Source organism: Streptomyces sp. NPDC050161 (assembly GCF_044460025.1).
Taxonomy (GTDB): Bacteria; Actinomycetota; Actinomycetes; order Streptomycetales; family Streptomycetaceae; genus Streptomyces.
This window is the reverse complement of the sequence record NZ_JBITJM010000007.1, coordinates 1-115,343: the sequence shown is the minus strand read 5'-3', so window position 1 is coordinate 115,343 and position 115,343 is coordinate 1. Positions and strand designations below refer to the sequence as shown.

Genomic DNA, 115,343 nt, shown 5'->3' with positions numbered 1-115,343 from the left:
GGCGCCAACTCCGTGACCTCGATGGCCCGTTCGGCGTAACGGGGATCGACGATCAGGGCCTGGGTCTCGACGTCGCGCACGATGGCGGCCTGGGACTCGGCGGAGAGCTTGTTGTAGAGGTGGTTGACCCGGCAGCCGATGAGGTTGGCCGCGTAGCGCGCGGCGATGGTTTCCGGCGCGTTACCGCTCAGCAGGGTGACCGTCCGGCCGCGGCCCACGCCCTGGGTCCGCAGTGCCCGTGCCATCCGGTAGACGAGATCGCGCAGCTCACCCGCGGTGACCCGGCGGCCTTGGTGGACCAGTGTCGGACGCCCGGGGTCGGCGCCGAGCGCGTCGAGGTTCTCCTCCACGTAGGTGCGGAAGGACTGGGCAGCTGCTGGCATGGCGGGATTCCTCCTGGGACCGGGTGGCCCTGGCCGGGCGGTCCGGTGGGCGGTATACAGGCATTTAGTTGCTGGAGGCAACTAATCTCACGGTAGCGGTTACGGATCAACGACTCCAACCCGATGGACGGGATCCGGACGTTGTGCAGCAGCCGCCGAACGGGCCCCGGAAGGACCGGATCCGCAGTGGCGCGAGGGCCGCCGCAGGGGCGCTCGACGGCGCCCGGCGCCGGGCATGGCCGAGTCGTGCCGCGGGAGGGATGATGGTGCGCAACGGCAGCACGGCAGGAAAGGGCCGGTGTGCAGGAGCGCCACGGCTGCCGGCGGCCGGGCGCCGGCGGAAGGAGTGCCTGGATGGGTGCGACCGACGCGTTCCCCGACGACGTGGGCCCCGTCGGGGCGGGCCCGTCCGGCCCCGGCGGCCTGCTGGACGCGCTGGGCGTGGCCGCCGTGATGCTGGACGCGAACGGCCGGATCGCCCTGTGGAGCCCGCAGGCGGAGGAACTGTTCGGCTGGAGCGCGAAGGAGGCGCTCGGTGTGCCGGCCGCCAAGCTCCTGGTGCCGCCGGACCGCCACGACCTCGTCCTGGACCTGTTCGCCCAGGTCATGGCCAGCGGCGAGACCTGGGCCGGAGTCTTTCCTGTGCGGCACAAGGACGGCGACACCCGGCTCGTCGAATTCCGCAACATGCGGCTCACCGACGAACAGGGCCACTCCTACGCACTCGGCCTCGCCACCGACCGGAGCGTGCTGCGCCGCGTCGAGCAGGATCTGGCGCTTTCCGTACGGCTGGTGGCCCAGTCGCCGATCGGCCTCGCGGTCCTGGACACCGACCTGCGCTACGTCATGGTCAACCCGGCCCTGGAGCGGATCAACGGCATGCCCGCGTCCGCGCACGTCGGCCGTGACGCGCACGAAGCGCTCGGCTTCCTGGACACCGCCACCATCACGGCCAGCATGCGCAAGGTGCTCGCCACCGGCACGCCGCGGCTCAACCAGTTCCTCGTCGGATACCCGCCCGACGACCCCGGCAACGAGCACGCCTGGTCGGTGTCCCACTACCGCCTTGAGGACCCGGGCGGCAGGGTGCTGGGCCTGGCGACGTCGGTCGTGGACGTCACCGAGCAGCACCGGGCCGCATCCGAAGCGGCGCGGGCCCGCCGCAGGCTCGCCGTCATCGCCGACGCGTCGGCCACCGTCGGGACCACCCTCGACGTCGACCAGACCGCCCACGAACTGGCCGACGTCATCGTGCCCGAGCTGGCCGACCTCGCCGCGGTCGACGTGCTCGACGCCGTCCTGGACGGCAGGCGCCAGGCCACGCTCGGCCCCGGCGACGCCGCCCGCTTCCGCGCGCTCGCAGTGGCCACCGCCTTCCCGACCGACGCCGCGCAGGCCGCCGACCCGGCGGGACAGATCGCCTCCTACGACGCCGACCGCGTCATCACCCGCTGCGTGACCACCGGCCGGCCCGTCCTGATGGCGCGGGTGAGGGACGAGGACCTGGAGCGGATCGCCGTCGACAGCCGGGGCGCCGCGCTCCTGGCGCGGGCCGGGCTCCGCTCCTACCTGGCGGTGCCGCTGACCGCACGCGGTGAGGTGCTGGGCGCCCTCTCGCTCTACCGCGTCCGCAACGAGCTGCCGTTCGACGAGGACGACGTGGTCCTCGCCGTCGAGCTGTCCGCCCGCGCCGCCGTCGCCATCGACAACGCCCGCTCGTACCAGAGCGAACGCCGCACCGCGCTCACCCTCCAGCGGCACCTGATGAGCCATGCACCGCCGCAGCCGGCCGGCATGGAGATCGCCCACCGCTACCAGCCGGCCCGCGCCGCGGGCGAGATCGGCGGCGACTGGTTCGACGCCATCCCGGTGGCCGGCGACAAGACGGCCCTGGTCGTCGGCGACGTCATGGGCAGCGGCATCAACGCCGCCGCCACCATGGGGCAGTTGCGCACCACCACCCGCGCGCTGGCCGACCTCGACCTCGAACCCGCCCAGCTCCTGCGGCATCTGGACCACATCGCCGCCGGGCTCGACCCGGCCTTCGCGACCTGCGTGTACGCCGTCTACGACCCCCGCCGCCAGGAGTGCCGGATCGCGAGCGCGGGACACCTGCCGCCCGTCGTCGTCCGGCCCGGCCGCCGCCCCGAACTCCTCGACCTGCCGACCGGTGCCCCGCTCGGCGTCGGCGGCGTCCCGTTCGAGCAGACCGTCGTCGCCCTGCGCCCCGCCGACCAGTTGGTGCTCTACACCGACGGGCTGGTGGAAACCCGCGACGAATCGATCGACACCCGCCTGGAAGCCCTCGTCGACCTGCTGGCCGTCCCGCGCGACGACCTGGAGGAGCAGTGCGACCGCCTGCTGGGCGCCCTGCGGCAGCCGCACGGCCACGACGACGTGGCCCTGCTCATCGCCCGCGCCACGGGGGCCGACGCCGTCCGGTAACCCGCCGCACTCCGGTGTGCGGTGCGCCTCCCTGCCGCGGGGTTTCGGCCCGCGCCCACCTGGAGATGCGCAGGTGCACGGCAGCGTACGGAGGCGACATGGCTGAGGACGAGGCGGACGGCACACCCGCGATACCCGATGAGGAAACCCCGGCCGGGATACCGGTCCCGCGTACGGCGGGCGGGGCGCGGCGGCCCGCCCGCCGCGCTCTGCTCGCCGCCACCGCGGCGGCCGGCGTCGGCCTGCTCGCCGCCTGCGGCGACACCGGGAGCCGCGCCGACCCGGCCCCCGGAGCGGAGCCGCCGCGCGGCACGGGCCGGGCGTCGCCCGCACCGTCGGGCACAGGACCGGCGCCGGGAAAGACTGCGCGGCCGGGGAGGAAATACCCCGAACTCCCGCGCGGCGGACGGGAATTGTTCCCCCGCCACCGGCTGGTGGGCTTCTGCGGTCTGCCCGGCGCCGCGGCGCTCGGCAGGCTCGGGACCGGGGATCCGGGCGAGCGGGCCGACGAGATCGAGAAGCGGGCCCGTGCGTACGCAGGGGACCGCGAGGCGCTGCCGGTACTCGAACTCCTCGCGGTGGTCGCGACCGCGGCGCCGGGTCCTGACGGCCGGTACCGCTCGCGGACGCCGGACGCGACGATCCGCCGCTTCCACCGGATCGCGGCCGGCCATCGGGCGCTGCTGCTGCTCAACATCCAGCCGGGCCGCGCCCGGGTGCTCGACGAGGTCGAGGCGCTGCGTCCCTGGCTGCTCCGCCCCGACGTGGGGCTCGCGCTCGACCCGGAGTGGGAGATGGGGCCGGGGGAGGTGCCTGGCGACCGTTTCGGCCGTACCAGCGGACGCGAACTGACCGGCGTGGCCGACTACTTGTCCCGCCTGGTCGCCGCGCACGACCTGCCCGAGAAGCCGCTGGTCTTCCACCAGGTGGCCGCGTCCGTCCTGCGCCAGGAGTCCGCGCTGCGGCGCAGGCCGGGAGTCGCCCTGATCAAGAGCGCGGACGGGATCGGCTCCCCCGACCTGAAGCGGGCCACCTGGCGGCGGCTCGTCGGCAACCTTCCCGCCGGCGTCCACACCGGCTTCAAGCTCTTCTACGAGGAGGACGCGGAAGGCAGCAGCCGCCTGATGACCCCCGACGAGGTGCTGGCCCTGAGGCCGCGGCCGGAGTACGTGATGTACGAGTGAGCAGCGGCGGCAGCAGCGGCGGATGACCGGCCGCGGTCACCGTGGCGCAGGGCCGGCGGTGCCCCCGCGCGCCGTCCCGGGGCCACCGGGGGAGCAGTCCGCGTCGACCGGCGCCGCGTCCGGCCAGCCCAGCGGGTAGGGGTCGGACGCCGCGCCGGGTGCGGGGGGTTCGTCGCCCGCCGCGGCGAAGGCGTCCAGTGCGTCGACGAGCGCGGTGCGCTGCTCAGGAGCCAGCCGGCCGACGATGCCGGCGATCTCGCGGCGGCGGCGTGCGGTGACCTCTTCGACGATGCGCCGGCCCTGGCCGGTCAGCCCCAGCCGGGTCTCGCGGCGGTCACCGGGGTTGACCCGCCGCTCGGCGAAACCGGCGGTGATCAGCCGGTCGGCCATGCGCATCGCGGTGGACGGATTGACCCCCAGCCAGTCGGCGACCTCGACGAGCTTGGCCGTGCCGTGGCTGGACAGCGCGACCAGCAGCCGGAACTGCGGCAGCGTCACCCGGCCTTCCACCGCGGCCAGCGAACGGGCGGAGACCGCCACCAGGACGCGGGACGCGGTCAGCACCGCGCGGGTCACGGCGTCGACGTCATCGGGCTGCCCGGAGAGGGGTGCGGCTGCGTCCATGCCCCTGTTCTATCCCGGGGCGGCCCGCCCCGCCGGGCCGGGGTCGGCGGGCGCGGGCCGCAGCCCGGCCGCCGCCTCCCGGCCCGGGGCGGCCCGTTACTTCACCGCACCCAGGGACAGGCCCTGGACGAGCTTGTCCTGGGCGGCGAACCCGGCGATCAGCACCGGCAGCGAGATGACGGTGGCGGCGGCGCAGACCTTGGCGAGGAACAGGCCCTGGCTGGTGACGAATCCGGTCAGGAACACCGGCGACGTCCCCGCGACGATGCCCGTCAGGACGCGGGCGAACAGCAGCTCGTTCCAGCTGAAGATGAACGAGATCAGGGCGGTGGCGGCGATGCCCGGCATGGCGACCGGCGCGACGATGCGCAGCAGGGTGGTGCCGAGACCCGCGCCGTCGATGGACGCCGCCTCCAGCATCTCGACGGGTACCTCGGCGAGGAAGGACCGCATCATCCACACCGCGATCGGGAGGTTCATCGAGGTGTAGAGGATGACCAGCAGCCAGATGCTGTCCAGCATCCCGGTGTTCTGCGCGACCAGGTAGATGGGCAGCAGTCCCGCCACCAGCGGCAGCATCTTGGTGGAGAGGAAGAAGAACATCACGTCGCTCCACTTGCGCACCGGCCGGATCGACAGGGCGTAGGCCGCCGGCACCGCGAGGAGCAGGACGAGCAGGGTGGAAACGACCGAAGCGGTCAGCGAGTTGATCAGTGGCGGCCAGGGGCTGATGCCGGTGCCCGCGCCGAAGAACTCGCGGTAGCCGTGCAGGGTGAGCGGCGCGGCGATGCTCGGCGGGTTGGTCGCCGCGTCCTGCTCGCTGTGCAGGGACGTGAGCACCATCCAGGCGACGGGCAGGAAGAAGGCGATGCCGCACAGCCAGGCGACCAGGCCCAGCAGGCTGCCACGGCGGCGGCGCCTGCGCAGTGCGGGGGAAGCGGAACGGGTCGGGGACGCACTGCTCATCGGGTGACCTCCTCGCGCAGCAGGGACGACACCGCGCGCAGCGCGAACGTCGCCACCAGCAGCGAACACAGCACGACGACGACGCCCTGGGCGGACGCCCGTCCGTAGTCATGGGCCTGGTAGAAGGTCTGGTAGATGGTGTAGGGGAGATTGGCCGTTCCCAGGCCGCCCGAGGTGATGGTGAACACCGCGTCGAAGTTCTGCACGACGTACACCGTGCCCAGCAGGGCGGCGAGTTCGAGATAGCGGCGCAGGTGAGGAAGTGTCAGGTAGCGGAAGACGTCGAAGGTCGTGGCCCCGTCCATCCGGGCCGCCTCGACGGCGTCGGTCGGCCGGCTCTGCAGCCCGGCCAGCAGGATCAGCATCATGAACGGCGTCCACTGCCAGATCAGCGACACCTCCACGGCGGCCAGCGGCGCATCGGTCATCCAGTCGGGCTGCGGCGGGTTGTCGCTGCCGAACAGGCCCCATATCCAGGACAGGCAGCCGTTGATGAACCCGTACGACGCGTTGTACAGCGCGTGCTTCCACAGCAGGGCGGAGGCGACGGGCACCACCAGGAACGGCGTGATGAGCAGGGTGCGGACGATGCCGCGACCGCGGAAGCCGCGGTCGAGCAGCAGCGCGAGCCCCAGGCCGAGCAGCAGGCTCACCAGCACCACGGTCACGGTCAGCAGCACGGTCGTGCCGACCGACGCGCGCATCGCCGGGTCCGTGAACACCGCCGCGTAGTTGTCGAAGGCGGCGAAGCCGCGGTTGTCGGGGGCCAGCGCGTTCCAGCGGGCGAAGGAGATCACCACGGTGGCCACGAACGGCAGTTGGGTCACGATGATCAGGAAGACCAGTGCGGGCAGCAGGGGCGCACGGCGCGCCCAGTCCTTCGCGCGCTGCGCCCGCAGGCCGCGGGCGGTCTCAGCGGTCGGTGTAGGCACGTGCCACCTCCTCGGCGAGGCGCTGGCTGTTCTTCAGCGCCGCGGGCACGCTCTGCTTGCCCGCGATGGCCGAACTGACCTCCTGGGACACCTTGGTGCCCAGATCGGAGAACTCGGGTATGCCCACGAACTGGATGCCGGGCGCGGGCCGTGGCTGCACTCCGGGATCGTCGGGGCGGGCCGACCTGATGGCCTGCTCCGTCGCCGGCGCGAAGGCACCCGAATCCTTGAGGTACGCGGGGTCGCGGTAGAGGGAGGCGCGCTTGCCGCCCGGCGCCCGCGACCAGCCCAACTCCCGGGCCACCAGCCGCTCGTACTTCTTGCTCGACGCCCAGGAGACGAACTTCCAGGCGGCGTCCTGGTGCGTGCTCGCCTTCTGGATGCCCCACGCCCAGGTGTAGAGCCAGCCCGCGCTGCGGGTCCGCTCGACCGGCGCAGGGGCGTAGCCGACCTTGCCCGCCACCTTGGAATCGGCGCTCTCCAGCGAGCCCGCGCCGGCCGTCGCGTCGTACCACATGGCGACCTTGCCCTGCTGCATGTCGTTGAGGCACTCGGTGTAGCCGGCCTGCGGCGCGCCCGCCTCGCCGTGCTTGCGGACCAGGTCGACGTAGAAGCGGGTGGCCTCGGTGAACTGCGGGCTGTCGAGCTTCGCCTTCCAGTCCTTGGTGAACCAGGTGCCGCCGAAGGTGTTGACGACGGTGCTCAGCGGCGCGGCCAGCTGCCCCCAACCGGGCTGCCCGCGCAGGCAGATGCCCTTGAGCCCCTTCCGGGATCCGTCCAGCTTCGCGGCCAGCGCGGCGACCTGCCGCCAGGTCGGGTGGGCGGGCATGGTCAGCCCCGCGGCCTTGACGAGGTCCTTGCGGTACATCAGGAACGAGGACTCGCCGTAGAACGGCTCCGCGTAGATCTTGCCGTCCGCCGCGGTGAGCGACTCGCGGACCGGCTCCAGGATGTCCTTCTGGTCGAACTCCCGGTCCTTGGCGGCCCGTTCGCCCAGCGGGGTCAGCCAGCCGTTGCGGGCGTAGATCGGCGTCTCGTAGTTGCTCAGGCTCGCCACGTCGTACTGCCCGGCCTGGCTGGAGAAGTCCTGGCTCATCTTGTCGCGCAGATCGTCCTCGGGCAGCACGGTGAAGTTCACCTTGATGCCGGTCTCCTTGGTGAAGTGGGCGGCCGTCAGCCGCTGCAGATCCACCATCTGCGGGTTGTTCACCATCAGGACGTTGATGGTGTGCGCGCCGTCGTTGCCGACGTCACCCGCGCCGCGATAGCAGCCGGCGGTGGCCAGCGACAGGGTCAGGGTGACCGCGGTCAGCGCGGTGGCGCGGCCTCGGCTGCTGCCAGGGGATCGTGCTCTCACACTCGTACCTTTCTGGGGACATCCGTCGGCCCGGCGGCCGGTGCACGCCGGTCCGCGAGCCCGCGGCGGGCGCGGGGGACCGGCCGGCGGCCGTGCGGGCCGCCGACGCCGGTGGTGTGCGATGCGGTACGGGCCTGCGCTCCGGGCGGCCCGTACCGGTCAGACCCGGAGCACCTGCGGCCCCAGGAGGGAGTAGCGGTGGGCCTCGGGCCCGGAGAGACCGGCGTCGGTGACGATCGTGTCGACGTCACCGATTCCGGCGAAACGGCAGAAACTGCTCGCACCGAACTTGCTGTGCACACCGACCAGCACCCGCCGCCGCGACGAGCGGACGGCCTGTTCCTTCACGTCGGCGACGGCCGGGTCCGGGGTGGTCAGGCCGTGCTCACGGGAGATGCCGTTCGCGCCCAGGAACGCCAGGTCGATGACGAACCGGGCGAGCATGTCCCGCGCCCACGACCCCACCGTGGCCTGCGTGCCCGACCGCACCCGCCCGCCGGCCAGCAGGACGGTGGTGGAGTCGGAAGCCGACACCAGGGACGCGGTGCGCAGCGACGGCGTGATCACGGTCAGCGGCCGGTCGGCGGGCAGCAGCGCGGCGACCAGCTCCGGCGTGTAGCCCTCGTCCACGAACACCGTCTCGGCCTCGCCGACCAACTGCGCCGCAGCCGCGGCGATCCGGCGCTTCTCCGCGACCTGCTGGGTCTCGCGCCGGGCCAGGGTGGTCTCGAATCCGGCGCTCTCGACCGGATACGCGGCGCCGTGGGTGCGCCGGATCAGGCCCCGGCGCTCCAGTGCGCTCAGGTCGCGCCGCACGGTTTCCCGGGCGACCCGGAACTCCTCCGCGGCGTCCGCGACGTCGACCCGGCCGGTCTGCCGGGCGAGCACGAGGATCCGGTGCTGACGTTCCTCGGCCCTCATGGTGTTCTCCTGTGCATAGCGACGATCCGTTCGGTCACGGGCTTGCCCGTTTCTGCCCGCCCGAGGTTTATAGCAACCGTTCCCCCACCGTCGGCTGCCCGTGACCGCAGGAAAGATGCCTGTTTCTGCCCGCTGTGCGGCGCCTCGGACAGGACCGGGCGGACCAGGCATGCCCGTACGGGCCCCACGGGCGGCCCGCGGGCGTCCCGGTGTGTGCGATTCGGCCGGTGTCCGGTGGCCGAAAGAGCACTTGTTGACCGTTTCGGACCGGCCGGGGCGCTTCGGGATCACTCGCGAGAAGGGTTCGGTACGTCCCGAGAACGGCTCTGACCGGCGACGGACCACTGCTGGGGCACCACGGCGGGGCGTCCGGGCCGGGAACCGCCCCGCGTACGCCAGTGGCCGCAACGGTGAGGGTGGGCACGAGGGCGCTTAGGCTGGGCGGTATGAGTGCGGAAATGCGGTCGTTGGCGGTCACTGCGATCGCGCAGGGGGACGAGTGTGCGGTCCTGCGGGTGACAGGGGAGCTGGACCTCCGCACCGAGCAGGCTTTTCTCGCCGAGGCCAGGTCCGTCGTCTCGGCCGGTCATCGCTTCCTGGTGCTCGACCTGACCGCCCTGCGCTTCTGCGACTCCCGCGGCCTGAGCTGCCTGCTCGCCCTGGAATGGCTGTGCCGGAAGCTGGAGGGCCGGCTGTTCCTGGCCTCGCTCGGCGTACGGATGCTGCGGCTGCTGGTCGGCACCCAGTCCCTGAACGTCTTCTCCTGCTACCCCACCGTCGGCCACGCCCTGGCGGCGGTGCCCGACGGCAGCCGCCCGGCCTGGCCGCCGCCGATGGACGAGCCCGCGCCGACGGCAGGCGACGAGTCGGCCTGAGCCCGCCGGAACGGCCCCGCACCGCCCGGCGGCCGACACCGGACGCACCCCGGCGATTGCTACGCTGCGGCCACGACCGGACACGGTGAGAGGGGGCGCGAGGTGCCGGGTGCCGAGGCGGTGCGACCACGTCGCGGGCGGCCGTCCCTCCGCAAGGAGGTCGCCGACGAAATCAAGCGCCACATGCTCGACAACCGGATGCGTCCCGGCGACCCGCTGCCGACCGAGGCCGAACTCTGCGCGACGCTGCGCGCCAGCCGCTCCAGCGTCCGCGAGGCGGTCAAGTCGCTGGCCGCACTGGACATCGTCGAGGTCAGGCACGGGCACGGCACCTACGTCGGCACCCTGGGCCTGTCGGCGCTGGCCGAGAGCATGACCTTCCGCGGACTGCTCAGCCCCGGCGACGCCTTCCGCGGCTACGCCGACCTCGTCGACGTCAGGGAACTCTTCGAGCGGGGCAACGCCGAACGCATCGTCGGCGCGCTCACCCCAGGACACCTGGACAGGCTGGACGGCCTGGTGGCGGAGATGGAGCGGCACCGCGCGGGCGGCGACGCGTTCCTGGCCGCCGACCGCGCCTTCCACACCCTGCTCGTCGAACCGCTCGGCAACGACCTCATCAGCCAGCTGTCCCAGGCGCTCTGGGACAGCTACGCCGGCGTCGGACCCCACCTCGGCCTGATCACGGCCGAGGACGAACGGCACACCGTCGACGTGCACCGCCACCTCACCGACACCGCCAAGGCCGGCGACGCCGCCGCCTTCGCCGCCGCCGTGACCGACCACTACGCACCGGTGCGCCGACGGCTGGCGAAGGCCCGCACCGCGGCCGGGAACGGCACGTCCGCTACGGTGCCGTGCCGTCGCGCAGCGCGCCGATGAGCGCCGCCACCGACGGCCGCCGGCGCGACGCGGCACCGACGGCGACGACGAGCTGCCGCTCCACCCGGTCCCGCAGCGGCACCGCAGCGATGCCCTGCGACCGCAGCCGCAGCATCAGCTCCGTCAGCGGCGCGACCCCGAGACCCGCCGCGACCATCGCCAGCGACGTCGCCGTATCGGTGACCTCGTGCACCACGTGCGGCTCGAACCCGGCGCGGCGGCAGACCACCCGCATCGCCCGCCCGTAGTACGAGCCGGCCGCCGGCAGGATCCAGTCGAGACCGGCCGCGTCGGCCAGCTGCAGCGGGGCGTACGGCGGCCCGGCCTCCCGCGGCACCCGCTCGCCCGGCGGCGCGGCCCCGGCGGGCACGGCCAGCGAGAACCGCTCGGAGCGCAGCCGCACCACCTCCACGTCGCCGTCCCTGGCGAGCGGCGCGTCCGGATAGTCGAGGCCGAGTGCCAGGTCCACCCGCCCGGCGCACACCTCGGCGTACGCCTGGTCCACGTCCACCTCGCGGCTCACCACGCGGACCCCGGGGTGCCGGGCCCGCAGCCGGTCCAGGGCGGGCGGCAGCAGGGCGGCGGCTGCGGTACCGAAGACCCCGAGCCGCAGCCGCGCCACGACCTCGGCGCGGCCGTGCTCCAGGGCCGCCACCGCCTCCGCCTGCGCAGCCAGGATCCGCTCCGCGTGCCGCGCGAGGGTGTGCCCGGCGTCGGTCAGCTCCACCCTGCGGCCCGTCCGCCGCACCAGCTCCGTGCCGGTGGCCCGCTCCAGCGCGGCGATCTGCTGCGAGACGGCGCCCGGTGTGTAGCCGAGCGCCGCGGCAGCCGCGGTCATCGTGCCGCTGCGGGTCAGCTCCAGGAGCGTTCTGAGCTGAACTCCCGGAAATTCCATGGCAAGAGGGTAGAGGGCGCCCCGCAGCCGCGCCGCCCGCCGGACGCCGGGAGGAGGCGTACGACGGCGTGCCCGCCCCCCGGAAGCGGCCCGGCACGCCCCTCCCGCAGCGTTCCTGATAGATCACCTTGAGCAACTGTGCATGGACGCAGAGCAGCCCGGTGCCGCACCATCGGAAGGAACCCACCACGCACCGGCCGCCCGCCCCTCCCACCAGGGACGGGCACCCGCACCGCGGGCCACCGCCGGACGGCACCACCCCAGGAGCGGAGCGACCCCGGGAGAGAACCACCACACGACGGGAAGGCGGCCCCCGATGGCTTCCACCGCTGCGCGTGTCCCTGTCCCCGAAGAAGCCGACGTCGTGATCATCGGCGGCGGCGTGATCGGCGCGAGCATCGCATTCCACCTGGCCGAGGCGTCCGCCGGCCGCATCCTCCTGCTGGAGCGCGACCGCCCGGCCTCCGGCTCGTCGGGCAAACCGCTCGGCGGCGTCCGCGCACAGTTCTCCGACCCGCTGAACATCAGGCTCGGCCTGCGCAGCCTGGACGCCTGGCGGGACTTCGGCCGCCGCCCGGGAGCCGACCTCGGCCTGGAGAACGTCGGCTACCTCTTCCTCCTCGGCGACGCGGCCGAACTCGCCACCTTCGAGGCGGGAGTCGGCATCCAGAACGCGCTCGGCGTCCCCAGCCGCATCATCACCCCGCGCGAGGCGCACGCGCTGTGCCCGTACACCGACCCCGACACCCTGGTCGCCGCCGCGTACTCGCCGTCCGACGGCTACGCCCGCCCCAAATCCGCGGTGGCCGGCTACCTCCGGGCCGCCCGCCGCCTCGGCGCGACGGTCCGCACCCGGTGCCAGGTCACCGGCATCGACACCGCCCCCGGGCCCCCGGGCAGCGGGCTCCAGGCCGTGCACACGCCGTACGGCACGGTGCGCACCCCCACCGTCATCTGCTGCGCGGGCGCCTGGTCAGCGGCCGTCGGGAAGATGGCAGGCGCCGAGCTGCCCGTCACCCCGCTCCGCCGCCAGATCGCCTTCACCGGACCGCTGCGGCCCGCGCCGCCCAGGATCCCCTTCACCCTCGACTTCGGCTCCACCCTCTACTTCCACAACGACGGCGCCGACGGCCTGCTCATGGGCCTCTCCGACCCCGCCCAACAGGCCGGATTCGGGCGGCGGTTCAGTCGCGAGTGGCTGGGCCCGTTCCGCGCAGCCGCCGCCCGCAGGGCACCCGGCGTCGCCCGCCTCCCGGCCACCCGCGGCTGGGCCGGGCTGTACGAGATGACGCCCGACCGCAACGCGCTGATCGGCGAGGCGGAGCGCACGGCGGCACACAGGGGGCGTTTCCTGTATGCGACCGGCTTCTCCGGGCACGGATTCCTCCAGGCGCCTGCCGTCGGCGAGATCGTCCGCGACCTCTACCTCGGCCGGCCGCCGTTCCTCGACGTCACCCCGCTGTCCGCCGCCCGCTTCGACGGCCGCACCACCGCCAGGCCCGAAGCCCACATCATCTGAAACACCGGGCCCACCTCACCGTGAGTCCCGCACACACCGGAGGTCCGCATGGTCCCCACCTGGCGGCTGCGCGCCGCGTTCGCCCGCCGGCTGTCCGAGATGTACGGCACCGAAGTACCCGCCTACACCACGCTGCTGGCCGTGACGGGCCAGATCAACGACGAGGTCGCCCGCCGCGACGAGGACGCGGGACGGCTCGGCGGCATCGACCGGGTCACCGCCGAGCGGCACGGCGCCATCCGCGTCGGCACCCCGTACGAACTGCGCCAGGTCGCCCAGATCTTCGCCGCGTTCGGGATGCACCCGGTCGGCTTCTACGACCTGCGGGACGGCGGCGCGGGCGCGGTGCCCGTCGTCTCCACCGCCTTCCGGCCGACCGACCCCAAGGAACTGGAGCGCAACCCCTTCCGGGTCTTCACCTCCCTGCTGACCCCCACCGACCGCCGGTTCTTCGACGCGGAACTGTCCGCCAGGCTCACCACCTTCCTCGCCCGCCGCACGCTCTTCCCGCCGGAACTCCTGACCCTCGCCGAACGCGCCGAGACCGGCCGCGGCCTGCCGGCGGAGTCCGCCGCCCGCTTCGTCCAGCTCGCCGTCGCCGCCTTCGCGCTGTCACCCGAGCCCGTCGACCGCGGCTGGTACACCGAGCTGGAACGGATCTCCGCGGTCGCCGCCGACATCGGCGGGGTGGCCGCCACCCACATCAACCACCTGACCCCGCGAGTCCTGGACATCGACGCCCTGTACCGGCGGATGGGGGAGCACGGCATCACCATGATCGACCGGATCCAGGGACCGCCGCGCTGGGACGGCCCCGACGTCCTGCTGCGGCAGACCTCCTTCCGCGCCCTCGCCGAGCCGCGGGCCTTCCGCGAACCGGACGGCAGCGTCACCGAAGGCACGCTGCGGGTGCGGTTCGGCGAGGTCGAGGCCCGCGGCATCGCCCTCACCAGAGCCGGACGGGCCCGCTACGACGCGCTGACGGCCGAGACCGACCAGCGGTCCGACGACGGCGACGGGGCATCCAGACAGCGCACGGCCCGCGCGCTGTGGGAAGCCGGCTTCCCGCGCACCGAGCGCCAACTCGCCGCCGAACAGCTCGCGTTCTTCACCTACCGCCCCGCACCGGGACACCCGCGCGACGGCCGGCGCCCGCCCGCCGGGCTCACGGAACTCGTGGACCAGGGATGGCTCACCGCCGACCCCGTCGTCTACGAGGACTTCCTGCCCCGCTCCGCCGCCGGCATCTTCCGCTCCAACCTCACCGGCGACGGCGTCCACGACACCGACCGCACCGGCACCCCCTTCGACGCCCAGCGCCTCGCCGAGGCCATCGGACGCCCCGTACTCGACCCGTTCGTCCTCTACGCCGCGCAGCAGGACAGCTCGCTGCGCCGGGCGCTGCACACCATCGGAGCCCACGAAGCCCTCGCGTCCCTGGACAGCGGGGGCTGACACCGCGCCAGGCCCTGTCGTGGCGGACCGCCGCCCGTGTTCCGCCACCGCCCACCGACCGCGCCCACCAGGAGCCCGTCATGAGCCGTCCCACCCCGTCCGCAGCCGAACCGCTCCTCCCCACCACCGACGCGCTGCGCACCCGCGCCGTCGCGGCCCTGCGCCGCTGCGGCGCCGACCCCGCGGCCCTCGCGGCACTCGCCGGAGGCGGCAGCCCGGCACCCGCCACCCTCACCTCCCGTACACCGCTCACCGGCGGCACGCTCGGCGTCCTGCCCGCCACCTCACCGGACGGTGCCGACGCCGCGGTCGCCGAGGCGCACCGCGCGTTCCAGGAGTGGCGCACCGTGCCGGCGCCGCGGCGGGGCGCCCTGGTCAAACGGCTCGGCGAACTGCTCACCGAGCACCGGGACGACCTGGCCGACCTGGTCACCGTGGAAGCCGGAAAGATCAGGTCGGAGGCGCTCGGCGAAGTGCAGGAGATGATCGACATCTGCGACTTCGCGGTCGGCCTCTCCCGGCAGCTCTACGGACGCACCCTCGCCAGCGAACGGCCGGGCCACCGGCTCGCCGAGACCTGGCACCCGCTCGGCGTCGCCGGCGTCGTGACGGCCTTCAACTTCCCGGTGGCCGTCTGGTCCTGGAACACCGCCATCGCCCTCGTCTGCGGCGACACCGTCGTCTGGAAGCCGTCGGAACTCACCCCGCTCACCGCCCTGGCCTGCGCCGGACTCCTCGGCCTCGCCGCGGCGGACACCGGCGCGCCGCCCGGGGTGCACCGGCTGCTGCTCGGCGGCCGTGACTGCGGCGAGCGGCTGGCCGACGACCCGCGGGTGGCCCTGGTCAGCGCGACCGGCTCGGTACGGATGGGCCGCGCCATCGCGCCGCGGGTGGCCGCCAGGTTCGGCCGGGTCCTGCTGGAACTCGGCGGCAACAACGCCGCCGTCGTCGCCCCGTCGGCCGACCTGGACCTCGCGGTACGCGGCACCGTCTTCTCCGCCGCGGGCACCGCGGGACAGCGCTGCACCACCCTGCGCCGGCTGATCGTCCACGAGGACATCGCCGACCGTCTGCTGCCACGGCTCGTGCACGCCTACGGCCACCTGCCCGTCGGCGACCCCTTCGACACCGCCACCCTGGTCGGCCCGCTGATCAGCCCCGCCGCCCGGGAGGCCATGGACGCGGCCCTGGCCACCGCGCAGAAGGACGGCGGCACCCTGCTGGCCGGCGGCGAACGCCACCTCGCCCAACAGGCGCCGGACGCCGCGTACGTCCGCCCGGCGATCGTCCGCATGCCGGAGCAGACGGAGATCGTCCGCACGGAGACCTTCGCGCCGATCCTGTACGTGCTCACCTACCGCACTCTCGACGAGGCCGTCGCCCTCAACAACGGCGTCCCGCAGGGCCTTTCCTCCAGCATCTTCACGCGCGACCAGCAGGAGGCCGAGCGCTTCCTCGCGGCGGACGGCTCGGACTGCGGCATCGCCAACGTCAACATCGGCACGTCGGGCGCCGAGATCGGCGGCGCGTTCGGCGGCGAGAAGGAGACCGGCGGCGGCCGTGAATCGGGGTCCGACGCCTGGCGCGCCTACATGCGCCGGGCCACCAACACCGTCAACCACTCCGCCGCCCTGCCGCTCGCCCAGGGGGTCAACTTCCTGTGACCCGGCCCCTCTTGGCGCTCGGGGCGCGGCTCAGCGGGCCCGGCCCAGGTCCCGCACGAGCGTCGGCGAGGGGTGCGGGATCTCGCCGAAGTCCTCGTCGTCGCTGTCCACGGTCAGCCGGTTGATGACGTTCTCCAGCGCCGTGGGCAGCGTCGGCGCGAGGCCGCTGTGCCACTGGACGAGGAGGTTGTGGCGCGCGGAGTCGGGCAGCAGCTGCTGGTCGTCGAAGGCGGGCACGGTCCTGCGCTCCTCGTCGGGGGCGTGCGCCGCCTGCTCGCGCCAGTACGCGGCGTCCCGGAACTCGCCGTTGCGGCGGTGCGAGAGGTAGAGGCAGTAGGCGGCGGTCCTGCTGCCCGCGCCGGAGCCGAAGTGCCACCAGAAGTGCGCGGCCTCGGTGCGTCCCGTGATGTGCAGCAGGCACGCGAAGACCAGCGCGCCCTCCGGGTCGATGCGGTGGTCGTTCACCAGCCGTTCGAGGCTGGCCGCCGCAGCCGCCGCGTTGACCACCAGCGCGCAGGCCAGGTCGAGTTCGTGGGTGGCCTCGTCGCGGGCGCTGAGGTACGCGCTGGGCGCGCCGGCGTCGCTGCGCCGGGTGCGGACGGTGCCGGGCCCGGCCGCAGGCCACGGACCGCCGTCGTCCGCGGCGCCGTCGAGCCCGTCGAGCACGCCGAGATCGTCCAGGTCGGCGAAGCCGGCCAGGCCGGTGATGTCCGATACGTCGGCCGCGGCGTTCAACAGGGCCTCGACGGTGTTCCTGCGGCCTGCGGGATGGGTGGGTGCCATGCTCAGTTCCCCCTTGGGCTTCCTTGATCCATGCCGAGCGCGGCGGCGAGCTTGCGCTTGCCCCGGCTCGCGTGCGAGCGGACGGTGACCTCGTCGACGCCCAGCAGCGCGCCGATCTGCGCGTCGCTGTAACCGATCACGTGCCGCAGCACGATCACGTCGCACTGCCGCTCGGGCAGTCTGGCGATCGCCGCGTACAGCCCCAACTGGCTCTCCAGCAGCGCGAACTGCTGCTGGCATTCGCGCAGCAGGGCCTGGGTGACCACGGCGAAGGCGGCGGTCTCGGTCAGCGCCGTGGGCTGCTGGTGGTCGTAGAGCCACTCCACGACGCGTTCCTTGAGCACCGACCAGGCGTACGCCTCCACCGACGCCTGCCGCAGGGCGTGCGGCCACAGCGCGGCCAGCTGCCGGTAGGCGGCCCGGGTGACGTCGGCGGCTGCCGCCTGGCTGCCGGTGTGCAGGTAGGCGTAGGTCAGCCACTTGCGGGCGTGCGTGGAGTGGAACGCCTCAAAGGTGAGGGACAGATGACGGCTGCTCTCCCGTTCCGGTTCCGCGCCGGTCGTGCGCGGGGCGCTGTATCCGCTCATGTGCGCCTCTCCTGCGTCGGCCTTCCCGGTCGCCACCGCGCGCGGTCGCAGGCCAGGCGCGCACCGGTGACCGCGCGCGGGCGCCAGGGGAGTGCGGCCGATGCCGCTGGGCGGGCGTGCGCCTCCACACACGCCGGCAGGAGTCGGTCCCGGTCTGCGCTCACGAGCCGTCCTCGTTCCGTTCGCCGTGCGCCGTCGCACGGGGCACCGGGGGTGCCTGAGGCGACGGGAGGACGGTTGTCCTCTCTTCCAATGAACAGGAAAGGAGGGCCATTTGTGGCACCCGGAGCCAAGAAATCTTCCGTTGGGTATTCATATGACTACGGGTGGCCCCGTCATCTTCGCCCGGCATGCCCGTGCGCCAGGCGTACGCCGCCTCAACGCGCACCGCTCCGCGCGCTCATGCGCCCTGGGCATGATCCGGCGCCCGCGGGGCAGGGCTCTCCCCGCCCGCGGACGGTGACGTGCCCCGGAACCCGATGCCACAATCGATCATGGCCGCCGGTCCGTGCGGCCCGCCGTACCAGGGGAGGCAGCGCGCGATGAGCGACCACGAAAGGCCCGCGGTGGACCTGCAGTTGGACCGGGCCCACTCGTCCCGCATCTACGACTACTTCCTCGGCGGCAAGACCAACTTCCTCGCCGACCGGATGGCGGCCGGCCGCGTCCTGGGGGTCTTCCCCGCCGCACTGGTCGCCGCCCGCATCAACCGCGAGTTCATGCACCGCGCCACCCGGCTCCTCGCCGAATCGGGCATCCGCCAGTTCCTGGACATAGGCACCGGCATCCCGACCCCGCCCAACCTCCACGACGTCGCGCAGCGCGTGGCACCCGATGCCCGGGTCATCTATACGGACAACGATCCGATCGTCCTCGCGCACGCCGCGGCCCTGCTGCTCAGCACCCCCGAAGGCCGCACCGCCTACGTCCAGGCCGATGTCACCGATCCCACCGGCATTGTGACGGCGCCTCAGCTCCTGGAGACCCTCGATCTGGAGCAGCCGGTCGCGCTCAGCCTGAACGCGCTGATGCACTTCGTCACCGACGACGGGCGGGGCCGGGCGCACGCTATCGTCGAGTACCTCAAGGACGCGCTGCCCAGTGGCAGTGTCCTGGCCATGACCCACGCCACGACGGACTTCGCGCCCGAGGCGATGGGCAAGATCATCAAGATCTACCGGGATGCGGGCACCGAGCTGCAGTTCCGCAGCCGCGCCGAGTTCGCCCGCTTCTTCGACGGCTGGGATCTCCTGGAGCCCGGCATAGCCCTCTCCCACCAGTGGCGCCCCGACCGGCCCGAGGACGCCACCCACGTCACGGACGCGGAAGCCGCCTGCTACGCCGCCGTCGCCCGCAAGCCCTGAGCCGGTCGCGCGCCCGGGGCCCGCGGGCCGTGATGACGCCTACTCCTTGCGGTAGTCGTACGCCTCGCCCGCCGCTGCCGCCACCGCCGCCAGGTCGGCGCCGGCCGACGCGGTGACCACGGCGGCCACCGCGCCCTCGACGAACGGCGCGTCCACCAGCCGTGCGCCATCGGGCAGTTCGTCGCCCTCGGCGAGCAGGGCCTTGACGGTCAGCACCGCGCTGCCCAGGTCGACGAGGAGTGCCACACCGGCCCCGCCGTCCACGGCGTGCGCCGCCTGGACGATCAGCTCCGCGCTGGTGCCGAGGCCGCCGTCCGGGGTGCCGCCCGCCGCGGCGATCGGAGCCGTCGCGCCGCCGCCGGCCAGACCCGTGGCGAGCGCGGCGACGGACTCGGCCACCGGGCCGCTGTGCGACACCAGCACGATGCCGACCTGCCCGGACACACCGCCCGCGCCGCTCACCGGGCGACCTCCGCGAGGGCCGCGAACAGCAGCGCCGACGACGTCGCCCCGGGGTCCTGGTGCCCGACGCTGCGCTCCCCGAGGTAGCTCGCCCGGCCCTTGCGGGCCCGCATCGGCACGGTGGCCAGCGCGCCCTCGCCGGCCGCGGCTGACGCCGCGTCGAGCGAGGTGGCCAGCGCCTCGACCGCCGGGTCCAGCGCGTCGAGCATCGTCTTGTCGCCCGGCGCCGACCCGCCGAGCTGCCCCACCGCGTCCACTCCGGCGCGCAGCCCGGCGCGCAGCTCGTCGACGGTGACCCGCTCCGCGTCGCCGAGCGCCTTGCCCGCGCGCCGCAGCAGCGTGCCGTACAGCGGGCCCGAAGCGCCGCCCACCGTCGACACCAACTGCCGCCCGGCCGCCATCAGTACGGCCCCCGGAGTCGCCGGGGGCTCCTCCTCCAGTGCTGTGGCGACGGCGGTGAAACCGCGCCGCATGTTGCTTCCGTGATCGGCGTCGCCGATGGCGGAGTCCAGCTCGGTGAGGCGGTCGGCCTCCCGGTCGACGGATGCGGCGGACGCCGTCATCCAGCGGATGAAGAACGCGGCATCCAGGGCCGATTCGGACACGGACTGCTCCTCTGCTGCTCAGTTCATGGACAGGTGCGGGCGGACGGGGCCGGGCGCGGGGACGTCCGCCCGCCGCGCCGCCGTCCGGCTCGTCGGTCTCAGCGGCCCCAGCGCAGCCCCGGTGTCCGTACCGGAGCGTCCCACAGGCGGAGCAGCTCCCCGTCCACCTGGCACAGCGTGACCGAGGCCCCGGCCATGTCCAGTGAGGTGACGTAGTTGCCGACGAGCGTACGGGCCACCGCGACCTCGCGCTCGGCCAGCACCCGGTGCACCTCGGCGGTGAACCCGTACAGCTCCAGCAGCGGCGTCGCCCCCATGCCGTTCACCAGCACCAGGACCGGAAGCCTCGGCTCCAGGTCGGTGAGGACGGCGTCCACCGCCACGTCCGCGATCTCGTGCGAGGTCATCATGGCGCGCCGCTCACGCCCCGGCTCGCCGTGGATTCCCACCCCCAACTCCAGCTCTCCGGCGGGCAGTTCGAAGGTCGGGCTGCCCTTGGCCGGGGTCGTGCAGGGGGCGAGCGCCACCCCGAAGCTGCGGGAGCACGCGACGACCTGCCGGGCGATGGCCTCCACCCGCTCCAGCGGCGCGCCCTCGTCGGCGGCGGCCCCGGCGATCTTCTCCACGAAGAGCGTGGCGCCGGTGCCGCGCCGCCCCGCGGTGAAGGTCGAGTCGGTCACCGCCACGTCGTCGTCGATGAGCACGCTCGCGACCTGGATGCCCTCGTCCTGCGCCAGCTCCTCCGCCATCCGGAAGTTGAGCACATCGCCCGTGTAGTTCTTCACGAGGAACAGGACGCCCCGGCCGCTGTCGACGGCAGCCGCCGCGCGCACCATCTGGTCCGGCACCGGCGAGGTGAACACCTCACCCGGGCAGGCGGCGTCGAGCATCCCGGGGCCGACGAAACCGCCGTGCAGCGGCTCGTGCCCGCTGCCGCCCCCGGAGACCAGCCCGACCTTCCCCTCGACCGGCGCGTCCCGCCGCACGATCACCCGGTTCGCCACGTCCACGACCAGCTCGGGATGGGCCGCCGCCACCCCGCGCAGCGCGTCCGCCACGACGTTCTCGGCGACGTTCATGAGCATCTTCAACGGTTCCTCCTGTGCGGGTGCCGGTCAGGCCCCAGGGGCCTCACCCGACGTCGGCAAGCTCGTGGACACCCTCCAGTATCGAAGAGGCGCGCCCGATCGGGGAGCGACGCGTCGCGGACCGGCACCGACTCACCCTCAGCCCAGCCCGTCCGCGCCGATCCGCAGCGCCGACTCGTCCAGCAGGGCGTCGGAAACCGTCCGGGGCGTGCCGTCGAGGCCGAGAACCGGGGTGGCCTCCTTGTACCAGGATTCGATCACCGCGTTGCCCCAGAAGTCGCGGCGGCGGTCGTCGTGGACATTCCAGCGGTAGGTCTCGTGGTCGGGGTCGCCGGTGTAGTAGTCGGACGTGTAGATCTCCACGCGGTGTCCGTCGGGGTCGCGCAGATAGAGGTAGAAGGCGTTGGAGACGCCGTGCCTGCCGGGACCGCGCTCGATGTGGTGCTGCTTGCGCACCGAGCCGAAGAGGTCGGCGCAGCGCAGCACTTGATGGGACTCGTGGGTGGCCACCCCCACGTGGTGGAGGCGGGGCCCGGCGCCGCCGGTGAAGGCGACGTCGTGGACGGTCTGCTTGCGGTACATCCAGGCCGCGTACAGCTCGTGTGCGTCGCCCTCGATGGTCTCCGAGCAGCCGAAGCCGAGGGACGCGTAGTGGGCGTGGGCGGCGGGGATGTCGGGGGTGCAGATGTTGAAGTGGTCGAGGCGGGCGATCTCGGCGCCGTGGCGGAGGTCGTAGCGCTGGATGAGCCGCTCGGCGTGCTCGATCTCGTGGAAGAACTCGACGGGGAAGCCGAGCGGGTCGATGACGCGTACGGCGTCGCCCACGCCGCGGGTGCCGTGGCCCTGGGGAACGCGGCGCACCGGCAGGCCCCGCGCGGTGAAGAACGCCGCCGCCCGCTCGACGTCGTCCGGGGTGCGCACCCGGTAGGCGAGGTGGTCGAGGGCGGCGACCTCGCCCGTGCGCAGCACCAGGGAGTGGTGGGTCAGTTCGTCGGTGCCGCGCAGGTACAGGGAGGTGGCGTCCTCGTACTGGAGGTGGAGGCCGAGCATGTCGACCCAGAACCAGCGGGCCGCGGCGAGGTCGGTGACGACGAGCTGGGCGTAGGCGGCGCGGATGACGTCGGGGACGGGTGTGGTCACGAGGCGGCTCCGAAGCGAGGGGTGTGCACCGCGCCGAGCGCGACGTGCACGATCTTGGATTCGGTGTAGAAGTCGATGCTGTGGGCGCCGCCTTCCCGGCCGATCCCGCTGGCCTTGACGCCGCCGAAGGGGGTGCGCAGGTCGCGTACGTTGTGGGAGTTGAGCCACACCATGCCCGACTCCACGGCGTGCGCGATGCGGTGGCCGCGCTGGAGGTCGCGGGTCCAGATGTACGCGGCCAGGCCGTACCGCGTGGCGTTGGCCAGTGCGACCGCGTCGGTCTCGTCGTCGAACGGCGCGACGGCCACCACCGGGCCGAAGATCTCCTCCTGGAAGATGCCGGCCTCGCGTGGCACGTCGGCGAAGACGGTGGGCTGGAGGTAGTTGCCTTCGGGCAGGTGCGCGGGGCGCGTGCCGCCCGCGACGAGCCTGGCTTCCTGCCGCCCCGCCGCCACATGGCCCAGGACGCGTGCGTAGTGCTCGGTGTGGACGAGCGCGCCCACCTCGGTGGCCGGGTCGGACGGCGGGCCCACGACCACGCGCCCGGCCCGCTCGGCGAGGCGGCGGGTGAACTCCTCGTACAGCGGGCGCTCGACGAGCACCCGTGAACCGGCCGTGCAACGCTCGCCGTTGAGGGAGAACACCCCGAACACCACCGAGTCGAGGGCGGCTTCGACATCGGCGTCGGCGAAGACGACGACCGGGGACTTGCCGCCCAGCTCCATGGAGACGGTCTTCAGATGCTCGGCGGACGAGCGCAGGATGTGGCGGCCGGTGGCGGTCGAGCCGGTGAACGAGATCAGCGGCACGTCAGGGTGGTCGACCAGGGCCTGGCCCGCCTCGTCACCGATGCCGTGCACGAGGTTCACCACCCCGTCGGGCACCCCGGCATCGGCGAAGATCTCCGGCCAGAGCGAGGCGGACAGCGGGGTCCACTCGGCGGGCTTGAGCACCAGCGTGCAGCCGGCGGCGAGCGCGGGGGCGAGTTTCCAGCTCTCCAGCATGAAGGGGGTGTTCCAGGGCGTGATCAGCCCGGCGACTCCGACGGGCGTCCGTACGACGTAGCTGAACTGGTCACCGCCCTGACGGAACGCCTCCTCGCCGAGCGCGACGATGACGTCGGCGAAGTAGCGGAAGTTCTCCGCGGCACGCCTGGCCTGCCCGCGGGCCTGGGTGATCGGCAGCCCCGAGTCGTAGGACTCGAACCGCGCGAGCCGGTCGTGGCGGGACTCGACGGCGTCGGCGACGCGGTGCAGGACGTTCGCGCGGGCGCGCTGGGACAGTTGCGCCCACGGTGCCGCCGCGGCGCGGGCGGCGGTCACGGCCCGGTCGACGTCGGCGGCCGAGCCCCGCGCCGCCCGCGCGTAGGGGGTGTTGGTGACGGGGTCGGTGACGGGGAAGGTGCGGCCGTCGGCGGCGTCGGCAGGCTCGCCGCCGATCCAGTGCCGGATGACCGAGGGCAGACCCTCGGGGGTGTGGGACGTCATGCGGTTCCTCCGATCTGCGCGGTGAGGCCGCCGCCCGCGGCGAGCAGCTCCCGGATGCGGGTCAGGCCGGCGTCGGTGGGCGGGATGAGCGGGGGGCGTACGTGCGCGGACGCGATGCGGCCCTGCTGGGCGAGCACCCACTTCGCGGGGGCCGGATTGGTCTCGACGAACAGCAGGTCCACCAACGGGTGCAGGCCGTAGTGCAGCGCGCGGGCCGCTTCGAAGTCGCCCGCATCCCAGCGCTCGTACATGCGGGCCACGGCGGTCGGCGCGAGGTTGGCGACGGCCGACACGAATCCCGCGCCGCCGAGCGCGAGCAGCGGCAGGCACAGCAGCTCGATGCCGGACCACACGAGCAGGGACCGGCCGCAGGCGTGCAGGATGCGGGAGAAGTGCTCGAAGTCCTTCGTCGTCTCCTTGACGCCGACGAAGTTGTCGAACTCCGTGAACAGCCGGCGCACGGTCTCGGGCGCCAGGTCGACGGCCGTGCGCGAGGGCACGTTGTACGCGACGACCGGCAGGCCGGGGAACTCGCGGGCCACCGTGGCGTACCACCGGTACAGCGCCTCCTGGGTGGGGCGCGCGTAGTAGGGGGTGATGACGAGCGCCGCGTCCGCGCCCAGTTCCTGGGCGGCTGCGGTCATGGCGAGGGTCTCGTCGAGCTTGTGCGAGCCGGTGCCGGGCAGGAACGGCACCCGCTCGCCGATCTCGTCGGCCGCGGTGCGCATCCCCGCGATCCGCTCGGCGACGGACTGCGCGCCGGGCTCTCCGGTCGACCCGCCGAGCGAGATGCCGTGCGAGCCGGACTCCAGCTGGAAGCGGATCAGCGCCCGCAGGCTGTCGTGGTCGACGGCGCCTTCGGCGGTGAACGGGGTGACGACCGGGGCGATCGATCCGCGGATCGTGGCCGGGTCGCTGCGGAACCTCACTGGTGGCCTCCTTCGTCGGGTCCGGGTCCGGTGCTCCGGTCGTGCCGTGCGCACCAGGCTTCGTACGGGGCGCGCCAGGCGGGGCCGAGCGGGTACAGGCCGTCGATGCCGTCTCCTGCCGTCACCCGCTCGGTGATGAACCGTTCCTGGCGCTCCTGCTCGCGGCAGTCCGCGATCAGCTCGTCGGCGAGGTCGGGGGGTACGACCACCACGCCGTCGTCGTCGCCCGCCAGCAGGTCGCCGGGCTGGACGAGCGCCCCGCCGCAGGCGACCGGTACCCCCGTGTCCCAGGGCACGTGGCGGCGGCCGAGTACCGAGGGGTGTGCACCGCCGTGGAAGACCGGCAGGCCGGTGGCGGCGACCGCCGCGCTGTCCCGCAGCCCGCCGTCGGTCACCACACCGGCCGCGCCCCGCTTCAGTGCGCGCAGCGCGAGGATGTCGCCGAGGGTGCCCGCGCTGGTGTCGCGGCGGGCGTCCATCACCAGGACGTGCCCGGTGCGCAGCTCCTCGACGGCGCGTTTCTGGGCGTTCAGGCCCGTCCCGTGGCGCCGGAACAGGTCCTCGCGCAGCGGCAGATAGCGCAGGGTGTGCGCGACACCCACCATGCGGGTGCCGGTGGCGGCCGGGTGGACGCCGTCCACGGACATGTGGGGCAGTCCGCGCCCGCGCAGCTGCGCGCTGAGGGTGGCCACGGCGACCGAACGCAGTCCGGCGTCGGTGCGCGGGTCGAGCAGCGGCTGCGGCGGCTGTCCAGGGCCGTGGGCGGCGGCGCGCTCGGCCGGGCCGGACGCGGGCCGGGCGCCGTACGGGGCGAGCGGTCCGCCCGCGGCAACGCGGTTGCGCAGCCGCCCTGTTGAGGTGCTGCCGTCGGAGACCTCGACCTCCACCACGTCGCCCGGTGCCACGACGGACGCGCCCGCGGGGGTGCCGGTGAGCAGGACGTCGCCCGGCTCCAGCGTGACCAGCCGGGACAGGTCGGCGACGAGCTGTCCGAAGGGGAAGAGCAGCGTGTCGGTGGTGTCGTCCTGCACCGCGTCGCCGTTGACCCAGGTGCGCAACCGCAGGGCGGCCGGGTCGAGTCGGCGGGCGTCGAGCAGGCGCGGGCCGATGGGGGTGAAGCCGTCGGAGCCCTTGGCGCGGAGGTTGGAGCCGCGGTCGGCGTGGCGCAGGTCGTACAGGCCCGCGTCGTTGGCTGCGGTGACCCAGCGCACGTGCGACCAGCCGTCATCGGGCGCCACCCGCTGTGCGCGCTCGCCGATGACCAGCGCGATCTCCCCCTCGAACACGAGGAGTTCACAGCCGTGCGGCCGGACGATGGCGTCCCCGGTGCCCGCCAGCGAGGACGGCGGCTTGAGGAAGTAGGAGGGCTGGGAGGGGGTGCGTCCGCGTTCCTTCGCCCGGCTGGGGTAGTTGAGGTGCACCGCGATGATCTTCGACGGGGGTGTGCCCAGCGGGTGCGCCATCAGGAGCGCTCCAGGAACGCCTGGACCTTCGCCTTGTACGGCTCGCGGTCGTACGACGTCACATACGCGCCGGCCATCCGTACCGGGTCGCCGAAGAAGTAGTACTCGTACAGCGCCTGGCGGCCGGAGAAGGCCGAGATGCAGGTGTCCCAGACCAGCCGGAAGAGCTTGACGCGGTCGGGCCCGGTGAGCGTCGCGGACTGGAGGTACGCCTCGATGTCGGCGGCTGCCGGGCCGCTGAGGTCCAGCTCGGTCGGGGTGGCCATCAGGCCGGACGCACCGAGCTTGCGCAGGATCTCGGGGAAGCGCTGGTAGAGCTTGGGGTAGAGGTTGCGGGCGGCGTTGAGCGGGGCGAAGGCCGGGGTCAGCACGCCGTACGCGTTGATCTCGGCGTCGGCCTCCGCGGCCCGCAGGAAGGCGCGGAGCATCTCCAGGGTGGCGATGATCTCGGCGATGTCCCCCTGGACGTGCGGGAACTGCTCGATGCCGATGGCCTCGGTCAGCAGCGAGACCAGGCCGAGTACGTACTCGGTCTTGGCGGTGGTGCGGGTGACGACCTGGTGGGTCATGTGCACCACGGACGAGGTCTGCGCGTAGAAGCCGTTGCACAGCTCGGCGTCGCCGAGGGCGAAGCAGCGCTCGTACGGCACGTGCACGTCGTCGAAGACGACCACGCAGTCGGACTCGTCGAAGCGCGAGCCCAGCGGGTGGTCGTGGGCCGGCCGGCCGAGGTCGAGGGGCTCGCGGGCGAGGTAGCGCAGGCCCTTGGTGTCGACGGGGAGGGCGAAGGCGTACGAGTACGGCTTGTCCTCGGGGGTGCCGCGCAGCACGGTGGAGGGGAAGACGAGGATCTCGTCGGCGAACGGCGCGATGGTGGCGAGCATCCGGGCGCCGCGGATGACCACGCCGTTGTCGTCCTCCTTGACGATGCGCGCGGCGAGCTTGCCGCCGCCCTGCTGGGGGCCCGCGACCGAGCGGTTGACCTGCGGCGGGATGAGGGTGTGGGTGCACAGCAGGTCCGCTTCGCGCACCCGCTCGTAGTAGCGGCCGATGTTCTCGCCGAAGGCGGGGTCCGCCTGCGCGAACCAGTCGGCGGCCGAGGCCAGCGCCATCAGCGAGCTGTTCAGGAAGTCGCCGGTGCGGCCCAGCATGCCGTTGCTGTGGTCGGCCCACACCTTGAAAGCCTTACGGCGTTTGACCAGGTCGTCGGGGGTCCGCGGGGTCAGGAAGGACGTGCCGACGGGGTCGCCCGTGGTGGGGGACGGGTAGGTCAGGACGTCCTTGTGCGCGGGGGAGTGCTGGAGGTCGTACAGCTCGGCGTAGGTGCGGACCACGTTGCGGAAGGCGGGGTGGTCCTGGATGCCGCCGGTGCGGGTCTCGCCCTGGATGTGCACGGTGGGGCGGGAGGCGGAGAGTCGTTCCAGGAATTCCTTGCCGGTGCGTGCGGCCATGGGGGCTCCTCGAAGACGTGCGGGTGCGGGTCAGTTGAGGTGTTCGATGCCGTCGGCGGACTCGGTGGCGGTGCCGAAGCGGCTCCAGGCGTAGGTGAGGGCGTCGCCGTCGCGGTGTCCGGTGCCGGTGACGCGGCCGACGACGAGAGTGTGGTCGCCGCCGTCGTACGCGCGCCAGGGCTCGCAGGCCACCCAGGCGAGCGGACCGGCGAGGCGGGGCACGCGGGCGCCGGTCACCCAGCGGGGCTCGGTGGCGCCCGGGTTTCCGGCGAACTGCCGGGCCAGCGCCTCCTGTTCGGCGCCGAGCACGTTGACGCAGAAGGGCCGGCCGGTCAGCGGGCCGTGGCTGCGGGCCCGTCGGGCGACGCTGATCAGCACCAGGGGCGGGTCGGTGGACACGGAGGTGAAGGAGTTCATGGTGGCGCCCCGTGGGCTGCCGTCGTCGTCCGCGTAGGTCACGACGGTGACTCCGGTGGCGAAGCGGGACAGGCAGGCGCGCAGGGCGCCGGGGCTCGGTGGGGCGGCGAGGGTTTCCGGCATGGGTACTCACCTGTTTCTGGGAAAACGGGTGACACGGGTGAAGTGGAGGTACCGCGCGGTGGGTGGGGAAGGGGCCGGTGCGGCTGCTCCTGGCGGGCGGGCCGGGGACAACCGCACCGAAGAGACGATCAAAGCTTTGATTAATCGGCGACGTTACCGCCGGACGCCGTCGCTGTGAACCCCTCCGTACGAAGTTCCGCCCGGCCCGCCCGGCGGCCGTGTCCGGCGCGGCCCGGCCTACACTCCCGGTGTGCCCCAGGAACAGCCGGACAACGAACACTTGCACTTCTGGTCCTTCATCGACCACGCCGTGTCGCGCACCGCCCGCGAACTGCCCGGCGTGGATCCGCTCGCCATGCGCCTGGTGCTCACCCTGCACCGCGCCGCGAACATGCTCGTCTACGACCTGGAGTCCACCGTCCACCGGCCGCGCGGCTGGTCGTGGCCCGGCTTCCGGGTGCTGTTCGCCGTCTGGCTCGCAGGTCCCGTCGAGGCGAAGAAGGTCGCCGAACTGTCCGGGATGAGCCGCGCCGCGGTGTCCGCGCTGGTGAGCACCCTGGAGCGGGACGGCCTTGTCACCAAGGAACGCGCGCCGCACGACGGCCGCGCGGTGCACCTGGGGCTCACCGATGACGGCATGCGGGCCATCTCCGGCGCGTTCAGCGCCCACAACGAGCGCGAGCAGGAATGGGCGGGTTCGCTGAGCCCGGACGAACAGGCGACCCTGATCTCCCTGCTGGAGAAACTCACCGCCCACTCCACCCACTTCGAGGCCAAGCACCGGGCGTGACACGTGAGCGGCCGACGGGCCCCGGGGGAGGGGACCGCCGGCCGCGGGTCCGGTAGGTCAGTCCTGATGGCGCGCGGCGATCAGGGCGGCGAGGGCCGCACCGATGTGGGCCTCGGCCCGCGCCTTGTCGATGCCGAGGCCGGTGAGCACGCCGGCGCCGTCCTCCAACTCCAGCAGTGCCAGCAGGATGTGCTCGGTCCCGATGAAGTTGTGGCCCAGCCGCAGTGCCTCCCGGAACGTCAGCTCCAGGGCCTTCTGGGCCGCCGCGTTGTACGGAATCAGGTCGGGCAGCTCGCCGGCCGCTTCCGGCAGCACCGCGAGCGCCGCCTGCCGTACGGTCTCCAGCGGCACGTCCTGCGCCACGATCGCGCCGGCGCCGATGCCCTCCGGCTCGTGCAGCAGGCCGAGTACGAGGTGTTCGGGCCTGATCTTGTCGTTGCCGGCCGCGCGGGCTTCGTTCTGTGACGCCATCGCGACGTTCTTCGCCCGCTCGGTGAACCGGCTGAACCCCTGCCGGGGATCGAGGTCCGTCTCCCCTGACTCCTTGGTGACGAACCGCTTCTGCGCCGCCTGCCGGGTGACGCCCATGCTCCGGCCGATGTCGGTCCAGGAGGCGCCGGAGCGCCGTGCCTGGTCGACGAAGTGGCCGATGAGGTGATCGGCGACCTCGCCGAGGTGATCTGCGGCGACCACCGCGTCGGAGAGCTGGTCGAGGGCGTCGGTGTGCACCTTCTTGATGGCTTCGATCAGATCGTCGAGCCGGACGGGATGTGTCGTGCGTTCGGGATCCACCATGCGTCAACCGTAAGTTGACGCGCGAGGTGCGTCAACCCGCGGTTGACGATGAGATGGTGTGGCCCCGCCGCACACCCGGATCAGCCCCCGGCGGACGCCCCGTCATGGCCGAGATCGAGCAACTCCTCGTGAAAACCGCCGAAACCACGCGCCGGATCGACGAGATGGATCTCCAGAATCCAGTGACAGCGCTGCCCGGACCCGTCGGTGCGCCGCATCGGAAGGCGACTGCCCGGCGCGATGTACGAGTCGACCTCCGCACCGGCCACCCTCTCGTGCGGGAACTCGCCCACCAGATGCCCCGAGTGCGGACCGCCGAACTCCCAGCCGGCCTCCCGCGCCAGCCGTACGGCCTCGGCGTACAACTCCTCGCCCGTCACCTCCGGATGTGCCGCGAAGTACCGGCGGCCCGCCGCGAACAGCCGCGGCAGATCGTCCCGCAGCCGGTGCTTGACGGGATCGTCGCCGAGCACGAAGGTGCGTCCGAAATCCGCCTCCCACTCGTCGAAGAGCGGCCCGAAGTCGCAGAAGACGATGTCGTCATCGGCGATGACCCGGTCCGGCGGGTTCTCCCGGTAGGGGTGCAGGGTGTTCGGCCCGGCGCGGACGATCCGCTTGTGCCAGAAGCGGCGGATGCCGAACATCTCGTACGCCAGGTCGCGGACCGCGTCGCTCACCGCCCGCTCACCACGCCCAGGCGCCACCAGACCACGCCGCTCCACCTCGCCGAACAGGTCGGCCGCATCGGCCTGGGCCTTCAACAGCGCTGCCGCACGCGCGGATTCGTCCGTCATGCCGCTCAGGCTAGAAGTCCCGCGGCCCGTCGGCACCACGGATTCCGGCCGACGGGCCGCGCCTTCACACCACGTCCAGAAACCGCTCCACGGCCAGGTCGAGGACGGCGCGCGGCTCCTCGGCCCACCACCGGTCGCTGAGGATCTCCACCTCCGCGAGCCCCCGGAACCCGGCCCGCTCCACCCACCCGCGCATCCGCCGCAGATCGATGCAGCCGTCGCCCGGCATGCCGCGGCTGGAGAGCTGCCCCTCGATGGGGGTCACCCAGTCGGACACGTGGAAGCCGAGCAGCTGACCGGCCGCCGCGGCGATCTGCGCTTCCAGATCGTGCTCCCACCACACGTGATACGCGTCGACGATCACCCCGAGCTGCGGATCCCCGATCGCCTGCCGCAGCGCGTTGGCCTCGCGCAGGGACGTGACCGCCGAGCGGTCGGCGGCCATCATCGGATGCAGCGGCTCCACACCGAGCCGCACCCCGGCCGCCCGCGCGTGCCCGAGCACCGCCTCGATGCCCTCCCGGATCATCGTCCGCGAACCGGCGGGATCCCGCCCGGTCACCGGGCCGCACACCAGCACCAGGACGTCCGTGCCCAGCGCCCGCGCCTCGTCGATCGCCCGCAGGTTGTCCGCCACCGCCGCGCGCCGGCCCGCAGCGGTGGGCGCGGTGAACATGCCGCCGCGGCACAGACCGGAGACGGCGAGCCCGGCGTCCGCGATCATCCGCCCCGCCGTCGCCGCCCCGTACGGCGCGATCAGATCCCGCCACGGCGCGATGCCCGCGACCCCCAGCCGCCCCGCCTCACGCAGCAGCGCGGGCAGACCGAGGGCGCGCACGGTGACCGAGTTGATGCTGCAACGGCTCAGCTCCACCGCACTCACCCGATCCCGTGCAGCCGCAGATAGCCGGTCAGCCGCTCCGCCGCCAGCTCGGGTTCGGGCAACAGCCCGATGTCGTCGGCCCGTTCCGCGAGCGCCACCAGATGCAGCAGCCCACGGGCCGACTCCAGACCGCCGAGCATCCGGAAGTGCGACTGGAGCCCCGACAGATACGCCAGCCACGTCACACCCGTCTTGTAGTGGTAGGTCGGCGCCTCGAAGAGCGTCCGGCTCAGCGGGAGAGTGGGCGCGAGGAGCGCGCGGTAGCCGACGCGGTCCCCGCTGCCGAGCCGCCGCAGGGCCTCGGCCGCGTGCGGCGCGAGCGGGCCGAAAGCACCCAGCAGCGCGTCGCTGTGACCGTGCGCATCGCCCTCGATCAGGTCGACGTAGTGCAGGTCGTCACCGGTGTACAGGCGCACCCCCGCGGGCAGTTGGCGGCGCAGCGCCACCTCGCGGGCCGCGTCGAGCAGCGAGACCTTGATGCCGTCGATGCGGTCGGCGTGCCGCTCGATCAGCTCCAGGACCGTGCGCTGCGCCGCGTCGATGTCCGTACTGCCCCAGTATCCGCGCAGCCGCGGGTCGAACGCCTCGCCCAGCCAGTGCAGCACGACGGGCCGCTCGCTGTGCTCGCACAGCCGCCGGTACACGTCGAGGTAGTCCCCGGGGCCGCGGGCGCTCGCCGCCAACTGCCTGCTGGCCATCAGCACGGCACGCCCGCCGAGCCGCTGCACCCGCTCCAACTGCGCGGTGTACGCGGCGCACACCGCGTCCAACGTGCTGTCCCCGGCGGGCAGTTGATCGGTCGTCACCCCAACCAGCACCTCACCGCCCACCTCCGCGGCGGCGGCCAGCGTACGGGCGGTCAGCTCGCCGACGGCATCGGCGGGCAGCCCCGCGCCGCGCTGCGCGGTGTCCATGGCCTCGGCCACCCCGAGACCGAGGCGCCACAGCCGTCGCCGGACCGCCAGGGTCGCCTCCCAGTCGACGGCCCCTCCCGCGGCGCTCGTCCGCAGCGGGTCGGCGACCACATGGGCCGCCGCGTACACCTTGCGGGTGGCGGGCGCGGGCCCGCTGTGCGGGACGGCCGCCGGGGCGCGCAGTCGCCTGCGGTACGTCGATCCATCGGGCCGGGGGAGCAGGACGCTGACGGTCATGGCGAATCCTCCTGGGCGGGTGCCGACGGGATGCCCGCGGGGCCAGAGGCGGCAGCCGCATCATAGGGACGTACCGGCCAGGACCCGAGAGGGCCGGCCGGACCCGTGTGGCGGGCGGGCACCCCGGTGCCGGGGCCGGCGCCAGGACCCGGAGGTATCCTGATCACTGCGGTGCCCACGGGCGCCGCGCGGCGGTGGGGCCCGCCGTACCCGAACCGCGGCGACGACGCCGCCAACGGTCCCTACTTGCGATCAGGCGCGCCCGCAACCGGGCGCTCGGGGCGAGTAGGAGAGATACGTGGTGAAGGCCCGGATTCCCTTGGCGAACGAACCCACCGATCCCGATGTGGATCTCCGTGCGCCCGCGCAGCCGCACCGGACACCGCAGGGGCAGCGCGCGGTGCTCGGCGTGGTGGCGCTCGGCGGCGCGATCGGGGCGAGCGCCCGGTACGGCGCCTCGCTGCTGTGGCCCACCGCCGACGGCGCGTTCCCCTGGACCACCCTGGCCGTCAACGCCACCGGCTGCGCCGTCATCGGCGTGTTCATGGTGCTGATCAGCGACGTGTGGGCGGCCCACCGCCTGGTCCGCCCGTTCTTCGGCACCGGCGTACTCGGCGGCTTCACCACGTTCTCCACCTACGCCGTCGACATCCAGCACCTGCTGACGCACGGACGGGCCGCCACCGCCCTCGCCTATCTGGCGCTCACCCTGGTCACCGCCCTGACCGCGGTGTGGACCGCGGCCACGCTCACCCGCCGCGTCGTGGAGTGGAGGCAGCAGTGAAGACCACAGGACAGGCCCTGCGCGCGACGGTCTTCGTCGGCGAGAGCGACACCTGGCACCACCGGCCCGTCTTCACCGAGATCGTGCACCGCGCGCACGCCGCGGGGCTGGCCGGCGCCTCCGTCTTCCGCGGCGTCGAAGGCTTCGGCGGGCACTCCCTGATCCACACGACCAGACTGCTCTCGCTGAGCGAGGACCTGCCGGTCGCCGTCGTCCTCGTCGACAGCGAGGAGCGGATCCGCGCCTTCCTGCCGCGCCTGGACGAGGTGCTGGGCGACGGCCTGGTGGTCATCGACCCCGTCGAGACCATCCGCTACACCCGCGAGACGCACGGCAAGGAGACGCAGTGAACTGGCTGCTCGTCATCATCGGCGCGGCGGTCGGCGCCCCGCTGCGCTACCTCACCGACCGCACGGTGCAACGCAGGCACGACACCGTGTTCCCCTGGGGCACCTTCACCGTCAACGTCACCGGCTGCCTCATCCTGGGCCTGCTCACCGGCGCGGTGGCGCACGGCGCCGCGTCCTCGCAGGTCCAGCTGCTGCTCGGCACCGGCCTCTGCGGGGCGCTGACCACCTACTCGACGTTCTCGTACGAGACGCTGCGGCTGGCCGAGGACGGCGCCCGCTTCTTCGCGGCGGTGAACGCCGCGGCGAGCCTGGTGGCGGGGCTCGGCGCGGCCTTCGCGGGGGCCGCGCTGGCCGGGGCCCTGTGGGCGGGCTGACGGCGGCCGGGTGCCCCGCAGGGTCACGGCAGTACGCCCGTCACGTTTGGGTAACCTGCCGGAAACCCTTGACGTTTCTCCTGACACGTTCTTAATCTCACTGCTAGTTCGTACTTTGCAGTTCACGTGCTGCGGCGCTTTCCGCAGTGTTTTGACAGGCACAGACATAGACCACCTGTCGGTGGTTTTGTCGTGCCTGTTTTTTGTGCTCTGCACACCGCCGGCGGGTCCTTCCCGAAGGCGGATTCATGGCACAACGTCCGAGCGTCAAAGGCGTCGCCGACGTCGTTGCGCTCATCGATGGGCTGGGGAAGATCTCCGGCCGGGCGCAGATCATCTGGTTCCTCGTGTTCGGCGGGCTGTTCCTCGACGCGTACTCGAACGCCGCGCTGAGTGCGGGGCTCGGACCGATGACGGCCCAGATGGAGCTGTCCAGCACCCAGGTCTCGATCCTCACGGCCACCGCCCCGGCCCTGGCGATCCTCTTCAACCCGGTCGGCGGCTGGCTGGCCACCCGCGTCGGCCGCGTCCCCCCGCTGCTGATCGCGAAGGTCTTCGCCATCGCCGGTGCCCTGCTCGCCGCGTTCGCCGGTGACTTCACCGTCGTCTGGCTCGGCCGGGTCCTGGTGGGCATCGCCTACGGCATCGACTTCGCCGTCGCCATGGCGCTGCTCGCCGAGTACACCCCGGCCAAGATGGGCGGCCGGCTGAACCTCTGGCAGGCCGTCTGGTACGTCGCCACCACCAGCAACCTCGCGCTCGCCCTGGTCTTCTTCCACCTCGACGCCGGTGCGGACATCTGGCGCTGGTCGGTGGGCTCGGCAGGCGTGGTCGCCGCCCTGCTGCTGCTCTTCCAGTGGCTGATGCTGGCCGAGAGCCCCACCTGGCTGGCGAGCAAGGGCCGGCTGGACGAGGCGGTCCGCAACCTGGACACCATCTACCGGATCAAGGCCGTCGCCGGTGCGCCCGACGAGGCCACTCTCGCCGCGACCGCCGCCCCGGCGATCGGGCTGCGCCAGGCCGGGCTGCTCTTCAAGGGCGCCTACCTGCCGCGCACCGTCCTGTCGTCGGTCATCTCGCTCGGCCAGTCGATGCAGTACTTCGCGGTCGGCTGGTACCTCCCGCTGATCAGCCTGTCGATCTTCGGTGAGAGCTTCGAGAAGGCGACCGTCGGCTCGATGGTGTTCAACGCCTTCGGTATCGCGGGCGGGCTGCTCTCCGCGTACGTCGGCCGCCGCATGGGCCTGCGGCTCAGCTCAGCCGCCGGATTCGCCGGGGTGTTCGTCGCCCTCGTGGCGATGGGGCTGACCTTCGAGAAGGTCCCGCTGGCCGTGGCGTTCCTGCTGCCGGTGCTGTTCATCCTCTGCCATGCCGCGGGCCCGGGTGCCAACGGCAAGTCCATCGCCGCGCTCTCGTACAGCAGCGACGTGCGGGCCCTGGGCACCGGCGTCACCGGGATGGTCGGCAGCTTCGGCAGCGTCGTCGGTCTGTACGTCTTCCCGCAGATCAAGGACGCGCTGGGCCTCGCCGACACCTTCCTGGTGCTCTCCGTCGTCCCGCTGCTCGGCATGCTCGTCTGCCTGGCGATCAAGTGGGATCCGACCAAGGACCACGCCGCGCCCGACGCGACGACCGCCGCCGCCGGGGACGGCGCCCCGCAATCCGCGCCCTCACCGGCCGCGCGCTGACCGGCCGCGCCGCCCGCCGCACCCCACGATGGTCCCCCTCCCCCGTACAGCTCGTGATGCTCGCAATGAAAGGGCTGCCATGACGCAGACGTTCCCCGGCGCCGCCGCACGGCGCGGAGTGCTGGCCATCGACGAGGGCACCACGGGCACCCGGGCCGGCGTCGTCCTCGATTCCGGCGCCGCCCACGAGGTGTTCTACCGCGCGATCGAGGTCAGCCACCCGGACGACCGCTCCGTCGAGCAGGACCCGATGGAGATCTGGACCGCCACCCTGGACGTCGCCCGCCGCGCCGTCGCCCGCGCCCACGAGGACGGCATCGAGATCGCCGCGGTCGCCCTCTCCACCCAGCGGGCCACCGCGATGCTGTGGGACAAGGTCACCGGGCGCCCGCTGCTGCCCGCCGTGGTGTGGCAGGACCGGCGGTACGCGCAGGAACTCACCGCCTACGAGGCGGAGTGGGACGCCGTGCTGCTGGCCCGCCAGGGACGGCCGGTCGGCGCCCGCGCCCCGTTCCTCTGGGCCGCCCGGCAGATCGCCGGGCACCCGGAGGTGGCCGCCGCCCACCGCGCGGGCCGGCTGGTCTTCGGCACCGTCGACACCTGGCTGATCTGGCGTCTCACCGGCGGCGCCGTGCATGCCACCACCCCCACCAACGCCGCCTCCACCGGCGGCTACCTGCTCAGCGCGCACGCCTGGGACGAGGAGTGGATCGGCCGCCTCGGCTTCCCCCTCGACCTGCTGCCCGAACTCCGCTCCGACGACGGCGGCTTCGGCACCACCGACCCGGACGCGCTCGGCATCCGCGTCCCGCTGGCCGCCTCCATGGGCGACCAGCACGCCGCCCTGATCGCACTCGGCGGCCTCGCCGCGGGCCAGGGCATGTGCGTGTACGGAACCGGCGCCTTCGTCGACGCCGCGACCGGCACCACACCCGCCCTGCCGCGGCCCGACATCACCGGGGTGCTCGCCCAGCCGGGCAGGCGGCAGGGCGACACCAGCCACTACAGCCTGGAGGCGTACACCTCCACGGCGGGCTCCGCGCTGCGCTGGCTCTGCGACGACCTGGGCCTGTTCGCCTCGCCGAAGGAACTGGGCGAGGAAGCGGGCCGGGTGCCCACCAGGCCGGGACGCACCCCGCGCTTCGTCCCGGCGCTGGCCGGGGTCCGTACGCCGGTCTGGCACCCGGAGGCCACCGCGGCTCTCACCGGACTCACCCTCGCCACCACCCGCGCCGACCTGGCCCGCGCCGTACTCGACGGGATCGCCCACTCGGTGTGCGACCTGATCGACGGGGTCGCCGACACCATGGGTGCGCCCTTCACCCGCCTGAGGATCGGCGGCGGCGTCTCCGGCAGCGATCCGCTGATGCAGATCCAGGCCGACCTGACGGGACTGCCGCTGGAGCGGGTCGCCGACTCCGCCACCGCGAGCCTGCGCGGCACCGCCTACCTGGCCGGTGTCGCCCAGGGCCTGTGGTCCTCGCTCGAAGAGGCCGTCGAGGCACAGCCGCGCGGCCGGATCTTCGAGCCGTCGGTCGACGAGCGGGAGCGGACCGCCCAACGGGCCGACTGGCGCGACCTGTTGGCGGCACATCTCAAGGACCCCGCACTGCAGCCCGACCCACCGCACACCCCCCACTGACGGCCCGTTCCGTCATACGGACGGCCGTCAGGACCCGACCCCGCGGCCGTCGCACCGAAACACCAGGAGTTGATGTTGTGATCACCATGCCCGCCCGGAAGCCGCGGCGCAGCGCCGCGGCGACCCGCCGGACGCCCCTGCTGCTCGACCGCGCGGCGACCAAGCGCCGGCTGGCCGACGACACCTACGACGTGGTCGTGATCGGCGGCGGCATCACCGGTGCGTACGCCGTGCTCGACGCCGCCTCGCGCGGCCTGCGCGCGGCCCTCGTCGAGAAGGACGACTTCGCCTCCGGCACGTCGTCGAAGTCCTCCAAGATGGTGCACGGCGGCCTGCGCTACATCGAGCAGGGCAACGTCAACCTCGTGCGCCACTCGCTCCTGGAGCGCCACCGCTTCCGCAAGAACGCCCCGCACCTGGTGCACCGGCTGCCGTTCCTCTTCCCGATCCTGGAGAAGGAGGGCATCTTCGACGCCCGCCTCGCCAAGGGATTCGAGGGCCTGCTGTGGACGTACGACCTGGTCGGCGGCTGGCGGATCGGCAAGCTCCACCAGCGCCTGACCGTCCCCGAGGTCCTCGCGCAGGCGCCGACGCTGCGCGCGGAGAACCTCAAGGGCGGGCTGATGTACTTCGACGCCCGCACCGACGACGCCCGGCTGGTCCTCACCCTCGTACGGACCGCAGCCGCGCTCGGCGCGACAGTGCTCAACGGCGCCGCGGCCGATGCCCTGCTGGTGCAGCACGGCAAGGCGGCAGGAGCCCGGATCATCGCCGACGGCGACCGCATCGACGTCCGGGCCCGCGCCGTCGTCAACGCCACCGGCGTGTGGGCCGACCAGGTCGACGCGATGGCCGACGACGGGCACCGGCCGCAGGTCCGCCCCGCCAAGGGCGTCCACATCGTGGTGCCGTGGGACAAGGTGCGGATCAACTGCACCGTCACCGTGCCGATCCCCGGCCGGGCCCGCCGCGCGACCTGCACCCGCTGGGGCAACAGCGTCGTCCTGGGCACCACCGACGAGGACTACCAGGGCTCCGTCGACGACGTGCACTGCACCCGCGAGGAGATGAACTTCCTTCTGGAGGGCGCCAACACCGCCTTCGATGGCAAGCTCACCCCGGACGACGTGGTCGGCTCCATCGGCGGCCTGCGCCCGCTGGTCGGCGGCAAGGAGGGCGCCACCCTCGACATGCGCCGCGACCACCACATCACCGTCGGCGCCACCGGCATGGTGACGGTGACCGGCGGCAAGCTCACCACCAGCCGGCACATGGGCGAGCTGGTCGTCGACAAGGTGATGACGGTCCTCGGCCGCAAGGGCGCGAGCCGCACCGCCAAGCTCCCGCTGCTCGGCGGCGCCGGCTACGACGCCGAAGCGGTCGCCGCGTCCGGCGGCATCGCCGCGCACCTGGGCGAGCGCTACGGCACCGAGGCCCGTTTCGTCGGCGACCTGATCGCCGACGACCCCGAGCTGGCCGAGCCGATCGTCGCGGGACTGCCGTACACCAAGGCCGAGGTCGTCTACGCGGCCCGCGCCGAAATGGCCCGCTCCGTCGACGACGTACTGTCCCGCCGGCTGCGCGCCCGCCTGTTCGCCCGGGACGCGTCCGCGGACGCGGCAGCCGCCGTCGGCGCCCTGCTCGGCCGCGAACTGAACCTCACCGAGGACGAGGTGGACCGCTCGGTCGCCGCGTACCTCGCAGACGTCCGTCACGAGAAGACCGTCCTCCTCGAAGGAGCAGCAGCATGATCAGCCGTCAGACCATCACCCACCCGTTCAACCGCGGCAACTACACCATCGGCGCCCCCAGCCGCGCCAAGTGGGCGCAGAACACCCCGATCGGCGACGGCGATGCCGCTCTCCAGGCCGACCCGGTCGAGGTGCCCGTGCCGGTGATCGAGGCGCTGCGCGGCGCCGCGCAGGCCGTGCACACCGCCCGCGACGAGGTCGTCACCCGGACCCGCGACTGGTGGGCCGGATCGATGATCGGCGAGACCGAGGGCCGCCCCGCGACGCCGGACGCCGTGATCGTCGAGGCGGCCGACGCCGACCAGGTCGCCGCCGTCCTGCGGATCTGCCACCAGGCCGGCATCCCGGTCACCCCGTCGGCCGGCCGCTCCAACGTCACCGGCGCGGCGCTGCCCGTCTTCGGCGGCGTCGTCCTGGACGTCTGCGCGCTGAACCGCATCACCGGCTTCGACCCGGTCTCGAACGTGGTCGACGTCGAGGCCGGCATGTTCGGCGACCTCTTCGAGAAGCAGCTCCAGGAGGAGTACGGCGTCACCACGGGCCACTGGCCCTCCGCGTTCGCCGTCTCCACGGTCGGCGGCTGGATCGCCTGCCGCGGCGCGGGCCAGCTCTCCACCCGCTACGGCAAGATCGAGGACATGGTCGTCGGCGTCGACGTCGTGCACGCCGACGGCACCCGCGCCACCTACGGCGACTACGCCCGCGCCGCGGTCGGCCCCGACCTGCGCCAGCTGTTCGTCGGCTCCGAAGGCACCCTCGGCGTCATCGTCTCGGCGCGGCTGCGGGTCCACCCGCTGCCGGAGTACGCGAACGCCGTCGCCTTCGGCTTCGACACCTTCGCGCAGGGCCTCGACGCCTGCCGCGAGATCATGCAGCGCGGCGCCACCCCGGCCGTCCTGCGCCTGTACGACACCCTCGAATCGGGCACCCACTTCGGCCACCCGGAGACCAACCTGCTGCTGATCGCCGACGAGGGCGACCCGGCGATCGTGGACGCCTCGCTGAAGGTGGCGGCCGAGGTGTGCGCCGCGTACGGCCCCGAGCTGGACAGCCAGGCGGTCTTCGCGCGCTGGCTGGACGAGCGGATGCTGGTCGGCAAGTCGTCGGACGGCTTCACCCCCGGCCCCGGGTTCGTCGCCGACACCCTGGAGATGGCCGCGTCCTGGGCCGACCTGCCGGTCATCTACGACGAGGTGGTGACCGCGATCGAGGCGGTGCCCGGCACCCTGGCGGCCTCGGCACACCAGTCCCACGCGTACACCGACGGCGCCTGCGTCTACTTCTCGCTGCGCGGCGACGTGGACCCCGCGGCGCGCCGCGACTGGTACCGCTCGGTCTGGGACGCCGCCAACGCCGTCCTCATCAAGCACCGGGCGGCGCTCAGCCACCACCACGGCTGCGGCCTGCTGCGCGGCCCCTACCTGGAGGAATCCCTCGGCGCCGGCTTCGCGACCTTCGTCGCCGTGAAGCAGGCCCTGGACCCGATCGGCATCCTCAACCCTGGCAAGCTGGGCCTTCCCAGCCGATTCGGTACGTCCCCGCTGCACTGATCCGGGCGGCGCGCACCCTCTCCCTCCCAGGCAGGCCCTTGCCATGAATCACTCCTCCCGGACCGCGCTCGACCCCCGGCTCTCCTCGGTCTTCGCCGAGGTGCCGGTCGTCGCGTCGGTGGTCGGCACCCAGCCGCTGCGGCAGTTCCTGACCGCACCGGCGAAGGTGGGCATCCTCGCGTCGTTCGCCGTGGGGCAGTTGCCCCAGGTCGTGCCGGCGCTGGGCCGGGCGGGGAAGACCGTGTTCGTGAACGTCGACAGCAGCCCCGGTCTCGCGCAGGACCGGGGCGCGCTGGAGTTCCTCAAGAACCTCGGCGCGCACGGTGTGGTGAGCACCCGGCTCTCCCTCATAGAGAAGGGGCGCCCGCTCGGCCTGCTGACCATGATGAAGGTGTTCGTCACCGACCGTTCCAACCTGCGCCGCTCCCTCGACGCGATCTCACGCGGGGCGCCGGACCTGGTCGAGATCATGCCCGCCCCGATCATCGGCCGGATGAGCGCGCAGGCGCAGCGCGCGATGTCCCCCTCGGTCGCCGCGGGTTTCGTGGAATCGCCCGCGGACGTGGCGTTGGCGCTGGCCCTGGGCTCGGCCGCCGCCGCCACGTCCGACCCCCGCCTGTGGCACCTGCGCCGCGACCAGCTGCCGCCGGTCCCGCCGTCCGCACTCAAACGACCCGCACCACCCCAGGAGTGACCCCTGTGACCTACGTCGTCCTAGCCCGCTACCGCACCAGGCCGGATGCGGAGCACACCGTCCTCACCCTCCTCGACGCGATGGCCACCGCCTCCCGCCAGGAGCCCGGCTGCCTCGGCTACCGCGTCCACCAGGGCATCGAGGACCCGCGCGCGGTCGTGCTGTACGAGGAGTACGCCTGTGAGGCCGACTTCACCGCGCACTGCGCCTCCGCCCACTTCCAGGAGATCGTGCTCGGCAAGGTCGTACCGCTGCTGGAGAGCCGCGACGTCCTGCGCTGCGCACCGCGTGCGGAGGTGGCGCAGTGAAGACCCGCGCGGTGGTGCTCCGCGGCACCTCGACCGACCGTCCCTACACCGGCAGCCGCCCCGTCGAGGTGGAGGAGCTGGACCTCGGCGCGCCCCGCCAGGGCGAGGTCCTGGTCCGTATCGCCGCCGCTTCCCTCTGCCACTCGGACCTGTCGGTGGTCAACGGTGACCGGGTGCGCCCGCTGCCGATGGCGCTCGGCCACGAAGCGGTGGGTGTCGTCGAGGAGACCGGGCCAGGCGTCGGCCGGGTCGCGCCGGGCGATCACGTGGCGCTGGTATTCGTCCCCAGCTGCGGCTTCTGCCGGCACTGCGCGGAGGGCAGGCCGGCGCTGTGCGGGCAGGCGGCGGCGGCCAACGGCAGCGGAGCCCTGCTGCACGGGCCCTCACTCCTCACCGACGCCGCGGGCGAGACGGTCCACCACCAGCTGGGTGTCTCCGCCTTCTCCGAATACGCGGTGGTGGCACAGGAATCGGTGGTCCCGATCCCGCGGGACGTCCCCTTCTCGGTGGCCTCCCTGTTCGGCTGCGCGGTCCTGACGGGCGCCGGCGCGGTCATCAACACGGCGGCGCTGCGGCCCGGCCAGGCGACGGTGGTGTACGGCCTGGGCGGCGTGGGCCTGTCCGCGGTGCTGGGCGCCCGCGCGGCGGGGGCCTACCCCGTCATCGCCGTGGACCCGGTACTCGAGAAGCGCGCCCTGGCCCTGCGGCTGGGCGCCACCCACGCCTACGATCCCGCCGACGCCATCGAGGCGATACGTGAACTCACCTCCGGCGGCGCCGAGTTGGCGGTGGAGGCGGTGGGCAGTCCCCAGGTGATGGCCGCGTGCCTGGCGGCGGTGGCCCGCGGCGGCCGGGTCGTCTCGGTCGGCCTGCCCGCCCCCGACCGGGTCCTTGAGGTACCGGCCCTGGCCTTCGCGGGCGAGGGCAAGTCCCTGCTGGGCTCCTACATGGGCGACGCGGTGCCGCGCCGCGACATCCCGCGCTTCCTCGACCTGTGGCGGGCCGGCCTGATGCCGGTGGAGGAGATGCACACCGGCACCCTGCCGCTGACGGACATCAACGACGCCCTGGAGGAACTCGCGTCGGGACGGGCGATCCGCCAAGTCCTCGACACGTCGGGGATGTTGGAGGGGTGAGGGGGGGAGGGTTGGGGGACGGAGAGGGCTGAGGGCCGCGCTCGGACCGTCCGGGGCGGGCGACCCTGGACGGCCCTCTCCGCCTCCGCCCTCTCCGCCCCCTCCGGCCGCGCCCTTGCGTACACATCCGGCCCGGCCCGGCCCGGCCCGGCCCGGCTCGGCGGATACGCCCGCACCCCCGGCGTCGCCACCCTCCGCACGCGCACCGTCACCCGGGTTTCCGGACGCCGCGCACCGGTAACCCGGGGCGGAGGACGCGCCGTCCCCGGCCCCGACCCGAAGGCGGGCCGGACCCGACCAGCGAAGGAGGCGGTCACCGTGACCGTGCCGCAGCCGCCGGGGCCGCCGGGCCCCACGCACCCCGACCCCGTCCCGCCCACCCCGGGACCGGGCCCCGGCCCGCCGGGCCCGACCCCCGGACCGACGCCCGGCCCCGCCCCCGCCCCCGGCCCCGACCCGGTGCCAGGCCCCGTCCCGACCCCCGAGCCCGACCCCATCCCGCCCCACCCGGCCCCGCCGACGCCGGGCCCCGCACCGGGCCCGCTGCCCGACCCGCTGCCCGCCCCGCACACCCGTCCGCCGGGCGGCTGACGGACGCCGCCCACCGGGCCGCCGCACCCCGGCGGGCGGGCGACCGACGGCACGGCGCCGGCCATCGGCCGCGCCGTCGTCGCCCCCGCGCGCACCCTTCCGCATTTCTGCAACGCGTTCTACTCTGCTGCCGATCCAGATCCGGTAACCGACGACCCGTCAGAAATCAGGCGGCGCAGGGCCGGAGACCGGGAGCGGACGAACTGGAGGGGCCGTGCACCTCGAATACACCCCCGAGCAGCAGCGGTTGCGCGCCGAACTGCGGACGTACTTCGCCGGGCTCGTGCCGGACAACGCCTACGCCCGCCACTTCGACCCCGCCGCCCAGAAACGGTTCTACCGCGACACCGTGCGGCGCCTGGGCGGCGACGGCTGGCTCGGGGTCGGCTGGCCCGTCGAGTACGGCGGCCGTGGCATGTCGCCGATGGAACAGTTCATCTTCTTCGACGAGGCAGCGCAGGCCGGAGTGCCGCTGCCGCTGATGGCGCTCAACACCGTCGGCCCGACGATCATGCAGTTCGGCACGGACGAACAGAAGGCGTACTTCCTGCCCCGCATCCTCTCCGGCGAGATCGACTTCGCCATCGGCTACAGCGAACCCGACGCCGGCACCGACCTCGCCGCCCTCAAGACCCGCGCACGGCGCGTGGGGGACGAGGAGAGCGGCCACTACCTCGTCAACGGGCAGAAGATCTGGACCACCAACGGTGACACCGCGGACTGGGTATGGCTCGCCGTACGCACCACGGAGCCCGCGGACGGCGTCCCGCCGCACAAGGGCATCACCATGCTGCTGGTGCCGACGTCGGACCCCGGCTACTCCTGCACCCTCATCAACACCCTCGCCTCGCACGACACCACGGCCAGCCACTACGAGAACATCACCGTCCCGGCCTCCCGCCGCGTCGGCGCGGAGAACAAGGGCTGGCGGATCATCACCAACCAGCTCAACCACGAGCGGGTCACCCTCGCCGCGCACGGCACGATGGCCATCCGCGCCCTGCACGACGTCCAGCGCTGGGCGGCGGCGACGACCCTCGCCGACGGCCGCCGGGTCATCGACATCGGCTGGGTCCGCGGCCGGCTGGCCCGCACCCACACCGTCCTCGACGCCATGAAACTGCTCAACTGGCAGATGGTCGACGCGCTCCAGCAGGGCACGCTCACCCCGCAGGACGCGTCGGCGGTCAAGGTCCACGGCTCCGAGGCCCGCCGTGACGCCTACGCCTGGCTGATGGAAGTCGTCGGCGCGGCCGGACCGCTCAAGGAGGGCTCGGCCGGCGCGGTGCTCCACGGCGAACTGGAGCGCGGCTACCGCTCCGCCGTCATCTTCACCTTCGGCGGCGGCAACAACGAGATCCAGCGCGAGATCATCTCCTGGATCGGCCTGGGGATGCCGCGCGTACGGCGGTGACCGGGCGCGCCGCCCGCCCGGTGCCCTACAAGCCCCGCCGCTCCGCCGCCATACTGGACGGGCAGGGCACGCAGGGGGAGCTGCGCGGTGGACAGCGCGGACGGGGGCGGTGGCGGACGATGGCGGACAGTGAGCTGATGCACGGGCGCTACCGGCTGCTCGACAGGATCGGGCGCGGCGGCATGGGGGAGGTGTGGCGGGCGCGGGACACCTCGCTCGGGCGTCATGTGGCCGTCAAGTGCCTCAAGCCGCTCGGCAGCCGGCGCGATCCGAAGACGCTGCGGGTGCTGCGCGAGAGGTTCCGCCGCGAGGCGCGGGTCGCCGCCGCGCTCCAGCACCGCGGGATCACCGTCGTCCACGACTTCGGTGAGGACGACGGCACCCTCTTCCTCGTCATGGAACTGCTCACCGGCCGCAACCTCAGCCAGCTCCTGGAGGACAACCGCCGCCACCCGCTGCCCGTCCCCGACGTCATCGACATCGCCGAACAGGTCGCCGCGGCCCTCGCCTACACCCACGAACACGCCGTCGTCCACCGCGACCTGAAACCGGCGAACATCGTCAGGACCGCCGACGGCACGGTCAAGATCTGCGACTTCGGCATCGCCAGGCTCGGCCACGACATCGGCTTCACCGCCCGGCTGACCGGCACCGGCATCGCCATGGGCACCCCGCACTACATGTCGCCCGAGCAGATCGACGCCGGAACCGTGGACCACCGCAGCGACCTGTACTCGCTGGGCTGCGTGCTCTACGAAATCGCCACCGGGGCCCCGCCGTTCGGCGATGGCGACGCCTGGGCGGTCCTCGTCGGCCACCGCGACACCGCCCCCGAACCGCCGCGCGCCCACCGGCCCGAACTGCCCGAACCGTACGAGCGGATCATGCTGGAGCTGCTCGCCAAGGACCCGGACGACCGGCCGGTGGACGCCGGTGAGCTGACCGCGCGCCTCGCGGACGCCCGCCGCGGTCACCACGGCAGGCAGCCGCGGGCGGCGCAGGACACGGTGCCGGCCGCCCGCACCCGGCGACTGCCCTCCTGGACCCGGGGGATGGGCATCGGCTCCCCGGCGGGCGGCGCGCGGTCGCCCGGACGCGGTGGCCCCGGTCCGGCCCTCGCACAGCTCACCGGCGCCTGGACGGGACCGCCGTCCCGCGGATCCGGGACACCGCCGGCCGGTCCGCCGCCGCAGGCCGCGTCCGCCGACACCATCGCCGGGCTCGGCGAGCGGCACGACGCGGGCATCGGCCTCGGCCGCCTGGGCCGCTGGGACGAGGCCGCCGCCGTGCACCGCGCGGTCGCCGATGAACGCGCCTGGCTCCTCGGGCCCGACCACCCCGACACCCTCGAAGCCCGGCGCCGTACTGCCGAGGCCCTGGCCCGGCTCGGCCGGCACTTCGAGGCGCACCAGATCCTCGCGGCGGTGCTGGCCGGACTCCGCAGGGCGCGGGGCGACGACCACCCCGGCACCCTCAGCTGCCGTCACGACCTCGCGGTCGGCCTGGGCCGGCTCGGCCGCCTGGAGGACGCGTACCGCACGGCCCGCGAGGTGGCGGGTGCGCGGGCCGCGGTGCTGGGCGAGCGGCATCCCGACACGTTGTGCAGCCGCGGCGAAGCCGCCTGCCTGGCGGGCCGTCTCGGCCGGTGGACGGAGGCGCTGGGGGAGTACCGGAAGATCGCCGACGCGCGGGCGGCGGCCTGCGGCGCCGACCACCCCGACACGCTCGCCGCCCGCTCCGACGTCGCCCTCACCCTGGGCAGGCTCGGCCGCGCGGCCGATGCGCTGGCAGCCCACCGCGAGCTGGTCGCGGGCCACACCCGGACGCACGGCCCCGACGCGGCCGTGACGCTCAGGGCCCGGCACGGCCTGGGTGTGGCCATGGGCCGCCTGGGCCGCTGGGAGGAAGCGCTCGCCGAGGCCGGGGAGGTGGCCGCGCGACGCGCCGCCACGCTCGGCTCCGGCCACCCCGACACCCTGGTCAGCCTGCGCGAGCGGGCGGTGGCGCTGGGCTGGCTCGGCCGCTGGGACGAGGCGCTCGGCCTGTACCACGAGGTCGCGGACGTCAGGGAACGGGAGTGGGGCCCGGCCCATGCCGACACCTTCGCCGCCCGCGCCGACGAGGCCCAGTGCCTGGAGCGGCTGGGCAGGACCGCCGAGGCCGTCGCCCTCCACCGCCGGGCCGTCGCGCTCCGCAGGGCAGGCGCGGAGCACCGGGAGCCCGCGGACCGGCCGTGGTGAGGCGGCCCCGGCGGCGACGGCAGGTCAGCCGTACGGTCAGCGCGCGGTGACGCGGTAGAGCACCGTGGCGTGCGGCGGGATGTCCTTCGCGGCGACGGCGCCGCGGCTGTGGGTGGTGCGTCCGGTGGTCAGGTCGCGCAGGCGGTAGGAGGCGGCGGGCGGCAGCCCGGCGGCGCTCGCGGTGGTGGACACCGTCCGCGGGACGTCCCCCGAGTTGAACAGCGCCACCGCACGGTCGCCGTTCCTCAGCTCCTTCGACAGCACCGCCGATTCCGCGTCGCGGTGCACCAGCACGCCCTGGACACCGAGCGGGTCCTGGTCGACGGCGATGATCTCCCGGTTGCCGAGCACGTCGAGTGCTGCGGGGGAGAGCCTGGTCAGGTCGGTGCTGGAGATCAGCGGCGCGGCCATCGTCGCCCAGAGCGCCATCTGGCTGTGGATCTCCGCCGGCGTCAGGCCCGAGTCGCCGGCCAGCAGGTAGTCGGGGTCGTTCCAGCGGCCGGGCTTCTGGAGGCCGGACAGCCGGGCGTTGTAGTCGAAGTTGTAGAGGACCGACGACCACTTCGCCGCCGGCGCGTGCTTCTCCAGGGCGATGTCGCGGCCCTCACGCCAGAGGTTGCCGACCTCGCCCGACCAGCCGATGACCTGGTGCCAGGTCCGCTCGTCGTCGTACTGGAAGTAGGCGGGAGCGGACACCGAGAAGGTGATGGGGCGGCCGGTGTCGCGCAGTGCCCGGCTCATCAGGCCGTAGGCGTCGCGGTAGGTCTGCTCCTTGGTGAGCCCCTGCCGGGTGGGCAGGTTGCAGCCGTCGAACTTGAGGTAGTCGACCTTCCAGCGGGCGAACAGCTCGGCGTCCTGCCGGTAGTGGCCCAGGCTGCCGGGGTACTTCTCGCAGGTGGCCGTCCCCGCGTCCTCGTAGATGCCGAACCGCAGCCCCATGGCGTGCAGTTGGCGGCCGATGTACGCCATGCCGCGCGGGAACTTCACCGGGTCGGCCACCAGCTCGCCCCGCGGCCCGCGCTGCTTGGTCATCCAGCAGTCGTCGACGGTGACGGTGTCGTACCCCTTCTTCGCCAGGCCGCTGCGCACCAGCGCCCTGGCGTTGCCGAGTACGGTCTTCTCGTTGATGTCGCACATGTAGTACGACCAGTTGTTCCAGCCCATCGGCGGGGTCGGGGCCAGGTTCGGATAGCGTCCTGCGGCCTGCCGGGCGCCGGACTTCCCGGGGGAGTCCGGTGTGGCGGAAGCCGGCTCCGATGCCGCGAGCAGGGCCGCCGTGCAGGCGGCTGCGGCGGTCAGTCCGGCGAGGGTACGGCCGATGCGGGAAACCGGAAGAGGGGGCACGGGTCACCTCAAGGGGTGTGCGGAGCGCGGCTCCTGGACGGGTGAGGTCCGGGTCCGCACCCGGCGGGGCGGGCTCGGACCCCACTCATCCAGGAGCCGCCCCCGTCCGGTCAAGACGCCCCGCTGGCATGGGGCGAGGATTCAGCCGCCTGCGCCTGGCGGCCGTGAACACCGCGTGCTACCAAGAGGGATGCCGCAACGGACTTCGTATGACGTGGTCATCGTCGGTGGCGGGCACAACGGACTGGTGGCCGCCGCCTATCTCGCACGCGCCGGACGCAGCGTGCTGGTGCTGGAGCGGCTGGACCACACCGGTGGTGCCGCCGTGTCGACCCGGGCGTTCGCCGGGGTGGACGCCCGGCTGTCCCGCTACTCCTACCTCGTGAGCCTGCTGCCGCCGAAGATCGTGCAGGACCTCGGGCTGCGCTTCGCGGTCCGTACCCGTCCCGTCTCCTCCTACACCCCCACGCTGCGCGACGGGCGGCCGACCGGCCTCCTGGTCGGCCACGGCCCAGACCGTACCCGCAGGTCGTTCGCCGAACTCACCGGATCCGACGCGGAGTTCACCGCCTGGCAGCGCTTCCACGCGGCCACCGGCCGGGTCGCGCGGCGGGTCTTCCCGACCCTCACCCAGCCGCTGCCCGACCGGGCCGCGCTGCGCGCCAGGGTCGATGACGACGCCACGTGGGAGGCGTTGTTCGAGCGTCCGCTCGGGGAGGCGGTCGAAGCGGCCTTCGCCGACGACCTGGTGCGCGGCGTGGTCCTCACCGACGCCCTGATCGGCACCTTCGCCACCGCGCACGACCCGTCGCTGCGGCAGAACCGCTGCTTCCTCTACCACGTCATCGGCGGCGGCACCGGCAGTTGGGACGTGCCGATCGGCGGGATGGGCGCGCTCACCGACGCGCTGGCCGACGCCGCCCGCCGGGCCGGCGCCGAGATCGTCACCCGCTGCCGGGTCACGGCCCTGGCGGCTTCCGCCAAGGGCGCCGAAGTGACCTGCGAAGCGGGCACCGTCGGGGCCCGGCGGGTGCTGGTCAACGCCGCGCCACGGGAGCTGGCCAGGCTGCTGGGCGAGCGCCCGCCGCCCGCGGCGGAAGGCGCCCAGCTCAAGGTCAACATGCTGCTGACCCGGCTGCCGCGGCTGCGGGACACCCGCGTCGACGCGCGCGACGCGTTCTCCGGCACCTTCCATGTCGCCGAGGGATACGGCCAGTTGGAGACCGCCCACCGGCAGGCCGCGGCCGGCCGGCTGCCCGCGGCGCCGCCGTCGGAGCTGTACTGCCACTCGCTGACCGACCCCTCGATCCTCGGCGCCGACCTGGTCCGCCGGGGCTACCAGACGCTCACCCTCTTCGGGCTGCACACCCCGGCCCGGCTGTTCGCGGGCGACACCCCCCAGCGCGCGGACACCCGGGACCTGCTGCTCGCCGCCACCCTCGCCGAACTCGACCGTCACTTGGCCGAACCGCTCGCCGACTGCCTCGCCCGCGACGCCGAAGGCCGTCCGTGCATCGAGGCCCGCAGCCCCCTCGACCTGGACCGCGAACTGGGCCTGCCGGACGGCAACATCTTCCACCGCGAGCTGGCCTTCCCGTACGCGGACCCGGAGGACGGGGCCGCCGCCACCGCCGCCGGACGCTGGGGCGTGGCGACCGGGCATCCGAACGTCCTGCTCTGCGGGGCGGGCGCGGTGCGCGGCGGCGGAGTGAGCGGCATCCCCGGGCACAACGCGGCGATGGCGGTGCTGGAGGACGGGTGAGGGGCGGGCCGTCGGCTGCGTCGGCCACCGCCGGCCGTCCGCCCGAAAACTGACGCAGCATCAGAAAACCTCTTCCCTGATACGGCACGCTGCGGCATCCTGCGCCCATGCAGACGGAGCTGAGCACCACGCTGGGCGTCGAGCACGCCGTCTTCGGATTCACCCCGTTCCCCGCGGTCGCCGCCGCGATCACCCGGGCCGGCGGCTTCGGCGTACTGGGCGCCGTCCGCTACACCGCCCCCGACGAACTCGCCCGCGACCTGGACTGGATGCAGCAGCACACCGAAGGGCTGCCGTACGGGCTCGACGTGGTGATGCCTGCCAAGAAGGTCGAAGGGGTCAGCGAGGCCGACGTCGAGGCGATGATCCCGGACGGGCACCGCCGCTACGCCGCCGAGATCCTCGCCAAGCACCACGTCCCGCCGCTCGCCGCGGGCGAGGCGTCCGGCTGGCGGATCACCGGCTGGATGGAGGAGGTCGCCCGCAACCAGCTCGACGTGGCCTTCGACTACCCGATCGCCCTCCTCGCCAACGCACTCGGCTCGCCGCCGCCCGACGTCATCGCCCGCGCCCACGACCACGGCGTCCGCGTCGCCGCGCTGGCCGGCAGCCCCCGGCACGCCCGCCACCACAAGGCCGCCGGCATCGACATCGTCGTCGCCCAGGGCTACGAGGCGGGCGGGCACACCGGCGAGATCGCCACCATGGTCCTCACCCCCGAGGTCGTCGCGGCCGTGGACCCGCTGCCGGTGCTGGCGGCCGGTGGGATCGGCACCGGTGAGCAGATCGCGGCCGGACTCGCGCTCGGCGCCCAGGGCGTCTGGCTCGGCTCGCTCTGGCTGACCTGCGAGGAGGCCGAACTGCACTCCCGCAGGCTCACCGCCAAGCTCCTTGCCGCAGGTCCGGGCGACACCGTCCGCTCCCGCGCGCTGACCGGCAAACCCGCCCGCCAGCTGCGCACCGAATGGACCGACGCCTGGGACGACCCGAACGGCCCGGGGCCCCTCCCGATGCCGCTCCAGGGCCTCCTGGTGGCCGAGGCCAACTCCCGTATCCAGCGCCACGAGGTCGAGCCGCTGCTGGGTACCCCGGTCGGCCAGATCGTCGGCCGGATGAACAGCGAACGCAGCGTGCAGGCCGTCTTCGACGAGCTCACCCGCGGCTTCGAGCGGGCCATCGACCGCATCAACCGCATCGCGGGACGCGCCTGACCCCTGGATGACGAAGCCCAGCTCCCGAGGAGGAAGCGCCATGACGGACAACTCCGCACCGCCGCCCGGCTTCTGGGCGCAGGCCGCGGCCGACCCGGACCGCACCGTGCTGATCGCCCCGGACGGCGAGGAGTGGACCGCGGGACGGCTGCACGCCGCGAGCAACCAACTGGTCCACGGGCTGCGCGCGGCGGGCCTGGAACGCGGCGACGCCTTCGCCGCCGTGCTGCCCAACGGCGTGGAGTTCTTCACCGCCTACCTCGCCGCGTCCCAGGCCGGCCTCTACCTGGTGCCCGTCAACCACCACCTCGTCGGCCCGGAGATCGCCTGGATCGTCGCCGACTCCGGCGCCAAGGTGCTGATCGCCCACGAGCGGTTCGCCGAAGCGGCCGGGGCCGCCGCCGACGAGGCCGGTCTTCCGGCCACCCACCGCTACGCCGTCGGGCACATCGACGGCTTCCGGCCCTACCGCGGGCTCCTCGAAGGACAGCCCCCCTCGCCCCCGGATGAGCGCACCCTCGGCTGGGTCATGAACTACACATCGGGCACCACCGGACGCCCCCGCGGCATCCGCCGCCCGCTGCCCGGCATCCGGCCCGAGGAATCCCACCTCGGCGGCTTCCTCGGCATCTTCGGCATCCGCCCCTTCGATGACAACGTCCACCTCGTCTGCTCGCCGCTCTACCACACCGCCGTGCTCCAATTCGCTGGCGCTTCCCTGCACATCGGGCACCGGCTGGTCCTGATGGACCGCTGGACGCCCCAGGAGATGCTCCGCCTGATCGACGCGCACCGGTGCACCCACACCCACATGGTCCCCACCCAGTTCCACCGGCTGCTCGCCCTCCCGCAGGAGACCAGGGACGGCTACGACGTGACCTCCATGCGGCACGCCATCCACGGGGCGGCGCCCTGCCCCGACCACGTGAAGCGCGCCATGATCGACTGGTGGGGCGACTGCGTCGAGGAGTACTACGCGGCGAGCGAGGGCGGCGGCGCCTTCGCCACCGCGGCCGACTGGCTCCGCAAACCCGGCACGGTCGGCAGGGCCTGGCCGATCAGCGAACTGGCTGTCTTCGACGACGAAGGCAACCGGCTGCCCGCGGGCGAACTCGGCACCGTCTACATGAAGATGAGCACCGGCGGCTTCAGCTACCACAAGGACGAGGGGAAGACCCGCAAGAACCGGATCGGCGACTTCTTCACCGTCGGCGACCTCGGCTTTCTCGACGAGGACGGCTACCTCTTCCTCCGCGACCGCAAGATCGACATGATCATCTCGGGCGGGGTCAACATCTACCCCGCCGAGATCGAGTCCGCCCTGCTCGGCCACCCCGCCGTCGCCGACGCCGCGGTCTTCGGCATCCCGCACGACGACTGGGGCGAGGAGGTCAAGGCCGTCGTCGAGGCCACCGAAGGACACCGCGCGGGCCCCGAACTGGCCGCTGACCTCCTCGCGTTCTGCGCCCGGCACCTGGCCGGCTACAAACGCCCCAAATCCGTCGACTTCATCGCCACCATGCCGCGCGACCCCAATGGCAAGCTCTACAAGCGCCGGCTGCGCGCACCGTACTGGGAGGACCGCGAGCGCGCCGTGTAGGCGACGGGCCCCTCCGTGCGTCACGCGCCGCCCCGTGCCGGTCCCTTGACCCGGCACAGGGCACGTCCGAGGATCACGCCATGACGCGAGCGCGGAGCAATACGGTCGACGGAGTGCTGCGGCGCAGCGCGCGGCGGGTGCCGGGGCGGACGGCGGTGCGGTACGCCGACCGGGCCTGGACCTACCGGGAGCTGGACCGCGCGGTGACCGCGGCGGCGCGGGTGCTGCGCGGCGCCGGACTCGCCGCGGGCGACCGGGTCGCCGCCTACGGACACAACTCCGACGCCTACCTCATCGGCTTCCTGGCCTGCGCCCGCGCCGGTCTCGTCCACGTCCCCGTCAACCACGCCCTCACCGGCGACGACCTGCGCTACCTCCTGGACCAGTCCGGCAGCGCCCTGGTCCTGACCGACCCGGGGCAGGCGCACCACCTGCCGCCGTCGCTCCCCGCCATGCCGCTGCGCGACGCGCCCGGCGCGCTGCTGGAACGGATCCGCGCGGCGCAGGCGGCGGACGCGGCAGAGCCGGACGAGACGGCCGACGTGCCCGACGACGCACTCGTCCAGCTCCTCTACACCTCAGGAACCACCGCGCTCCCCAAGGGCGCGATGATGACGCACCGCGCGCTGGTCCACGAGTACACCAGTGCCGTCGTCGCCCTGGACCTCAAGGAGACCGACCGGCCGCTGCACGCCCTGCCTCTGTACCACTCCGCGCAGCTGCACGTCTTCCTGCTGCCCTACCTGGCGGTGGGCGCGGAGAACACGATCGTCGACGGGCCCGATCCACGGCAGATCTTCGACCTGGTGGAGGCGGGCCGGGCCGACAGCCTCTTCGCGCCGCCGACGGTATGGATCGCGCTGGCGAACCACCCGGAGTTCGGCGACCGGGATCTGGGCGCGCTGCGCAAGGCGTACTACGGCGCCTCGGTCATGCCGGTGCCGGTCCTGGAACGGCTGCGGGCCCGCCTGCCGGGACTCGCCTTCCACAACTGCTTCGGCCAGAGCGAGATCGGCCCGCTGGCCACCGTCCTCGGTCCCGACGAGCACGAGGGGCGGATGGATTCCTGCGGGCGTCCGGTGCTGTTCGTGGAGGCCCGCGTGGTGGACGAGGCGGGCGCCGAGGTGCCCGACGGCGAGCGCGGTGAGATCGTCTACCGCTCGCCCCAGCTGTGCACCGGCTACTGGGACAAGCCGCAGGAGACCGCCGCGGCATTCCGGAACGGCTGGTTCCACTCCGGCGATCTGGCGGTACGCGACGCCGACGGCTATTTCACCGTCGTCGACCGGGTCAAGGACGTCATCAACTCCGGCGGAGTGCTGGTCGCCTCGCGCCAGGTGGAGGACGTGCTGTATGCGCACCCCGAGGTGGCGGAGGTCGCGGTCATCGGGCTGCCCGACGACCGCTGGATCGAGGCGGTGACCGCCGTCGTCGTCCGGCGCACCCCGGCAGCCGACGGCCCGGAGGCGACGGGCCCGGTGGGGGAGCAGGAGCTGATCGACGCCGCGCGGGCCCGGCTCGCGGCCTTCAAGGCACCCAAACGGATCCTGTTCGTGGACGCACTGCCGCGCAACGCCAGCGGCAAGGTGCTCAAGCGCGAGCTGCGCGCCCGCTTCGCCGACGGCTGAGCCCATAGGGCGGGGCCGAGGGCCGGGGCCGATGGCCGGGGTCGGCCGCGCGGGGCCGCGCCGCCCGGACAGCCGCGGTGCCGGGTGTACGGAGAGCGACTGTCAGTGCCCCCTGGCATGCTGAGAAATGGCCGGAACCCGCGCCGACGATAACTCTGTGTCACTGTCGGCCGGTTCGGCTGCACCACCGTTGGCAGCTCTCCGCGGGTCCGGACGGCACCACCCCGGCCCCGTACCGCACAGCGCCCCGCGCAGGACGAAGGACACCGGAGGACCACCCATGCTCACCACCGACTACGTACCGGGCACACCGAACTGGCTCGACCTCGGCGCCCCCGACACCGAGGCCGCGGCCGGCTTCTACACCACCGTCTTCGGCTGGACCTTCCAGTCGGCGGGCCCGGACGCCGGCGGCTACGGCTTCTTCCAGCTCAACGGCAGGACCGTCGGCGGCATCGGCCCGCTCACGGAGACCGGCGCGTCCTCCGCCTGGACGGTGTACTTCCAGACCCCGGACGCGGACGCCACCCGCAAGAGCGTCGAGCAGGCAGGCGGTTCGGTCCGCGTCCCGCCGCAGGACGTCTTCACCGCGGGCCGGATGGCGGCCTTCACGGACTCCACAGGCGCCGACTTCGGCGTCTGGCAGCCCGGCGACGTCCAGGGCCTGGAGACGGTGTCGGAGGCCAACTCCCTGTGCTGGACGGAGCTTTACACCACCGACGCCGACGCGGCGAAGTCCTTCTACCGCTCGGTGTTCTCCTGGGACGCGCAGGACATGCCGATGGGCGACGGCATCGTCTACAGCGTCGTCTCCTCGCCGGGCGGCGGCAAGAGCGATGACACCGGCCAGGGCGGCATCATGCAACTCCCCCAGGAGAACCGGGACGCCGGCTCGACACCCGAGTGGCACCCGTACTTCGGCGTCACCGACTGCGACGCCACCTTCACCACAGCCACCGGCGGCGGCGCGACGGTCCTGATGGCGCCGTCCGACGTCCCTGGTGTCGGCCGGATCGCCGCGCTCAAGGACCCGGCGGGAGCCCCGTTCTCCCTGATCACGGGCGACCCGTCCTGACATGGGCAGGACCGGAGGGGGCGGACCGACTCCTCGGTGGCCACCGGCCGTTCCGTGGTGCAGGAGAGCCGGATGATCAGCGCGTGGCGAACAGACGAGCGGCATGAGGCGGACGGCCCGCGGGTACGCCGAGCCCATGAGCGATGTACGGAACGTGCAGGTGGGCGAGGTGCGGCTGGCATACCGGGTGTGGGGCGACGAAGCGGCGCCCCCCGCCGTGCTGCTGCACTGTCTGGGGGAGGACGGCGAGGACTGGCGCGGCGTGGTCGGGCGGCTGGCGGGCACCCACCGCGTCTACGCCCCCGACCAGCGTGGCCACGGCGCCAGCGACTGGCCGGGCGAGTACGGCTTCGCCCGCTGGCGGGACGACGCGATCGGCTTCCTGGAGGCGCTCGGCCTGGAACGGGTGGTGCTGATCGGCCACTCGCTGGGCGCGGTCGCCGCGCTGCTGCTGGCCTCCGAACGCCCCGATCTGGTGGCGCGGCTGGTCCTGGAGGAAGCCGCGCCCCCGCTGCCCGCCGACCCGCCGCAGGACGCCCCCGAACCGCCGCCGGGACCGGCGTTCTTCGACTGGCGCGCCAAGATCGCGGTGGTGGCGGAGCGCAACGCCCCCGACCCGCTGTGGTGGGAGGCTCTGGCGCGGATCACCGCGCCCACCCTGGTCATCGGCGGCGGTCCGGCCAGCCACATCCCGCAGCACCACCTGGCAGCCATGGCCACGCGGATCCCCGACGCCAGGCTGGTGACCGTGCCGGGCGCGGGCCACCTCGTCCACGAAGAGCGCCCGCACGAATTCCTCGACGTGGTCGGCTCGTTCCTGTCCCGGCAGGGGTAGGGCGCACCGGCTCCCCCGTCCGCCCGCCGCGCCCGTCCGCCCGCCGCGCCCGGCCGGTCTCACTCCGGCCGGGTCGCGCTGCCGAGCAGGGCCACGGCCGGGAGCGCCACGAAGCCGTCGCCGACCGCGTGGGCGGCCACCTTCCGGTCGTACGTCCGGCGCACGGCCGCCAGCGAGCCGGGGTCGAGCCGGGAGACGACGGCGCCGGTCAGCGGGGTGCCGTCGGTGACGTCCGACCACCACTGGCCGGGGTCGACGCGGTGCAGCAGGCGAAGGGTCTCCACGTCGGCCGACGCGAAACCGGCCTCGTCCAGCAGCCGGTAGAAGGCCGTGGGCCGGTCCGGGGCCGTGGAGTCGGCCAGGAAGGGGCCGGACAGCGGCACCTCGTCCGGGTAGGGCACCCCGGACTCGGCGACGGACTCCCCGAACAGCGCCAGCGCCCGCATCGCCTCCTTCTCCCAGCAGGTCAGCGCCAGCCGCCCGCCCGGTGCCAGGACCCGGCGGATCTCCGCGAGCCCGGCGGCCGGATCGCCCAGGTGGTTGATGACGAAGTTGCCGACCAGTGCGGTGAACTCGCCGTCGGCGAAGGGGAGTTCGTCCAGGAGGGCGGTGCGGACGGCGAGGCCGGGGTGCGTGCGCGCCGCGAGAGCGGCCATCTCGGGTGAGGCGTCCACCGCGGTCACCTCGGCGCCCCGCCGCAGGGCCGCGGCGGACACTGTCCCCGGCCCGCAGCCCACGTCCAGGACGCGGCTGCCCGCGCCGACACCCGCGGCGTCGAGGAGCGGTTCGACGAAGCGGGCGGCCAGCCGCCCGAAGCCGTCGCGGTAGGCATCGGCGCGGCCCTGCCAGCCGGTCCGCTCGAAGCGGTCGAACGATTCCGCGTCCCAGGTCACAGCCGGCCCTGCCTCTCGTAGCTGATCTCCCATGGTGCCAGAGGCGGTTGGCGGATCCGGGCGGGTCGGGCCCCGCCCTGCCGGTACGGTCGGGCGGAGTATTCCGGTTCGAGAAGGGCTGACCGTGCACCTGACCACTTTGCCGCGCCGCCTGCTGGCCGCCGGCGCCGCAGCGACCGTCCTGTTCACCGCGACCGCCGCCGCCACGGGCACCGCGGCGGCGGCCCCGTCGCCCGCCCCGGCGGCCCACCCGGCGCCCGCCGCGCACTCCTCCTACGCCGCGCTGCGACCGCTCGCCGCGCTGTCGGCCGAGCGGGACGCGGTCGGTGATCTGGTGGCCGCCGCCAAGTGGGGCACCGGCGGGCCCATCGACGATCCGGCCCGTGAGCAGCAGGTGCTGGACGCGGTGGCGGCGCAGGCGCGGCAGCTGGGTGCTGACCCCGCGGCCACGAAGCGGATCTTCCGGGACCAGATCGAGGCGAGCAAGGTCGTCCAGCGGGAGCTGCACCGCAGGTGGACGGCCGATCCCGGGCAGGTGCCGGCCGAGCGCCCGGACCTGAACGAGGTCCGCGAGAAGATCAACCGCATCAACACCGGTCTGGTGCGGGCCATCGCCGCATCGGACGCCGCACGCTCGGCGCCGCAGTGTCCGGTGGCGCTGGGCGCGGCAGCCGGGCAGGTGTGGCATGCGCAGCGGCTCGATGCGCTGCACACCGCCGCGCTGGCCCGCGCCCTGCGGTCGGTGTGCGGCGGCTGATCCACCGCCGGCGCGGCGGGGACGCACGCCCGGACTCCGTGAACTCCCGCCCTCGGCACGCCCGTTAGGCCCCGTCGCGCACGCCGGGGCGGCCCGCTCACCCTTCCCGGGTGCGCATGCCGGAGGCCCCGCTCACCCTTCCCGGGTGCCCGCCGCGACCGCCTTCGCCCAGCGGTAGTCCGCCTTGCCGCTGGGCGAGCGCTGGATGTGCCGGGTGAGCACGAGGGCGCGCGGCACCTTGTACCCGGCCAGCCGGGTGCGGCAGTGGTCCTGGATCTCCGTGAGGTCCAACCGCGGTGCCCCGTCCCGCAGTTGTACGACGGCGGCCACCCGGCTGCCCCACCGCTCGTCCGGCACGCCGGCCACCAGCGCGTCGTAGACGTCGGGATGGGCCTTGAGCGCCTGCTCGACCTCCTCCGGATAGATCTTCTCGCCACCGGAGTTGATGCACTGCGAGCCCCGGCCCAGCACGGTGACGATGCCTTCCTCGTCGACGGTCGCCATGTCGCCCAGCAGCACCCACCGGTCGCCCCGCGCCTCGAAGAACGTCTCGGCGCTCTTGACCGGGTCGTTGTAGTAGCCGAGCGGCACATGGCCGCGCAGCGCGATCCGGCCCGCCTCGCCCACCGCGACCGGCGCGTGCGTCACCGGATCGACCACCGCCGTACGGTCGTTGACGTGCAGCCGGAAGCCCTTCTCCGGCCCGGAGTCGTCGGTCGCCGTGCCGTTGAAGCCGGATTCGGACGAGCCGAAGTTGTTGAGCAGCATGGCCTGCGGCACCAGCGCGGTGAACTGGGCGCGCACCGTGTCCGAGAGGATCGCGCCCGAACTGCTCACGCTGAACAGGGTGGAGCAGTCGGTGCCCTTGAGCGGCCCGCCCAGCGCGTCGGCCAGCGGGCGCAGCATCGCGTCACCGACCAGTGAGACGCAGGTGACCTGCTCCCGCTCGATGGTGCGCAGCACCTCTTCCGGTACGAACTTGCGGTGCACGACGACCTTCTGGCCGAAGTGGAAGGCGATGAGGGAGGTGAGCATGGACGTGCCGTGCATCAGCGGCGGAGTGGGGAAGAAGACCAGCCCTTCGCCGCCGGCGGCGACCCGTTCGGCCAGCTCCTGCGGCCGTTGCACCGGCTCTCCGGTCGGCGCGCCGCCGCCCGTCCCGGAGAAGAAGAGGTCTTCGTGGCGCCACATCACGCCCTTGGGCATGCCGGTGGTGCCGCCGGTGTAGATGATGATCTGGTCGTCGGCGGAGCGCGGGCCGAAGCCGCGTTCCGGCGATCCGTCCGCCTCGGCTTCGGCGAGCGGTACGGGCGCGACGGCCGGTTCCGGGGCACCGGCGGGCGGCGCGCCGACCCGCACGAGGTGGCGGAGTTCCGGCGCGCCGGTCAGGGCGGCGGCCACCCGTGCGGTGAACTCCCCGTCGAAGACGAGCCCGGCGAGGTCGGCGTCCCGGTAGAGGTACGTCAACTCCTCTTCCACGTAGCGGTAGTTGACGTTCACCGGTACCGCGCGGATCTTCAGGCAGGCGTAGAGGGCCTGGAGGTACTCGACGCCGTTGTAGAGGTGCAGTCCGACGTGGTCGCCCGGTCCGATGCCGTGTCCTGCGAGGTGGTGGGCGAGGCGGTTGGCGGCGCGGTCGAGTTCCGCGTAGGTCAGCCGGCGCTCCGCTCCGCTGCCCGGATGGTCGACGTACACCAGGGCCTCGCGATCGGGGACCGTGTCGGCGATCGATTCGAAGAGGTCGGCAAGGTTGTACTCCACGTCTCCTCCAGACCGTACCGGGCGTCGGCTCGGCGGCCATTAGAGCGCCGCGCGCAGCAGCAGGGAAGGGCCCCGGCGAAGAAAACTGACTACCTGTCAGAAAACTCTTGAAGTCGCCGTACGCCTACTGCAACCTGTTCTACGTCTGGAGACGGGAGGACGGAATGGGCGGGACGGAACATCTCACCGTGCGGCGCGTCGGCGCGACACTGGTGCTCACCCTCAACCGGCCGGAGGCGAAGAACGCGCTCTCGCTGCCGATGCTGGTGGGCCTGTACGACGGCTGGATCGCCGCCGACGAGGATGACGCGATCCGCTCGGTGGTGCTGACCGGCGCGGGCGGCACCTTCTGCGCCGGCATGGACCTCAAGGCACTCGCGGGCGACGGCATGGCAGGCGAGCACTACCGCGACCGGCTGCGCGACGACCCCGACCTGCACTGGAAGGCGATGCTGCGCCACCACCGCCCCCGCAAGCCGGTGATCGCCGCCGTCGAGGGCCACTGCGTCGCGGGCGGCACCGAGATCCTCCAGGGCACCGACATCCGGGTCGCGGGCGAGAGCGCGACCTTCGGCCTCTACGAGGTGAAACGGGGACTGTTCCCCATCGGCGGCTCCACCGTCCGACTCGCTCGCCAGATCCCGCGTACCCACGCCCTGGAAATGCTGCTCACCGGCCGCCCCTACCCGGCACCCGAGGCCGCGAGGATCGGCCTGATCGGGCACGTCGTCCCCGACGGCACCGCCCTGGACAAAGCCCTGGAGATCGCCGGACGGATCAACTCCTGCGGCCCGCTCGCCGTCGAAGCCGTCAAGGCGTCCGTCTACGAGACCGCCGGGATGACCGAGACCGACGGACTCGCGGCCGAACTCGCCCGCGGGTGGCCGGTTTTCGACACCGCGGACGCCAAGGAGGGCTCCCGGGCCTTCGCGGAGAAGCGCCCGCCCGTCTTCCGGCGCGCCTGAATCCAGGAGCGCCGGTCCTCAGAGCCGGGGGAGCGCGCCCTGCCGCGGCGTCCGGCGCACTGCCGCGCCCGACCCGCCCAAGGCGCCACGCCACCGCGCCTCACCCAAGGAGTCCCGCATGTCAGAGGTCCTCACGGCGCCCCTCGTCGTGGAATTCCCCTTCACCCGCTCGCTCGGCCCCGTCCAGAGCGCCTTCCTCACCGGACTGCGCGAACGCACCGTCATCGGCGTCCGGGCGGGCGACGGCCGGATCGTCGTGCCGCCCACCGAATACGACCCGGTCACCTCCGAAGAGACCCGCGAACTCGTCGAGGTCGCCCCGACCGGCACCGTCACCACCTGGGCCTGGAACCCGTCCCCGCGCCGCGGACAGCCGCTCGCCACGCCCTTCGCCTGGGTGCTGGTCAGGCTCGACGGCGCCGACACCGCCCTGCTGCACGCACTGGACGCACCCGGCCGGGACGCCGTACGCACCGGCATGCGGGTCCGCATCCGCTGGGCCGCCGAACGGACCGGCGCCCTCACCGACATCGCCTGCTTCGAGCCCCACGACGAGCCGCCGGCCGGGGGCCAACCGGCGGACCACGACGGCCACTTCGCCGACCCCGTCACCGGCATCACCACCCCCGCCCGCCTCGACTACACCTACGCACCGGGCCGCGCCCAGTCCCGCTACCTCAAGGAACTCGGCCGACGGAAGACCATCGGCGAACGCTGCCCCTCCTGCCGCAAGGTCTATGTGCCGCCCCGCGGCGCCTGCCCCACCTGCGGCGTCGCCACCGACACCCAGGTCGAGGTCGGCCCGCGCGGCACCGTCACCACCTACTGCATCGTCAACATCAAGGCCCGCAACCTCGACATCGACGTCCCCTACGTCTACGCCCACATCGCCCTGGACGGCGCCGACCTGGCCCTGCACGCACGCATCGGAGGCATCCCCTACGACCAGGTCCGGATGGGCCTGCGCGTCGAACCCGTCTGGGCCGACGACGGGCGCTACCCCGACCACTACCGGCCCACCGGCGAACCCGACGCCGACTACGACAGCTACAAGGAGCTGATCTGATGCCCGAACCGATGCGCGAGGTCGCCGTCGTCGCCTTCGGGCAGAGCGACCATGTCCGCGACAGCGCGGAGACCTCCGAGGTCGAGATGCTGATGCCGGTACTGCACGACGTACTCGGCCAGGCCGGGCTCAAGGCCCGCGACATCGGCTTCACCTGCTCCGGCTCGTCCGACTACCTCGCCGGCCGCGCCTTCTCCTTCACCATGGCCCTGGACGGCGTCGGCGCCTGGCCCCCGATCGCCGAATCCCACGTCGAGACGGACGGCGCCTGGGCGCTGTACGAGGCATGGGTCAAACTCCTCACCGGCGAGGCCGACACCGCCCTGGTCTACGCGTACGGCAAGTCCTCGCCCGGCGACGTCCGCGAGGTCCTCACCCGCCAGCTCGACCCGTACTACGTCGCGCCGCTCTGGCCCGACTCCGTCGCGCTCGCCGCCCTCCAGGCGCAGGCCCTGATCGACGCCGGGCACACCGACGAGCGCGCACTGGCCCGGATCGCCGCCCGCAGCCGCGCCGCCGCGGAAGGCAACCCGCACGCCCAGCTGACCGGCACGGTCCCCGCGGGCGACCACCTGGTCGCCCCGCTGCGCACCGGCGACTGCCCGCCCGTCAGCGACGGCGCCGCCGCCGTCGTCCTCGCCGCCGGCGACACCGCGCGCCGCCTGACCGACCGCCCCGCCTGGATCCGCGGCATCGACCACCGCATCGAACCCCACAGCCTCGGCGTACGCGACCTGACCGCATCCCCGTCCACCCGGCTCGCCGCCGAACGCGCCGGATACTTCGAACGCCCCGTGGACACCGCCGAGTTGCACGCGCCCTTCACCTCCCAGGAGGTCGTCCTGCGCCGCGCCCTCGACCTCGACCCGGCCGACACGTCGGTCACCGTGAACCCCTCGGGCGGCGCCCTGGCCGCCAACCCCGTCATGGCCACCGGACTGATCCGCATCGGCGAGGCCGCCGACCGCATCCGGCGCGGCGCGTCCGACCGGGCACTCGCGCACGCCACGTCGGGCCCCTGCCTGCAACAGAACCTGGTCGCCGTCCTGGAGGGGGAGTCATGACCAAGGAACCCGTGGCCGTCGTCGGAATCGGCCAGACCGCGCACGTCGCCGCCCGCCGCGACGTCTCCCTCGCCGGTCTCGTCAGGGAAGCCGCCCAACGCGCCCTGGAGGACGCCGGGTTGGCCTGGTCCGACATCGACGCCGTGGTGCTCGGCAAGGCCCCCGACTTCTTCGAGGGCGTGATGATGCCCGAGCTGTACCTCGCCGACGCCCTGGGCGCCGTCGGCAAGCCCATGCTGCGGGTGCACACCGCGGGATCGGTCGGCGGCTCCACCGCCCTGGTCGCCGCCAACCTCGTCGCCGCCCGCGTCCACCGCACCGTCCTGACCCTGGCCTTCGAGAAACAGTCCGAGTCCAACGCCATGTGGGGCCTGTCCCTGCCCATCCCCTTCCAGCAGCCGCTGCTGGCCGGCGCCGGCGGCTTCTTCGCCCCGCACATACGCGCCTACATGCGCCGCTCGGGCGCCCCCGACACCATCGGCTCCCTGGTCGCCTACAAAGACCGCCGCAACGCGCTCAAGAACCCCTACGCACACCTCCACGAGGAGGACCTCACCCTGGAGAAGGTGCAGTCCTCGCCCATGCTCTGGGATCCCATCCGCTACTCCGAGACCTGCCCCTCGTCCGACGGCGCCTGCGCGATGATCCTCACCGACCGCACCGGGGCGGCACGGTCACCGCACCCGCCCGCCTGGGTCCACGGCGGGGCGATGCGCAGCGAGCCCACCCTCTTCGCCGGCAAGGACTTCGTCTCCCCCCAAGCGGGCAAGGACTGCGCGTCCGACGTCTACCGGCAGGCCGGCATCACCGACCCGCGGCGGGAGATCGACGCGGTGGAGATGTACGTGCCCTTCAGCTGGTACGAGCCGATGTGGCTGGAGAACCTCGGCTTCGCCGCCGAGGGCGAGGGCTGGAAACTCACCGAGTCAGGCGCCACCGAAATCGGCGGCGACCTCCCCGTCAACCCCTCGGGCGGCGTCCTGTCCACCAACCCGATCGGCGCCTCCGGAATGCTCCGCTTCGCCGAGGCGGCCCTCCAGGTCCGCGGTCTGGCCGGCGCGCACCAAGTGGACGGCGCCCGGCGGGCGTTGGGGCACGCCTACGGCGGCGGCGCCCAGTTCTTCTCGATGTGGCTGGTGGGGGCGCAGCCGCCGCAGTGACGGGGCCGGGGGCGCCGGGCGGGTGCGCACGGACGGCCGGGAGCGATCGGGCTGAGCGGCCCGCGGCCGGAGCGGCCGGAATCGGAACACCGTCGTCCGGCCGACGCCCTCGCCCGCGCCGCCCGCACCACCCGCTCCCCGTGGACCGCACGGCCGCGGCCCCGGCGCCGTAGAGTGCCGGCATGCCAGGCGAACGTGATCTCCGCACCCTGCTGCGCGGCATGCGCCCCGAGCCGCACCCGGACCGCTACGTCTTCACGACCGTGCCCGGCGCCGTCCCGCCGGACCTCACCCCGGTCGCCACCGTCACCGAGGACGAGGGCACCACACTCGTGCTGCGCCAGGAGGACGCCGACCGCGCGGGCCTCGGCTACGACTACGTCGCCGCCCGGATCACGCTGCGGGTGCACTCGGCCCTGGAAGCCGTCGGCCTGACCGCCGCCGTCGCCGGCGCGCTCGCCGACGCCGGCATCAGCTGCAACGTCATCGCCGGCTTCCACCACGACCACCTCTTCGTCCCCCACGCCCTGGCCGACCGGACACTGCGCGTCCTGGACACGCTCGCGGCCCGCTCCTGACCCCCGCGGCGCCCCGCCGGGAAGCCGTCCCACCTCGGACGATCCCCGCCCCGTACGTTCCCCGCCGCCCGTCCGCACCGCTCGTCACCCGTGCCGCCATCCGCCGCGGCAGCCGCGGCGCGGCCACGTACGATGGCGGCATGTCCTTCCTCCGCCGCCGCAGCGCAGCCACGCCCGCCGGGCCTGACTTCGACGTCCTCGCCATGGATCCCGGCGACTGGCCCGGCAACCTCGGAGCCGGGCTGCTGCCCGCGCCCGACGGAACCTGCCAGGGCGTCTTCCTCCGCTACGACCTGTTCGGCGGCCGGGGCCCCGCGATGATCATCGGGAACCTCCCCGAGGGCTCACCCGCCCGTGAGCTGGACGACGGCGAGGTCCCCTTCGAGGTGGCGCAGCTGCTGGCCGCGCTTGACAACGACGAGCCGGTGGTCGTCGTCGAGAGCGAGGACACCCCGGTGATGCACGACGACAACCTGCTGATCGTCAAGCGCATCAAGTGCTCCGAGAGCCGCATCTCCTGCGCGCAGTTCGACCGCAGCGACGGCGTGCTGGTCACCATCGCCAGCTGGGACCGGCCGATCACCGACGACCTCTACGCCCTCCTCAAGCCGCTGCCCGCCGAGCTGTTCCAGCAGGGCTGAGCGCCCCGCGCACCGCAACGGGCCGGGAAGCCGCAGCTCCCCGGCCCGTCCGTCCGCAGGCGCCGCGACGCCGCGGAGATCCATCAGAAGCGCCCTACGCTCCCGGCCGCCGGATGTCGACATCGGCGGCGCGCACATAGCCGACCCGGTGCCCGATCTGGATCTCGTAGTAGACGTCCTCGCCCCGGACCACGGCGTGCTTGCTGACGTCGAAGGTCGGCGCGTAGAGGTAGTCACCGCGGGTCCTGAGCCCGACCGCGTACCGCTGGCCCGCGGGGATCGTGTACGGCAGCGGTGAGACGCTCTGCACCGGGACACCCGCGGGGTAGGCCGCCTTCTCCGGGTAGGCCCGGCCGTACACCGGGATCTCCTTGCGGCCCGGCTTCGGCGTCGCCACCGCTCCCCGGGAACGGGCCGCCGTCGGCGCGGCGGCCGGGTTGTGGAACCAGGCCCGCTGCCCGAGGTACCAGATGGCCGTCCAGTCGCCCTGCTGCCCGGCGACCGCGAACCGCTGCCCGGTACTCGCCCGCGCCCCGGTGTCGTTCACCCCGGTTGTCGACGCACCGCCGTCCGGACGCAGCCCGGCATCCTTGACGAGCGGCGCCTTCGGGTCGGGCGCGGTGTGCAGGCGCACCGCCTCCGAGCCGTGCGGGGCGCACGGTTCGCCGGCCTTCTCGCAGCCGGTGTAGCGGGGCTTGTTCGTGTCGTAGTCAGGGTTGACGGTGATCAACCCGCCGACCTGCACGGACCGGCCGGCCGGCCGCGGGAACGGCTTGCCGAGCAGCGTGAAGTAGTGCGCCCAGTCCCAGTAGGGGCCCGGGTCGGTGTGCATGTCGGGGATGGTGTCCGCCGTCGTGCCCGGCACGTTGTCGTGGCCCAGGATGTGCTGCCGGTCGAGCGGCACGCCGTACTTACGGCTCAGGTACTTCACCAGCCGGGCCGACGTGCGGTACATCGCCTCCGTGTACCAGGCGTCGGGCGCGGCCAGGAAGCCCTCGTGCTCGATGCCGACGGAGTGCGCGTTGAGGTACCAGTTGCCCGCGTGCCAGGCGACGTCCTTCGTCGGCACGTGCTGGGCGATCAGCCCGTCCGACGACCGGATCGTGTAGTGCCAGGAGACGTTCTCGGGATCCTTGACGCTCTCCAGCGTGCTGTCCCAGTAGCCCTCGGTGTCGTGGATGACGATCGCGTCGATCTTCTGGTCCGCGGGGCGGTTCGCCTTGTCGTGATTGCCGTAGTCCCCGTCGCCGAACTCCGCGTACGCCGCGGGCACCGACCGGCAGACGACGGTGGACGGGCATTCCGGCTTCACCTCGGGGTCGGCGGCCCGGACCTCGGCCGCGGTGGAGGCGATACGTTTCACCTGCGCGGTGTCGGGCCGCAGTGCGGGCTGCCCTGCCAGGGTCACCCGTTGGCCCGTGTCGGTGGTACGCGCCCGGCCCTTGCGCAGTACGTCGTACACCTCGTCGGCGAAGGCCGCGCCGCCGCCGTCCGCACCGGCGTAGCGGGCCACCGCCGCGTACCAGTCGGCCGGGTCCGCGCTGTCCGCCAGGCCCAGCGCGCGCTGCTCCGCGGCGAGCAGCGCCGCACCGCCGAGCACGTTCGCCGCGGGGTCGGTGCGCAGCTTCCCGGCCGGGACGCCGGTCAGCCGGGCCGCACGCGGCAAGGTCCGCAAACGGGCCGGGAGTTCGGCGGGCAGCGCCTGCCGGTGCGCACCGCGCGGCGCCCGCTGACCGGCGCCGCCCACCGGCCGGGCGGCATCGCCCCGCGGATCCTCGTCCCCCGGACCGTGCTGCCCCGCCGCCCGGGACACCGCCGCGCGGGCGTCCGTCAGATGCATCGGCCCGTACCCGCCGGAGACGCTGGGCGCGCCACCGTGCCCGTCCCAGCGGCTCTCCAGGTACGCGACGCCGAGCAGCACGCTGCGGGGCACGTGGGTGCGGGCGGCGGCCTCGGTGAAGGCCCGCTCCAGATCGCCGGGCCCGGCCTTGGCGGCGCCCGCCGACGGCGCGGCCGATACCAGCGGGATCAGCAGCGCGGCAGCCGCCACACCCGTGGCGGACCTGCGCAGGAGCGGGCGGGTGGTTCTCTTCTCGTCTTCCGGGGCGGATCCTCGCAAAGCAGCCTCCTCAAGCCGGCCCCAGCCGGGTTGGTGTGACGGATGGTGCGCGAACGGCCGTGCGGGGCGGGACTCGGCGGAGTCCCTGACAGGACTTAGAGCTACCGTTTGTCCGATGGTCCGTCAATTACCGGGCACGGCCGGGTTTCCGGCCCCGTACCGCCTGCGCAGGGCGCTCGGCCGCGCACCGAACGAAGGGCACGCGCCGCGTACGCACCGGTCCGCGCGCCAAAGAGCCCCCGTACGGGCTACCGGTCCGCGAGGAGGCCAGGACCGGAACGGGTGCGGACATGGGTGAGCGGCGCTTCCCCCGTACCGGGTGCGCCGCTCACAGTCCCCCGTGGTGGGGTCAGCGGGTACCGACCGCCGCCCTCACCGCACGCCGCGCCATCTGGCAGTCGTCGTGCAGCCTCCGGAGCAGCAGCCGCTGCTCCTCGCCCGCCGCCATGGCGCCGGGCACCGTCGCGCCCGGCGTCTCCGCCGGTGCGGGTTCGCGCATCGACCGCTGGACCGCGGTCTCGTACCGCCGGATCTCGCGGGTCAGCACCAGCATCAGGTTCACCAGGAACGCGTCCCGGGCCGCCGGTCCCGCCGCCTGGGCGAGCTGGCTGACCTGACGGCGGGCCGCCGGCGCCTCGCCGAGCACCGACCACAGCGTCGCCAGGTCGTAGCCGGGGAGGTACCAGCCGGCGTGGTCCCAGTCCAGCAGCACCGGGCCCGCGGGCGACAGCAGCACGTTGTTCAGCAGCGCGTCGCCGTGCGAGAACTGCCCCTGGATGTGCGAGAGACCGTGCATCAGCTTCTGAAGGTCGCCCAGATCCCGGTCGGTGAGCAGCCCCAGGTCGTGGTACCTGGCGATCCGCCGCCCGTAGTCCAGCGGGGCGTCGAAAAGACCGGCGGGCGGACGCCACAGGTTGATCCGGCAGATCGCGCCGAGCGCCGCCCGTACGTCCGCGCGGGCCGGTGCATCGGACGGATGCCGTTGCGGGGAGGCGATGCGGCCCGGCATGCGCTCCACGACCAGCGTGCAGTTGTCGGGGTCCGCCGCGACCAGCCGCGGCACCCGCACCGGCGGCCGGTGCCGGACGAACGCCCGGTATGCCGCTATTTCCTGCTGGAACCTTTCCGCCCATGCGGGTGAGTGGTCCAGTAAGCACTTCGCGACCGCCGACATCCGCCCCGCCGTCCCCACCAGGAGGACGGACCTGCCGCCACGACGCAGCACCTGCACCGGATGGAACTCCGGACAGATGCGCTGCACCGAGGCGACGGCGGCGCGCAGCTGAGCACCCTGGGGGCCGGACAAATCGAGCCTCCCGCTGAGCGGTTGGGTGCCCGTTGCCTGCGCCCGCCGGGTACGGCCCCCGGGGATGGCGGCCACCGTCCCCGCTCCGGGAGCCGGGGCGAGATACGGCCCGCTGCCGGATGGCTGCGGGCGGTAGGGCCGGGTGGGGGCGGTCACGGCGGACGATGCTGCATACATGGGTGAGACAGATCCCTTCGTGCGCCGACGAGTTGCATGCGCTCCCGTCCCGGTGGCGGGAGCCCGTAGGACGGTCCCCGTGCAGAGGGCCGGTCCAACGAGCCCCTGTACAGGGCTCGCACCCTGGGGAATGCGGTCCCGCCACCGGGCCGGGGGCTGCACGTCTACAGAACATCCGCGCGTGGGTGGCAGACCATCTGGCGCACCCTGGCGAAACCCTGGCGAATGCTGAGATGCGTGTAGTTGGCCGCTACTGTCAACTCAGTCGAGGAACCTGGGGGCTTGACGTGGACAGGGAGCCGAACACTCGTCTCGCGGACCTTTTCGGCCTGGCCGGCTGGTCCAAGGGGGAGCTGGCGAGAATGGTCAACCGGCAGGCGGCGGCCATGGGCCATCCGCAGTTGGCGACCGACACCTCGCGGGTGCGGCGCTGGATCGACATGGGGGAGACCCCCAGAGATCCGGTGCCCAAGGTGCTGGCCGCCCTGTTCACCGAGCGCCTCGGCCGTGTCGTAACCATCGAGGACCTCGGGTTCGCCCGAACCGGTCGCTCGGGGAAGCGGCAGGCCGCGGACGGTCTGCCGTGGGCTCCCGAACGGACCGCAGCGGTCCTCACGGAATTCACGGGAATGGACCTCATGCTCAACCGACGCGGCTTGGTGGGCGCGGGCGCTGCGCTCGCCGCGGGCTCCGCACTCACCGGTGCCATGCACGACTGGCTCCACACCGACCCGGCTCAGCCGGCCGACACCCCGCACACCCACGACCCGTACGCTTCCGACTCCTTCGACCAGATCGGCTTCGACCGCTACGAGGCGGCCCCCGTGGGGGCGCAGGAAATCGACGCCCTGGAGCGCTCCGTCGAGGTGTTCCGCGCCTGGGACGCGGCCCGCGGCGGCGGCCTCCAGCGCAAGGCCGTGGTCGGCCAGCTCAACGAAGTGGGCGGCATGCTCGCCTACCACCACCCCGACCATCTCCAGCGCAGGTTGTGGGGGGTGGCGGCCAACCTCGCGGTGCTGGCCGGCTGGATGTCCCACGACGTGGGCCTGGAGCCGACCGCCCAGAAGTACTTCGTCATCGCCGCGCACGCGGCGCGGGAGGGCGGCGACCGCCCGCGCGCGGGGGAGGCGCTCTCCCGCGCCGCCCGCCAGATGGTGCACCTGGGACGGCCCGACGACGCGCTCGACCTGATGCACCTCGCCAAGTCCGGTTCGGGCGAGGCCACTCTGCCGCGTACCCGCGCCATGCTGCACACCATCGAGGCATGGGCGCAGGCGTCCAAGGGGAACGGCCAGGCGATGCGCCGCACCCTGGGCGAGGCCGAGGATCTGTTCGTCTCCGACAACGGCGATGTACCGCCGCCGAGTTGGATGCAGATGTTCGACGAGGCGGATCTGCACGGCATGGAGGCGCTCGCCTACCGCACCCTCGCCGAACACGACCCGTCCGCGGCGAAGATCGCCCAGAGCCATGCCAAGCAGGCCCTGGAACTGCGGGCGGGCGGCCGTCAGCGCTCGCAGATCTTCGACTACATCTCGCTGGCGTCGGCGTGCTTCATCGGCGACGACCCCGAACAGGCCGACCGCTACGCCCGGTTGGCGCTGATCTCCATCGGGGAGAACTCCTCGCACCGCACCTGGGACCGGCTGCGCGAGATGTACCGGCTGACCGGGCAGTACGCCGGATACCCGAAGATCCAGGACCTGCGCGCCGAGATCAAGCACGTGCTGCCGAAGGCGAAGCCCAAGGCGAAGGTGCCGGCACCCGCGCCCGACCTGGACGCGCGGTTCGGCAGGAACTTCACGGTCTGACGCGATGCAGCACACCGCAGTCGCCGACGCCGCGTGCTCCGGCCACCGGGCATCCCCGGCCGGTACGTACGCGACGCGTCCCGAAAGACCCGTGCAAGAGGCAGGCGCGGCGCGCGTGCGGCGGCATCCGGCCGCTCACTCACCGCGCCGCGCCCGTACCGCGGGAACACCCTCGACCCGCGCCCGCCCGTCCGGTGTACCCCCTCCGGTCCCGGTCCGTCCCGTGGTGGTCAGGCGCTCACCCTGGCGACCAGTACACACGCGTCGTCCTCGCGCTCGGCCCCGCCGAATTCCTCGATGACGATGCGGACGCAGTCCTGCGCGCTGCGGGCCGCCGTGAACCGCGGGGCCAGCGCGAGCAGCTGATCGGCGCCTTCGCGGCCGGCCTCCGGGCCGTGGACGCGGCGCGGCAGCAGGCCGTCGGTGTGCAGCACGAGCAGATCGCCCGGCTCCAGCTGTTCGGTGCGCTGGCTGTAGTCGGCGCTGGACGTGGCGCCGAGCAGCACGCCGTCCGGCGGGTCGAGGGCGCGCCCCGTGCCGCCGCGGAACAGCAGCGGCGCGGGGTGCCCTGCCTGGGCCCACTCCAGCAGGCGGGTGGCGGGGTCGAAGCGGCAGCACACCGCGCTGCCCAGGGCGGGCTGGGCGGCGGTGTCCAGAAGCTGGTTGAGGAAGCCCATCAGCGGTCCCGGCCGGTGTCCCGCGACGGCCATGCCGCGGAGCGCGCCGAGCACCATCGCCATGCCTGACGTGGCGGTGGCGCCGTGCCCGGTGAGGTCGCCGACGCTCAACAGGGTGGTGTGGTCGGGGAGTTGCAGGGCGTCGTACCAGTCGCCGCCGATCAGCGCGCTGGTGGCGGCCGGGAGGTAGTGCCCGGCGAGGTCGAGCGATACGGGGCCGCCCTGCGGGAAGTGCAGAGGGCCGCGCCACGGAGGCAGTACGGCTTCCTGGAGCTGGACCGCGAGCCGGTGTTCGGTCTGCGCGGCGTGCCGCTGGCGCTGGAGCGAGTCGCGGGTCTCGTGCACCGCCCGCTGGTTGCGGCGCAGTTCGCTGACGTCGCGCAGCACCGCCCACATGCAGGCCGTGCCGCCGTCGGCGTCGAGCACCGGCTCGCCCGCCATGTGCACGGTGCGCTCGCTCGCGTCGGGCCGCACGATGCGGAACTCGCCGTCGATCGGCCGGCCGTCCACCAGGCAGTCGGTCACCATCGTGGCGAGCCCCTCCTGGTCATCGGGGGAGACCAGCGACGGCAGCTCGTCGAGGGTGAGCGGTCCTTCGGCCTGTTCCCTGCCGAACATCGTGAACAGCTCGTCCGACCAGCTCACTTCGTCCGTCAGCAGGTTCCACTCGGCGCTGCCCACCCGGCTCAGCAGCGAGCCGCGGTGCTCTTCGGGCGCGGGTGGCGATGCGTACGCGCCGTCCTCCGCGCCCTCGGCCGGCAGGCCCTCTCTGAGCTGGTCGAGATGGCCGTCGAGATCATCGAGATGGTGGACGGCGAGATCGCACAGCGCACGCTGCCAGCGCAGCTGGGGATCGGCGGTCACATCGATGGTGGCCGACGATTCGCGTACGGCGTCGAGGCCGCCGCGCAGGCGGCGGGCCTGCGTGATGAGCGCGTCGACGGTGTCGCGCTCGGGTGGCTGAGCGGCTGCATGGTCCGCGAAGCGGGGGGACGGCATGTGTTCTCCGTGATCAGGCGGCGCCGGGCCACGGCGTGTCCTGTCCCTGTCCGCGCAGGACGCGCCCTGGGTCGGCATGAGGGCCGGGTAACGACTGTTGCACAGCCCGCGACGGTCCGTAAGGGATTTGGCATGACCCGATACGGTGGTGCACGGGGCATATGCCAGCGGCCTCCGGTGGACGCCACCGGCCCGAATCGGCGGAATGACAGATTCCAAGCTAGGCTGCGGCGGCCGTCACGCTGATGAGCCCGCCGATCCACGGTGGGAACGACGCATACGGCCCGCGGTCACCGGCAAGAATGCCGGTCAGCGGAAATCCCGTTGCCAGCCTGCCCCCCGCACCGGATGCTGACCTCATGTTCGATCCAGACATAGCGCCCAGTGGCACCCTGCTCGGCCTCCTTCAGCGAGGTCGCGGCGACGGGACACTGCATGCCCTCGCGGCGCCGCGGGCCGAGGCGCTCGCGGCACTCAACGACAGTGTGCTGTGCGACCCCCGGCGCGACTGGCAGGTCGAGAACCGCTCCTTGTACTACGCGCGTCTCTACATGCAGCTCGACGGCGGCCTCGAAGCGATCGAACGGCACCTCTTCCACCCCGACGACCGCATCGACACCGGCGAGGAACGCACCGGCCTCGCCCTCTCCGTACTGGGCCACCTCGCCGCCTACGGCAAGGACGCCGCCCGCCTGCTGCTGCGCAGCTACGCGGCGGCGGGCAGCAACTGGCGCTGGGCCCTGGACGAGCTGGCGCTGCGCGACGACGACGCCGGCCTCGCGGGCCTGGCCCCCGCCGTGCTGGCCCGCTTCCCCGCCACCCCCGAGGGTGAGGCCGAGCTGGCCACCGCGGTGCGCGACGCCTTCGAGCCACGGCCCTGGCGCCTGTGGGCACAGGACCCCCGCTACGCGGGACGGCTGGCCGCCGCGGGCGAGCAGGGCTCCTTCGACCGCTGGCAGCGGCAGCTGCGCCCGCGCGGCCCGCGGCCCGGCTGGAGCGTGGCCGAAGTGCTCCAGTGGGCACAGGACGGCCTGGAAATGGGGCAGGACGAGGGCCGGCACGTCGCCGCCGCCCGCTGCCTGGCCGCCGTCGTCGGCCCCGCCGACCACCCGCAGCTGCTGGCCGCAGCGCGCAGCGGCCCCGACGCCGCCCGCGCCGCCGTGCTGCACCACCTCGCCGAACGCGGCGATCCCGACGCACTCGACCTGATCGGGGCCGCCGCCTGCGACCCCACCGCGAGCGCGCAGCTGGTGGCCGCCGCGCTGGCCGCGTTCGCGCGGATGCGCACCGCAGCGGCCGTCGAGCGGGCCCGGGTCTGGGCCCGGCGCGACGACCGGCTCGGCGCATCGGCCGCCGCCGTGCTCGCCCGCAGGGGCGGGGCACGGGACGCCGAACCGGTGCTGGCCGCGCTGCGCCGCACGGTGTGCACCGAGGGCCCGGACGCGGACGGGCTGTGGGAACTGGTCGACGGCGTCGGCCGCCTCGGCGTGGCCTGCGCCGCCCCCGTCCTGCGGCACGTCTACCGCGAGACGTCCTCCTCCCACCTGCGCGGACGGGCGGCCGGCGCGCTCGCCGCCACCGATCCCGGCTTCGCCGCCGGCTTCGCCGTCGAATGCCTCTGGGACTGCGAGGAGACCACCAGGGAGCTGGCCGCCCGGCACGCCGCGACCGGCGACGACCGGGTCGTCGAACAGCTCCGCAGGCTCGCCGCCGACCCGGCGGAAGAGGCCGAGGTGCAGACCGCGGTCCGCAGCAGATTCGGCCCGGACGCCTCGGCGGTCTGACCCGCGCAGGACGGGCGGGCGCACCGCGGCGCCCCCTGGCGCGTCCGGCGTCCGCTGCCACAATGGCCTGATGACCGGACGCTGGGAGTTCTGGATCGACCGCGGTGGCACCTTCACGGACGTCGTCGGCAGACGGCCGGACGGACAGCTGGTCACCGGGAAACTGCTCTCGCACCACCCCGAGCGCTACCGTGACGCCGCGGTGGCCGGCATCCGGATGGTGCTGGGCATCGGCCCGGACGAACCGGTGCCCGCCGCGCAGGTGTCCGTCGTCAAGATGGGCACCACCGTCGCCACCAACGCCCTTCTGGAGCGCACCGGCGAGCCCACCGTCCTGCTCACCACCGAAGGCTTCCGGGACGCGCTGCGCATCGCCTACCAGAACCGGCCGCGGATCTTCGACCGGCACATCGTGCTGCCCGACGCGCTGTACGAGCGGGTCATCGAGGTCCCCGAACGGGTGGACGCGCACGGCGGGTTGGTCCGGCCGCTGGACGTGGCGGCGGTCCGCGCGGCGCTGCTGCGGGCCCGCGCCGACGGGCTGCGGAGCGCGGCCGTCGTCCTGATGCACGGCTACCGTTACGCCGAGCACGAGAAGGCCGTCGCCGACCTCGCGAGGCGGGCCGGGTTCACGCAGGTCAGCTGCTCGCACGAGGTCAGCCCGCTGATGAAGCTGGTGCCCCGGGGCGACACCACCGTCGTCGACGCCTATCTCTCCCCGATCCTGCGGCGCTACGTCGACGAGGTCGCGGCCCAACTGCCCGGTATCCGGCTGATGTTCATGCAGTCCAATGGCGGGCTGCGGCAGGCGGAGCACTTCCGCGGCAAGGACGCGGTGCTGTCAGGGCCGGCCGGGGGTGTCGTCGGGATGGTCCGCTCGGCCGCCGAGGCGGGTCCGGGCCACGAACGGGTGATCGGCTTCGACATGGGCGGCACGTCGACCGATGTCTCGCACTACGCGGGCGAGTTCGAGCGGGTCTTCGGCAGTGAGGTGGCCGGGGTGCGGATGCGGGCTCCGATGATGAACATCCACACCGTCGCGGCCGGCGGCGGATCGGTGCTGCACTTCGACGGCCGCCGCTACCGCGTGGGCCCCGACTCGGCGGGCGCGGTCCCCGGGCCCGCCTGCTACCGCAGGGGCGGGCCGCTGACCGTCACCGACGCCAACGTCATGCTCGGGCGGGTGCAGCCGGACCACTTCCCCGCGGTCTTCGGGCCCGGGGGCGACCAGCCGCTGGACACCGGGACCGTCCAGGAGCAGTTCGCCGAACTGGCCGCGCGGGCCGCCGCTGCCGTGGGCGACGACCGCGGTCCCGAGGACGTCGCGGCCGGATTCCTGGACATCGCCGTGCTCAACATGGCCAACGCGGTCAAGAAGATCTCCGTCCAGCGCGGCCACGACATCACCCGCTACACGCTCACCTGTTTCGGCGGCGCCGGCGGCCAGCACGCCTGCGCGGTCGCCGACGCGCTCGGCATCGGCGCCGTGCTCGTCCCGCCGCTCGCCGGTGTGCTGTCCGCGTACGGCATCGGCGTCGCGGACGCCACCGCGATGCGCGAGCGGGCCGTCGAGGCGGAACTCACCGGCGAAGCGGCGGCCGAGCGGGTGCGCGCGGTCTGCGACGACCTCGCCCGGCAGACCCGGCGCGAACTCCTCGACGACGGCGTGCCCGAGGAGAGCATCACCACCCGCGCCCGGGTCCTCATCCGCTACGCGGGCACGGACGCCCCCCTCGGCGTCCCGCTGGCGGGCGCCGCCGAGATGGCCGCGGAATTCGTCCGTACGCACCGGGCCCGCTACGCCTTCACGATGGACAAGCCGCTGGTGGCCGAGGCGGTGTCGGTCGAGGCGGTCGGCGCCGCGGGGGGCGCGCAGCGGCGTGACGGGCACCCCGCCGCGCGCACCGGGGAGCTGCGGCCCGCGGCGACGGTGCGGATGTACGCGCAGGGCGCCTGGCGGGACACCGCGCTCCACCTGCGCACCGCACTGGGCGCGGGGGACACCCTCACCGGGCCCGCGCTGATCGCCGAGGACGACGCGACCACGGTCGTCGAGCCGGGCTGGCGGGCGACCGTCGGCGAGCGCGGCCACCTGCTGCTGCGCCGCACCGCACCGCGCCCCGGCACCGCCGCCGTCGGCACCGGAGCCGACCCGGTGATGCTGGAGGTCTTCAACAGCCTCTTCATGGCCATCGCCGAGCAGATGGGGGTGCGCCTGGAGAACACCGCGCACTCCGTCAACATCAAGGAACGGCTCGACTTCTCGTGCGCCCTCTTCGACGCCGAGGGCAATCTGATCGCCAACGCCCCGCACATTCCCGTGCACCTGGGGTCGATGGGCGAGTCCATCAAGGAGGTGCTGCGGCGCCGGGCGGACGGGATGCGGCCCGGCGATGTGTACGCGGTCAACGACCCGTACCACGGCGGCACGCACCTGCCGGACGTCACCGTCGTCACGCCGGTCTTCGACGAGGCGGGCCGCGAACTGCTCTTCCTGGTGGCGTCCCGCGGCCACCACGCGGAGATCGGCGGGATCACCCCGGGCTCGATGCCGGCCTTCAGCCGCACCATCGACGAGGAGGGCGTCCTCTTCGACAACTGGCTGCTGGTCCGCGACGGGGAGCTGCGCGAACGCGAGACCCGCGAGCTGCTCGGATCCGGCCCTTACCCCTCGCGGGCGCCGGACGCCAACATCGCCGACCTGCGCGCCCAGATCGCCGCCAACGAGAAGGGCATCGAGGAACTGCGCCGGATGACGGGGCAGTTCGGCCTGGACGTGGTGCGCGCGTACATGCGGCACGTCCAGGACAACGCCGAGGAGTCGGTGCGCCGGATCATCGCCGGGCTCTCCGACGGCAGCTGCGACTACGAGACCGACAACGGGGCGCACATCAAGGTGGCGCTGACCGTCGACCGCGCCGCCCGCAGCGCCGTACTGGACTTCGCCGGCACCTCACCGCAGCAGCCCGGCAACACCAACGCGCCCCGCTCGGTGGTGATGGCCGCGGTGCTCTACGTCTTCCGCACCCTGATCGCCGATGACATCCCGCTCAACAGCGGCTGCCTCAAGCCCGTCGACGTCCGCGTCCCGGAGGGCTGCATGCTGGCGCCTGTGCACCCCGCCGCGACGGTCGCGGGCAACGTCGAGACGTCCCAGTCGGTCACCGGCGCGCTCTACGCCGCGCTGGGTGTCCAGGCCGAGGGCTCGGGCACGATGAACAACCTCACCTTCGGCAACGACCGGGTGCAGTACTACGAGACGGTGGCCTCCGGCTCCGGCGCGGGCGACGGCTTCGACGGCACCGACGCCGTACAGACCCACATGACCAACTCGCGGCTGACCGACCCCGAGGTGCTGGAGTGGCGCTACCCGGTGCGGGTGGACGGATTCGCCGTACGGTCAGGGAGCGGCGGGGCCGGCCGCAGGCACGGCGGCTGCGGCGTCGAGCGGCGGCTGCGCTTCCTCGAACCGATGACCATCGCCCTGCTCACCGGACACCGCAGGATCCCGCCGTACGGGATGGCGGGCGGCGCGCCGGGCGCCCTGGGCGTCAACAGCCTGCGGCGCGCCGACGGCAGCGAGGAGCCGCTGGCGGGCTGCGACACGGCGGAGGTCGGCGTGGACGACGTCCTGGTGATCCGGACGCCTGGTGGTGGCGGGTACGGCGAGCCGGGGGAGGGCTGAAGAGCGTCGCCGGACGGCCGGTGGGCCGGGCTGGTGCCGTGCAGGTGTGGGGGCACCTCCCCTTGTGCACTCAGCCGATCCCTGGAATCGGTCATCTAGAGTTGACGTCAACTGCACGGTGTGCTGGGCCTGTTGGACGTGATGAGGGGATGGCCGGGCGATGAGGCGGGGCGAGGGCAACGACTACGGCGCCGGTGGTTCCGGCGGGGGTCCGGCGAACGCGGATGCGTCACAGGGGGAGACCCCTGACAGGCGTCCCGACGTGACGATGGATGCCGTGGCATCCGACGCGGCCGTGATCAAGCAGGCGGGGCGCGACCTCAACGAGCACCATCACCACCACTACTACGCAGGCGGGCCGGACCCGGATGCCCCGAAGGCGGCGGAGACCGGCCCTTCGGTGTACGCCAGGCGCCGCCGCTGGGCGGGTTTCACGACGGTGGGGGCGTGCCTGGTCCTGGTGACCGCGGCGGTGCTCTCCGACCACGCGAAGATGCTTTCCGACGTGTCAGCGGTGGCCGGAGCGACGGCGATGGCGGCTGCCCTCGTCTACTTCTGGTTCCTGGCATGTGATGTGAACGCCCAACAGGCCCTGTCCGTGGAGCAGTGGCGTCGGCCGCTGAGGGAGGCGCGGACGCCGCAGAGCTTCGTGGTCGCCCTCATCTGTTCCTGGTGGGACGAGGCGCGTGCCAAGCGGGCGTCGTCGGCGGGGAAGCAGAGCTGACCCCACCGCCCTGGCGCACTCGGGCCCGGGTGCTCCAGGGGCGGGCCGACCGGCGGGATCCGCCGGCCCCAGGGCGTCAGGAGGCGGCCGGGCCGCCCCGTAGCGGGAGGAACCGGATCGGGGTGCCAGGGACCGCCTGCGCCGCCGCGGCCAGATGGGCCTCGGGCACCACGCCGATCACCGGATAGCCGCCGGTGGTCGGGTGGTCGTGCAGGAACAGCACCGGCAGGCCGTCCGGCGGGACCTGGAGGGCGCCCAACGGCATGCCCTCGCTGGGCAGTTCGCCCGTACGGGCGCGCTCCAGCGGCGGTCCTTCGGTGCGCAGACCGATGCGGTTGCTCGCCGCCGAGACCCGGAACCGGCCGGTGGCCAGGGTGCGCCGGCCCAGGTCGGTGAACCAGTCGTCGCGCGGACCCGGCAGGAACGGCAGCAGGAGTTCGCCGGGCGGGGCCGGGTGCGGCACCGCGTCCACGGCAGGCGGGGGACCGTACGGCCGCCCCAGCGGCAGCACCGCGCCGTCCGTCAGCGGATCGGTGCCGAGGCCGGAGAGCAGGTCGGTGGCCCGGCTGCCGAGTACCGGTTCGGTGTCGATGCCGCCGGCGAAGGCGAGGTGGCTGCGCAGGCCGTGGGTGGCGGGCCCGGCGTCGAGCACCGCCCCGGCCGGGACGCGGACCGCGGCGCCCCAGGGGGCGGGGCGGCCGTCGACGGTCACCGGGCAGGGCGCGCCGGTCACCGCGGCGACGGTGTCCCGGCGGACCCGTACGGCGCAGCCGGTGAGCGTGGTCTCCAGGGTCGCGGCGGTTTCCGGGTTGCCCACCAGGCGGTTGGCCAGGCGGTGCGCCGGTGCGTCGAGTGCGCCGGCGTGCGGCACCCCGAGGTGCGCGTGGCCCGGCCTGCCGAGGTCCTGGACGGTGGTGAGCGCACCGGCCCGCGCCACACAGAAGGCGTGGTCGGTCATCGGGCGGCCTCCTGGACGTGCGCGGCGGCCGGTCCCGGGCCGTCCTGCGGGACGAAGCGGACCCGGGTGCCGGGGGCGAGCAGCGCGGCGGGTTCCCGCTGCGGATCCCACAGCACGGCGTCGGTGGTGCCGATCAGCTGCCAACCGCCGGGGGACGAGCGCGGGTAGACGCCGGTGTACGGGCCGGCCAGCGCGAGCGAGCCGACCGGAACGCGGGTGCGCGGGGTGGCCCTGCGCGGTACGTGCAGCGGCTCGGGCAGCCCGGTGAGGTAGCCGAAGCCCGGGGCGAAACCGCAGAAGGCGACGTGGAACGCGGTGCCGGAGTGGATGCGCACCACCTCGTCGGGTGTGACGCCCCACAGGGCCGCCACATCGGCGAGGTCGGGTCCGTCGTAGCGGACCGGTATCTCCACGCCGGGCCGGTCGGCGGTGTCGAGCGGCGGGATGTGCCAGCAGGCCAGTTCGGCGATCAGGCCGCGGGGGTCGGCGAGCCCGTCGAGCAGGACCGTGCGGGCGGCCGGGACGATCTCGGTGACCTGCGGCAGCGTGCCGTCGGCGGCGCGCCGCAGCAGTTCCGCGTGCAGCGCCTCCACCTCGTCGGCGGTGTCCAGCTCGATCAGCAGGCCGTGCGCGCCGACCGGCAGCGGCCTCACGCGAAACTCCGCACCTGCACGCCGGCGGCGGTCAGTTCGGACCGTACGCGGCGGGCGAGTACGGCGGCGCCCGGGGTGTCGCCGTGCAGGCACAGAGAGCGGGCGGTGACCGTGACGGGGCGGCCGTCGAGGGAGGTGACGGTGTGGTCGCGGGCCATGCCCAGGGCGCGCTTGACGACCTCGTCGCCGTCGTGGATCACCGCGCCCGCCTCCCGGCGCGACACCAGGGTGCCCTCGTCGGTGTAGGCACGGTCGGCGAACGCCTCGCCGACGACCGGGAGTTCCGCCTCCCGCGCCGCGGCGTGCAGCGCGGATCCCGGCAGGCCGAGTACCGGCAGCGCGCCGCCCGCGGTACGGATACCGGCGATCACGGCGGCGGCCTGCGCGGTGTCGTGGACGCAGCGGTTGTAGAGCGCGCCGTGCGGCTTGACGTAGGCCACGCGGGCTCCGGCGGCGCGCGCGAAGACGTCCAACGCGCCGATCTGGTAGGTGATTTCGTCGGCCAGCTCGTCCGGGGGCACGTCCATCGCGCGGCGGCCGAAGCCGGCCAGGTCGCGGTAGGAGACCTGGGCGCCGATGACGACGCCGCGGGCGGCGGCCAGTTCGCAGACCCGCCGCATGGTGGCGGGGTCGCCCGCGTGGAAGCCGCAGGCGACGTTGGCGCTGGTGACGACGGACAGCAGGGCGTCGTCGTCGGTGAGCTGCCAGCGTCCGAAGCCTTCCCCGAGGTCGGCGTTGAGGTCGATGACGGGAGGGCTCACCGCGTCGCTCATGTGTGTCCGCTCCAGGGGTGCTCGGTGGTCGGTGTGCGCGGCGCGCGGTGACCCGTCGGCCGACGGGGCGGCGGGGAGAGCGGAGAGCCGGCCGGCCCGTATCCGTAGTGACTCTCCCCAGAGGGCACTCAGGCCGACCGGCGTTGCGGCCAAGGTAAGCGATCGTTGAACGATCCGACAAGAGGTGTGTTGTTCGGAGTCGGCTTCTGGGATTGACTTCGGCGGGGACACCTCCCGGACGGCGCCCGGTGGCGCGCCGTCCACCACGGACGAGGAGCGGGGAGCGGCATGGCCGGCGGAGTGGCGAAGAGTGACCAGCGGCGGCTGTCCGAGATCGCGGGACTGGAGTCAGACCGGGCCCTGCTGGGGCGTTCCAGTACGGCGGAACGGGTCGCCGACATCCTCCGCGACCGCATCACGGAGGGCTATTTCCCGCCCGGCGCCCGGCTCTCCGAGGAGAGCATCGGCGGTGCGCTCGGGGTCTCGCGCAACACCCTGCGCGAGGCGTTCCGGCTGCTCACCCACGAGCGGCTGCTGGTGCACGAACTCAACCGCGGGGTCTTCGTCCGCATCGTGACGGTCGAGGACCTGGACGACATCTACCGGGTGCGCATGATCGTCGAATGCGCCGCCGTCCGCGGCCTGGGGGAGGGGCCGTACGACGCCGGGGCGCAGGAGACGATCGGGCTGATCGAGGCGGCGGTGCGGTCCGGTGAGGCGGCGTCGGACGGCCGCGCCTGGCAGGACCTGTCCACCGCCAACATCCGCTTCCATCAGGCGATCGTGGCGCTGGCGGGCAGCCCGCGGACCGACGAGCTGATGCGCGGGGTGCTGGCCGAACTGCGCCTGGTCTTCCACGTGATGGACGATCCGCGGCGCTTCCACGCGCCCTATCTCACCCGCAACCGGCAGATCGTCGAGGCGTTGCAGTCCGGGGACGCGGGCGAGGCGGAACGGCTGCTGCGGTCCTATCTGGAGGATTCGCGCAGTCAGCTGTCGGGGGCGTACGCCCAGCGGATCGCGGAGCAGTAGGGCGGGGACGGCCGAGAGGGCCCGGCGGATCGGTGGGCGATCGCCGGGTGGGGAGCGGGAGAAGAGTCATGGGTGGCAACCTCTTGTCGGATCGTTGAACAATCGCCTAACCTCCGCTGCAATCCATTCATCGTCCTCACGGTCCGCGTGGGGTCCTGTACGCGGAAGGCGGACCCATGATCGTGCTCCTCGGCGTGCTCGTGGTCGTGATCGGCTTCGCCACGAAACGCAATCCCCTCCTGGTCGTGGGGGTGGCCGGTATCGCCACCGGCCTCCTCGGCGGGCTGAGTCCCGGCAAGGTGCTCGCCGCCTTCGGCCAGGGCTTCGCCGACAGCCGGGCGGTGACGATCTTCGCCATCACCCTCCCGGTGATCGGCCTCCTGGAGCGCTACGGCCTCCAGGAACAGGCCCGCAACCTGATCGCGCGGTTCGGCAAGCTCACCACCGGGCGGTTCCTCGCCCTCTACCTCGGCATGCGCCAGATCGGTGCGGCGCTCGGCCTGACCGATGTCTTCGGGCACGCCCAGACCGTCCGCCCGCTGGCCGCCCCCATGGCCGAGGGCGCCGCCGAGCGCAAGCACGGCGCGCTGCCGCAGAAGGCGCGCGAGCGCATCAGGTCGCTCGCGGCCAGCGCGGACAACGTCGGCCGGTTCTTCGGCGAGGACGTCTTCCTCGCCGTCGGCTCGATCCTGCTGATCACCGGCTTCGTCAACACCACGTACGGCACCCACCTCGAACCGCTGCACCTCGCGCTCTGGGCGATCCCCACCGCCGTGTGCGCGTTCGTCTTCCACGGCTGGCGGCTGCTGCGTCTCGACCGCCAACTGGAGCGCGAACTGCGCGCCGCCGACGCCGCGATGGACGCCACCGCAGCGGAGGCCGCCAAGTGATCAAGGCAGAGTGGTTCTACTGGCTGGTCGGCCTCAGCTTCCTGGTGATGGCCGCCCAGATGTTCACCGACCGCAGCAACCCCAAGCGCTTCGGCACCGCCGCCTTCTGGGGCCTGATCGGCGCCGGGTTCATCTACAGCAGCTGGGTGGTGAACAAGCAGGCACCCGCCGAGCCGCTGGGTGTCGCGGTGCTCGCCATGGCGGTCCTGGCCGGGTTCGGCTTCACCGGCCGCGGCACCCCGCGCACCAGCACACCCGAGCAACGCACCGCCAGCGCGGCCAGGTTCGGCAGCCGGCTGTTCATCCCCGCGCTCACCATCCCCGTCGTCGCCATGATCTGCGCCGTCGGCGTCAAGGAGCTGTCCATCGGGGGTGAACCGCTGCTCCAGGAGGGCAGCGAGACCATCCTCGGCCTGGGCATCGGCTCGGTCGCTGCGCTCGTCGTCGCCATGGTCATGCTGCGCGAGAAGCGGATAGCGGTGCCCGTGGAGTCCGGCCGCTCGATGCTGGAATCCATGGGCTGGGCGATGCTGCTGCCGCAGATGCTGGCCACGCTGGGCACCATCTTCCAGGTCTCCGGCGTCGGCGAACAGGTCGGCAAGATCACCACCGCGGTGCTGCCCGACAACTCCCTCTACATCGCGATCGTCGTCTACTGCGTCGGCATGTTCCTGTTCACCCTGGTCATGGGCAACGCCTTCGCCGCCTTCCCGGTGATGACGGCGGCCGTCGGCTGGCCCGTGCTCGTCGGCCACTTCCACGGCAACGCGCCGGCCGTCCTGGCCCTGGGCATGCTCGCCGGGTTCTGCGGCACCCTCGTGACCCCGATGGCCGCCAACTTCAACATCGTCCCGGCCGCCCTCCTGGAGCTGAAGGACCAGTACGGGCCCATCAAGGCGCAACTGCCCACCGCCGGTGTGCTGCTCGGCTGCAACATCGTGATCATGGCCCTGTTCGCCTTCTGACCCCGGGGCCCGTCCCGCTGCCGCAGCGGACGGCCCGCCGCCCACCACCGCCGAGGATGACCGTATGACCCGGGTACTGCTGACCGGATTCGAACCGTTCGACGGGGAATCCACCAACCCCTCCTGGCAGGCGGTACGCGCCGCGGCTGCCGAACCGCCCGCCGGACTTGAACTGTTCACCGCCGAACTGCCCTGCGTCTACGGGGAATCGCGCACCGCCCTGCGCGCCGCCGTCGATGAGCACCGGCCCGACCTGGTGCTCTGCGTCGGCCAGGCGGGCGGCCGGCCCGACGTCACCGTCGAACGCGTCGCCATCAACGTCGACGACGCCCGCATCCCCGACGTCGCGGGCGCCGAACCGGTCGACGAACCGATCGTGCCGGGCGGCCCCGCCGCGTACTTCTCCACCCTGCCGGTCAAGGCGTGCGTGGCGGCCGTCCGCGCCGCGGGGCTGCCCGCATCCGTCTCCAACACCGCGGGCACCTTCGTCTGCAACCACGTCTTCTACGCGCTCGGCCACCTCATCGCCACCGAACTCCCCGGCGTACGCGGCGGCTTCGTGCACGTCCCGTACGCACCGGAGCAGGTCGTCGACCGCGCCCAGCCGTCGCTTCCGGTCGCCTCCATCGCCCGTGCGCTGCGGGAGATCGCGGTGGCCGCGGCCGGAAACCAGGAGGATCTACGCATCGCGGGCGGGGCCACCCATTGACGGGCGCGGTCGTCCGGGTGCGGTGTCCGGGCCCACCGTCACGGACGGTGGGCGGCACGCCGTAGACTGACGACCGGCGCAAGAGCAGGTCAGGCAGGGCCTGATCCGAGCCGTTTCGTCCGTTGTCAGTGCGAGCGCTTACTCTGTGCGACGTGACTTTTCCAGCCCCGAGGGCCGCTGCGCCCCAGCCAGCCGGGCCGCACCGGCCCGCCCCGGGCCCGGCCGCCGACGAGGGCCTGGCCCGTCGGCTGCGCGCCCTCGCGTGCACCGCGCCGCTGCACGACCTCGACGCGCGCAAGGCCAACCTCGCGGGCGAGTACGGCGGCTACGCCATGGCGGAGGTGGCGCTCGCCGTCATCGACCTCGTCACCCTCCACATGGACTTCGACACCGGAGCCGACCACGACGAGATAGTGGCCAGGGTGCTGCCCAGGATCGCCGCGCAGGCCCCGCACCGCCCCTCGGGCGAGCACGAGCGGGTCGCCCGCTGGGTGCTGGAGAACCTCATCAACGTCGGCAGCGTGGACCGCGGCTTCCGCGCCGTCTACGGCACGTTCGGCACCGACGGCGAGTACGTCCGCCGCGACTACGACTTCAAGCTCATCGAAGAGGTGCCGGGCGCCGGCGGCAGCGTCTTCCTGCGCGCCACGGACGAGGCCGTCAACGTCCTGGTCGGCGCCCTCGACACCGACGTCACCAGCGCCCAGATCGCCGCCGAGGTCAAGCTGGAGGTGCTGGTCGACCGCGGCCGGCTGGCCGACGCCCAGCTCGCCGCCGAACAGGCCCGCTACCGCACGGTGCAGTACGCCGAGACGCTGCGCAGAACCCTCGACGCCACCCGCCGCAACGTCCGCGCCGTCGACTGGCTCCAGACCGTCCCCGACATGATCGCCGAAGCGCTCGACCACGTCGCCGACCGCTACCGCCACGAAAACGCCATCCTCACCAACATCCGCAAGGCCCGCGACGAAACCGAGGCCGCCGACGACAAGCGGGGCGAGCACAAGCGCCGCGCCGCCGAGCTGGTCGACATCGTCAAGGACTGCATCCGCCGCCACACCCAGCTCCAGTCCCGGCTCCTCGAAGCCGGCCCGCTCTTCCGCGCCGAACAGGACCGGCAGGCGTTCGCCACCCCCACGGCACGCTCGGGACTCGACCTCTACGGCCAGCTGGTCGCCCCGCTGCTGCCGCTCCCCGCCGAGCAGGCCATCCGCGTCACCGACGCCTTCTTCGCCCGCGGCACGGGCCTGCGCACCCCCGCGGCCGTCCGCGTCGGCGACCTCGTCGACGTGCTGCTCACCCCGCCCCTGGAGCGCGAGCACCTCGGCGCCGAAATGCCCGAACCCGACCTGGTGGCCACCCCCGACGACAGCCGCTTCAGCGAGGCACAGCTCGACGCCGCCACGGCGCTGCTCGACCTGCCGGCCGACGCCCCGCGCCGCCTGTCAGGACTGCTCGCCGACGCCCGCAGCAGCGGCGACCCCGAACTCCCCTACCTCGTCGCCCTGTTGGCGGTGCACGCCGCAAGCCCCCCGGTCGGCACGGCCTACCGCCAGGGCGAACAGCAGCTGCTGTTCGCCGTCGACGACGGCACGGAGCTGACCGACCCGGAATTCGGCGGCGCCGACCTCATCGTCGGCACGGCCCTGCTGGACGCGGCGGGCATGGCCGCCGACCGCTCGGAGGTGGCCTGATGCCCGAGCCGCGCGCCCTCCCGCCGAGGCAGGAGAAGTGTCCCGAGACCGTCCCCCGCAAGGAGCTTGTGCCGTGACCCAGTACGACGCCGACGAGGTGCCGCAGCAGGACCTGGCGTCCGCGGCGGGCCGGAACGCACCGTCCGCAGGCACCGAAGCGCCCGCGCCCGTCACCCCGGCCGACGCCGCGGACGCCGCGCGGCTGGTCGCCTTCGGCCTCCAGCCCAAGCTGGTGCCTGCCCGGGACACCGGATACGCCGAACTGCTGCGCCGCCACCGCGACGATCCCGCCTTCGCGCGGCTCGCCGACGCCGTCGCGGCCGGCCTCGGACTGATCGTCCTGGAGGTCTCCACCCGCGCCGGTATGGCCGTCGCCGCCGCGGATGACTCCGTCTTCGCCGTCCGCATGGGCGACTACGCCCGCCGCGCCTCGTCCGACTCCGCCGACCGCTTCCTGCACGGCCTGGCCCACCTGGCCGTCGCCGCGCTCGCCTTCCCGCGCCCCGAAGACCTCGCCGACGACGGCTACATCGGCCGGATCACCGTCAACGGCGTCGACGCCTTCGTCCGCCAGGCGTGCCGCCGCCTGGAGGAACGCGCCGCAGAGGACGGCGAGAACAGCGACCCGGCGAGCGACGCACCCGGACTCGAAGCCGCCTGGCGTATCTACGCGCGGCGCAGCGCCACCGGCGCCACCAAGGACGCCCGCCGGCTGGCGGGTTCCACCACCGGCATCATCGCCAAGGCCGTCGCCTTCCTCGTCGACTCCGGCTTCCTCCAGCGCACCGGCGACGACGCGGGCGGCGCCTACCGCACCACCGCCCGCTACCAGCTCCAGGTCCGCGACATGGCGGGCGGCGCCGCCATGACCGAACTCCTGGAGCTCGGCGTCGTCCCCGTGGCCGACGGCAGCGCCTCCCTGCTGCCAGGGGAGGACACCGAGGCCCTCGACCTGGTGGCCGACGCGGGACTGCCCTTCCACGCGCCCTGACGGACGCCCCGCCACCACCCGCCCGATTTCCCGCCCGCTCACGACAACGAGAGTCCGCCATGTACGAGCTGTCCAGGGTCCGCCTCTACTCCATCGGACCCGCCGGCGCGCGCTACGCCGACACCGTGCTCGACCTGCGCGGCGTCGGCGCGCCCGTACCGCAACCTGCCCCGGCGCAGGCGGACTTCTTCGAGGACGAACCGGTCGGCCCGCCGCGCCGCCCGGCCCCGGCCGGTGTCCTCTTCCTGGAGAACGGCGGCGGCAAGTCCGTCCTGCTGAAGCTGATCTTCTCGGTCATGCTGCCGGGCCACCGCAACACACTTGGCGGCGCCAGCTCCGGCGTGCTGCGCAAGTTCCTGCTCGCCGACGACTGCGGACACGTCGCCCTGGAATGGCAGCACACCCTCACCGGCGAGAGCGTCGTGGTCGGCAAGGCCAGCGAGTGGCGCGGCCGGCAGGTCTCCAACGACCCGCGCAAGTTCGCCGAAGCCTGGTACAGCTTCCGGCCGGGGCCCGGCATGAGCCTGGACTCCCTGCCCGTCGCCGAGGCCACCGTCGTCCGGCCCCGCCAGGCGAACGGCGAGGGCGCGTCCGGCGCCCAGGGCCGCCGCCGCACGATGAAGGGCTTCCGCGACGTCCTCACCGAAGCAGGCAAGAACTACCCCAACCTCGACGTCGTCTGGGAAGAGGTGCACGAACGCTGGAACGAACACCTCGGCGACCTCGGCCTCGACCCCGAACTCTTCCGCTACCAGCGGGAGATGAACGCCGACGAGGGTGAGGCCGCGGGACTCTTCGCGGTCAAGAACGACTCCGACTTCACCGACCTGCTGCTGCGCGCCGTCACCGACACCCGGGACACCGACGGCCTCGCCGACCTCGTCCACGGCTTCGCGCACAAGCTCGGCAGGCGCGCCGAGCTGACCGCCGAGCGGGAGTTCACCGCGGGCTCCCTCGACCTGCTCTCCAAGATCGCGGAAGCCGCCGAACTGCGCGAGCACACCCGCCAGGTGCACGCCGGGGCCGAGCGGCGCACCCGCACCCTCGCCCAGCGGCTGCACGCCCGCGGCACCGAGGAGCGCGGCCGTGCCGCCGAACTCGCCGAGCAGGTCGCCACCGCAGCCCACCGCGTCACCGAAGCCGAACGCACCCGCGAGCGCCGCTCCCTGGTCTCCGCCGAACTCGCCTACCGCCACGCCTCGCTGGCGCTCGCCGCAGCCGAGAAGGGCGCGACCGCCCAGCGCCGCGAACTGAACGACGCCCGCACCCTCCACAGCGCCTGGCAGGCCGCCGAGACCGCGCTGCGCCACCGCGCAGCCGCCGACCGCTCCGCCCGCGTCGCCGCCGCCATCCGCGAGGCCGAGCGGGACGCCGCGCCGGCCCTGGCCGCCCGCGCCACCGCCGCCGCCGACCTCGTCCGCGCGCTGCACACCGCGGCCGAGGCCGGCGAACAGCTCGCCAACGAAGAGGAGGAGCGCTCCGCCGCCCTCCAGGAGTCGGGCGAGGCCGCGCACCGCGACGCCACCGCCGCCGCCACCCACGCCCAGCGCGCCCGCAGCGAGGCCGACCACCTCAAGCAGCGGCTGGCCGAGGTCGCCCAGGAGACCACCGAGGCGGTCGAGGCCGGCTGGCTGGACGACAGCGCGCCGGACGCCGACCCGGCCCGTGCCGCGCTCGCCGCGTCCGACGCCGAGAAGAGCGCGGTCGTCGCCTGGGACACCGCCCGCGAGAGTGCGGGGCAGGCCACCGACCTGGCCCGCGAGGCCGCCGCACGGCACGCCGCCGCCGAACTCGCCGCCGCCCGCGCCGAGGACGCGGCCCAGGCCGCGGGCCGCGCCCACGACGCCGAGCGGGCCGCCGCCGCGTCGATCGGCGCCGAACCGCGGCTCGCCGACCTCCTCGGCCTGCCGCAGGCCCACGCGGGCGTACCGGGCCCGCGCACCCCGGCGGCCGACGACGGCGGCCCGGCCCGCACCGCGCCCGCGCCCGCGGTGGAGGCCGGATCAGGGCCGCTGACCCCCGAGGAACTGGACCGCAACGCCGACGCGCTGCACGAACTCATCGAAAGCGGCGTCGGCGCCGCCGAGCGGCAGCTGTTCGACCTGCGCACCGCGGCGGCCGACGACTCCCGGATCCTGGGCGCGCTCGGCGACGGCGGCCTGCTGCCCCCGGGGCCCGACGTGCTGGCCGCCGTGGAATACCTCGGCGAGCACGGCGTCCCCGCGCTGCCCGGCTGGCGCTACCTCGCCCAGTCCGTCGACCCCGCCGACCACAGCAGAGTGCTCGCCGCCCGCCCCGAGCTGGTCGACGGCGTCGTCATCACCGACCCCGCCACCCACGCACGGGCCCGCGAGATCCTCGCCCAGGCCGCGCTGCTGCCCCGGTCCGCCGTCGCCGTCGGCACCTCGGCGGCGCTGCTCGCCCCCACCCCCGCGCCGGACGGCCAGGACACCGGCGTCTTCCTGGTCCCGCCGAACCCGGCGATGCACGACGAGTCAGCCGCCGACGAGGAACGCCAGGCCCTGCGCGCCCGCGCCGTCGAGCGGGACGAGGAGATCCGCGCGCTCGCCGCACGGCTGGCAGGGGACCGCGCGCTGGCCGCCAGGCTCGGCTCCTGGCGCAGCGGCTGCCCGGCCGGGCACCTCGCGGAACTGGCCGCCGCCGCCGAACAGACCCGCACGGCGGCCGACGAAGCCGCCGCCGAACTGGCCGAGGCCCGTGCCGCGCGCACCGAGGCCGACGAAGCCGCCGCCGAGGCCGTCCGGGTCCGCGACGCACGCCAGGAGACCGCGCAGCGCGCCCGCCGCGCCGCCGACATCCTGGCAGGGCTCGCCCACCGGCTGCGCGAACGCGCCGGATGGCAGTCCAGGCTCCGCGAACTCGCCGACGAAGCAGCCGAGTTCGAGGGCCGCGCCGAGGAGTGCGTGGACCGCGCCCGCGCCGCCGACGAGGACCGCAGGGCCGCCCAGCGCGCCGCCGACGACGCCCGCCGCACCGCCCGCGCACTGCGCTCCGAGCGCTCCGAGATCGCCGGTGTGCCGGACGACATCGGGGAGGCGCCCGAGGGCGCGAGCGCGTCACTCCCGGCGCTGCGCGAGGCGTACCGCGCCGCGTCCCAGCTCTACGAAAAGGTGGGCGTCGGCGCCGACCTGCGCGCCGAACAGGCCCGCGCCGAGGGCGACGAGAGCGCCGCACTCGCCGAGCTGAACCGCCTCACCAACAAGGTCCGCACCCGCGCCGAGACGCTTCTGGAGAGCCCGGACGCGGCCGACGGGCCGTCCCGGCAGGCCGCCGCGGCCCGCGCCGAGTCCCTCGTCCAGATGCTGGAGACCCGGGCGTCCGCCGCCAGCGAGCAACTGGGCCGGCTGCGCGGCGAGGCCGAACGGCTGGCGCCCGCCGACGGCGAGGCGCACACCGAACTCCCCGACGACATGGTCCCCGCCGACGCGGAGCGCGCCAAGGAGCTGCTGCGCACGGCGGGCGGCGAACTCGCCACCGCCACCGAGGCGTTGGAGACCGCCCGCGCCCGGCACGACGAACTGCTGCACGGCCACCGCGCCGCCGAGGACGCGGCCGGCGGCTTCGAGGAGACCGCGGCGCTGCTGCGCGACCTGCTGCGTGATCAGCACGCCGCGGACGACCCGGCGGCCGAGCGGCCCGAGCCGTACGCCGGGCGGCTGGAGGAGGGCCGCCGCGCCGCCGCCGAGTCCCGCCGCTCGCTGCGCGGCTGCGCCGCCGACCTCTCGTCCGCCGACGCCGCGGTCCGCGAGGCGAGCGACATCCTCGTACGGCACGCCAACTCCACCCGCTACGAGCAGGTCCGCACCCCCGCGCGCCAGCAGATCCGCGAGCTGCCGGCCGCCGCGCTGCCCGACCACGCGGCCAAGTGGGCGGAGGCGTTCGCGCCCCGGCTGCGGGTGCTCACCGACGAACTGGAGCAGCTGGAGCGCAACCGCGACAGCATCGTCGACCGGTTGCGGGGTCTGGTGGAGTCCTCGCTGACGACGCTGCGCTCCGCCCAGCGGCTCTCCCGGCTGCCCGACGGCCTCGGCGAGTGGTCGGGCCAGGAGTTCCTGCGGATCCGCTTCGACGACCCTGACCAGGCCACCCTCACCGAGCGGCTCGGCCAGGTCATCGACGAGGCGACCCGCGCGGCTGTGAAGAAGAACAGCGATCTGCGCAGGGACGGCATGTCCCTGCTGCTGCGCGGGGTCAGCGCGGCGCTCCAGCCGCGCGGCGTGGCCGTGGAGATCCTCAAGCCGGACGCGGTGCTGCGCGCCGAGCGGGTGCCGGTCGGGCAGATGGGCGACGTCTTCTCCGGCGGCCAGCTGCTGACCGCGGCCATCGCCCTGTACTGCACGATGGCCGCGCTGCGCAGCAACGACCGGGGCCGGGACAAGCAGCCGCACGCCGGCACCCTGTTCCTCGACAACCCCATCGGCCGCGCCAACGCCACGTACCTGCTGGAGCTCCAGCGGGCCGTCGCCGACGCGCTCGGCGTCCAGCTGCTCTACACCACCGGCCTCTTCGACACCACCGCGCTCGCCGAGTTCCCGCTGGTCATCCGGCTGCGCAACGACGCCGACCTGCGGGCGGGCCTGAAGTACATCAGCGTCGAGGAGCATCTGCGCCCCGGCCTGCCGCAGCAGGACGCGGGCGGGGAAGCGGTGCACGGCCAGATCACCGCGACGCGGATGTACCGCCGTCCCGAAGAGCCGCAGGAGCTGCCGGATCCGGCGGCCCCTGAGGCGGGCCCGGGGGACGCCGGCCGCTGACCGGACCGGACCGGCCGCTGACCGGGCCGGGACGCCGCCGGTGTGTGCGCCGTGCGTGTCTCCCGGCCCGTGGGTCTCCCGGGCCGGCGGTGGGTCTCACAGAACGACGACCGAGCGGAGCACGTCGCCGCGGCGCATCTTGGCGAAGGCCGATTCGAGGTCCGCGAGGCCGATGGTCTCCGAGACGAACCGTTCCAGGTCGAGCTTGCCGCTGAGGTGCAGGTCGATCAGGACGGGGAAGTCACGGCTGGGCAGACAGTCGCCGTACCAGGAGGACTTGAGGGCGCCGCCGCGCCCGAAGAGGTCGATCAGCGGGAGTTCGATCCGCATGTCCGGCTCGGGGACGCCCACTTGGACCAGGGTGCCGGCCAGGTCGCGCATGTAGAACGCCTGCCGGTAGGTCTCCGGCCGTCCGACCGCGTCGATCACCACGTCGGCGCCGTGCCCCGAGGTGAGCGCGCGGACCGCCTCGACGGGGTCGGTGCCACGGGAGTTGACGGTGTCGGTGGCGCCGAAGCGCTCGGCGGCGTCCAGCTTCCCGCCGTCGATGTCGACCGCGATCACCCGGCGGGCGCCGGCCCGTGAGGCGCCGGCGATGGCGGCGTTGCCGACCCCGCCGCAGCCGATCACGGCGACGGTGTCCCCGCTGCCGACGGCCCCGGTGTGCACGGCCGCGCCGTAGCCCGCCATCACCCCGCAGCCGATCAGGCCCGCGGCTTCGGGGCGCGCCGCCGGGTCGACCTTCACCGCCTGCCCCGCGGCCACCAGGGTCTTCTCGGCGAACGCCCCGATGCCCAGGGCGCAGGTGAGTTCGGTGCCGTCCAGCAGGGTCATCGGCCGGGCGGCGTTGCGGGAGTCGAAGCAGTACCACGGCCGGCCGCGGCGGCAGGAGCGGCACTGGCCGCAGGGCGCCCGCCAGGCGAGCACCACGTAGTCGCCGGGGGAGAGGTCGGCGACACCGGGCCCGACGGCCTCGACGGTGCCGGCCGCCTCATGGCCGAGCAGGTAGGGAAAGTCGTCGCCGATCGCGCCGTCGCGGTAGTGCAGGTCGGTGTGGCACACCCCGCACGCCTGGACGGCCACGAGCACTTCGCCGGGACCGGGGTCGGGCACGAGGATCGGCAGCACCTCGACGGGCGCGCCTTTTTTGACGGCGATGACGGCGCGGGCTTCGTGCGGCATGTCTCACTCCTAAACAGCACCTGCGTCAGGGCAGGGCGGATGCGCGCGTGGAGTCGGCACGGATGCCTGTGAGGGGTTGGAGTGGTGCGCTGCAAAAGAGAACGGGACGGCGGCGGGCGGCTCTCCGCCCACCCCCTGTGTTGCCCATGACGCGTTGCGTTGCGCCATGGGAGACATGCTGGAAGTCCGTCACCGATCCGTCAAGAGGTGACTTTTCCCGGTGTGGTCCGACACGCCGTCAACCCGCGTAGCCCATCCGCCGGGAGAGGTCGGCCGCCGCCTTGGCGGATCGTTCCGCCAGCTCCGGCAGCAGTGGCCGCTCCATCCGGTAGGCGGGCCCCGAGACGCCGATGGCGCCGATCACCGCGCCGTCGTGCGCCCGCACCGGCGCCGCCACCGCGTTGAGGCCGATCTCCAACTCCTCGGTGGAGCAGGCGAATCCGTCGTCGAGCGCGCCGGCCAGCTGTTCGCGCAGGCCGCTCGGTGTGGTGAGCGTGTACGCGGTGAGCCGCGGCAGCTTGCGCCCCACCAGGCTCTCCCTGCGCTCCCGTGGCAGATGCGCGAGCAGCACCTTGCCGCTCGCGGTGGCGTGCAACGGGGTACGCCTGCCGAGCCAGTTGTAGGCGGTGACCGCCGCCGCGCCCCTGGCCTGCATGATGTTCACCGCCGCGTCGCCGTCCAGGACCGCGATGTTGGCGGTCTCCCCGGTGTCGTCGGCGAGCGCCCGGCACACCGGCTGGCCCTCCTGCGAGATGTCGAGCCGGATGGCCGCGGCGCCCGCCAGGCGCAGTACGCCGGCGCCCAGGAAGTACTTCCCGCGCTCCTTCTCCTGCTCCACCAGGCCGCGGTTCTCCAGGACCCCCAGGATCCGGAAGGCCGTCGACTTGTGGACGCCCAACTCCTCGGACAGCTCGGTCACTCCGGCCTCGCCGAGGCGGGCGAGGATCTCCAGCACGCTCACCGCGCGGTCCACGGACTGGACGGATCCCGCCCCTCCGCGCCGCTCGTCGGACCGGTCGTCTGCGGTATCGCTCGTGTTCGACATGGGTCTTCGTGTCACCACCCGGTGGCCCCTGAGGGGCACGTCTGAGGGCATCTGCCGGGAGGCTCTTGACGGCCCGCTCCCCGGCTTGGATTCTGTTGCGCATCGCGCTCTGCGATGCGTTATTCAAAACGCCATGATACCGATCAGCGCGAGGGGGGCCAGATGATTCCCGTCTGCCGTATCGAAGACCTGCCCGTGGGCGAGTCCCTGCGGATCACCGTCGACGACCACACACCCGCGATCGCCGTCTTCCACGCGGAGGACGGTGAGTTCTACGCGACGGACGACATGTGCAGCCACCAGGACGCCTCGCTCTCCGAAGGCTTCGTGGCGGGCTGCCACGTCGAATGCCCGCTGCACGCGGCCCTGTTCGACCTGCGCACCGGGGCACCGGCCTGCCTGCCGGCCCGCCGCCCGGTGCGCACACATGGCGTCACCGTCCTGGACGGCGTGGTGCACCTGCGGCCCGCCGTGCGCGAAGAGGCGGTGGCCTGAGCGCGGGCCGTCACACGGGCGCGCGGTCGACCCGGGGCGGTCCTTCCCGCTTCTTGCTGCGGGCCTGCCTGCGGGCCTCCCGCCGGGCCTGCCGGCGTTCGCGGCGCAACTGCCGGGCCGTACTGCTCGGCTGCGACTGCACGCCGTGCCGCTGCACCCACACCTGCCGGGTCACCCAGACGTCCAGCACCGCCCAGGTCGCGACCACGGTGCTGGCGACCGTGCTGATCACCGCGGGAAAGGCCAGCCAGGAGCCGGCCAGCGTGCTCAGGAACGCCACCATCGCCTGGATCAGGGTGACCGCCACGATGAGCACCGCGCGCACCGCGGCGGTACGCACCGGGTCGGCCATCCGGCGGCGGGCGGCCGGTTCCTCCTGCCACAGCGGGCGATTGCCGGATTCCGTCAACGCGTCACACTCCCCGTACCCTCGCGCCTGTCCCGACCCCGGCTGTGCGCCCGGCGCACGCCAAGGGCCGCACCGCGTTCCGCGTGCCGCCCCCCGGGGTCCGCCGCCATCGTCGCCCAAGGGTGCGCCGCCGTGTTACCCGGGGTGGAGGAATTCCGGCCAGACACCCGGCTGTCGGCCGGATAGTGGCGGGAGTGTGGTGGCCCGATGCGCGGGTGGCTTGTCCGGGAATCGCCGGACAAGCCGTGACGATCCCGCCGGGCGCCAGGAGTAGACGTCTGGCCAGGTCTTCGGGTTGACCGTCAGGCAGTAGTAGGCTCGCGCCGTTTGTTGACGGAACACCACCCCCGTGGGCCGGGGTTGACTAGGGGAGGCCATGCGCTTTCGCGGGAAGTCGATCCGTCGGAAGATCGTGGCGTTGCTGCTCGTGCCGCTGGTGTCCCTGACGGTCATGTGGGCCTTCGCGACGTACGTCACCGGTCGCGATGCCAACCAGCTGCTCGAAGCCGGCCACGTCAACCATGCGCTGGGCGGTCCGGCCGATGAGGTCGTGCAGGACCTCCAGCGCGAGCGCAGACAGAGCCTGATGTACCTCGCCGACCGGCGCGACGCGGACGCACTCCCGCAACTGCGGCAGCAGACCCGCGCCACCGACGAGTCCGTGGCCCGGCTGCGCGCCGGAGCCGAGGACCCCGACGTGCGCGACGACCTCGGCGGCGCCGCGCGCCGCGCGATGCGCACCGCCGTCCAGGAGCTGTCCCAACTCCCCGCCCTGCGCGGCCAGATCGAGAACAACACCGTCTCCCGCGACGAGGCGTTCGCCGCCTACAACGGCATGGTCGACCCGCACTACGACTTCATCGTCGCGCTGCACGCGCTGGAGAACGTCGAACTGGACAAGCAGGGCCGCGCGCTGGTCACCGTCACCCGCGCCCGCGAGTCGCTCTCCCGCGAGGACGCGCTGATGTCGGCGGCGCTGGCCTCCGGCAGCATGAGCAAGAGCGACCTGCGCACGGTCTCCGACGAGGTCGCCGCCCGCCGGGTCCTGTACCGCACCAGCCTGCCCCTCCTGCCGCCCCGCGACCGCGGCCTCTTCCAGGACTACTGGCGCTCGCCCGCGACCGGCGAACTCGAAGGGTACGAGAACACCGCGATCGGCGCGGGCGCAGCCGCCGCGCCGAAGGCACTCAACGCCGAACGGTGGGACACCGAGGCCACCAGGGTGCTCGACGACCTCCAGCGGATGGGCAAGGAATCGACCGAGCGCTTCCGGAGCCGGGTCAGGCCGGTCGCGCTCGCCGTCGTGGCCAAGGCGGTGATCGCCGGCGTGCTCGGCTTCGTCGCCCTGCTCGTCTCGCTCATCGTCTCCTTCCGCATCGGCCGCCGGCACGTCAAGGACCTCACCCGGCTGCGCAAGGCCGCGCACGAGGTCTCCGGCGTCCGGCTGCCCAGCGTCATGCGGCGGCTCGCGGCCGGGGAACAGGTCGACGTGGAGACCGAGGCGCCCCGGCTGGAATTCGGCCAGGACGAAACGGGACAGGTCGGCCAGGCGCTCAACACCCTCCAGCGGGCCGCGATCGAGGCCGCGGTCAAGCAGGCCGACATGCGCCGCGGCGTCTCCGAGGTGTTCGTCAACCTCGCCCGCCGCAGCCAGGTGCTGCTGCACCGCCAGCTCACCCTCCTGGACGCCATGGAGCGGCGCACCGAGGACACCGACGAACTCGCCGACCTCTTCCGCCTCGACCACCTCACCACCCGCATGCGCCGGCACGCGGAGGGCCTGGTGATCCTCTCCGGGGCGGCGCCCTCCCGGCAGTGGCGCAAGCCCGTCCAGCTGATGGACGTGGTGCGGGCGGCCGTCGCCGAGGTGGAGGACTACGAGCGGATCGAGGTGCGCAGGCTGCCCCGGCTCGCGGTCGACGGGCCCGCGGTCTCCGACCTCACCCACCTGATCGCCGAACTCCTGGAGAACGCCACGGTGTTCTCCCCGCCGCACACCGCCGTCCAGGTCGTCGGCGAACGCGTCGCCAACGGCTTCACCGTCGAAATCCACGACCGCGGCCTCGGCATCGCCCCCGACCTGCTGCTCGACGCCAACCTCCGGCTCGCCGAGACCCCCGAGTTCGAACTGTCCGACACCGACAGGCTCGGCCTGTTCGTGGTCAGCAGGCTCGCCCAGCGGCAGGCCGTACGGGTGTCACTCCAGCCCTCGCCGTACGGCGGCACCACCGCCGTGGTCTTCATCCCCGGCACCATCCTCACCGAATCGGGCCCGGGTGGCCGCGGGGACCGCGAGACGGCCCGCGTGGAGCCGGCGGAAGGACCCGACCTGCCCGCGCTGGAGCCGGTCACGGGAAAGCTGGGTGCCCCGTCGCAGATGCTGGGGCGGCGCGCGAGCCGCGTCCCCGCACTCGACGGTCCGGTCGAACTGGAGCCGCCGCTCGGCGCGGACGAACTGGACCGCCTCGACGACGAGGACGCCCTCTTCCGGGGCAGGTCCAGGGGCCGCGGCCGGCGCGGCGCGGCGGCGCCCACCGGACCCACCCCGTCGCCCGGCATCGCACCCGTGCCCCATCTCGCCGCCGCCGAACAGCACCAGCAGGCCGGCGACCGGACACCGGGCAGCGGCCCCGCCCCGCTGCCGCGCCGCCGCCCCCGCCCGCCGGTGCTGGTCTCCGACCACGGCCGTACGGTCGAGGACGGCGAGACCCGCGCCCGGAGCGGCGGCCCCGCGCGCCCGGAGCCCGAGCCGGCCGACCGCGCTCCGCGGGCGGCCGACGAGGGCGGCGGCCGGACGCCGGACGGCCCCGCACCGGACCCGCAGGCGGGCGGCCCGCCCCGGCAGCGGCCCCCGGCCACCACACCGGGCGGCCTGCCCCGCCGGGTCCGGCAGGCCAGCCTCGCCCCGCAGCTCAAGGCCGACCCCGCACAGCAGGCCGAAGAGGAACGGCGGGCGGCGCAGGCGGACGACGACCGGGACGCCGAGGCGGTGCGCGCCAGAATGGCCTCGCTCCAGCGCGGCTGGCAGCGCGGTCGCCGCGACAACGAAGAGTCCGCAGCCGCTGACGGCAGCACGGACGACCACGCCACCCAGGACGGCAGCGCGGACGGCAGTGCCGCACGCGAAGGCGACGGCGGGGGCACCACAGCACCAGGAACCACACCGGGAGGGGACGGCCCATGACCGCACCGAAGGCAGCAGCCGCCAGCGCATCGGCCTCGCAGGGATCGGGGGAGCTGAACTGGCTCCTCGACGAGCTGGTCGAGCGGGTCGGCAGCATCCGCAAGGCACTCATCCTCTCCAGCGACGGACTGGCCACCGGCGCGTCCAAGGACCTCACCCGCGAGGACGGCGAGCACCTGGCCGCCGTGGCCTCCGGATTCCACAGCCTGGCCAAGGGCGTCGGCCGGCACTTCGACGCGGGCCGGGTCCGCCAGACCCTCGTCGAGCTGGACGACGCGTTCCTGTTCGTCAGCGCGGCGGGCGACGGCAGCTGCCTGGCCGTCCTGGCCGAGGCGGAGTCCGACGTCGGCCTGATCGCCTACGAGATGACGCTGCTGGTCAAACGCGTGGGTACGCACCTGGGCACCGCGCCCCGGAGCGAGCTCCCCACCAGCGGGTGACGACGGTGAGGTCATGAGCGATCAGGACGAGCGGGCCGTGCCCCGTGGCGGTACGGCCCGTTGGTTCGACGACGAGGCGGGGCCCGTCGTCCGCCCGTACGCGATGACGCGCGGGCGCACCCGTACGGCGGCCGAGGGGCGGCTCGACCTGATCGCGCTGGTGATCGCCGAGAGCCGGGCTGACGACACGGTCGGCGATCAGATGCTGTCGCCCGAGCACGTCGACATCGTCGAGCTGTGCCGGCAGGCGCCGCTGTCGGTCGCCGAGCTGGCGGCCGAACTCGACCTTCCGGTCGGGGTCGTCAGGGTGCTCATCGGCGATCTGCTGGACGCGGAGCTCGTGCACGTCAGCCGCCCGGTGCCGCCCGCCGAACTGCCCGACGAGAAGGTGCTGCGCGAGGTGATCGACGGCCTGCGCGCCCTCTGAGCCGCCCGGCGTGCCCGACGCCCGTGCCGCCCCTCCGGAACCGCCGGAGCGGCGGCACGGGCGTTGTGCGTGGTGGCCCGCCCACGGCCCGACGCGCCTGCGGCCCGGGGGCGTTGAGCATCGGCCGCCACCTTGTTACGGTCCTGTTGAGCATCGGTCAACAAGAGGAGAGTGCCGTCATGGCCACGGATTCGTCGCCGCACCCCTTCGAGCGCCTGGAGATCCGGGTCGGCCCGTACACCTACGACGCCCTGGCCGCCGGGCCCGCCGACGGTGAATTCGTCCTGCTGCTGCACGGCTGGCCCGAGTTCGCCGACTCCTGGTCCCAGGTGCTCCCCGCCCTGGCCGCGGCCGGCTACCGCGCCGTCGCCGTCGACCAGCGCGGCTACTCGCCAGGCGCCCGCCCGGCGCAGGTCACCGACTACGCCGTGCCCGAACTGGTCGCCGACGCCCTCGCGTTCGCCGACTCCCAGGGCGCCGGCCGCTTCCACCTCGTCTCCCACGACTGGGGCGGCCTGGTCGCCTGGGCGCTGGCCGCCGCGCACCCCGACCGGCTGAAGTCGCTGACCGTGCTGGCCACCCCGCACCCCGTGGCACTCGGCCGGGAGGCCGCCAAGGGCACCGACCAGTACAAGCGGCAGGACTACGTACGCCTCTTCCGCACCCCCGGCGGCGTCGCCGAAGAGACCCTGCTCGCCGACGGCGCCGCCTGGCTGCGCGCGGCCTACGGCGGCAAGGTGCCCACCGCGCTGGTCGACGCCAACATCCGCAGGCTCTCCGAGCCCGGCGCGCTGACCGCGACCCTCAACTGGTACCGCGCGCCCGAGGAGACGCTCGTGGTGCCGGCCGGACGGATCTCCGTGCCCACCCTCTACATGTGGGGCAGCGAGGACATCGCGCTGGGCCGTGCCGCCGCCGAGGCCACGGCGGAGTGGGTGGACGGTCCTTACCGCTTCGAGACGCTGGAAGGCGTCAGCCACTGGCTGCCCGAAGAGGTCCCCGACCGGGTCAACCCGGCGATCGTCGAGCATCTCGGCCGGTACAGCTGACCCGCAGCGGGCCGGGGCACGGCGCCTGCCCCGGCCCGCACGGCCCGCCGTACACTGCGGGCATGTCCGGCAAGCGCGTCACCCGCCTCACCCCCGACCAGCGGCGCGAGCAACTGGTCGGCATCGGTCTGGAGATGCTCGCCGACCGCTCCTTGGACGAACTGTCCACCGACGAGGTGGCCCGCCGCGCAGGGATCTCCCGCGGCCTGCTCTTCCACTACTTCGAATCCAAGCGCGACTTCTACCGCGCCGTCGTCCGCACCGCCTGCGCCCACTTCACCGACGCCACCGAACCCGACCCGGGACTCGGCCCCGTCCCCTGGGTGCGGGCCTTCATCGCCGGCTTCGTGGACTACGTCCTGGAACACCGGCAGATCTACCTCGCCCTGGTCCGCGGCGCGGCCGGCAGCCACCCCGCGGTCACCGACATCCTCGGCGAGACCCGCGACGTACTCGCCCGGCGGCTGTGCGAGGGCCGGCGCAGGCTCGGCATGCCCGACACCCCACGCAGCGCCGTGGCCTCCCGCGCCTGGATGGCGTTCGCCGAGGAAGCGGTCATCAGCTGGCCGTCCGGGGAGGCCGGCGGCCGTGACGAGCTGTGCGCCTTCGTGGAGTCCGGCCTCGTCGGCCTCCTGGACGTCCTCGACCGGGACCGTCCGGCGGTACTCGGGCCGCGCTGACTTCCGGCCCGCGCCCCCCAACCCGCCGTACATCACGCCCCTTTCGGGGCACTTGGGGCGTCAGGACCGGCCGTCCGGAATCCGCTCCGCACCTCAAGTGGGCGTCAGGGGGCGCACGTTGTACGGTTCCCTTGCAGCCGCAGGCCGGTCACCTGCCCTCGCCGCTCGTGCGCGAGGTCCGCTGCACACACGGCACTACGGGAGAAGAGGCCCATGGTCTTCGGGCGTTCTGAGCGCCGCAGGTCCGCCGCCGTCGATCCGATGACGCTCAAGATCCTGGTCGCGGGTGGTTTCGGCGTGGGCAAGACGACGCTGGTCGGCGCGGTCAGCGAGATCAAACCGCTGCGTACGGAGGAGCGGCTCACCGAAGCGGGCCGTCCGGTCGACGATCTCGACGGAGTGGAGAGCAAGACCACCACCACCGTCGCGATGGACTTCGGCCGGATCACCGTCAACGACGAGCTGGTCCTCTATCTCTTCGGCACACCGGGGCAGGACCGCTTCTGGTTCCTGTGGGACGAGCTGGCGCTCGGCGCGCTGGGTGCCGTCGTCCTCGCCGACACCCGCAGACTCGCCGACTCCTTCGCCGCCATCGACTACTTCGAGCGCCGCGGCCTGCCCTTCACGGTCGCCGTCAACTGCTTCGACGACGCCGACCACCACCCGCCGGACTCGGTGCGCGACGCGCTGGACCTCGACCCCGAGGTGCCGGTGATGCTCTGCGACGCCCGGCACAAGGAGTCGGTGCGCGACGTGCTGATCGCCGTCGTCCAGCACGCGATGGACGTCAGCTCCCGGCAGCAGGAACCCGCACTGCCCTGACGGCCGCACGGGCACGGCCCGTACCCCGCCGTCCGAGGTACGGGCCGCGCGTCCGCGGTCCGGCCGCCCCGGATGCGGCGCCGACCGGCACCGGAAGTGTTGACCGGCCGTGCGGGAGCGTCAAGGCCCGGCGCAGCGCGGGGCGTTCCGCACGGCGCGGCCCGCGGCTTCAGGCGGACCCCGACACGGCCCCTCGCCGATCCGCCCGCGCGTCCTCCTGCTCGCCCGCGGGCGCACCGTCCCCGCCCGCCGGGCCCGGCACCCGCGCGGGTGTACCACGCCGCGTCTCGAACCGCTCCGAGCCCGGCCTGCCCACCACCCAACTCGCCCCGGACAGCGCCTTCGCCGCCTTCTTCAGCGGTGCCAGCGCCGCTGCCGCCTGCTGGTGGCCAGGCACGCCGCCCGGCGGGCACACCACCGTCGCCAGCGACAGCGTCACCGGCGCGCCGCCCGCCGACCAGGCGACGTCCAGCAGCGCGGCGGCGAACGGCTCCAGACCGCCGGGCTCGGCCAGCACCAGGAAGTCGTCGCCGCCGATGTGGCCCACCCGGGCGTCCGCGTCGTGCCCGGCGACCTCGGCGAGCGCCCGCCCCACCGACCGGATCAGCTCATCGCCTGCCGCGAACCCCGCCCCGTCGTTGACCTGCTTGAAACCGTCCACGTCCACCCAGCTCAGGGCGAACGGCCGCCCCGCGGCGATCCGCCGGTCCACCTCGCCGTTGACCGCGTCGGAACCCGGCAGCCGGGTCAGCGGATTGAGCCGCGCCGCCTCCTCCACCCGGCTCTCCGCCAACGCCCGCAGAATGTCGGCCAGATGCACCACGCCCATGCACCGGCCCCGCTCGTCCACCACCGCCACGTCGTCGCCGGTACGCACCCGGTCGCCGTCGGTGATCACGTCCAGCACCTCCCAGGCCGTCGCCCCCGCGCCCACCGTGCGCGGCCGGTCCGCCAGCCGCAGCGCCGGACGGTCCGCGTACAGGGCGTGGCCGTACCGCGCCGACAGGGACAGCAGGAAACGGTCCCGGTCCACCGCCCGTACCGGCACCCCGTCGGCATCGACCAGCAGGACGCCGGACACCTCGGGGAAGGCGGTGAGGTGGCTGCGCACCGCGCCCGCCGACGCGGACATCGGCAGCAGCGCGGCGGGCTGGAGGAACTGCGCGACCGGCGGCCCCGAAGGCGCACCGTACGGCGCGGCGGCGACCGTGGCGGGCGCGGACTCGGCGGGCGGCAGGTAGACATCGGCGGCCGGGCGCCGGGCGGGCGGCGCGAACAGGTTGCCCTGCGCCAGCTGCACCCCGGCGTCCCGCACCGCGGCGTACTGCCGCTCGGTCTCCACCCCCTCGATGGCCAGCAGCCCGCCGGTCTGTTCGCACAGCCGGCCCATCGCGGCGACCACGGCCCGCGCCCCGGCGTCGTCGGCCAGGCCCGCGCACAGCGAGGCGTCGAGCTTGACGAGGTCGGGCGCCAGCTCGCCGAGCAGCCGCAGCGGGAGATCGCCGTCGCCGACCCCGTCGGCGCAGATCCGGTACCCCTCGTCGCGCAGCTCCGCGACCCCCGCGAGCAGCGCCCGGTGCGGTACGTACGTGAAGGGACCGACGAGGTCGAGGGTGATCTCCCACGGCCGCCGGCCCGCGTCGTGCACGGCCTTGCCCAGCGCCGTCAGCCCCGGCAGCTCGGCCACGGTCGCCGCGAAGACGTTGACGTGCAGCGGCAGCAGGGTCTCCTGGCGGGCCGCCGACTGCACGGCGAGGCCCGCCAGTTCGGCGTCGACGTCGGGGGAGCGGCGCGCCGACGCCAGCACGTCACCGCACTCGGGGCGGGCGAGTATCTCCAGCGCGGCGACCGAGCCGGTCGCGAGGTTCACCACGGGTTGGAAGGCGAATCGGAGCTGGTCCGTCCAGGCAGGCACGGCAGCAGCATGCCGCGTCCCCGGCCCGTCCCGTGGCCGGTTCACGCACTGTTCACGGAGGGTTTCGCGGGGTGTGCGATGCGGCCACCGCACCATCGCATCATCGGGAGGCGGCCATGGATCAGCGGACCGCGACGACCGCCGAACCGTGCCCGAACAATCCCTGATTGGCCGTCATGCCGACGCGGGCGCCCGGCACTTGGCGCTTTCCTGCCTGTCCGCGCAGCTGCCTGGTCAGTTCGCAGACCTGGGCGATGGCCTGTGCGGGCACCGCCTCGCCGAAGGAGGACAGGCCGCCACTGGGGTTCACCGGCAGCCGCCCGCCGAGCGCCGTGGCGCCCTCCCGCAGCAGCTTCACGGCCTCACCGGCGGCGCACAGGCCCAGGTCCTCGTACCACTCAAGTTCCAGCGCGGTGGACAGGTCGTAGACCTCGGCGAGCGAGAGGTCGTCGGGGCCGATGCCGGCCTCCTCGTACGCGCCGCGGGCGATCGAGGCGCGGAAGCCGGTCGCCGGTTCCGGTACGGCCGCCGCGGAGTCGGTGGCGATGTCGGGCAGATCGAGGACGGTGCGCGGGTAGTGCGGGGTGGCGGTGGACACCGCGCGGATCCGCACCGGGTCCGTGGCGCCGTGCCGGCGGGCGAACTCCATGCTGGTCAGCACGAGCGCGGCGGCGCCGTCCGAGGTGGCGCAGATGTCCAGCAGGCGCAGCGGATCGGCGACCACGGCGGACGCGGCGACCTCCTGGGCAGTGACCGGTTTGCGGTAGCGGGCGTACGGATTGGCCGCGCCCGCCGCCGAGTTCTTCACCTTGACCTGCGCGAAGTCCTCCGTCGTATCGCCGTACAGCGCCATCCTGCGGCGCGCGTACAGGCCGAAGTAGGCGGGGTTGGTGGCGCCCAGGACGCGGAAGCGCAGCCAGTCGGGATCGTCGGGGCGCTCGCCGCCCGCGGGGGCGAAGAACCCCTTGGGGGCGGCGTCGGCGCCCACCACGAGCGCCACGTCCGCCATCCCGGCGAGGATCTGCGAGCGCGCGGTGTTGATCGCCTGCGCACCCGAAGCGCACGCCGCGTAGACGCTGGTCACCCTGGCGCCCTGCCAGCCCAGGGCCTTGGCGAAGGTGGCGCCGGCGACGTATCCGGGATAGCCGCCGCGTACGGTGTCGGCCCCGACCACGCTCTGGACGGCCTGCCAGTCGAGCCCGGCGTCCGCGAGCGCTTCGCGCGCCGCCTTCGTCCCGTACTCGACGAAGCTGCGCCCCCATTTGCCCCACGGGTGCATGCCCGCGCCCAGCACCGCCACGTCGCCCGTCATGACGCCTCCCCGGAGTGCGCCGCCGCGGGCCGCCAGTGCCAGGTCGTCCAGGTGATGTCGGCGTCCTCGTACAGCACGCCCGGCACCAGCTCGACCTCGGATCCGACCGGCAGGTCCGCCACCGTGACCCCGGGCGCCGCCTGTCCGAGCACCACCATCCGCTCGGCGGCCAGCTCCACCGCCACCAGCGTGTACGGCTCCCAGGGGGTGTCCGGATCGCTGGGGTAGGGGGCGGGCGGACGGTAGCGGCCGTCCGTGCAGGACCACACCGTGCCGTGCCGGGAGAGCGGCACCTCGTCCAGGACGACTCCGGCGCAGCCGGGGTTGCGGCAGAAGGAGTCCTCGCGTGGGAAGAACACCGCGCCGCAGTCCCGGCAGCGCGTTCCCCGCAGCCGGAAATCCGCCGCGTCCTGATCGAACCAACCCGCCACCACGGGTTTGCGTAGGCGTGGCACGGCGCCCCTCCCGGTGCTCGGCACAGATTCCTGACGATGCGTCAGGAGTGTGGCACGCCGCCGCCCGCTGCGGAACCCCGGCCGCCGCCGCTCACCGCCCGCCGAGCGAGAGCCACGACACCGGGAAGTCGAAGTAGGTGTCGGGGAACGTCTCCGGCGTGAAGGTGTAATGCCACCATTCGTACGGGTAGTTGACGAAACCGGCCCGTTCCATGCCCTTCTTCAGCAGCATCCGGTTCGCCCGCTGCTTCCCCTTGATCCGCGGATCGAGGGTGTGCGCCAGGGTGTCGAAGCAGTCGAAACCGGTGCCCATGTCCAGGGAGTTGTCCGGGAAGCGGGTCGCCTGCGGCCCGTAACAGGGGGACAGCGGCTCGCCGGGGACGTACGGCCGGGTCGGGAGCGCGGGCAGCGGCACCAGCGTGAGATCGACGGTGCTGCCCCGGCTGTGCCCCGACGTCTCGTCGATGTACCCGTCCCTGAACAGCGTCGACTTGTCGACGCGCGGATAGAACTCGCCCTTCATCCGCTGGTCGCCGAGGTCCTTCGCCCAGGCCACGAAGTGGTCGACGGCCCGCTGCGGGCGGTAGCAGTCGTACACCTTCAGCGAGTAACCGCGCCGCAGGAAGGACCGCTGCGCACGGTGCAACGCACGCGCCGTGTCCCGCGTGACGAGGCACACCGGCGCGCGGTACCCGGTCACCCGCACCCCCATGAAGTCGTGCGGCGTGAAGTACCGCATCTCCTGGATGATCGTCGGATCCACCGCGCGCAGCGCGACGAACTCCTTTGGGGCGCGGGGCTCCGCGTCCGGCCCCCGGACCTCGTGCGCAGAACCTGCGGGGCGCACGGCGGCAGTGGCGGCCACCGCACTCGACGGTACGGCGGAGACGGTCAGCGCGGCACAGACGGCAACGGCGAGCCCGCGCAGCGCGGCGGCGGCTCCCGGCCGGAAGAGACTTGGCATGGACATCATCTAGCAGCCGGACCGGCGCGAAGGGAACCCCCGCTCACCCGGCAGCCCGGACGGCGCGAGGGGAACCCCCGCTCACCCGCCGGCCCGGACGGCGCAAGGGATACCCCCGCTCACCCCGCCACCCCGCGCACCCGCACCCGGTATCCGGCGGGGCTCCCGTCCTGCCGCTCCACCACCACCCGCCCGTCCTCAAGCCGCGAAACGAACCGCTCGATGACCGGCGGACGCCCCCCGCCGGCGTCCGCCGCCACCGTCCCGCCGCCGTTGCGCCCCGCGGCCGGCGCCCACACCTCCAGCTCCGTCCCGCCGTCCGCACCCGTCACCGGCAGCACCGCACCCGCCCGCGCCAGCACCGGTATCCGCGACAGCGGCGCATCCACCCGCACCTGTCCAGGACCTTCGTACGCCCGCCCGGTCGCGGTGTCGTACCACCGGCCCCGCGGCAGCCGCACCGCCCGCCCGCCGCCGCCCGGCTCCAGCACCGGCGCCACCAGCAACGCGTCGCCCAACAGGAACACGTCCCCGCAGTCCCGCAGCGCACGGTCCCGCGGCGTGTGCCACCACACCGGACGCACGTACGGCGCGCCCGTCAGCCGCGCCACCTGCGCCAGCGTCTCGAAGTACGGCAGCAGCCGCTCCCGCTCGCGCAGCGCGGCCCGCGCGTGCGCCAGCACCTCGGGGCCAAAATCCCACGGCTCCCGCCGCCCCGACCGGTCCGCCGCCCGGGTACGGAACAGCGGCAGATACGCGGCCAGTTGGAGCCGGCGCAGATACAGCTCACGGGACGGCACGGCCGTCCCGCCGGCATCGGGCCCGCTGTAGGGCACCCCGCACAGCCCGAGACCCAGCACCAGCGCCAGCGACGCCCGCAGCCCGGGCCACCCCGTCGCCACGTCCCCCGGCCACGCCCCGCCGAACCGCTGCATCCCCGCCCAGCCCGACCGGGAGAACAGGAACGGCCGCTCATCGGGCCGCAGCGCGCTCAGCCCCTCGTAGCAGGACCGCGCCATCTCCAACGCGTAGACGTTGTGCGCCTCCCGGTGGTCACCGCCTCTGCCGTCCAGCGCGTGCCGGGCCGAACGCGGCAGCGTCGGCTCACCGAACGCCGCGAACGCCGACGGCTCGTTCATGTCGTGCCACACCCCGGAGAACCCCTGCTCCAGCCGCTCCGCGTACAGCCCGCCCCACCACCGGCGCACCGCGGGATCGGTGAAGTCCGGGAACACCGACGCACCTGGCCACGCCACCCCCCGCACCTGACGCCCCCGCGCGTCCCGCACGAACGCCCCCGCCGCCACCCCGCTGTCGTACACCGGCTCACCCGGCTGCGCCCTGACCGCCGGATGCACCACCGACACCAGACGCACCCCGTCCGCCCCCAACTCCCGCGCCAGCCCCGGCAGATCCGGGTACCGCTCCCGGTCGACGGTGAACACCCGGTGCCGGTCGTGATGACCGATGTCCAGATGGACGGCGGACAGCGGCAGACCGCGCTCCCGGTACCCCGCCACGACCCGCCTGACCTCAGCCGCCCCGCCGGCCCCCTGCCCGGCGCGCTGATGCCCCAGCGCCCAGCGCGGCGGCACCGCGGCGGCGCCCGTCAGCGCCGCCCAGCCCAGCAGCACCCGGGCCGGGGTGCCCGCGAGCACCCAGTACCGCAGCGGCCCGCCGTCCATCCGCAGCGCGCAGGCCCCCAGCCGGTCGTGCCCTGACCCCGCGCCCTCCCGGCCCTCGCGCAGCGTCACCCAGCCGTCCCAGGAGTTGTCGTGGAAGACCAGGTGCGTCCCGGCGTCCGCGACCACCAGCTGCACCGGCATGGTCAGCGACAACGGCACATCGTCGGGGCCCGACGTGTCACCGGGCCCGGTGTTCCACAGCCGGTACGCACCGTCCCGCAGCCGCGGCCCGCCCGCCCGGCCGCCCAGCCCGAAGAACCGCGCGTCGGCGGCCACTTCGGAGCGCTGCACCCACCGCGAGCCGGTCGCCCGCTCCGCGGCACCGGGGGGCGCACCGTTCGTCCCGGGGGTGCCGTCCGTCCCGGGGGTGCCGTCCGTCCTGGAGGTGCCGTCCGCCCCAACTGCCCCGTCCGCCGCAGCCCCACCGGCCGCACCCGCCCCCGCGACCTCACCGGCTCCTTGAGGACGGCCTGCCTCGTCCACCCCGTCCGCCCGATCCCACCACCGCGGCGGCAACTCCCGCCGCAGCAGCGCCCCGCCCGGCGTCCGCACCTCCACCGCCCCGTACCGGGAGACCGCCACCATCACCCGCTCGGACACCACCCGCCAGCCGCCCTCGGTGTCCGGCTCCAGCACCGCCCGCACGTCCGCCTCAGGACACGCCGCCAGCGCGTACGAAGGCTCGGGCCCCGCGCCGTCCCAGCCGCAGAACACCGCGCCGCCCGTCGCCACCCGCACCCGCAACGACGACCGCGCGAAATGGACCAGCCCGCCCCCCGGTTCCGGCTCGGCACCCCGGGCCTCCCCGGGCACCCGCGCCCGCTCCCGCCCGTTCCGCGGCAGCGCCACCGCATCCGCCCGTCGCCGCTGCCACGCCGCCCGCACGGACCGCAGCCCCTGCGCCGCCCCGACCGCCCGCACCACCCGTACCGACCGCACCAGATCACGCCCGTTCATGCTGCTCACACTGTCATCGCCGCCGCCGCGCGAAGGCGTCGTTCAACTGTCGTTCACCTGAGAGACCACCAACCGCCGCCCGGTGGCCGAAACCCCCCACACGACGGCCCCCACCCACCACAGGAATCCCGCGCACCACCCCCGCAGCGCCGCCGTACGACCCCCATCCGCACACCGTCCGACCAGGCCCTGAGCCCACCGCCGCGGCACCCGCTAGACCCCCCGATGCCAGGCCCACCCTGGTGCGCAAGTCGATCACATGGCATCGTCCTGGCAAGCCGCGTCCCGCGCACACCCCCGCCGTGCGCGACCGACGCCCACCACGCGCATCGCCCGGGAGCCGCATCATGACCACCGCACCGCAGCCCGCCTCGCAGCCACGCCCCCTCTGGCAGCCTGGCCAGGACCGCATCGCCGGGGCACAGGTCACCCGCTTCCAGGAATGGGCCGCCACCCACCACGGCGCGCCCGCCGTCACCCCGGGCGACCCCGCCACGAGCTACGCCGACCTGCACCGCTGGTCCGTCGAAGCGCTCCCCGCCTTCTGGCAGGCCGTCGCCACCTGGTTCGACGTCCGCTTCAGCACCCCCTACGAGACGGTGCTCGCCGACGACGCGATGCCCGGCGCCCGCTGGTTCCCCGGCGCCACCCTCAACTACGCCGAACACGCCCTGCGCACGGCCGACGACCCGGAGCGCGCCACCACCCCCGCCCTGCTGTACGCCGACGAGACCCTGGAACCCGCCCCCGTCAGCTGGGCCGAACTCCGCGCCCAGGTGGGCTCACTCGCCGCGGAACTCCGCGCGCTCGGCGTCCGTCCGGGCGACCGCGTCAGCGGCTACCTCCCCAACATCCCGCAGGCCGTCGTCGCCTTCCTCGCCACCGCGGCCGTCGGCGCCGTCTGGACCTCCTGCGCCCCCGACTTCGGCGCCCGCAGCGTCCTGGACCGCTTCCAACAGGTCGAGCCCGTCATCCTGTTCACCGTCGACGGCTACCGCTACGGCGGCAAGGAACACGACCGCCGCGACACCGTCACCGAGCTGCGCGCCGAACTCCCCACCCTCCGGGCCGTCGTCCACGTCCCCCTCCTCGGCACCGAAGCCCCCGAAGGCGCCCTGAACTGGTCGGACCTGACCACGAACGACACCGAACCGGTCTACGAACAGGTGCCGTTCGACCACCCGCTGTGGGTCCTGTACTCCTCGGGCACCACCGGCCTCCCCAAGGCCATCGTCCAGTCCCAGGGCGGCATCCTCGTCGAACACCTCAAACAGGCCGGCCTGCACTGCGACCTCGGCCCCGACGACCGCTTCTTCTGGTACACGTCCACCGGCTGGATGATGTGGAACTTCCTCGTCGGCGGCCTCCTGGTGGGCGCCACGATCGTGCTCTACGACGGCAGTCCTGGCCACCCCGACATCGCCGCCCAGTGGCGGGTCGCCGAACGCACCCGCGCCACCGTCTTCGGCACCTCCGCCGCCTACGTCATGGCCTGCCGCAAGGCCGGCATCCACCCCGCACGCGACCTCGACCTCTCCGCCATCGGCTGCGTCGCCACCACCGGCTCCCCGCTGCCGCCCGACGGCTTCCGCTGGCTGCACGACTCCTTCCAGGAGGCGGGCGCCGACCTCTGGACCGCATCCGTCAGCGGCGGCACCGACGTCTGCAGCTGCTTCGCGGGCGCCGTCCCCACCCTCCCCGTGCACATCGGCGAACTCCAGGCCCCCGGCCTCGGCACCGACCTCCAGGCATGGGACGCCCAGGGCAAGCCGGTCATCGACGAGGTCGGCGAACTCGTCGTCACCCGCCCCATGCCCTCCATGCCGATCCGCTTCTGGAACGACCCCGACGGCAGCCGCTACCACGACAGCTACTTCGACATGTTCCCCGGCGTCTGGCGGCACGGCGACTGGATCACCCTCACCTCCCGGGGCAGCGTCGTCATCCACGGCCGCTCCGACTCCACCCTCAACCGCCAAGGCGTCCGGATGGGCTCCGCCGACATCTACGAAGCCGTCGAACGCCTCCCCGAAATCCGCGAATCGCTGGTCATCGGCCTCGAACTCCCCGACGGCGGCTACTGGATGCCGCTCTTCGTCCACCTCGCCCCCGGCGCCACCCTCGACGACGACCTGCGCACCCGCATCAAACAGACCATCCGCACCGAGCTCTCCCCGCGCCACGTCCCCGACGACATCATCGAAGCGCCCGGCGTCCCGCACACCCTCACCGGCAAACGCATCGAGGTCCCCGTCAAACGCCTCCTCCAGGGCACCCCCCTCGACAAGGCCGTCAACCCCGGCTCGGTCGACGACCTCGAACTGCTCCGCTTCTACGAGCGCATCGCCCACGACCGCAGCGCCAACGACCGCGCAAAGTAACGGCCCCCGGCGCCACGACCGCCATTGTCAGACCCCCCGATTACTCTCAGTGACAAGTGAAGTCCGCGGCGGCACCACCCGCCGCCGCGGACACCCAGCTCACCGAGGGGGAGTCATGACATCCACATCCGGGCCCGCCGACCACCGCGCCCACGACCTGCTGCGCCGCGAAGTCCCCAGCACCGCGGCCGTCCTGGCCGACGAACAGGACTTCGCGGCCATGCGCCGCTACCGCACCTTCCCGTTCGACGACCACGCCGGCTACCTCCAGCAGATGGAGACCCTGCTGCGCACCCTGGCCTCCCAGGGCGTCCGCACCACCCTCGCCCTCTTCGACCCGGACGCCTACGACACCTACTGCGACGACCTCGGCCTCGACCCGGACCGCACCGACAGCCGGGCCCGCTACGCCGCCGAACTCGCCGGCGCCGGCGCCACCCTGCCCTACGCGGGCGAACCCCTCGCCCAACTCCTCCCGCTGCTCATCGAAGAGGCCGACCGGCAGGCCACCTGGGAACAGGCATCCGCGTTACTCGCCCGCAGCGGCACCTGCGAGGAATGCGGCGAAGACCTCGCGCACGCCGCCTTCGCCCGCGCCACCGCCGTACTCAAACAACTCCTCGAAGGACTCGGGGACGGCACCCACCACCTCGTGTGCAGCATCCCCGCGGGCGACCCGCAGCTCCTCGCCGTCCTGCACACCACCGCACTCGAAGGCGGCAGGCAGCACCTCTCCGAATCACGGACCCTGATCTTCTGCACGGTCCTGGCCGCCGGCATGGCCCTCGGCACCCCCGGCGGCATCGTCTCCCGCAGCACCACCGCCGACACCACCCCCGGCCTCCCGCCCGACGCCACCCGCGACACCGTCCGCGGCTGGTCCCTGCGCGACGGCTGGCCACGCCCGCTCACCGCGGCCCAGGTCTTCACCGCCTACTGCACCGACGCCGACACCGGCGAACCCATCCCGCCCGAACACCGCGTCGACCACGCCGCCGGCCTCCCCCTCACCCCGCCACCCGAGACCCACCGGCACCACTGACCCCCAACCACCGCCGCCCGTACGGCAGATGGCCGCCCCGCCACACAGGGCGGGACGGCCATCGGCACCGGAACGCGACGCTCACGCCGCCCGGCATCACTCTCCGGAGAGCACCGCCTGCGCCGCCGCCCGCGCGTCGTCGGCGGTGTCCGCGGCCCGCGCCGCCGCCGCAGCACGCTCACACTGCGCCAGCGTGTGCTTCGACAGCGTCGACCGCACGTAGGGAATCGACGCCGCACCCATGGAAAGGCTGGTGACACCGAGCCCGGTCAGCACACACGCCAACAGCGGATCGGCAGCCGCCTCACCACACACACCACAGCTCTTGCCCTCGGCCTTCGCGGCCTCGGCCGAAACCGCGACGAGATCGAGCAGCGCCGGCTGCCACGGATCCTGAAGACGCGACACCGCACCGACCTGACGGTCCGCCGCGAAGGTGTACTGCGCCAGGTCATTCGTCCCCAGTGAAAGGAACTCGACCTCCTGCAGAATCGACCGGGCCCGCAGCGCGGCGGACGGAATCTCCACCATCGCCCCGAACTTCGCCTGAAGACCGGCCTCCCGGCACGCGTCGGCGAACGCCTTGGCGTCGGTACGGTCCGCCACCATCGGCGCCATGACCTCAAGGTAGACCGGCAGCCCCTCGGCCGCCTTCGCCAGCGCGGTCAGCTGGGTACGCAGCACGTCGGGGTGGTCGAGCAGCGTCCGCAGCCCCCGCACACCCAGCGCGGGGTTCGGCTCGTCGCCCGGCGTCAGGAAGTCCAGCGGCTTGTCCGCACCGGCATCCAGCACCCGCACCACGACACGGCCCTCGGGGAAGGCCGACAGCACCTTGCGGTACGCCTCGACCTGCTTGTCCTCGGACGGCGCCTTCTTGCTGTCGTCCAGGAAGAGGAACTCGGTACGGAACAGACCGACACCCTCCGCCCCCGCCTCGACCGCCGCCGGCACATCCGTAGGCCCGCCGACATTCGCCAGCAGCGGCACCTTGTGCCCGTCCGATGTGGCACCCGGACCGGACGAAGCCGCCAGCGCCGCCTTACGCGCCGCAGCCGCCTGCTCAAGCCCCGCACGCTTCTCGGCACTCGGCTCGACGAAGATCTCACCGGTGCTGCCGTCGACGGCGATCACGGTGCCCTCGACCAGCTCACCCGCGCCCGGCAGCGCCACCACGGCCGGCACCCCCAGCGCCCGCGCGAGAATCGCGCTGTGGCTGGTCGGCCCGCCCTCCTCGGTCACGAACCCGAGCACCAGCGCCGGGTCGAGCAGCGCGGTGTCGGCCGGCGCGAGATCCCGCGCGATCAGCACATACGGCTCGTCGCTGTCCGGCACCCCCGGCATCGGCACACCCAGCAGCCGCGCGACGATACGGTTCCGCACGTCGTCGAGGTCGGCGACCCGCCCCGCCAGGTACTCGCCGGCACCCGCCAGCAGCGCCCGATAGGCGGCGAACGCGTCGTACACACCACGCTCGGCCGTGCTCCCGACCGCGATCCGACGCTCGACGTCGGCCATCAGCTCCGGGTCCTGGGCCATCATGGCCTGCGCCTCGAGCACGGCCTGCGCCTCACCCCCGGCCAGGTTTCCCCGCGCGATCAGGTCCGCGGCAACAGCCTCAACGGCCTGACGGGCACGCCCCTGTTCGCGCTCCGCGTCCTCGGCCGGAATCTGCTTGGCCGGCGGTTCGAGAACCGCCGTACCCATGTGCCGCACCTCGCCGATCGCCACACCATGGCTCACGCCGACGCCTCGCAGCGTTGTCTCCATTTCACCCGTCTCCGGTTGATGCGGCGATACGCGCCGCCGCGGTGGATGTCGTAACTGCCGTCGCAGGACGGCCCCCGGCTACTGCCAGGAGAAGAGCGTCTCGCCCGCCTTGATCTCGCCGTCCTCACGGACCTCACCGAGCGAGTCGGCAGCGGCCTCCAGCGCGACGACCGGGCACACCGGCGACTTGCCGGCCTCCTCGACCGCGGCCGGATTCCAGCGCACGACCGCCTGGCCGCGCTGAACGGTGTCGCCCTTGTTGACGAGCAGCTCGAAGCCCTCGCCGTTGAGCTGGACAGTGTCAATACCGAGGTGCGTGAGCACCCCGTGGCCGGCGGCGTCCACGACGACGAACGCATGCGGGTGCAACGAAACAATGACGCCGTCAACGGGTGAGACGGCCTCGGACGGCTCGCGCACGGGGTCGATGGCGGTACCGGGGCCCACCATCGCGCCGGAGAAGACCGGATCGGGCACAGCCGCGAGTCCGATGGCACGTCCGGCAAGCGGGGACGACACGGTGGTCATGGGAAGCCTCCCAGGGGTGGAGATTCATCAGGCCGCCGTCACTACCTGTCCTGGACGGCGCACCGCTCAGAAGCGTAAGTCATAAGAACTGACGGTTCCGCATGAGCAACACCGCCCACAGCCCTCTCCGCCGCCGCTTCTGAGCACCCCATCGATTTGCCTCGCCCCAAGCGGGCCTGTACTGTCTGAGACCTGCCCCGGAAAGCCAACACCGCAGACAACTGCGGTCGGCCAAATCGGCAGCAATCCTTCGAATCATGATTCGGAATATCGAATCAAGCTTCTGCATGTCTGCAGAAAGACAGTGATTTCGAAAGGCTGGAAAGCGAAAGCCGGAAGGCCAACCCCGCTCCAACAGGGGGCCGGATACGGAAACGGATCTGGTAAGGTTGGAAACGCGAAAAGGCCGAAAGGCCGGATCGCACCGGCGAAAATCAGGACCGCGAGGATCTGATAGAGTCGGAAACGCAAGACCGAAGGGAAGCGCCCGGAGAGCCTGGTGAAACAGGCACAAAGGAAGCGTCCGTTCCTTGAGAACTCAACAGCGTGCCAAAAGTCAACGCCAGATATGTTGATACCCCGTCCACTTCGGTGGATGAGGTTCCT

96 protein-coding genes (1 of these 96 running past the window's edge) are annotated in these 115,343 nt (G+C 73.5%); 55 read left to right on the top strand and 41 right to left on the bottom strand.

All coding sequences use genetic code 11. The features are described 5' to 3' along the window. Positions 1-383 carry the 5' end (the start) of an AMP-binding protein gene (locus ACIBK8_RS14825; protein ID WP_399042176.1) on the bottom strand. 1,165 nt of this gene lie to the left of the window's left edge, so the window shows 383 of its 1,548 coding nt (coding positions 1-383); it begins with the start codon at positions 381-383; the stop codon falls past the left edge of the window. A gap of 354 nt (positions 384-737) precedes the next feature. On the opposite strand from ACIBK8_RS14825, the gene ACIBK8_RS14820 reads away from it, so the two are divergent. Together ACIBK8_RS14820 and ACIBK8_RS14815 are read left to right on the top strand one after the other, a co-directional pair. Continuing rightward, complete coding sequence (locus ACIBK8_RS14820; protein WP_399042175.1) at positions 738-2,828, top strand: SpoIIE family protein phosphatase; 2,091 nt, start codon at positions 738-740, stop codon at positions 2,826-2,828. A 98-nt stretch (positions 2,829-2,926) separates the two neighbouring features. After that, complete coding sequence (locus ACIBK8_RS14815; RefSeq protein ID WP_399042174.1) at positions 2,927-4,012, top strand: hypothetical protein; 1,086 nt, start codon at positions 2,927-2,929, stop codon at positions 4,010-4,012. 36 nt (positions 4,013-4,048) lie between these two features. On the opposite strand, the gene ACIBK8_RS14810 is transcribed toward ACIBK8_RS14815, so the two are convergent. From ACIBK8_RS14810 to ACIBK8_RS14790, 5 genes are all read right to left on the bottom strand, one after another. After that, entirely contained in the window at positions 4,049-4,636 is a 588-nt protein-coding gene (locus tag ACIBK8_RS14810) for a MarR family winged helix-turn-helix transcriptional regulator (RefSeq protein ID WP_399042173.1), read from the bottom strand. A 96-nt stretch (positions 4,637-4,732) separates the two neighbouring features. Beyond that, a complete protein-coding gene (locus tag ACIBK8_RS14805) occupies positions 4,733-5,602 on the bottom strand; it encodes a carbohydrate ABC transporter permease (RefSeq protein ID WP_393688510.1) in 870 nt (289 codons plus the stop codon). Continuing rightward, positions 5,599-6,534 (bottom strand): carbohydrate ABC transporter permease, encoded by a 936-nt coding sequence (locus ACIBK8_RS14800; RefSeq protein WP_399042172.1) that lies wholly within the window; start codon positions 6,532-6,534, stop codon positions 5,599-5,601. Before ACIBK8_RS14800 ends, ACIBK8_RS14805 begins: the two co-directional genes overlap by 4 nt. Next, positions 6,515-7,891, bottom strand: coding sequence for an ABC transporter substrate-binding protein (locus ACIBK8_RS14795; RefSeq protein WP_399042171.1), 1,377 nt, complete (start codon positions 7,889-7,891; stop codon positions 6,515-6,517). Before ACIBK8_RS14795 ends, ACIBK8_RS14800 begins: the two co-directional genes overlap by 20 nt. A 159-nt stretch (positions 7,892-8,050) precedes the next feature. Further along, positions 8,051-8,812: a DeoR/GlpR family DNA-binding transcription regulator gene (locus tag ACIBK8_RS14790; protein ID WP_399042170.1), complete on the bottom strand. Its 762-nt coding sequence runs from the start codon at positions 8,810-8,812 to the stop codon at positions 8,051-8,053. A gap of 446 nt (positions 8,813-9,258) precedes the next feature. Between ACIBK8_RS14790 and ACIBK8_RS14785 the strand changes: the two genes are divergently transcribed. Next, positions 9,259-9,687 (top strand): STAS domain-containing protein, encoded by a 429-nt coding sequence (locus ACIBK8_RS14785; RefSeq protein WP_399042169.1) that lies wholly within the window; start codon positions 9,259-9,261, stop codon positions 9,685-9,687. 120 nt (positions 9,688-9,807) lie between these two features. Continuing rightward, positions 9,808-10,569 carry a FadR/GntR family transcriptional regulator gene (locus ACIBK8_RS14780; protein ID WP_399042168.1) on the top strand — a complete coding sequence of 254 codons (762 nt, stop codon included), beginning with the start codon at positions 9,808-9,810 and terminating at the stop codon, positions 10,567-10,569. Here the strand turns inward: ACIBK8_RS14780 and ACIBK8_RS14775 are convergent. Further along, positions 10,535-11,464, bottom strand: coding sequence for a LysR family transcriptional regulator (locus ACIBK8_RS14775; protein WP_399042167.1), 930 nt, complete (start codon positions 11,462-11,464; stop codon positions 10,535-10,537). The genes ACIBK8_RS14780 and ACIBK8_RS14775 overlap by 35 nt on opposite strands. Before the next feature lie 316 nt (positions 11,465-11,780). Here ACIBK8_RS14775 and ACIBK8_RS14770 point away from each other — a divergent pair, with 316 nt between their 5' ends. The 3 genes from ACIBK8_RS14770 (at position 11,781) to ACIBK8_RS14760 (ending at position 16,102) form a co-directional block, all read left to right on the top strand. Beyond that, entirely contained in the window at positions 11,781-12,983 is a 1,203-nt protein-coding gene (locus ACIBK8_RS14770; RefSeq protein WP_399042166.1) for an NAD(P)/FAD-dependent oxidoreductase, read from the top strand. A gap of 48 nt (positions 12,984-13,031) precedes the next feature. Next, on the top strand, positions 13,032-14,438 hold the full coding sequence (locus ACIBK8_RS14765; RefSeq protein WP_399042165.1) for a 2-oxoadipate dioxygenase/decarboxylase family protein: 1,407 nt from the start codon (positions 13,032-13,034) through the stop codon (positions 14,436-14,438). Positions 14,439-14,518: 80 nt separating this feature from the next. Continuing rightward, positions 14,519-16,102: an aldehyde dehydrogenase family protein gene (locus ACIBK8_RS14760; protein WP_399042164.1), complete on the top strand. Its 1,584-nt coding sequence runs from the start codon at positions 14,519-14,521 to the stop codon at positions 16,100-16,102. Positions 16,103-16,132: 30 nt separating this feature from the next. Here ACIBK8_RS14760 and ACIBK8_RS14755 read toward each other — a convergent pair whose 3' ends face one another. Both ACIBK8_RS14755 and ACIBK8_RS14750 read right to left on the bottom strand, forming a co-directional pair. Then, the gene (locus tag ACIBK8_RS14755) at positions 16,133-16,885 is read right to left on the bottom strand and encodes a hypothetical protein (protein ID WP_399042163.1); all 753 of its coding nucleotides are present in this window, start codon (positions 16,883-16,885) and stop codon (positions 16,133-16,135) included. A gap of 2 nt (positions 16,886-16,887) precedes the next feature. After that, complete coding sequence (locus tag ACIBK8_RS14750; RefSeq protein WP_399042162.1) at positions 16,888-17,472, bottom strand: RNA polymerase sigma factor; 585 nt, start codon at positions 17,470-17,472, stop codon at positions 16,888-16,890. A gap of 542 nt (positions 17,473-18,014) precedes the next feature. Between ACIBK8_RS14750 and ACIBK8_RS14745 the strand changes: the two genes are divergently transcribed. Continuing rightward, positions 18,015-18,836 carry an SAM-dependent methyltransferase gene (locus tag ACIBK8_RS14745; protein ID WP_399042161.1) on the top strand — a complete coding sequence of 274 codons (822 nt, stop codon included), beginning with the start codon at positions 18,015-18,017 and terminating at the stop codon, positions 18,834-18,836. A gap of 39 nt (positions 18,837-18,875) precedes the next feature. Here the strand turns inward: ACIBK8_RS14745 and ACIBK8_RS14740 are convergent, their stop codons facing one another. The 9 genes from ACIBK8_RS14740 to ACIBK8_RS14700 form a co-directional block, all read right to left on the bottom strand. Continuing rightward, the gene (locus tag ACIBK8_RS14740; RefSeq protein ID WP_399042380.1) at positions 18,876-19,280 is read right to left on the bottom strand and encodes a PTS-dependent dihydroxyacetone kinase phosphotransferase subunit DhaM; all 405 of its coding nucleotides are present in this window, start codon (positions 19,278-19,280) and stop codon (positions 18,876-18,878) included. A 14-nt stretch (positions 19,281-19,294) separates the two neighbouring features. Next, the gene (gene dhaL / locus ACIBK8_RS14735; protein WP_399042379.1) at positions 19,295-19,861 is read right to left on the bottom strand and encodes a dihydroxyacetone kinase subunit DhaL; all 567 of its coding nucleotides are present in this window, start codon (positions 19,859-19,861) and stop codon (positions 19,295-19,297) included. A gap of 140 nt (positions 19,862-20,001) precedes the next feature. After that, positions 20,002-20,994, bottom strand: coding sequence for a dihydroxyacetone kinase subunit DhaK (gene dhaK / locus ACIBK8_RS14730; RefSeq protein WP_399042160.1), 993 nt, complete (start codon positions 20,992-20,994; stop codon positions 20,002-20,004). Positions 20,995-21,129: 135 nt separating this feature from the next. Continuing rightward, a complete protein-coding gene (gene hpaD / locus ACIBK8_RS14725; protein ID WP_399042159.1) occupies positions 21,130-22,131 on the bottom strand; it encodes a 3,4-dihydroxyphenylacetate 2,3-dioxygenase in 1,002 nt (333 codons plus the stop codon). Further along, positions 22,128-23,618 (bottom strand): 5-carboxymethyl-2-hydroxymuconate semialdehyde dehydrogenase, encoded by a 1,491-nt coding sequence (hpaE, locus tag ACIBK8_RS14720; protein WP_399042157.1) that lies wholly within the window; start codon positions 23,616-23,618, stop codon positions 22,128-22,130. Before hpaE ends, hpaD begins: the two co-directional genes overlap by 4 nt. Next, positions 23,615-24,547, bottom strand: coding sequence for a 4-hydroxy-tetrahydrodipicolinate synthase (gene dapA, locus ACIBK8_RS14715; protein ID WP_399042156.1), 933 nt, complete (start codon positions 24,545-24,547; stop codon positions 23,615-23,617). Before dapA ends, hpaE begins: the two co-directional genes overlap by 4 nt. Continuing rightward, complete coding sequence (locus ACIBK8_RS14710; protein ID WP_399042155.1) at positions 24,544-26,010, bottom strand: fumarylacetoacetate hydrolase family protein; 1,467 nt, start codon at positions 26,008-26,010, stop codon at positions 24,544-24,546. Before ACIBK8_RS14710 ends, dapA begins: the two co-directional genes overlap by 4 nt. Continuing rightward, entirely contained in the window at positions 26,010-27,461 is a 1,452-nt protein-coding gene (gene hpaB / locus ACIBK8_RS14705; RefSeq protein WP_399042154.1) for a 4-hydroxyphenylacetate 3-monooxygenase, oxygenase component, read from the bottom strand. The genes ACIBK8_RS14710 and hpaB overlap by 1 nt, the downstream gene beginning before the upstream one ends. A 30-nt stretch (positions 27,462-27,491) precedes the next feature. Further along, the gene (locus ACIBK8_RS14700; RefSeq protein WP_399042153.1) at positions 27,492-28,001 is read right to left on the bottom strand and encodes a flavin reductase family protein; all 510 of its coding nucleotides are present in this window, start codon (positions 27,999-28,001) and stop codon (positions 27,492-27,494) included. A 250-nt stretch (positions 28,002-28,251) separates the two neighbouring features. Here ACIBK8_RS14700 and ACIBK8_RS14695 point away from each other — a divergent pair, with 250 nt between their 5' ends. Continuing rightward, positions 28,252-28,791, top strand: a complete 540-nt coding sequence (locus ACIBK8_RS14695; RefSeq protein ID WP_399042152.1) for a MarR family winged helix-turn-helix transcriptional regulator — start codon at positions 28,252-28,254, stop codon at positions 28,789-28,791. Positions 28,792-28,848: 57 nt separating this feature from the next. Here ACIBK8_RS14695 and ACIBK8_RS14690 read toward each other — a convergent pair whose 3' ends face one another. From ACIBK8_RS14690 to ACIBK8_RS14675, 4 genes are all read right to left on the bottom strand, one after another. Then, the gene (locus ACIBK8_RS14690; RefSeq protein WP_399042151.1) at positions 28,849-29,586 is read right to left on the bottom strand and encodes a Clp protease N-terminal domain-containing protein; all 738 of its coding nucleotides are present in this window, start codon (positions 29,584-29,586) and stop codon (positions 28,849-28,851) included. 80 nt (positions 29,587-29,666) lie between these two features. Beyond that, the gene (locus ACIBK8_RS14685; RefSeq protein WP_399042150.1) at positions 29,667-30,380 is read right to left on the bottom strand and encodes a M24 family metallopeptidase; all 714 of its coding nucleotides are present in this window, start codon (positions 30,378-30,380) and stop codon (positions 29,667-29,669) included. A gap of 64 nt (positions 30,381-30,444) precedes the next feature. Further along, positions 30,445-31,254 (bottom strand): sugar phosphate isomerase/epimerase family protein, encoded by an 810-nt coding sequence (locus ACIBK8_RS14680; RefSeq protein ID WP_399042149.1) that lies wholly within the window; start codon positions 31,252-31,254, stop codon positions 30,445-30,447. 5 nt (positions 31,255-31,259) lie between these two features. Then, complete coding sequence (locus tag ACIBK8_RS14675; protein WP_399042148.1) at positions 31,260-32,414, bottom strand: DUF993 family protein; 1,155 nt, start codon at positions 32,412-32,414, stop codon at positions 31,260-31,262. 298 nt (positions 32,415-32,712) lie between these two features. On the opposite strand from ACIBK8_RS14675, the gene crcB (ACIBK8_RS14670) reads away from it, so the two are divergent. The 13 genes from crcB (ACIBK8_RS14670) to ACIBK8_RS14610 all read left to right on the top strand — a co-directional run bounded on the left by crcB (ACIBK8_RS14670) (position 32,713) and on the right by ACIBK8_RS14610 (position 46,936). Beyond that, positions 32,713-33,198: a fluoride efflux transporter CrcB gene (crcB, locus tag ACIBK8_RS14670; protein ID WP_399042147.1), complete on the top strand. Its 486-nt coding sequence runs from the start codon at positions 32,713-32,715 to the stop codon at positions 33,196-33,198. Beyond that, positions 33,195-33,548: a DUF190 domain-containing protein gene (locus ACIBK8_RS14665; RefSeq protein ID WP_399042146.1), complete on the top strand. Its 354-nt coding sequence runs from the start codon at positions 33,195-33,197 to the stop codon at positions 33,546-33,548. Before crcB (ACIBK8_RS14670) ends, ACIBK8_RS14665 begins: the two co-directional genes overlap by 4 nt. Next, complete coding sequence (gene crcB, locus ACIBK8_RS14660) at positions 33,545-33,922, top strand: fluoride efflux transporter CrcB (RefSeq protein WP_399042145.1); 378 nt, start codon at positions 33,545-33,547, stop codon at positions 33,920-33,922. The genes ACIBK8_RS14665 and crcB (ACIBK8_RS14660) overlap by 4 nt, the downstream gene beginning before the upstream one ends. Positions 33,923-34,170: 248 nt before the next feature. Then, positions 34,171-35,610, top strand: coding sequence for an MFS transporter (locus tag ACIBK8_RS14655; protein ID WP_399042144.1), 1,440 nt, complete (start codon positions 34,171-34,173; stop codon positions 35,608-35,610). 79 nt (positions 35,611-35,689) lie between these two features. Then, positions 35,690-37,252, top strand: a complete 1,563-nt coding sequence (locus ACIBK8_RS14650; RefSeq protein ID WP_399042143.1) for an FGGY family carbohydrate kinase — start codon at positions 35,690-35,692, stop codon at positions 37,250-37,252. Between the two features lie 77 nt (positions 37,253-37,329). Next, positions 37,330-39,003: an FAD-dependent oxidoreductase gene (locus ACIBK8_RS14645; RefSeq protein WP_399042142.1), complete on the top strand. Its 1,674-nt coding sequence runs from the start codon at positions 37,330-37,332 to the stop codon at positions 39,001-39,003. Beyond that, complete coding sequence (locus tag ACIBK8_RS14640) at positions 39,000-40,553, top strand: FAD-binding oxidoreductase (RefSeq protein WP_399042141.1); 1,554 nt, start codon at positions 39,000-39,002, stop codon at positions 40,551-40,553. Before ACIBK8_RS14645 ends, ACIBK8_RS14640 begins: the two co-directional genes overlap by 4 nt. Positions 40,554-40,596: 43 nt before the next feature. After that, positions 40,597-41,247 carry a glycerol-3-phosphate responsive antiterminator gene (locus tag ACIBK8_RS14635; RefSeq protein ID WP_399042140.1) on the top strand — a complete coding sequence of 217 codons (651 nt, stop codon included), beginning with the start codon at positions 40,597-40,599 and terminating at the stop codon, positions 41,245-41,247. Between the two features lie 5 nt (positions 41,248-41,252). After that, positions 41,253-41,555: a putative quinol monooxygenase gene (locus tag ACIBK8_RS14630; protein ID WP_399042139.1), complete on the top strand. Its 303-nt coding sequence runs from the start codon at positions 41,253-41,255 to the stop codon at positions 41,553-41,555. After that, positions 41,552-42,691 (top strand): zinc-binding dehydrogenase, encoded by a 1,140-nt coding sequence (locus ACIBK8_RS14625; protein WP_399042138.1) that lies wholly within the window; start codon positions 41,552-41,554, stop codon positions 42,689-42,691. Before ACIBK8_RS14630 ends, ACIBK8_RS14625 begins: the two co-directional genes overlap by 4 nt. 318 nt (positions 42,692-43,009) lie before the next feature. Then, positions 43,010-43,282 (top strand): hypothetical protein, encoded by a 273-nt coding sequence (locus tag ACIBK8_RS14620; protein ID WP_399042137.1) that lies wholly within the window; start codon positions 43,010-43,012, stop codon positions 43,280-43,282. 214 nt (positions 43,283-43,496) lie between these two features. After that, positions 43,497-44,696, top strand: a complete 1,200-nt coding sequence (locus tag ACIBK8_RS14615; protein WP_399042135.1) for an acyl-CoA dehydrogenase family protein — start codon at positions 43,497-43,499, stop codon at positions 44,694-44,696. A 119-nt stretch (positions 44,697-44,815) separates the two neighbouring features. Continuing rightward, positions 44,816-46,936, top strand: a complete 2,121-nt coding sequence (locus ACIBK8_RS14610) for a tetratricopeptide repeat protein (RefSeq protein WP_399042134.1) — start codon at positions 44,816-44,818, stop codon at positions 46,934-46,936. 36 nt (positions 46,937-46,972) lie between these two features. On the opposite strand, the gene ACIBK8_RS14605 is transcribed toward ACIBK8_RS14610, so the two are convergent. Further along, a complete protein-coding gene (locus tag ACIBK8_RS14605) occupies positions 46,973-48,280 on the bottom strand; it encodes a glycoside hydrolase family 27 protein (protein WP_399042133.1) in 1,308 nt (435 codons plus the stop codon). 190 nt (positions 48,281-48,470) lie between these two features. On the opposite strand from ACIBK8_RS14605, the gene ACIBK8_RS14600 reads away from it, so the two are divergent. The 6 genes from ACIBK8_RS14600 to ACIBK8_RS14575 all read left to right on the top strand — a co-directional run bounded on the left by ACIBK8_RS14600 (position 48,471) and on the right by ACIBK8_RS14575 (position 56,391). Further along, positions 48,471-50,042, top strand: coding sequence for a phytoene desaturase family protein (locus ACIBK8_RS14600; RefSeq protein ID WP_399042132.1), 1,572 nt, complete (start codon positions 48,471-48,473; stop codon positions 50,040-50,042). Between the two features lie 107 nt (positions 50,043-50,149). Next, positions 50,150-51,253: an NAD(P)H-dependent flavin oxidoreductase gene (locus ACIBK8_RS14595; protein WP_399042130.1), complete on the top strand. Its 1,104-nt coding sequence runs from the start codon at positions 50,150-50,152 to the stop codon at positions 51,251-51,253. 40 nt (positions 51,254-51,293) lie between these two features. Then, a complete protein-coding gene (locus ACIBK8_RS14590; protein WP_399042129.1) occupies positions 51,294-52,853 on the top strand; it encodes an acyl-CoA synthetase in 1,560 nt (519 codons plus the stop codon). Positions 52,854-52,933: 80 nt separating this feature from the next. Beyond that, positions 52,934-54,481, top strand: coding sequence for an acyl-CoA synthetase (locus ACIBK8_RS14585; protein WP_399042128.1), 1,548 nt, complete (start codon positions 52,934-52,936; stop codon positions 54,479-54,481). Between the two features lie 280 nt (positions 54,482-54,761). After that, positions 54,762-55,556: a VOC family protein gene (locus tag ACIBK8_RS14580; protein WP_399042127.1), complete on the top strand. Its 795-nt coding sequence runs from the start codon at positions 54,762-54,764 to the stop codon at positions 55,554-55,556. Between the two features lie 136 nt (positions 55,557-55,692). Then, positions 55,693-56,391, top strand: a complete 699-nt coding sequence (locus ACIBK8_RS14575; RefSeq protein ID WP_399042126.1) for an alpha/beta fold hydrolase — start codon at positions 55,693-55,695, stop codon at positions 56,389-56,391. A 59-nt stretch (positions 56,392-56,450) separates the two neighbouring features. Here ACIBK8_RS14575 and ACIBK8_RS14570 read toward each other — a convergent pair whose 3' ends face one another. Continuing rightward, entirely contained in the window at positions 56,451-57,284 is an 834-nt protein-coding gene (locus ACIBK8_RS14570) for a class I SAM-dependent methyltransferase (protein ID WP_399042125.1), read from the bottom strand. Positions 57,285-57,408: 124 nt separating this feature from the next. Between ACIBK8_RS14570 and ACIBK8_RS14565 the strand changes: the two genes are divergently transcribed. Beyond that, the gene (locus ACIBK8_RS14565; protein WP_399042124.1) at positions 57,409-58,041 is read left to right on the top strand and encodes a chorismate mutase; all 633 of its coding nucleotides are present in this window, start codon (positions 57,409-57,411) and stop codon (positions 58,039-58,041) included. A gap of 132 nt (positions 58,042-58,173) precedes the next feature. Here the strand turns inward: ACIBK8_RS14565 and ACIBK8_RS14560 are convergent, their stop codons facing one another. Further along, entirely contained in the window at positions 58,174-59,802 is a 1,629-nt protein-coding gene (locus tag ACIBK8_RS14560; protein ID WP_399042123.1) for an acyl-CoA synthetase, read from the bottom strand. A gap of 164 nt (positions 59,803-59,966) precedes the next feature. Between ACIBK8_RS14560 and ACIBK8_RS14555 the strand changes: the two genes are divergently transcribed. The 6 genes from ACIBK8_RS14555 to ACIBK8_RS14530 all read left to right on the top strand — a co-directional run bounded on the left by ACIBK8_RS14555 (position 59,967) and on the right by ACIBK8_RS14530 (position 65,276). Continuing rightward, complete coding sequence (locus ACIBK8_RS14555) at positions 59,967-60,767, top strand: crotonase/enoyl-CoA hydratase family protein (RefSeq protein ID WP_399042122.1); 801 nt, start codon at positions 59,967-59,969, stop codon at positions 60,765-60,767. 118 nt (positions 60,768-60,885) lie between these two features. Then, positions 60,886-61,833: a Zn-ribbon domain-containing OB-fold protein gene (locus tag ACIBK8_RS14550; RefSeq protein ID WP_399042121.1), complete on the top strand. Its 948-nt coding sequence runs from the start codon at positions 60,886-60,888 to the stop codon at positions 61,831-61,833. An 11-nt stretch (positions 61,834-61,844) separates the two neighbouring features. Further along, positions 61,845-62,897 (top strand): thiolase domain-containing protein, encoded by a 1,053-nt coding sequence (locus ACIBK8_RS14545; protein ID WP_399042378.1) that lies wholly within the window; start codon positions 61,845-61,847, stop codon positions 62,895-62,897. Next, positions 62,894-64,057 (top strand): thiolase domain-containing protein, encoded by a 1,164-nt coding sequence (locus tag ACIBK8_RS14540; RefSeq protein WP_399042120.1) that lies wholly within the window; start codon positions 62,894-62,896, stop codon positions 64,055-64,057. The genes ACIBK8_RS14545 and ACIBK8_RS14540 overlap by 4 nt, the downstream gene beginning before the upstream one ends. A 182-nt stretch (positions 64,058-64,239) precedes the next feature. Next, positions 64,240-64,635 (top strand): ACT domain-containing protein, encoded by a 396-nt coding sequence (locus ACIBK8_RS14535; protein WP_399042119.1) that lies wholly within the window; start codon positions 64,240-64,242, stop codon positions 64,633-64,635. A 140-nt stretch (positions 64,636-64,775) separates the two neighbouring features. Next, complete coding sequence (locus tag ACIBK8_RS14530) at positions 64,776-65,276, top strand: hypothetical protein (RefSeq protein WP_227049134.1); 501 nt, start codon at positions 64,776-64,778, stop codon at positions 65,274-65,276. Positions 65,277-65,370: 94 nt separating this feature from the next. Here the strand turns inward: ACIBK8_RS14530 and ACIBK8_RS14525 are convergent, their stop codons facing one another. Further along, on the bottom strand, positions 65,371-67,395 hold the full coding sequence (locus ACIBK8_RS14525; protein WP_399042117.1) for an N-acetylmuramoyl-L-alanine amidase: 2,025 nt from the start codon (positions 67,393-67,395) through the stop codon (positions 65,371-65,373). A 349-nt stretch (positions 67,396-67,744) separates the two neighbouring features. Beyond that, positions 67,745-68,878 (bottom strand): aminoglycoside phosphotransferase family protein, encoded by a 1,134-nt coding sequence (locus tag ACIBK8_RS14520; RefSeq protein WP_399042115.1) that lies wholly within the window; start codon positions 68,876-68,878, stop codon positions 67,745-67,747. A gap of 287 nt (positions 68,879-69,165) precedes the next feature. Between ACIBK8_RS14520 and ACIBK8_RS14515 the strand changes: the two genes are divergently transcribed. After that, positions 69,166-70,689 carry a hypothetical protein gene (locus tag ACIBK8_RS14515; protein WP_399042113.1) on the top strand — a complete coding sequence of 508 codons (1,524 nt, stop codon included), beginning with the start codon at positions 69,166-69,168 and terminating at the stop codon, positions 70,687-70,689. A 230-nt stretch (positions 70,690-70,919) separates the two neighbouring features. On the opposite strand, the gene ACIBK8_RS14510 is transcribed toward ACIBK8_RS14515, so the two are convergent. Beyond that, positions 70,920-72,365, bottom strand: a complete 1,446-nt coding sequence (locus tag ACIBK8_RS14510; protein ID WP_399042112.1) for a PP2C family protein-serine/threonine phosphatase — start codon at positions 72,363-72,365, stop codon at positions 70,920-70,922. A gap of 359 nt (positions 72,366-72,724) precedes the next feature. Here ACIBK8_RS14510 and ACIBK8_RS14505 point away from each other — a divergent pair, with 359 nt between their 5' ends. The 3 genes from ACIBK8_RS14505 to ACIBK8_RS14495 all read left to right on the top strand — a co-directional run bounded on the left by ACIBK8_RS14505 (position 72,725) and on the right by ACIBK8_RS14495 (position 78,558). Continuing rightward, complete coding sequence (locus ACIBK8_RS14505) at positions 72,725-74,149, top strand: HEAT repeat domain-containing protein (RefSeq protein ID WP_399042111.1); 1,425 nt, start codon at positions 72,725-72,727, stop codon at positions 74,147-74,149. Between the two features lie 70 nt (positions 74,150-74,219). Beyond that, the gene (locus ACIBK8_RS14500; RefSeq protein ID WP_399042110.1) at positions 74,220-77,834 is read left to right on the top strand and encodes a hydantoinase B/oxoprolinase family protein; all 3,615 of its coding nucleotides are present in this window, start codon (positions 74,220-74,222) and stop codon (positions 77,832-77,834) included. Between the two features lie 277 nt (positions 77,835-78,111). Then, positions 78,112-78,558, top strand: coding sequence for a hypothetical protein (locus ACIBK8_RS14495; protein WP_399042108.1), 447 nt, complete (start codon positions 78,112-78,114; stop codon positions 78,556-78,558). 76 nt (positions 78,559-78,634) lie between these two features. Here ACIBK8_RS14495 and ACIBK8_RS14490 read toward each other — a convergent pair whose 3' ends face one another. Genes ACIBK8_RS14490 through ACIBK8_RS14480 form a run of 3 tightly spaced genes read right to left on the bottom strand, consistent with a single transcriptional unit; the run spans position 78,635 to position 80,942 of the window. Further along, positions 78,635-79,516, bottom strand: coding sequence for a biotin-dependent carboxyltransferase family protein (locus ACIBK8_RS14490; protein WP_399042107.1), 882 nt, complete (start codon positions 79,514-79,516; stop codon positions 78,635-78,637). Then, on the bottom strand, positions 79,513-80,169 hold the full coding sequence (pxpB, locus tag ACIBK8_RS14485) for a 5-oxoprolinase subunit PxpB (RefSeq protein ID WP_399042106.1): 657 nt from the start codon (positions 80,167-80,169) through the stop codon (positions 79,513-79,515). The genes ACIBK8_RS14490 and pxpB overlap by 4 nt, the downstream gene beginning before the upstream one ends. After that, on the bottom strand, positions 80,166-80,942 hold the full coding sequence (locus tag ACIBK8_RS14480) for a LamB/YcsF family protein (protein ID WP_399042105.1): 777 nt from the start codon (positions 80,940-80,942) through the stop codon (positions 80,166-80,168). The genes pxpB and ACIBK8_RS14480 overlap by 4 nt, the downstream gene beginning before the upstream one ends. Before the next feature lie 288 nt (positions 80,943-81,230). Here ACIBK8_RS14480 and ACIBK8_RS14475 point away from each other — a divergent pair, with 288 nt between their 5' ends. The 7 genes from ACIBK8_RS14475 (at position 81,231) to ACIBK8_RS14445 (ending at position 91,998) form a co-directional block, all read left to right on the top strand. After that, complete coding sequence (locus ACIBK8_RS14475) at positions 81,231-81,974, top strand: GntR family transcriptional regulator (protein ID WP_399042104.1); 744 nt, start codon at positions 81,231-81,233, stop codon at positions 81,972-81,974. A gap of 176 nt (positions 81,975-82,150) precedes the next feature. Continuing rightward, positions 82,151-82,864: a DUF969 domain-containing protein gene (locus ACIBK8_RS14470; protein WP_399042103.1), complete on the top strand. Its 714-nt coding sequence runs from the start codon at positions 82,151-82,153 to the stop codon at positions 82,862-82,864. Further along, entirely contained in the window at positions 82,861-83,829 is a 969-nt protein-coding gene (locus ACIBK8_RS14465) for a DUF979 domain-containing protein (RefSeq protein WP_399042102.1), read from the top strand. The genes ACIBK8_RS14470 and ACIBK8_RS14465 overlap by 4 nt, the downstream gene beginning before the upstream one ends. Positions 83,830-83,893: 64 nt before the next feature. Further along, the gene (pcp, locus tag ACIBK8_RS14460; RefSeq protein WP_399042101.1) at positions 83,894-84,538 is read left to right on the top strand and encodes a pyroglutamyl-peptidase I; all 645 of its coding nucleotides are present in this window, start codon (positions 83,894-83,896) and stop codon (positions 84,536-84,538) included. 152 nt (positions 84,539-84,690) lie between these two features. Continuing rightward, positions 84,691-86,232, top strand: a complete 1,542-nt coding sequence (locus ACIBK8_RS14455) for a hypothetical protein (protein WP_399042100.1) — start codon at positions 84,691-84,693, stop codon at positions 86,230-86,232. A gap of 112 nt (positions 86,233-86,344) precedes the next feature. Continuing rightward, complete coding sequence (locus ACIBK8_RS14450) at positions 86,345-87,223, top strand: hypothetical protein (RefSeq protein ID WP_399042377.1); 879 nt, start codon at positions 86,345-86,347, stop codon at positions 87,221-87,223. 59 nt (positions 87,224-87,282) lie between these two features. Further along, complete coding sequence (locus ACIBK8_RS14445) at positions 87,283-91,998, top strand: hypothetical protein (RefSeq protein ID WP_399042099.1); 4,716 nt, start codon at positions 87,283-87,285, stop codon at positions 91,996-91,998. Positions 91,999-92,094: 96 nt separating this feature from the next. Here ACIBK8_RS14445 and ACIBK8_RS14440 read toward each other — a convergent pair whose 3' ends face one another. Further along, positions 92,095-93,180, bottom strand: coding sequence for an S-(hydroxymethyl)mycothiol dehydrogenase (locus ACIBK8_RS14440; protein WP_399042098.1), 1,086 nt, complete (start codon positions 93,178-93,180; stop codon positions 92,095-92,097). A 238-nt stretch (positions 93,181-93,418) separates the two neighbouring features. Beyond that, positions 93,419-94,225 carry an IclR family transcriptional regulator gene (locus ACIBK8_RS14435; RefSeq protein ID WP_399042097.1) on the bottom strand — a complete coding sequence of 269 codons (807 nt, stop codon included), beginning with the start codon at positions 94,223-94,225 and terminating at the stop codon, positions 93,419-93,421. 162 nt (positions 94,226-94,387) lie between these two features. Here ACIBK8_RS14435 and ACIBK8_RS14430 point away from each other — a divergent pair, with 162 nt between their 5' ends. Next, a complete protein-coding gene (locus tag ACIBK8_RS14430; RefSeq protein ID WP_399042096.1) occupies positions 94,388-94,720 on the top strand; it encodes a bifunctional 3-phenylpropionate/cinnamic acid dioxygenase ferredoxin subunit in 333 nt (110 codons plus the stop codon). A 10-nt stretch (positions 94,721-94,730) separates the two neighbouring features. On the opposite strand, the gene ACIBK8_RS14425 is transcribed toward ACIBK8_RS14430, so the two are convergent. Then, a complete protein-coding gene (locus ACIBK8_RS14425; protein WP_399042095.1) occupies positions 94,731-95,249 on the bottom strand; it encodes a hypothetical protein in 519 nt (172 codons plus the stop codon). A 256-nt stretch (positions 95,250-95,505) separates the two neighbouring features. Here ACIBK8_RS14425 and ACIBK8_RS14420 point away from each other — a divergent pair, with 256 nt between their 5' ends. The 6 genes from ACIBK8_RS14420 to ACIBK8_RS14395 all read left to right on the top strand — a co-directional run bounded on the left by ACIBK8_RS14420 (position 95,506) and on the right by ACIBK8_RS14395 (position 101,731). Continuing rightward, on the top strand, positions 95,506-98,313 hold the full coding sequence (locus ACIBK8_RS14420; protein WP_399042094.1) for a nitrate- and nitrite sensing domain-containing protein: 2,808 nt from the start codon (positions 95,506-95,508) through the stop codon (positions 98,311-98,313). After that, positions 98,310-98,753 carry a roadblock/LC7 domain-containing protein gene (locus ACIBK8_RS14415; RefSeq protein WP_393688376.1) on the top strand — a complete coding sequence of 148 codons (444 nt, stop codon included), beginning with the start codon at positions 98,310-98,312 and terminating at the stop codon, positions 98,751-98,753. Before ACIBK8_RS14420 ends, ACIBK8_RS14415 begins: the two co-directional genes overlap by 4 nt. 13 nt (positions 98,754-98,766) lie before the next feature. Further along, positions 98,767-99,180 (top strand): DUF742 domain-containing protein, encoded by a 414-nt coding sequence (locus ACIBK8_RS14410; protein ID WP_399042092.1) that lies wholly within the window; start codon positions 98,767-98,769, stop codon positions 99,178-99,180. 179 nt (positions 99,181-99,359) lie between these two features. Beyond that, a complete protein-coding gene (locus tag ACIBK8_RS14405; protein WP_399042091.1) occupies positions 99,360-100,229 on the top strand; it encodes an alpha/beta fold hydrolase in 870 nt (289 codons plus the stop codon). Positions 100,230-100,291: 62 nt separating this feature from the next. Next, positions 100,292-100,909 (top strand): TetR/AcrR family transcriptional regulator, encoded by a 618-nt coding sequence (locus ACIBK8_RS14400; protein WP_399042090.1) that lies wholly within the window; start codon positions 100,292-100,294, stop codon positions 100,907-100,909. Positions 100,910-101,122: 213 nt separating this feature from the next. Beyond that, positions 101,123-101,731 (top strand): ATP/GTP-binding protein, encoded by a 609-nt coding sequence (locus ACIBK8_RS14395; protein ID WP_393688368.1) that lies wholly within the window; start codon positions 101,123-101,125, stop codon positions 101,729-101,731. Between the two features lie 169 nt (positions 101,732-101,900). Here ACIBK8_RS14395 and ACIBK8_RS14390 read toward each other — a convergent pair whose 3' ends face one another. The 5 genes from ACIBK8_RS14390 to ACIBK8_RS14370 all read right to left on the bottom strand — a co-directional run bounded on the left by ACIBK8_RS14390 (position 101,901) and on the right by ACIBK8_RS14370 (position 109,019). Continuing rightward, positions 101,901-103,646, bottom strand: a complete 1,746-nt coding sequence (locus tag ACIBK8_RS14390) for an EAL domain-containing protein (RefSeq protein WP_399042089.1) — start codon at positions 103,644-103,646, stop codon at positions 101,901-101,903. Between the two features lie 121 nt (positions 103,647-103,767). Beyond that, the gene (locus ACIBK8_RS14385; RefSeq protein WP_399042088.1) at positions 103,768-104,958 is read right to left on the bottom strand and encodes a lipid-transfer protein; all 1,191 of its coding nucleotides are present in this window, start codon (positions 104,956-104,958) and stop codon (positions 103,768-103,770) included. Next, positions 104,955-105,413 carry a Zn-ribbon domain-containing OB-fold protein gene (locus tag ACIBK8_RS14380; protein ID WP_399042087.1) on the bottom strand — a complete coding sequence of 153 codons (459 nt, stop codon included), beginning with the start codon at positions 105,411-105,413 and terminating at the stop codon, positions 104,955-104,957. Before ACIBK8_RS14380 ends, ACIBK8_RS14385 begins: the two co-directional genes overlap by 4 nt. A 91-nt stretch (positions 105,414-105,504) precedes the next feature. Beyond that, entirely contained in the window at positions 105,505-106,377 is an 873-nt protein-coding gene (locus tag ACIBK8_RS14375) for a M15 family metallopeptidase (protein ID WP_399042086.1), read from the bottom strand. 119 nt (positions 106,378-106,496) lie between these two features. Beyond that, positions 106,497-109,019, bottom strand: coding sequence for a glycoside hydrolase family 31 protein (locus ACIBK8_RS14370; protein ID WP_399042085.1), 2,523 nt, complete (start codon positions 109,017-109,019; stop codon positions 106,497-106,499). A 347-nt stretch (positions 109,020-109,366) separates the two neighbouring features. Between ACIBK8_RS14370 and ACIBK8_RS14365 the strand changes: the two genes are divergently transcribed. Both ACIBK8_RS14365 and ACIBK8_RS14360 read left to right on the top strand, forming a co-directional pair. Further along, entirely contained in the window at positions 109,367-111,400 is a 2,034-nt protein-coding gene (locus ACIBK8_RS14365; RefSeq protein WP_399042084.1) for an acetoacetate--CoA ligase, read from the top strand. Positions 111,401-111,515: 115 nt separating this feature from the next. Continuing rightward, positions 111,516-112,442 carry a hypothetical protein gene (locus ACIBK8_RS14360; RefSeq protein ID WP_399042083.1) on the top strand — a complete coding sequence of 309 codons (927 nt, stop codon included), beginning with the start codon at positions 111,516-111,518 and terminating at the stop codon, positions 112,440-112,442. A gap of 96 nt (positions 112,443-112,538) precedes the next feature. Here the strand turns inward: ACIBK8_RS14360 and ptsP are convergent, their stop codons facing one another. Together ptsP and ACIBK8_RS14350 are read right to left on the bottom strand one after the other, a co-directional pair. After that, a complete protein-coding gene (gene ptsP / locus ACIBK8_RS14355; RefSeq protein WP_399042082.1) occupies positions 112,539-114,209 on the bottom strand; it encodes a phosphoenolpyruvate--protein phosphotransferase in 1,671 nt (556 codons plus the stop codon). 78 nt (positions 114,210-114,287) lie between these two features. Next, a complete protein-coding gene (locus ACIBK8_RS14350; RefSeq protein WP_399042081.1) occupies positions 114,288-114,737 on the bottom strand; it encodes a PTS glucose transporter subunit IIA in 450 nt (149 codons plus the stop codon). Between the last annotated feature and the right edge of the window lie 606 nt (positions 114,738-115,343).

Coding starts and splice junctions, on each gene's coding strand:
- ACIBK8_RS14820 (WP_399042175.1), top strand. CDS start 738: ATGGGTGCGACCGACGCGTTCCCCGACGACGTGGGCCCCGTCGGGGCG.
- ACIBK8_RS14815 (WP_399042174.1), top strand. CDS start 2,927: ATGGCTGAGGACGAGGCGGACGGCACACCCGCGATACCCGATGAGGAA.
- ACIBK8_RS14810 (WP_399042173.1), bottom strand. CDS start 4,636: ATGGACGCAGCCGCACCCCTCTCCGGGCAGCCCGATGACGTCGACGCC.
- ACIBK8_RS14805 (WP_393688510.1), bottom strand. CDS start 5,602: ATGAGCAGTGCGTCCCCGACCCGTTCCGCTTCCCCCGCACTGCGCAGG.
- ACIBK8_RS14790 (WP_399042170.1), bottom strand. CDS start 8,812: ATGAGGGCCGAGGAACGTCAGCACCGGATCCTCGTGCTCGCCCGGCAG.
- ACIBK8_RS14785 (WP_399042169.1), top strand. CDS start 9,259: ATGAGTGCGGAAATGCGGTCGTTGGCGGTCACTGCGATCGCGCAGGGG.
- ACIBK8_RS14775 (WP_399042167.1), bottom strand. CDS start 11,464: ATGGAATTTCCGGGAGTTCAGCTCAGAACGCTCCTGGAGCTGACCCGC.
- ACIBK8_RS14770 (WP_399042166.1), top strand. CDS start 11,781: ATGGCTTCCACCGCTGCGCGTGTCCCTGTCCCCGAAGAAGCCGACGTC.
- ACIBK8_RS14765 (WP_399042165.1), top strand. CDS start 13,032: ATGGTCCCCACCTGGCGGCTGCGCGCCGCGTTCGCCCGCCGGCTGTCC.
- ACIBK8_RS14760 (WP_399042164.1), top strand. CDS start 14,519: ATGAGCCGTCCCACCCCGTCCGCAGCCGAACCGCTCCTCCCCACCACC.
- ACIBK8_RS14755 (WP_399042163.1), bottom strand. CDS start 16,885: ATGGCACCCACCCATCCCGCAGGCCGCAGGAACACCGTCGAGGCCCTG.
- ACIBK8_RS14750 (WP_399042162.1), bottom strand. CDS start 17,472: ATGAGCGGATACAGCGCCCCGCGCACGACCGGCGCGGAACCGGAACGG.
- ACIBK8_RS14745 (WP_399042161.1), top strand. CDS start 18,015: ATGAGCGACCACGAAAGGCCCGCGGTGGACCTGCAGTTGGACCGGGCC.
- dhaL (WP_399042379.1), bottom strand. CDS start 19,861: ATGACGGCGTCCGCCGCATCCGTCGACCGGGAGGCCGACCGCCTCACC.
- hpaE (WP_399042157.1), bottom strand. CDS start 23,618: ATGACGTCCCACACCCCCGAGGGTCTGCCCTCGGTCATCCGGCACTGG.
- ACIBK8_RS14710 (WP_399042155.1), bottom strand. CDS start 26,010: ATGGCGCACCCGCTGGGCACACCCCCGTCGAAGATCATCGCGGTGCAC.
- hpaB (WP_399042154.1), bottom strand. CDS start 27,461: ATGGCCGCACGCACCGGCAAGGAATTCCTGGAACGACTCTCCGCCTCC.
- ACIBK8_RS14700 (WP_399042153.1), bottom strand. CDS start 28,001: ATGCCGGAAACCCTCGCCGCCCCACCGAGCCCCGGCGCCCTGCGCGCC.
- ACIBK8_RS14690 (WP_399042151.1), bottom strand. CDS start 29,586: ATGGTGGATCCCGAACGCACGACACATCCCGTCCGGCTCGACGATCTG.
- ACIBK8_RS14685 (WP_399042150.1), bottom strand. CDS start 30,380: ATGACGGACGAATCCGCGCGTGCGGCAGCGCTGTTGAAGGCCCAGGCC.
- ACIBK8_RS14675 (WP_399042148.1), bottom strand. CDS start 32,414: ATGACCGTCAGCGTCCTGCTCCCCCGGCCCGATGGATCGACGTACCGC.
- ACIBK8_RS14655 (WP_399042144.1), top strand. CDS start 34,171: ATGGCACAACGTCCGAGCGTCAAAGGCGTCGCCGACGTCGTTGCGCTC.
- ACIBK8_RS14650 (WP_399042143.1), top strand. CDS start 35,690: ATGACGCAGACGTTCCCCGGCGCCGCCGCACGGCGCGGAGTGCTGGCC.
- ACIBK8_RS14640 (WP_399042141.1), top strand. CDS start 39,000: ATGATCAGCCGTCAGACCATCACCCACCCGTTCAACCGCGGCAACTAC.
- ACIBK8_RS14635 (WP_399042140.1), top strand. CDS start 40,597: ATGAATCACTCCTCCCGGACCGCGCTCGACCCCCGGCTCTCCTCGGTC.
- ACIBK8_RS14610 (WP_399042134.1), top strand. CDS start 44,816: ATGGCGGACAGTGAGCTGATGCACGGGCGCTACCGGCTGCTCGACAGG.
- ACIBK8_RS14600 (WP_399042132.1), top strand. CDS start 48,471: ATGCCGCAACGGACTTCGTATGACGTGGTCATCGTCGGTGGCGGGCAC.
- ACIBK8_RS14595 (WP_399042130.1), top strand. CDS start 50,150: ATGCAGACGGAGCTGAGCACCACGCTGGGCGTCGAGCACGCCGTCTTC.
- ACIBK8_RS14590 (WP_399042129.1), top strand. CDS start 51,294: ATGACGGACAACTCCGCACCGCCGCCCGGCTTCTGGGCGCAGGCCGCG.
- ACIBK8_RS14585 (WP_399042128.1), top strand. CDS start 52,934: ATGACGCGAGCGCGGAGCAATACGGTCGACGGAGTGCTGCGGCGCAGC.
- ACIBK8_RS14580 (WP_399042127.1), top strand. CDS start 54,762: ATGCTCACCACCGACTACGTACCGGGCACACCGAACTGGCTCGACCTC.
- ACIBK8_RS14575 (WP_399042126.1), top strand. CDS start 55,693: ATGAGCGATGTACGGAACGTGCAGGTGGGCGAGGTGCGGCTGGCATAC.
- ACIBK8_RS14555 (WP_399042122.1), top strand. CDS start 59,967: ATGGGCGGGACGGAACATCTCACCGTGCGGCGCGTCGGCGCGACACTG.
- ACIBK8_RS14550 (WP_399042121.1), top strand. CDS start 60,886: ATGTCAGAGGTCCTCACGGCGCCCCTCGTCGTGGAATTCCCCTTCACC.
- ACIBK8_RS14545 (WP_399042378.1), top strand. CDS start 61,845: ATGCGCGAGGTCGCCGTCGTCGCCTTCGGGCAGAGCGACCATGTCCGC.
- ACIBK8_RS14540 (WP_399042120.1), top strand. CDS start 62,894: ATGACCAAGGAACCCGTGGCCGTCGTCGGAATCGGCCAGACCGCGCAC.
- ACIBK8_RS14535 (WP_399042119.1), top strand. CDS start 64,240: ATGCCAGGCGAACGTGATCTCCGCACCCTGCTGCGCGGCATGCGCCCC.
- ACIBK8_RS14530 (WP_227049134.1), top strand. CDS start 64,776: ATGTCCTTCCTCCGCCGCCGCAGCGCAGCCACGCCCGCCGGGCCTGAC.
- ACIBK8_RS14520 (WP_399042115.1), bottom strand. CDS start 68,878: ATGTATGCAGCATCGTCCGCCGTGACCGCCCCCACCCGGCCCTACCGC.
- ACIBK8_RS14510 (WP_399042112.1), bottom strand. CDS start 72,365: ATGCCGTCCCCCCGCTTCGCGGACCATGCAGCCGCTCAGCCACCCGAG.
- ACIBK8_RS14505 (WP_399042111.1), top strand. CDS start 72,725: ATGTTCGATCCAGACATAGCGCCCAGTGGCACCCTGCTCGGCCTCCTT.
- ACIBK8_RS14500 (WP_399042110.1), top strand. CDS start 74,220: ATGACCGGACGCTGGGAGTTCTGGATCGACCGCGGTGGCACCTTCACG.
- ACIBK8_RS14490 (WP_399042107.1), bottom strand. CDS start 79,516: ATGACCGACCACGCCTTCTGTGTGGCGCGGGCCGGTGCGCTCACCACC.
- ACIBK8_RS14480 (WP_399042105.1), bottom strand. CDS start 80,942: ATGAGCGACGCGGTGAGCCCTCCCGTCATCGACCTCAACGCCGACCTC.
- ACIBK8_RS14475 (WP_399042104.1), top strand. CDS start 81,231: ATGGCCGGCGGAGTGGCGAAGAGTGACCAGCGGCGGCTGTCCGAGATC.
- ACIBK8_RS14470 (WP_399042103.1), top strand. CDS start 82,151: ATGATCGTGCTCCTCGGCGTGCTCGTGGTCGTGATCGGCTTCGCCACG.
- pcp (WP_399042101.1), top strand. CDS start 83,894: ATGACCCGGGTACTGCTGACCGGATTCGAACCGTTCGACGGGGAATCC.
- ACIBK8_RS14445 (WP_399042099.1), top strand. CDS start 87,283: ATGTACGAGCTGTCCAGGGTCCGCCTCTACTCCATCGGACCCGCCGGC.
- ACIBK8_RS14440 (WP_399042098.1), bottom strand. CDS start 93,180: ATGCCGCACGAAGCCCGCGCCGTCATCGCCGTCAAAAAAGGCGCGCCC.
- ACIBK8_RS14435 (WP_399042097.1), bottom strand. CDS start 94,225: ATGTCGAACACGAGCGATACCGCAGACGACCGGTCCGACGAGCGGCGC.
- ACIBK8_RS14430 (WP_399042096.1), top strand. CDS start 94,388: ATGATTCCCGTCTGCCGTATCGAAGACCTGCCCGTGGGCGAGTCCCTG.
- ACIBK8_RS14420 (WP_399042094.1), top strand. CDS start 95,506: ATGCGCTTTCGCGGGAAGTCGATCCGTCGGAAGATCGTGGCGTTGCTG.
- ACIBK8_RS14415 (WP_393688376.1), top strand. CDS start 98,310: ATGACCGCACCGAAGGCAGCAGCCGCCAGCGCATCGGCCTCGCAGGGA.
- ACIBK8_RS14410 (WP_399042092.1), top strand. CDS start 98,767: ATGAGCGATCAGGACGAGCGGGCCGTGCCCCGTGGCGGTACGGCCCGT.
- ACIBK8_RS14405 (WP_399042091.1), top strand. CDS start 99,360: ATGGCCACGGATTCGTCGCCGCACCCCTTCGAGCGCCTGGAGATCCGG.
- ACIBK8_RS14400 (WP_399042090.1), top strand. CDS start 100,292: ATGTCCGGCAAGCGCGTCACCCGCCTCACCCCCGACCAGCGGCGCGAG.
- ACIBK8_RS14395 (WP_393688368.1), top strand. CDS start 101,123: ATGGTCTTCGGGCGTTCTGAGCGCCGCAGGTCCGCCGCCGTCGATCCG.
- ACIBK8_RS14385 (WP_399042088.1), bottom strand. CDS start 104,958: ATGACGGGCGACGTGGCGGTGCTGGGCGCGGGCATGCACCCGTGGGGC.
- ACIBK8_RS14375 (WP_399042086.1), bottom strand. CDS start 106,377: ATGCCAAGTCTCTTCCGGCCGGGAGCCGCCGCCGCGCTGCGCGGGCTC.
- ACIBK8_RS14370 (WP_399042085.1), bottom strand. CDS start 109,019: ATGAACGGGCGTGATCTGGTGCGGTCGGTACGGGTGGTGCGGGCGGTC.
- ACIBK8_RS14365 (WP_399042084.1), top strand. CDS start 109,367: ATGACCACCGCACCGCAGCCCGCCTCGCAGCCACGCCCCCTCTGGCAG.
- ACIBK8_RS14360 (WP_399042083.1), top strand. CDS start 111,516: ATGACATCCACATCCGGGCCCGCCGACCACCGCGCCCACGACCTGCTG.
- ptsP (WP_399042082.1), bottom strand. CDS start 114,209: ATGGAGACAACGCTGCGAGGCGTCGGCGTGAGCCATGGTGTGGCGATC.
- ACIBK8_RS14350 (WP_399042081.1), bottom strand. CDS start 114,737: ATGACCACCGTGTCGTCCCCGCTTGCCGGACGTGCCATCGGACTCGCG.